Source organism: Methylomicrobium lacus (assembly GCF_041897535.1).
In the GTDB taxonomy this organism is placed as follows: Bacteria; Pseudomonadota; Gammaproteobacteria; order Methylococcales; family Methylomonadaceae; genus Methylomicrobium; species Methylomicrobium lacus_A.
Genome location: NZ_CP169217.1, coordinates 1967645 through 2082987, shown reverse-complemented (window position 1 = coordinate 2082987; position 115343 = coordinate 1967645). Strand labels below are relative to the sequence as shown.

The following is a 115343-nucleotide window of genomic DNA, read 5'->3' as shown; positions in this document are numbered from 1 at the left end:
TCAATTGGCTGACACTAACAGGCGGCCGCATCGCCAATCCATGGTTTACCGGTGGAGGCGGATTTCGGGACGGAGCAATTACCGGTGCGGTCAGCGAGCTGGTGTGGGACTCCGATTTATCGTTTGAAGGTTTTGCTGGCACCGTTCGCCATCAGCTTGGCGGCGCGGAAGGCTTGACTACGAAATCGGATAAGTCCCGTTCCGTGTTTGCTACAGTTGGGGCTTTCCCGTTGCAGGAATCTTCGTTGAGCAGCGATAAATGGTTGTTTGGCGGACAATTGGGTTTAGACTGGGGTTTTGCCAATCAGGATAAACTGAAGGTCGCGGCTGCTTATTACGACTTTGTCAATGTCCAAGCAAAACCGAATACAACTCTAACAGAAACCTGCGATATAAATTCACCCGCCAATAACGCCTCGGTACCGCAATTTCAGCAGTTCGGCAATACACTGGCGACAATTTGCAATGAAGGGACGATAAATAATCCGGCTAAGTTACCGGGCAGAATAGGATTGGCGTCGGACTACAATATCGTCAATTTGAGCGCAACTTATGATACCGCTGTGTTCGCGCCGTACCACCTTAAAATTAGCGGCGATTTCGCGAAAAACGTCGGTTTTAATCAGGCTGAAGTCAGCAGATTACATGACCCTGCCCATGCAGAAACCAATCCTGTCACTCCAGAAACCATCGGCTGGAAGCTGCGTGCCGATTTCGGCTGGTTGAAGGATGATTTGCCTGGAAAATGGAGCATTTTTGCGGCTTACAAATACCTTGAACGCGATGCGGTCTTCGATGCGTTTACCGACTCCGATTTCCATCTCGGCGGCACCAATGCCAAAGGCTGGATCCTTGGCGGCAACTACGGTTTGTTCAAGCATACTTGGCTGACCGCTCGCTGGTTAACTGCGAACGTGATTACTGGGCCGGCTTACGGTGTTGATGTATTACAGCTTGATCTCAATACACGTTTCTAATTGGCCATCAGCATGAATAAATTTATCAGACAACTGGTTTTTTCCGGGGTTTTACTCGGCGGTCTGCTCCCGGTGTTAGCGCAGGCAGCACCCCGAGATGCCACAGGCAGCAATAAGATGGTCGCCAAGCTGCAATCGATGGTTAAGGATATGACAACCGAGCGGGATCAGCTTAAAGCCGAAAAGGACAAGCTAGCGTCGGAAATAGACCAAATCAAGAAGGAAAAAACAGACGCGGTTTCGGACAAGGAGCGCGTAAGCGGCGAATTGGCCGCACAAAAAAGCAGCATTGCCGAAGTCAAGTCTCGGCTTGAGCAAACTCATGCCAAGTTGCTGGAAGTAATCGAAAAGTATAAGGTGCTGAATCAGGAAAAGGCCAATCTAGCGGCGGCACATGCCGAGCTGCAAAATGCCCAGCGTACAACGGAGGCCGAATTGCAGGGCTGCGAAGGCAAAAACCTCAAGTTGTTTGAAGCCGCGAAGAAAATGCTGGATGGCTATGATAAGCAGGGCGTCATGGAGGCGCTATTTAAGTCCGAACCGGTTTTCGGATTCAAGAGTGTTGAAATGGAATCGCTTGCTCAGGAATACGAGGATAAGCTGCGCAAGCAAACCTATCGACGAGGGGAGGTTGCGAAGTCCCACGATGCCGCTCCCGAATCCGGAAATGTCCAAGAAGTCGGAAAGCCGAATTAGCTCCGGGCTGGGCTAAGCTTTCTTTGCCGCAGTCCTTTCAATTTCAAGTCATACATACCATTCATGTCGCCAATAACTCCTCTGTCTAACAAACTTTTGATCGTGGCCCTGACTGCCGCTTTAGCCGCCTGCGGCGATTCATCGGAAAGAAAAACCAAGTATATGGAGGAAGGTAAGAAGTTAATGGATTCCGGAGAGTTACAAAAAGCTCAGCTTTCTTTTAAGAATGTGCTGCAGATAGACCCCAAGGATGTCGAGGCCCGCTATCAGCTTGCCGAAACGTTAAGCAAGCAGGGCGATGTACAGAACGCGGTGGCTCAATATTTGGCGGTTATCAAAGAAGACCCTAAACACCTGATGTCCAGGTTGCGTATGGGACAGATTTACTTATTGGTTAAACAACCCGATGAAACGGAAAAGCTGATCGCCCAGATTCAGGCTATCGATCCGGAAAATATTGAGGGCATGGTGTTGTCGGCCAGTTTCCAGGCATTCAAAAACAACACCGACGCGGCGTTATCACAGCTTCAGGTCGCGCTAAAGAAACAACCGGACGAGGTAACGGCCAATTTGCTATTGGCAAGCCTGAATGTCAGGCTCGGTAAGCTTGATCAGGCCATAGCGATTCTTCAGCACAACAGTGAAAAAAACCCGACCAACCCCGGGCCTTTGGCTATGCTGTCTCGGCTGTATGCCGATGCGAAAGACGTCGATAAAACACGGGAAACCCTGCAGGCGATCATTAAAATCGAACCGCAAAAGCTGGACCACCGTAAAAGTCTCGCGGTTTATCTGGCCACAAACAACCTGTTGGACGATGCGGAAGCGGTATTGCGTTCGGCTATCAATGAATTGCCAGAGGACGAACAGGCGAAATTATTGTTGATCGATTTTCTGGTCAGCAAGCGAAAGCCGGAAGTCGCGATCGCCGAATTGTTGCCGATGATCGGTCAATATCCGGACAAATATGACCTGCGCTTTAAATTGGCCGAACTGGAGTTGGTACAAAATCAGGTCGATCAGGCTGTCGAGACCTTGAAAGAGATTGTCGCGCTGGACAAACAGGGTCCGCAATCGCTGAAGGCGCGCAATAAGCTGGCTAAGCTATATGTTGGAACCCAGCGCGTCGAGGAAGCCAAGGCGCTGGTCAAAAATATTCTGGAGGAAAATCCGCGTGATGCTGAAGCCTTGGCGCTGCGCGGCGAGTTTGCGTTGGCGGAACGCAGGATCGCCGATGCGATTGGCGATTTCCGCGCGGTTCTGGTCGACCAGCCGCAGAATATCAAAGCGTTGAAGTTGCTGAGTGCGGCGCACTTGCTGAACAACGATCCGGTACTGGCGCGCGAAAACATGGAAAAAGCCGTCGAGATAGCGCCGAATGATGAGTCGGCCAGGCTTGATCTGGCCAATCTGTTACAGCAATCCGGCAAATCCGAACGTGCGTTTGAACAAGTCAGTGCGGTGTTGAAAACCAATCCGAACAGCAAACTCGGCCTGGAGGCAGCATTTAAACATTACCTGTCGCAAAAGCAATGGAACAATGCCCAGGATAGCGCCAAACGGATGCAGGAAGCGTTTGCCGATGAAGGGATGGGGTATTATCTGTCGGGGATTGCCTATCAGGCCGAGGGCAAACTGGACAACAGCGTGACGGCTTTCGCCAATGCGCTGTCGAAGCAGCCGGAGTCGGTAGAGCCTTTGACTCAGTTGACCAAAAGCTTTCTGGCGCTCAAACAGTCCGGCAAAGCCGTGGTTAAATTGAACGAGATCATCAAACAGCAGCCGAATAACTTTGTTGCGTACAATCTGCTTGGCGGGGTGTACTTGGCCGATAATAAATTTGCCGAGGCCATGAGCGCGTACAGTAAAGCCAAAGCGCTCAAGCCGGAATGGCCGAATCCTTACCGCAATATGGCGCTGATATATCTGGCGCAGTCAAAAAAGAGTGAAGCGATTAAAACTTTCCAGGAAGGCATCGCAAACTCCAAAGATTCGATGGAATTGATCAACGATTTGGTTTCGCTTTACCAAGGCGCAGGCGAACACGATAAGGCAATCGCCGTGTATGAAGATGTCTATAAACGGCACCCGGATTCATTGGATGTGCTAAATAATCTGACCAGCTATATTTCCGATCATGTCAGCGACAGCACGCAACTGGAAAGGGCCGCCAAACTGGCAGAACCTTTGATAAAGGCCAATAATCCCTATATGCTGGACACTGCGGGTTGGATTGCCTATAAGCAGGGCGGTTATGCCAGGGCGCAGGAACTACTACTGAAGGCGGTCGAACTCGATCCCAACTCGGCAATCAGCAATTATCATTTGGGTATGAGCTATTACCAGCAAAAAGATAATGCAAAGGCTCGGGAATACCTGCAAAAGGCCGTCGCCACTAAAGCCAATTTTATCGGTCTCGATGCGGCGCAGGAGACTTTAAAGTCGATCGACGCGGCAAGCCATATCTAAAGTTAGCTTGGATGGTAAAGATAATAATGCGGTACGTTGAAAAGCCGTTTCAAAAAACTCCTAATGTTTGATGGTGTTAAATCAATTGCGTCTGTCTCCTTGCCAGGGGGCGCAGGGTGGTTTAGCCCCAGTTATAGGCATGCCCTTATACACAAATGCCGTCATACCCGCCGGGAAGCGGGTATCCAGGGCCAGGGATGGCAAGCCCGATACGTCCCTGTAGCCTGGATTCCGGCAATCCCTGCCGGAATGACGGAGTTGTGTATAAAGGTATGAGTTATAGGGGCTATTTGTTAAGCGCCTCAAGCGGACAGGATCGTCAAAACTAGCAGTCCGATTAACCTTGTCCTATGTTGACTAAGTTTAGCCAACGTGCTTTTTTGTTAAAGCGTTCAGAAAATCGTGTAAGCCGAGTGCACGAGTCCATCCGGATACACGTTGTCGCCATAGATAAGGCCCCAGTCATAACCTCCACTAAACAGCATATACGGCGGGATTTTCATTGCGATGGGCAACGATTTCCATTCGATAACTGCAAACGCGCTTTGAAATAATCAAGTCTGTGGACATACAGTTCTTCGGCTGGTATTTTCGATAAAAAAGTCACTCAATCTTCGTTTTGATGTTAACGAGTCGACCCAGTTGGCGCGCTAATGCGGCATCGCGATGAATCAACAAACCATCCTGATGAATCGTAACAGGCGTTTGTTTTCTGCTATCTTTTGTGAAGAATCGTTATTAATGCGGAGGTAGCAAGCAGCTCCGCTTATCCCTCTCTGCCGCCAGGGAGAGTGGAGTGATCTGTCTTTTCATTTTCAGACTTTCGCCGTCGCCTCATGCTCGTTAGTTTTAGGCTTTTGATATTATACAGACGGGTATTTAATCTCGATGAGTTCCTGATATTCCATTATTAATACAGATGAAAGTTTTTAAAAAATTAATCTGCGCTTAATTTAATCTAAGGAGTCAGGTTGCGAAAATGCGCAAGACATATGTATTACGTTTAGCGAAATGTTAACATAAACGTAACAGATATTCTGAGTCAAGTCCGTATAATTAAGCACATGTAAGACACTTGCGTTACGTTTATTGAAACGTTAACCGAAATGCAACAATAGGACTGGCCGAATCCTTACAATAGGAAGGTTGTTTATTTTACTCGGCAAGTCACGAATACCGGAGTCTGAAAGCCAATCCGGAAGTGCTACGGTGCTGCTGAATTGCCCGCTAGGAAGATACGTAGGATATGCAAATGTCGTTATTCCCGCCGGGAAGCGGGTAACCAGTGCTAAGGATGGCAAGCTGAATTCGTTCTGGTGTGCCTTGCTCCGAAAATTCCTGCCGGAATGACGGGTTTGTGTATCAGGGCACGACTTATTGGCTTCAAAATTTTTTTATACTACAGGGGATTTAAAAATGAACTTAATGCATTATTTACGCTGGATGCTAACTGCTGTATTGTCAATGCTTGCAAGTACCGGTTATGCTGCGATTCCCGATTTTAACGCTGAGGGCGTCGGCGCGCCAAGCTATCCATACTTTTACGATATCGGAGAGACGGTTAAGATCAAGAAAAACGGCAAGGGAGACAATGTCTATTGGACTCTGACCGGAACGGGTTCGAAGGCTTCATTTTGGGGCAGCGATACAAATTCTGTTAATCTAGGCAGCGATAAAGTCAGATATCAAGCGAACTTCAATGCGGCGGGTGAATTAATCACATCTATCCAAACCAGCAACGGAAAAACCAAAACGTTGGCGAACTATTTGGAAATCAAGGGTTCCTTGCCGGGCGACACCTTTGGCGGCACTTCGTGGGCGAAGCTGAAGAATCAGCTGCTTCTGAAAGCCGATTTGACGGAAGTCGGCACTTCAGGAGCATCCGCGTTCGGTTTCAAAACTGAATTTACCGGCGGTTGGGCGGCAAGTAACCCTGGTCTGACAGGCGGATCTACCGGTGAAAACTTATGGTTGTCTAGTACGAGCTTCCAGCAACTTGTTAGCGCCTTCCAAAACGGTGATCTAAATTCGCTGAATAAATCCATGACCATTAAAGGCGTTTCCTCGGTCGCCTCGGTTCCACTGCCGGGGGCCGTTTGGTTGTTTGGTACCGGCCTGATCGCTTTATTTGCTAATCGCCGCAAAAGCGACACTGGCTCTCTGAGACTTGCCGTATAGTAAGCTTTGTTCGTAAGAAAACCCGTTGGCTGCTAACCTCAGCCAACGGGTTTTTTATTTGCCTAGGCTGCCGGGCGTTGTGATGTTTTGTTTGGGTTGTTAAGCTATGGGTGTTGGCGCGAGAATGCAGATCTCGTCTGCATGCCTGCCATGGCAGTCACATCAGTCGTTATTACGGTACTTGATTTTGTTATCGCTGGCTTTATTAAGCACGGTGCCCAAAACATTCATCTCCTTCAGCAGGGATGCCGCCTGTTTGAGTTCTTCGGTTTTCGTATGTCCTTCATCAATAACCAGCAGGACGCAATCGACAAGGGGTGAAAAACCCAGCGCGTCGGCTTGAGACAATAAGGGTGGCAGGTCGAAAAGGACGATTCGCGCAGGATAGCAGGTCTTTAGCTCGTTGATCAGCTGTATCATTTTGGGCGAGCGCAGCATTTCGGAGGAATTAAAGCCTTCCTTGCCGGCCGGCAGAATCTCCAGGCGATCGATGCCGGGATTGATCAATACCTCGTTAAGTGGGGCGTCGTTTAATAAATAATCGCTTAGCCCGGTTTCGTCTTTGATGCCGAACAGTTCGCAGATCCCGGGATTTTGAAAATTGGCGTCAACCAGCAATGCGCCGCGGTTCAATTCCATCGCGATGCTGATGGCCAGATTGGCGGCCGTGAGACTATTTCCCGCGTTGCTGCCAGGGCTGGTAACCGCCAGCGTATTCCAGCGATTTGCATCCATGTACTGTAAACACCGGGTTCGCAGCATTTTATAGGATTCGAGCCATTTTCCAGGCTTAAAACCGCTGATGATTCGACTTGCCTGTAGATGTTTGCTGTCGGCGGTTTGTATGCGCGTCTGTACGTATGAAGAGTGTGTTGCCTCTGCTGGCAATGCTCGGGAGTGAAGGGTGGGATTGTTGTTATGTTCCATGGGAATATCTGCCGAATACTAAATTTGTTGTCGCCGAAACGTGTTAAATAGTGCCGATAACGCGCATCAGTTTGTACCAAAACACGTCCAGAGGCATGACCAGGAAATGGAAGACGATAGTCGTCGCCACAGAAGCAAGCATGATGCCCACCATGATGAAGCGGCGCCGAATTGCCAAGGCTTGATATTCGTCCTGGCTTTCAAAGTAGGGTATGCTGGCTAACGGCGGCGCGCCCACAATCGCCGCAATGGCTTTTTCACTGTGGACGGATGCGTCCAGCATCTCGGTCAACGCCACGCAGCCAATGCCGGCGGCAAGCGCGAAGACAAAACCAAGAAACAGGATCGCCATTCGATTGGGGCTAACCGGCTCAAGCGGTTCTTGCGGCGGGTCGATCAGGGTAAAGCGCTCTCCTTTGCGTTCAACTTCGAGTTGTTGTGCAATTTCGGCTTCCATTTCCCGAGCGCTCACTTCGCGATAACGCAGGGCGGTGTTGTCCAACTCTTGTACCAGATCGGCGTAGTCCTTTTCTACCAGGGGGGCTTGGCGCAAGTCAGCACGCAAGCTTTCCATGGTTTTTTGAATTCGGGTGCGCGTGTAAGCGACCGATTGCATTTCGGCATTGATCGATTCCAACTGCGCTTTTAGCGTGATATAGGCCGGGTTATCAGCTTCGACCACTGTGTTGGTCAATGCGTTTTCCTTGGCGGCCAACATCGATTGCTGCAAAGATGCGATGATTTTATTGAGTTTCAGTACATCCGGGTGCTTATCCGAATATTTTTTTAGCAGCAGCGATAACTGCGCTTTTGCGTCGGTTAGCTCGGCATTCAGAGCATTGACATCAGTATTGTTGCCGATCTGCTTTTTCAACGAGTCAATTTCACGTTTGGTTTTGGCGACATCCGGGTGATTGGCTGAATAGGCGGACAGCATTGAAGGGTATTGCGATTCCAGTATTTTGAGCCGGTCTTTCATGTCAAAAACACGATTTCCGGCGGCATTGGTCATCAACGCATTGGGGTCGATTTGTGCCAGTTCGCCTTCAAGATAAAACTGGCGTTCATGCAGCGAGCGTTCTTGGCTGTCGAGGCTCAACAATTGGTTACTAAGCGCGGTCAGTTCCTGCTGATTCAACTGGTTGACCTGCGGCAACTGATTCAGGTTTTTTCCTTTGAAAGAAGCCAATTCGGATTGTAGTTGTTGAATTTTTTCTTTTAAGCGGCGAGATTCCTCATTTAAGAAAAGTGTCGCATTTTCCGCGGATTCGGTGCGGGTTTTGATATTTTCTTTGAGAAACAATGAAGTCAGCTCATTGGCGACTTTTTGTGAAATGGCGGGGTTTTTATTATCAAATGTCAGGGTAATGGCGATAGTCGCTTTGGTGGGCGAGCCATTGCGCGGATCGATCACATCGGCACTGATCGGTTCTACTTTAATGCTTTTGCGCATTTTTTCCAGGATGCGTTCTTCCGATTGTTTCTGGCGCTCCTTAGGATAAAGATCGAATTTATTGATGATATCGGTCAGATTAGCGCGGGTCATGATGCGCTGGCTGATCACCTGAATACGCTGATCCGCAAACGTCGTCACGGTAGAGCGAACCAGATCGGAAGGAATTTCTTGTTCTTCAATCAGAATCGTCGCGATCGAGCGATAAACCGGGGGCAATAAAACAGAAAGCAGAATGCTGAATAACGAAATCAGAACAAACGGAACAACTAAAAACTTGTATCGCCGTTTGATTATTTTTAGATAATCTTTGATGTCTGGCGCTTGATTTTCCACGCTATTTTACCTGGCGGTTTATTTGAGGGTGATAAGAAAACTGAAGTTGAACGATATTGCCTATGCTGGGTTCGCTGTTGTTCTGAAACTCTTGTTGACGATAGGTATACGATAATCCCAAATTGATTTCAGGCGTCCATTTCCAATTTACATTGGCGCCGAAAGAATAATAAATTCTGTTGAATGGATTGTTTTGTTCCCCGGTAATTTCATTGCTTGAATAATTGGTCGACAGGCCTGCAGTCCAGCGTTCGCTGATGCTGTAGGTGCTGGCGAGAGCCAACTCTGTGTGCGTTTGTAGCCCCCGTGAGGTCGGCGTTTGATTCTGAGACGCCATCAGAGACACCGAGCCTTGGTCAAAGGACTTTTGTATTGATGCTTGATAAACAGGGCCGAAATTATTGTTTTTTAGATCGCGGAAGCGTTGCTGTGTCGTCAGAAAGCCTGTGTTGGGATCAATGTAGAAAGGGGTTCCATTCGGCAAGAATCCGTAAAATAGGGTTGTGGGAACAGTGGACTCGACCTCCGAGTAATTAACTCCGGCCGAAACGTTAGCGTTTAGTTGTTCGCTGAAATGATGTTGCCAGCCTAGCTGAGCCACATGATTGTAAGCGATTTGTTCCTGTACCGGCGTGGAATAACGGGAAACGGAAACGGTCGCATTCAGTGTGTCGCGTTCGGAATAAATACGATTCAGGGTTCCTGAAATCTGATGATAATCATAATCCGATAGATTGATCGCATTCCTGTTTTGTGCGTACCGGACGTTGTCATAGGAATAGTCGATGATCAACGTATTGCGTTCGTTTACTGAGTAAACGGCGTTTGGCGCCAAATGATAGCGTTTACTCATGACCTGACTAAAAAGCAGGCCGCTGCCGTCGGCTTCGGTGTTTAAAGAGGACTGATTTCGGTAAAAGCTTTCAACTCCCCAGAGAAACCGCTCGGTTTTGTGTTTGTAATCGACATCAACCAGTTGCTCATCGATATCAAGCTCGGACTGGTTGGTGTAAAGCAATTGATTCCAGGTCAATCTGGACTTGATTTCGCCGGTTTCATGGCGAAGACCGAAATCCAAACTCGGCGACAAGGTGGTAATCCAGTTGCCCTGCTGTGGCCTTTGAAACATGAACAAGTTGCTGTCATAGCGTTCATTGGCATTAAATGCCGGCTCAAAAAAATAATCGCCGGCTTGACAGGTGAAAGAGGCGCAGAGCGTCAGTGGCGCTAGAAAGTCCTTTTTCATCTTTATGGCGGGTTGAATTACGGCCTTGACTCAGGGCACGGTAACAGTGTCGCCGGCTTCCAGTATGATATTTTGTTCAAGATGCTCCCCATTCAGTACATCATCGTAGTCGAACGGGAAGACTTCAACTTCACTGCCTGCACGGCGAAGGATATGGATCGAGTCATCGTCCGCAAAAGGCGTGAGGCCGCCTGCCAGGCTGAGAGCCTGCAATACATCGATACGCCGGTTGGCGGGAAATTGTCCGGGTTTATTGACCTTGCCGATCACAAAAATCGTATTCCCGGTGCTTTGCAGCAATTTAACCGTGATCACAGGATCGGCGATGTAATCGGAAAGCTTGTCGGCAATCGTATGTTCAAGAGCGGCAAGGGGTTTGCCGGCCGCCATGATGGCGCCTGCGAGCGGAAAATTAATGTTGCCGTCGGGCGCTACCAGAATTTGTTGCTGCTGCATGCCTTCTTCTTTCCAGACCGATATTTCAAGCAAATCGCCGGGAGCAAGCAAGTAATTGGCTGTATCGGCGGGTTTTTCTGTGGGGGAGGGCGCTGTTTGAGGGGCGGCGACAGTAATCGCGGTGAATGCCGGCAACAGTGCGATCAATGTAAGTAGTTGTTTCAAGACGTTCCCTTGATTATTACGGAGTTTGCGCAGGCCCATGGTCTTCGGGAGAGCAATCGGTTTTATTGGGAGCGATTATAAAAGTGAAATATAACAGAAATAAGACAGAGTCCGGGTCGGCTAGAAAGCCTTCAGCCTCTCAATTGCATACAATTTGCACGGATTCGCTTGCTGTGTCGCAAAGGCGTGCGCGCCCATCCATGAGTTTTTATCCAATACTGGAACACCTTCGCCAATCTTTACATCCTTCGGTGTCATTAAGTTTTAACATTCGGCAGCAATAATCCCCGGTCAGCATGCAGAAAGTTTCACTTGTTACCCCGCTATGGTTTAACAAAAAACCGTTCCCCTAAATAATTGACATTAAAAATGAATTTGCTTTACCAGAGCGACTCACACAATCCGTTGAAGAAACGCGCTTATCTTGTATCACTCTGGATCATAACGCTGGTATTGCTTGGATTTATTTTTGCAGGCTGTCTAAGCGAAATGGTGAAGTCTTGGATAAAAAAGGAAGAATACAGTCACGGTTTTTTTATACCAGTCATTAGCCTGTATTTGTTATGGATTCGGCGCTGGCAGCTAAAGTTCGTCGAGGCATTCAGGGAGTCAATGCCCGGACTGGTCATTGTGATCTTCGGTTTGATCGTGTCTGTTTTAGGCGGTTTGGCGGCTTTAAAAACCGTTGAACAATATGCTTTTATCATCACGGTCACAGGAATGTTTACGGTCGCGTTCGGCATGAAGGGATTGCATGTCGGCGCTGTGCCGGTGCTATTTTTGATTTTCATGGTGCCTTTCCCGGATTTCATTTTGAATAACCTGTCAGCAAAATTGCAGCTGTTTTCATCATGGCTGGGTGTTGAGTTCATTCGCGCCTGCGGCATCATGGTCTATCTGGAAGGCAACGTGATTGATCTGGGCGGCTATAAACTGCAGGTCGTCGATGCCTGTAGCGGGCTCCGTTACTTGTTTCCGTTGGCCAGTCTGTCTTTTCTCTGCGCTTATTTGTTTAAGGGACCTGTTTGGCAAAAATCGCTGATTTTCCTATCTTCGGCATTGTTGACGATTTTGATGAACAGCTTCCGCATTGGCGTGATAGGCATCCTGGTTGATCACTGGGGAGTCGAGATGGCCGAAGGCTTTGTGCATGATTTTGAAGGCTGGGCTGTTTTCATGCTGTGCATGGCCCTGCTGTTCCTTGAAATGTGGCTGTTTGCCAGGCTGAGCGGAAAAAACACGGCCTTGAGCGATTTGGTTTTGATTCCCAGCGAATGGACGGGAGGCGCCCAACAGCAAAGTCCGAAAATCATCGCCAATCCATCGGTCTTCGTGCTGTTGTTGTTGTTTAGCAGTACCGCCACGGCGTCACATTTTATTCGGGAGCGAGAGGATATCATTCCGACACGCAAGCCATTTTTGAATTTTCCCTTACGCATTGGGAAGTGGCAGGGGCGTAATGACTATCTTAGTCAATTCTATCTGAATGAACTGAAAATGAGCGACTATCTCATTATCAACTATACACAGCCGGACTCAGCAAGCGCCATCAATCTATACAGTGCTTATTATCAGTCGCAACACACGGGAGTTTCGGTGCACTCTCCCAAAGGCTGCATGCCAGGCGACGGCTGGCAAATTAACGAATTTGGGCAACGTAAATTCCCGAATTTAAGGCTTAATGGAAATGCGTTGGAGGTCAATCGCGCGGTCATTCAGAAAGGCGACAGCAAGCAGTTAGTTTACTATTGGTTTCAGCAACGGGGGCGGATACTTACCAATGAATATTTGGTGAGATGGTATTTAGTTTACGACGCCACTGCCATCAATCGTACTGACGGGGCGTTAGTCAGGCTAGTGACCGGTGTGGACAAGTCCGAAGATGTGGAAATGGCTGATCAACGGTTGCAATCTTTTATCCATGAGCTTTCGCCCGTATTACCTGCCTATCTGCCTGGATAAAGATACAAGTGTGGGTAGCGCTATTTTGCCCACCTATAGCTTTAGTTTTTATGATTTACCTAGGACGTTTATGAGTAGCAAAGTTGCATTAGTTACAGGGATAACAGGACAGGATGGTGCCTATCTGGCCGAATTTCTGTTGAAAAAAGATTATATTGTGCACGGTGTCAAACGCCGGGCGTCGCTGTTCAATACCGACCGTATCGATCACCTGTATCAGGACCCGCACGTTTCGCACCGAAATTTCATCCTGCATTATGGTGACCTGACCGATTCGACCAATCTGATCCGTATCATTCAGCAGGTGCAGCCTGATGAAATCTATAATCTGGCCGCGATGAGCCATGTGGCGGTGAGCTTCGATACGCCGGAATATACCGCTAATGCCGACGGCCTCGGAACGTTGCGAATTCTTGAAGCCATTCGCATCCTGGGATTGGAGAAAAAGACGCGTTTCTATCAAGCCTCCACATCGGAGCTGTATGGTTTGGTGCAGGAAGTCCCGCAAAATGAATCGACTCCATTCTATCCGCGTAGTCCGTATGCGGTCGCCAAACTGTACGGCTACTGGATCACGGTCAACTACCGGGAAGCCTATGGCATGTATGCCTGCAACGGTATTTTGTTTAATCACGAGTCGCCGATTCGAGGGGAGACCTTCGTGACCCGTAAAATTACCCGGGCGCTGGCCCGCATTAAACTTGGGCTGCAGGAGTGTCTCTATCTCGGTAATTTGGATGCCTTACGCGATTGGGGACATGCCAGGGATTATGTCGAAATGCAGTGGCTGATGCTGCAGCAGGAACATCCCGAAGATTTTGTGATCGCGACCGGTGTGCAATACAGCGTGCGCGATTTCGTCAATGCGGCCGCGAAGGAACTTGGCATTGTTATACTCTGGGAGGGGCAAGGCGTACATGAAACGGGGGCCGATGGTAACGGCAATGTGATCGTAAAAGTCGATCCGCGTTATTTTCGTCCGACTGAAGTGGAAACCCTGCTGGGAGACCCCAGTAAGGCCAAACAAAAATTAGGATGGACGCCTAGTATGTCGTTCGAGGAATTGGTTGCCGAAATGGTCCGCGAAGACCTCAAGAGCGCCGAACGTGACGAACTGGTGAAAAATCACGGTTATTTGGCGTACGACTACCACGAATAATCATGGACAAAAATGCCAAAATTTATGTCGCCGGTCACCAAGGCATGGTGGGATCGGCCATCTGCCGCCAGTTGAATCGGCACGGGTTTTACAATGTCGTGACTCGAAGCCGCAGTGAACTGAATCTACTCGACCAAAACGCGGTTTGCAGCTTCATGCAGCAAGAAAAGCCAGAATACGTATTTCTGGCCGCGGCCAAGGTAGGCGGTATTTATGCGAATAATCAGTTTCCTGCCGAATTTATTCATCAAAATCTGCTGATTGAAGCCCATGTGATTCATCAGGCTTATCAAGCAGGTTGTTCCCGCCTGTTGTTTTTGGGGAGTTCATGCATCTATCCCAAACATGCAGAGCAGCCCATGCGGGAGTCGGCTTTATTAACCGGTGTTTTGGAAGCCACCAATGAGCCCTATGCCATTGCCAAAATTGCCGGAATCAAATTATGCGAATCCTATAATCGTCAATATGGCACGGATTTCCGCTCGGTCATGCCCACCAACTTATATGGTCCTCATGATAATTTTCATGAGAAAAATAGTCATGTGATTCCGGCGTTACTCAGGCGTTTCCATTTTGCCAAATTAAATGCCCAGCCTAGCATCGAGGTATGGGGAACAGGACAGGCCAAGCGCGAATTTTTGTATGTCGAGGACATGGCGGTCGCCTGCCTGCATGTGATGCAGCTTGATCCGGAACTGTATCGCCGCCATACCCAGCCGATGTTGTCGCATATCAATATTGGCACCGGCAAGGAGGTTAGCATTGCCGAGCTTGTCAATAAAGTGGCAGAGGTAACAAGGTACCAAGGGCAGATAGTTTGGAATCTCGACATGCCGGACGGAACGCCGAGAAAACTGCTCGATGTTTCTCGGTTACGGGCGCTAGGGTGGGCTTATGACACTGAATTATCAGAGGGGCTGGATTTGACTTATCGGTGGTTCGTCGAAAATCAAGGCAAATTTCGCGAATAAGACATGTAAGTGAGGCAGAGTAGATTGTTCTCATTAAGTTAGTCGCTAATCCCAATTTTTTTATTTAATCAACCATGATCCCAGTCATTTTATCCGGCGGCTCCGGTACTCGTCTTTGGCCTTTGTCGCGTACCCAGCATCCCAAACAGTTTTTACCTTTGGTATCGGAAAATACGATGTTGCAGGATACATGGCAGCGTTTGGTCGGATCCCCCGCGCTGGGTGCGCCTATTGCCGTATGCAATGAAGACCACCGTTTCATGGTCGCTGAGCAGTTACGGGAAATTGATGTCAAACCCAGGGCAATCATATTAGAGCCTGTGGGGCGTAATACGGCCCCGGCAGTTGCCTTGGCGGCATTGGCAGTTCCTCCTGATCAGGTGTTGTTGGTGTTGCCCTCGGATCATGTCATTTTACAGGTTTCGGTGTTTCAGGAGGCCGTAAGCCAGGCGGAATGGCTGGCATTACAAGATTGTTTGGTGACTTTCGGCATTGTGCCGACACACCCCGAAACCGGCTATGGCTATATCAAGCGGGGAACGGCCTTGGCCGGTCCTGCTTATCCGGTGGCGGCTTTTGTGGAGAAGCCCGACTCAGCGACGGCACAAGCCTATTTGGATAGTGGTGAGTATTTATGGAATAGCGGAATGTTCGCGTTTAAAGCCGGGATTTTTTTACAGGAATTGGAAAAATTTAATCCTCGAATGCTGGCGGTTTGCCGAAAGGCGTTGAGTGCCGCAGAGCGTGATGTTGATTTCGTGCGTATCGCGGCGGATATTTTCTCCACATGTCCGTCCGATTCGATTGATTATGCCGTGATGGAAAAAACCGACCAGGCAATGGTCATTCCGCTGGATGCCGGCTGGAACGATGTCGGCTCCTGGTCCGCGTTGTGGGATGTGACGGCAAAAGACGATCAGGGAAATGCGATACGCGGTGATGTGCTAACGGTGGATACGCATAATTCATTTATTCACTCGGAGAACAAGCTGGTTGCAACCGTGGGGGTTCAGGATCTGGTGATTGTCGAAACGGACGATGCGGTCATGATCGCTCCCAAGAATAGGGTGCAAGATGTCAAACTGTTGGTCGAACAATTGAAACAAAACAAACGTCCTGAAGTCGATAGGCATCGCAAAGTTTATCGTCCATGGGGCTTTTATGATGAGATTGACGAAGGTGAGCGGCATAAAACCAAGCGTATCATGGTGAAGCCCGGGGCCAAGCTGTCGGTCCAAATGCACCATCATCGCGCGGAGCATTGGGTCGTCGTCACAGGAACCGCTTTGGTCAGCCGAGGCGACGAACATGTATTGGTGTCGGAAAATCAGTCTACGTTTATCCCGCTGGGAGTTGTTCATAGCCTGGAAAACCCAGGCGTGATACCGCTGGAGATGATTGAGGTGCAGTCCGGCAGTTATTTGGGTGAGGATGATATTGTCCGTTTTTCGGACCATTATGGCCGTCAAATTAAAACGTTTTGATCAACGATCTACCTGATGAAGACGATTAGAATTGACCAGTTGATGCAAGATAGCGGTGTGGTGTTTGGCACCAGCGGTACCCGTGGCTTAGTGGCGCAAATGTCGGATGAGCTTTGTCTGGCGTATACCTCGGCGTTTATTGCGGTATTGCGGCATTCATTTCGTTTTTCACGTGTCGCATTGGGGATTGATTTACGCCCCAGCAGCCCCAAAATTGCCGCGGCCTGTGCGGCAGGGATTGCGCAGGCAGGGTTAGACGTGGATTATTGCGGCGCGTTGCCGACTCCGGCATTGGCGCTTTACGCCCAGACTCAACACATTCCGGCGATTATGGTAACGGGGAGCCATATTCCGTTTGATCGTAATGGCATCAAATTTTATCGTCCTGATGGCGAGATCAGCAAGGCCGATGAATTGGCGATTACCGCGGCAACGGTAACCTTAACCGACACGCCACCCTTGGCCTTACCGAAGATTAATTCGGCGGCCATACAACAATATCAGCAGCGATATTTGGATTTTTTTCCACCGAATTTGCTGAAGGATTTGCATTTAGGTTTATATGAACATTCAAGCGTAGCACGTGATGTGTTACGCAGTCTTCTGGAACAATTGGGGGCACGGGTGACCGGTATTGGGCGTACCGACACCTTTGTCCCTATCGATACCGAAGCGGTTTCGGAAGATGACCGGCGCCGGGGCGAGGAGTGGTCCAAGCAATATGGGCTGGACGCGATTATTTCCACCGATGGCGATGCTGACCGCCCCTTGCTGGCAGACGAGCAAGGCCATTGGCTCCGCGGCGACATAGTCGGATTATTGACCAGTCAGTTTCTTGAGTTGCAACAACTTGCCGTTCCTGTCAATTGCAATACCGCGATTGAGCGTTGCGGTGTATTTCCGCAGGTGACGCGGACGCGTATCGGTTCGCCGTATGTGATTGCAGCCATGCAGGATTGTGATGCGGCTAAAGGAGCCATCGCGGGTTTTGAAGCGAACGGAGGCTATTTGCTGGGCTCTGCAATCCATAGATCGGGGCGCATGTTAGCGCCTTTACCGACGCGAGACGCTGTGTTGCCATTATTAGCGGTCTTGTCGGCATCCAGGACAGTTGGCAAGCCAATTTCTGGTTTGATAGCCGGCTTGCCACGGCGTTTTACGGGCAGCGACCGCATCCAAAATTTTTCAACAGTATCGAGTCAACAGTTGCTGACTTCATGGAAGCGAGATGCAGGGCAACTCATACAATGGCTGGGGCCAGAATATGGACAACTGCTCAGCATAGATGATATGGATGGTTTGCGCCTTTTCTTCACAAATCAAGAAATCGTGCATGTTAGAGCTTCAAGGAATGCACCGGAAATACGCTGTTATTGCGAAGCGGCTTCTGTTGAGCGCGCACAGCAATTAACAACCCGAGTTTTAGAGTTGATTCAACGGCTAAACCACTAACGAGGTGCAACCCAACAGTTATTTGGCCGGGATGATATTGTTCGTTTTTCGGATCAGGATGGCCATCAAATTAAAACGCTTTGAGCAACGGCATACGGTTTTGCGCAGATTTTTTACCATGCAATCCCGCACAAAAAGCGCTAAAAAGATCGGGTTGGTCATCAAATAGCGTTTGATTAAACGTTGGTCTTGCAATATTCTGTACAGCCATTCCAAACCTGCATTTTGCATCCACACCGGTGCTCGACGGACGTGGCCGGAGTGAAAATCGAATGCGGCGCCGACGCCGGCTTGGACGGGGACATCGAGAGCAGTCAAATGCTCGGCAATCCACTTTTCCTGCTTGGGGGCACCTAGGGCCACCCAAAGGAAGTCGGGTTGATGTTGATTGATTAATGCAACCAGCTGCGCATCTTCTTCGGCAGACAAAGGCCGGAAAGGCGGTGAGTGCCAGCCGACAATCTCGACGCCCGGAAAACGCGACTGCATCGCGCTGACCAGATCGGTTAAGACGTTTTCTTTGCCGCCGAGAAAAAAATGCTTCCATCCGTGCTCGCGGCCTTGATCCAGGCAGCGGAGCATCAGCTCAGGGCCGCAAACGCGTTCCTTTATCTTCGCTTGATGCACGGCGCGCGCGTACCAAACCAGAGGCAAGCCATCCATTGTGATTAATGAATGGTTATTGATGCTTTTGAGTTGGTTGTCGCTGAGACTGGTGATTACCGTATGAACATTGGCCATACAGACTTGATGAGGCTCGCGTGCCGCGATCCATTGCTTGAACAAATTCAGGGTGGATGCGTAATCGAGCAGAGGAAATTTTAAGCCAAGAATGTCGAGCTCTGCTGGATATTGCCCAGCAAATGCATTCGGGACGGGCGTATGCACCTTCTCAAATGTGTTCTGTATTTGCCAATTTCCGGGCAAGGATTTGTTGTTCGGTATGACGGCGCCGGAATGGGTCAGCGAATTGTATTGCAAGCTCTTCGCCGGCACCGCCGGAGTTCCTTCTGAATTCGCTGCGGTTGCCTGAGTTAGCATGTTAAGAGGTAGGGCAGTGCCGCCGAATTGAGATGCCGCAGCGTCAATCGGGTAAATGTGGAGAGCCTTGGCCCTTGGGGTTTTGCTTGGAGGAAGCGAAACCTTCAGACTGGAGCGAAGATCGATTCCTGGCATGGTTTCCTCATAACGAATCTTATTATTTACTTGCGAGTGGGCAAAGTTTGACGCCGTAGGGTTACATTCCTGTGACGGGATGGTTAACGATTCATAACATTTTCGTGACATGCCCTTAAATCACTTGTCTTGTTCTCGAGGTTTAAGGGATGATATTCGTCTTGCAATCTTTCCCGAAGATAAGCAGTCACAACAAAGTCGCAATCAGGATGAAATCATCATGAATCAGTGTGTCAGTATTTACCTTTTTGCCGGATTGTGTTTAGCTCACGGGGCCACGGCGGCAGAATATTATGTAAATCCCACGGGTAACGATGCCTGGTCAGGCGCTTTAAAACAGCCGAATGCAGAGCGAACCGACGGCCCGTTCAAATCTATCGAGCGAGCCAAGCAAGCGATCAGGGTCTTAAAGCGAAGACATGCCTTCACTGAGGACGTTAGCGTCAATATTGCCCCCGGCAGCTATGTGCTCAGCCGCCCGCTGAATTTTGATTTGATGGATTCCGGATTGCCGGGCAGGGAAATACGGTGGCAAGGCGAGAAAGCGACGATAAATGCCGGTTTGCCTGTGATTTGTAAAAGGCGTGATGCCAAGTTTTGGGATTGTCCGCTGACCAAACGGCCCGAGGTGGGCGCATTTTTTAATACGGACAGGATAAAGGGGAATGCACCGGCCTTTGAACTATTCGTCAACGAGCAAAAACTGCAATTGGCTCGCTGGCCAGACCGGGATTGGGCGCATATCAAAAAGCCGGTCGACGATAAAACGCAATTTTCAACCATGGAGACATTGCCCGCGATCGACGGCGATGTTAAAGCCGCGCAAGTGCATATTTTCGCGGGCAATGACTGGTATGACCAATACCTTGGGATTGATGCGATCGATCGGACGGCTAATACGATTAAAGTTTCGGAGCCGACCAGTTACACGCTCAAAAGCGGCCGGCGTTTTTATATCCAAAATCTGCCCTCGCTATTGAACGCGCCTGGCGAATGGGCTTACGATCGGGAGGCCAATATCGTAACCTTCATTCCCCCCGAGGGTTTGGTTCCCGAAACGGTCACGCTGTCTTCCCTGCCCAATATTTTAGTCGCCGATGGTGCGAAGAACCTTGCCTTCAAAAATATCCGTTTTCAATACAGTACGGGTACTGCAATCACAATAAAAAATGGCCATGATTTGATGATGGACCAACTCAATGTAAACAACATTGGCGGTATCGGAATAGAAATTATAGATGGCCAAAATGTCGAGTTGCGCAACAGCGAAATTCATCACACCGGCGCGCATGGCGTCATTGTTACAGGCGGCGACAGTAAGTCGCTGAAAACGTCCGGACATGTAATTTATAATAACCATATCCATCACATGGGTACGACGATATTGACTTACTCGGCGGGCGTTGAAATTAACGGCGTCGGGGTTACGGTTTCGCATAATTTGTTGGAGCAGGGAGCGGGGACCGCCATTCTGCTGACCGGCAACGAACATTTGCTTGAGAAAAACGAGCTGCATCATTTTTGTTTGCAGGCCTCGGATTGCGGGGCTGTTTACACAGGGCGTGATTGGTCATGGCGCGGTAATGTCATTCGTAACAACTACATTCATGACATCATCGGCTACGGTATGCAGCGCGTGGGCGTGGAAAAAAACCAAGTGGTCTATCAATCGCCTGCTGTTGCTGTTGGCGTTTACCTGGACGATGGCGCCAGTGGTTTTGATGTCAGCGGCAACATTTTTGAAAATGCCGGATCTATGGGGCTTCAAGTGGGGGGCGGACGCGACAATAAAATCTACAATAATTACTTTAGCACCAATGACTATGCCATTTTGTTAGATGATCGCTGGCCGACTTATGATTGGAACGTAAACCAAAAAAATCTCGATGCCTCACCCTATAAAACCACCTTATGGCGGCAGAAATATCCGGAGTTGGCTATTCCGATGCATAATAAAACGTGGCCGGAAGGGAATAGAATAGAGCGCAATGTTATCGTTACCAGCAAACCAGAGGGAGGATCGTTGCGCTATTTTGTACCTAAAAACTCCACGGTGATTGCGAATAATTTGATTTGGTCCACTACGGGTAAACTTGCTGTCGATTATAAGGTAGAGGAATTGAACATGCCTGTGGGTGGGGCACCTTGGTCACAATGGGTCTCACAAGGAATTGAAAAAGGTAGTATTGTGGCCGACCCTTGCGTGACCATTAGTGACAAAAGGATGACAATCTGCCCAGACTCGCCGGTCAAGGATATTGGCTTTATGCCGTTACCGGAGGATATAGGGTTAATTCGATAATGGGAAATTTTCCAAAAAACTACAATATCCACTGCCGCCTGGTATTTTCATAAATTGCCATCAGCTCGGCATAATTCCGTTCCGCCGTATATTTTGCAAGAAAAGTGCGTCGGGCATTTTCTCCAAGTTTTTGTGCTTGTTTCGGGTTTTCCAGCAGCCATTTCGCTTTGCCAGCTAAATCGGCGGCGTCGCCCGGTGTAAACAGCAAGCCGGTTTCGCCGTCCTTGATAATGTCGGCCATGCTGCCCAGTCTTGATGCGAGAACCGGCAACCCATGGGCGAAAGCCTCGACCAACACCAACGGAAAGCCCTCGTACCATTCGGAAGGTAGCACCAGAAAAGCGGCCTGCTGCATCAATCGGCTGATTTCGTCTGGATTTTGCCGGCCTAATGCGGCTACATTGGTTTTGCCAGGCAGCCAAGCCTCAAGTGGGCCTGCTCCCGCCACCTTTAACATGGTTTGATCGTCCATTGACGACCAGGCTTGCAGCAAGGTCTTGATGCCTTTTTCCTCGCTAATGCGGCCAACAAATAACGCAAAACCGGCAACTGCGCGAAGAGTACGGGGAGAGCCTTGCAAAGGATCATGAACAAAATTGGCCTTAACCGCGATCTTATCGGCCGGGAATCCGGCCTCGACGAATTTACTCTTGGCAAAATCGGTCAGCGCAATAAAACGGTTCACCTTATGCTGCCAAGTGCCTTGCCTGCGATGCTGCGCTACCATCTGCGCCACTACCAGGCTACCCAGCCTTGATCCCCGATAGCAACCGTGCCAGGCCGCCTGATAGGGCGATCCGGAAATACATTGCTCGCAAATTTTGCCTTGCCGTATCAGCATCGCGCCCGGACAAATCAGTCGGTAATTGTGCAGGGTCTGCACCACCGGCACGCCTTCATCCAGACACGCATCGTAAATCGACGGACTGATTTGTGGGAAAAAATTATGGACGTGTACTATGTCAGGCCTAAAGCGGTGCAACTTGTCGCGGGCAACTACCCGGCTGGCAGGTGAATAACGGGTTGCCAGAGCGGTTTTGATTTTTCCGTGCAACCCTCTTGGCAGGTCAGAATTATCTACGCTCCATAATTCCACACCATGGTTGTGCTCGGTAAGTAGCTTGGCTTCGGCGGCAACCACATTATCTTCGCCGCCGGCTTGCTGATAACGGTTATGGACAAACAGGATTTTCATGATGGGTCTTGGCTTGCCAATACAGCATCCACGATCCCTTGGGCTGCGGCATCATAATTATATGCTTGGACTTTCATCGCGCTTTCCTTCGAGAACCGTTCAAGTAACGCTTTGTTACTCAGTAAATCAGCGGTATGGTTAACCCATAACGCCAAATCAAGCTCCAAGACATAGCCATTTTGCCCATCACAAACCAATTCGTTAGCCACGCCTGCATGAGGGCTGACAATAATCGCTTGACCTGCGGCACACGCTTCATTAGCCACTACGCCCCACGGATCCCAGGACGAAGGAAATAGAAACAGCTTTGCTGAACTATATTGCTTTGGCAACTCAGCTTGTTGCATAAAGCCAGGAAATGAAGCGGTTACATGAGGACGAAGGGTATCTGCATAGTCGCGAACCTGCTCAAACAACTGTCCTGATCCTAACATTAAAATCGAGATTTTACGGTTTAAGACTTTTGCTACACCCACCGCGACATCAAGTGCAAACAAGGGGTTTTTCTCCGGCGCAAAGCGTCCGGAAAACATTAAATCGAAATCGCGATTACCGCCTAAAAATGGCGTAAAAGCAGCATTATCTGCGCAAAGATGTGACTGGAAAAATCGCTCCTGGCTAATGCCGTAGCTTTTATACAGCCGCAACGAGCCCAAACTTGCTCCCAGAAATGCATTTGAATAACCGTAGACGATGCGCCGCACAAGGCGATGTAATCCCGATAGTATTTGTTCGGACTCGTAAGTGCCGTCTGTCGTGGGTAGATGCACTTTTTTATAAAAAACCGTATAGCCGAAAGCCAGAAGTTGGGTGGGGTTAAAGCCGGTGGTTATGACGACATCGGGATCCAATTGGCACAGTACTTTTAGAACATCAAGATTGTAATGAATATAACGGCCTTTCCAGCTTATATAGTTTCTTTTAAGAAAGGTATACGCGAAATGGTCCTGTTCCACGACCCATTCGCGGTTATCCTCTTTCTCGGAGCAGAAAATCACATGAAAGTGATCGTACCCGAACTTTGTCGCCAATTTTTGATAAATCGGTATTCGATAGGGTGTTGGTATATTGGTAACAATCACAATACGCCGAATATTTCTCGTCTTAATAGCAGACATGATTTTATTTAAGTCGGTTAAGGCTATTCAAAGCCGGGTCGAACAATTTTTTCATCCCTGATATTTCCATGCTTCAATATTTCAACGGATTTTCGATTGCTCGATACCGCCCCATCATTGGGCACCCGAACATCGGGAAACGATAAAACAGTTGCACGAACTACCCGGTTTTAATGAGATGTATCCATTGAGAATCCCCCCGATTTTTATCAGAGATAGCTTTGAACAGTATTTTTACGCTTGTAAGAGAATAAACCCCTGCGCAAACAATACGTAATATTCGGCGAACTTTGTCTGAATTTATACATTCAATTTTGTTTGCCCAAGTTGAAGAATCCTGGCTAATTTTTAAATATCGATAGGCAATCTGCTGCTTTAGCGCATCTTTGACGTTGAGCGGCTCTATCCGGAATTCCGCGAGTGTCCACCCAAAAGCCACCGCAATTTGTTCAAAGCCGTGAAGATTCCATCGCCCGATATGGTTTGGCGGCATATCGAGCAAACATCCGTGGGTTTCATTGAATTCGATCTGTTCGGCATTGGGCACCGATATAAATAGATGAGAATCGAATTTACTGAGAGAGTTAAGTGTCTTGAATAGAACATCCAGCCGATCCATGTGTTCCAGTACCTGAAACATACAGATTAAATCGAACTGACCAGGATGATTTGAAGAGTTGATGGACCGAATATCGTCGCTTTGACACTTGATGCCGTATTCCACGATTTTATTCCGTCCGTACTCGGAGAATTCAAAACATAGAATGTTTTCTTTGGGAATAATGTCGGGAGCAATGCTTTTGACAAATGCGCCGTTTCCTGCTCCGATTTCAATGAGTCTAAGCGGATGCCGGGGAGATCGAGACACAATTTCCGAGATTGCATCTGCCGATTTTTGATACTCCCATTTCCATGCGGGATAGCCGGTACGTTCATATGCAAGCGTGTAAAAGGTTGAATCGCCCGCGACATAAGGTCTGGAGAAAATAAAATGACAACAATTACAGCTAACCACATCACAAGTTGTTTGCCCCCACAAATGAGTGATGTGATCGGCAAGCTTGTTGTGGCGTGCTTGATTGACTTCTTTTAAAACGAAATGTTGGGCGGCTTCGGCAGAGGTTACGGTATAAAGGAGCCTACCGTCGGAAAATCCGCAGATTGGGCAGCAGATGTCCGACACGACGGTATTTAAATATGAAAATACTCGCTTTCGAGCGGATCGGCTTGTGATGGTCATTATAAATTTAAGGTAAATTTGATGTTACTGTTTGCAAATTCGTCATTATCAGACAGGTTGGTCTGAGATGAATCTTTTTCATAAAAGCGGAAAGTCAGTTACGAATGACAAAGTGTTTAAAATAACTGCCGGTAATGCGAACAAAATCGATCGTCATATAGAGGGGTAAAATCTTTTTGGGGCAATTGTTCCAGCCAAGCCAAAACCTCGACTTTAAATTTGCAGGTGAACGCATTCCAGTGAAATAATCTAGAAAACCATTAATAGAAAAGTTAGATAGAACTTTGTACAATCCGGTTTCTTCAACATAAGAAAGTACCCGAGAGTGTCTGCTGACATAAATTTTGAAACCGGCACGAACTGCCCTAAATGAAAAATCATAATCTGCGGCATAATGTGGTAGACGCTTTTCATCAAATAAACCAATTTTTCTAAATACCGCAATGGGAAATAAAGTGCCTCTACCAGAGGCATGAGTTATTTCAATGACATCACTGTTGTTTATAACATGATGATTCTCAAAGTTAACCGGCCTGGATGTTGCCAGAAACCAGTTTTGTCGATAGCCAATTTCATGCGGTGCACCGGTTTTGATGTCATGAATGACCGATGTAATAATAGAATCCTGAAATCTTTCACTACAACTAACCAGTTGCTGCAAATAATCCGGCGGCAATTCGGTGTCGTTATTTAAGGTTAACAGTGTGTCGCTCTCTGTTGCATGCTCAAGTACATAGCGAACACATAAATTCATAGCTCCTGTCCACCACAATGAGTTTTCTGCACTAATGACGACCACATCGGGAAATTGCTGATGAATCTCTGTACTAGTTCCGTCTGTCGAGCCGTGATCGCAAACTATTACTGTAAAGTCATGAAATATTTGAGCTTTCAGTGTGGCTAAACATTGCAAGGTAAATTCAATTCGATTAAAGACAGGGATGCAAATCCAAATATGCATAATTATTGACTTGTCAGTGAGACTTTATCTTTGTTATTTGCAATTAAACTTGTTGAAGCAATAATAAAAATTGTAAATATGTTCAAAACGCTTAGGCCTAATAGCATTGATGACTCGGTAATATTATGAAGTAAAACCAAAATAAGTCCCGTATGTAAAAAAATAAAATCATACTTATGTGTTGATCTTATTCTGAAATGACTAAAGAATGTTTTTATGAAAATAACAACCAGCAGTAGAGTCGCAATCATTCCGCCTTGAACCAAGACTTGAATATATCCATTGTGTAAGTGTGACATTTCAAGATGATGCTTCTTTGTCATTTGTTCAAGGTTATCAAAGCCATAACCAAAAATTATTTGATCGGCTGCTGAGGTGAGGGCTTTTTCCCATAATACAGTGCGGCCTGTAAAAGTTGCATCTCTTCCCGTTGATTTTAATGTAGTGGTCGTCAACTCAGATGAACTTATATAACTAGCGACTATAAATAAAAAACTCAATAAGAAAATAGTAAATAGAAGAAATTTGATGGGTAAGCTTAGTTGCCTGAATAAGTAGTAATAACATACATAACTTGTTATGATCACTGATGTAATCAAGCTAGTCATGCTGTCAGCTTGAATGATGGTAAAAAATGCCGCTATGAGTGCAAAAAATATTAGTTTTTTTTCAGGTTTGCTTTCAGATAAGAAGTATAGGTTTGATGATAGCCATATCAATGCTAATGCCTGCACACCTAAGCCATTAGGATGCGCTGTAATGCCTATCCATCGGGGCACACCAAAGGTGGTGGTGTTAATGCCAATTTGTGGAAAATAAAAGGCGGTAATGATGCTTGCTAATGTCATTAATAAAAATAACCAAAATAGCCATCTGATTAGAAACACCTTCTTGTCAGCAAATGCCAATGCCGTCATTATTGAAATGAATAGTAAAGAAGAGAGAAATAGAAAATTTTTGTAAACGACCGAAGGGTTGCCCGCCCATAAGGCTGTGAGTAATACATATAATAATAAAGTTATTACCATTTTGTTTTTTAGGCATGCAACAAACACCTGGTGCGCATTTGATAATATAATTAAAGCTGTGAGTAACATAAAAACCCTATGCAAAGGAATCCGTTCTGCGGCAGGATGCAATGTTATGTCTACACCAAATGACCCCCAAAAAATATACATGGAGAATACAATGATTGTTAGGCCTCTGAGATTAAACGTTTGGCTCATAAAATCATCTCGTGATAGAAGGAGATTAACAGGGGCTTCATTTGATAGTGAACAAAATCGATGAGGTCAGAAATTTCATGTCTTAAGGGTGCCGTTTTTTGTAAAAATCAACGTAGCTGGAAAAACCACGCTGAACACCGAAAAGTTGCTCGGCAATGGTCTGATTTTTTGCGCATTGTTGCAGTAATTGTTTTTGGTTTAGGGCAATAATTCCTGTTAATGCGCTTGCAATGGACTCTGGATTCGGCTCGCAATAAAATAAGCCTTGAAATACCGATTTAAAGTCAGCAAGGCCGGGGACATTAGTCAACAAGGCCGGTAAGCCAGTGGCAATGGCTTCAACCGCTGAAACTCCAAATCCCTCATGAGTAGAAGGCATTACAAACAGATCGGCAGCCTGTAAAAATGGCAGGATGTCGGTTTGCAGCCCGTAAAAGCGGATACGCTCAGCAACACCCAATTCGGCTGACAGGTCGCGCTCAGTGCTGTCTTTTTCAATGCCAATATGAAGATAAACCCAGTTATGTTGATTATTCTCCGCCAAAGCCTTTATTAACGCCGTATGGTTTTTAATTGGCGAACAATTGCCTATCGTTAGCAGAACGAAACTGTCCGATGCCAGTTTTAAATCGGCTCTGGCTTGTGCGCGTTGCTGCGGTGTAGTGAGTTGGAAGCGCAGGCTGTTGTACCAGTTTTGAATAACTGGCGTCTGCAAGCTGTAATGTTTGTACTCGATATCCTGAACCGATTGGGAAATTGAGATGTGGGTAATTCCCAGGAGATCAAGCAACAGGCGCTGCCATTTGCGCCTCCAGCACAAAAAACCGGTAAAATCAAAAGTGCTGTGTATGGTTCTTATGCAGCGCTTGGCAGTCAGCAAAGTGAGTATCCCATACCAGAAGTTGGCTTGTTCTGTATGCAGATGTATGACATCGTAATTATTGCCATTCAGCAGTTTGAATACCTTCCAGAAAAACCATGGGCTTTTTTTGAAGGCTATATGATGAATAGTGTAACCAGCGCTTGCTAATTGTCCGGCGTAAGGCCCAACCTGATTTCCGGTTGATAAAATTTCACCGCTTATGTCGAAATCTTTTAATAGCGGCCCCGCTGCATAGAGCATGGATTCCCCGCCCGAAGGATTCAATTCGGAGAGGATATGCAAAACTTTCATGTCCAATTTTCCTGCAATATGTCCTGATAGGCCTGCAAATAGGCATCGGTGACCACCCTAATATGGAAGCGTTTCTTGGCATTCATTAAACCGGCTTGTCCGATGCGCTGGCGCTCCGTGCTATCATTAGCCAATTTCAACATAGCGTTGGCAATTTGTTTTGGTTGGGTTATATCGACCAATATGCCCGCCTTTCCATTATCAACTGTCCAAGGAACTGCACCACTATCTTGACCAGCAATGACAGGAATTCCCATGGCCATGGGCTCGATCAACGCCATTCCTTGAGATTCCTCCAAAGATGGGTGAATAATAATGTCCACCTCATCGCTTAGGCGCTGGATCAGTTGCTCGTAAGGCAACTGGCCTACGAATTCGATACCTTCCTGTAAACCTTGGGTTTTTGCCCACTGTTCAGCCGGTTCGTTGGCACCGTGTCCTGCTCCAAACATGATCAAGCGGCAATCAGGTAAGGTATTGTGCAGTAAAGCAAAAGCCTGAATGGCTGCTTCACCATTTTTGAGCCCAGACCATCCGACTAAAATTGTGGCAAAGGTGAGGGGGGCATCAGCTGGTTTCGCAGTTCTGATGCGGTTGAAAATAGACTCTGGCATGCCATTGCTAATCACTCTGGTTGGCCGACGATAAAACATAAATTTTTTCAAATGATCGGCCACATACGGTGAAACAACGGAAAGATAACGCGCGTTCCATATTGCTTTGCACGACATCAAGGTGCAGGCAATACGATAAGGAATGAAGTTAAGCCTTAATATGTTAAATGGCGCATCGTGCGCAGTTACCAAATGCGGCAATCCAGTCGCCTGCGCGGCTAGAGCAAATTCGTTAGTCCAGTGAGCATGAAGAATGTCGGGCGGTTGTTTGAGGACGGCCTGCGTCAGCCATTTAATTTCCACAGCAAAAAAATCCCTAGCGTGTTTAGGCCTGTAAGGTCCGAAATGGATTGTTAGTCGTTCGCTCTTGATGGTAATTTCTGTGTCAACGGAGGGATCCAGCGAAAATAGGATCAGGTTGTAGCCGCGCAGGTGCAGTTCCCGAGCCATTAAATTGACCGGGCTGCCGCCTAGCCCTTTGGGATAAGGCTGGTTTCCTGGTGGTGGTAAAATATCTTTAAATGAGGCGGTTTCAATGGGTCCCATGAGGCCAATAGTGAAATTAGTGGTTGGTGGATATGTCATATATTCATTGTTTGGAAGCATATCATCAAGAGTGACATGCCGATTGAGTCGTTTGCAAATAAGTCGGCAATGTCGATGTGCAATCTTATTGGCGATTCTGTTTAGGTAGGGGGGCTTGATTATTAAATAACTGCTCGCGAATAACTGAAACTATGTTGCCGTAGACTACAGTACTCTCAAGTTGATCACGGGCATATTCGGCGGCCTGAAAACCGAGTTCATTGCGCCGCTCGACGGTCAGACTCAGGATGTAAAGGGCGACATCAAGCGCTTCTTGCGGACTTTTGATGATGAATAGCCCCGGTATGTTGGCGAAAACATGTTCATAGCCGGGTTGGTAATTTGTGATATGGGGAACGCCACATGCCAAACTAATCGGTAGTCGATCCGAGGAATACATGGCGATTTCGTCGTAGTGTCCCCAGTTCACGCTCATCCATGCGTCCCGTATTACCTCCCCCTGTTTATCGAAAGCAATTTTGCCTCTGCAATAGGGTTCACCTGTCCAACCTTGCCCTACACCGTACAGTCCGAAACGGTCACCAAGATGTCTGTAAAAAGCTTGAGCAGTATGTTTGCGGCTACGACCTCCAGGCACATATAGCCACGGAATACGTTTGAGACACGTAAGGTTGGCGATCATGACAACGTCAAAACGTCGAGTCAGTGTCGGCTGCCATGATGTACCAAAGCGTTGGCAGTCATAAGAATGAGGGGCATAGCGCACTTTTTTAGCGCCAGCTTTATGCGCCATTTCAGCAAGATAGCCCGTCCCGCCAAGAAAGCAAATGTCAGATTCGGCGAGTACTGCCATTATTGTGTCATCCATGCGCTTGACAAAGTGACCAAATGGATCTTCTTCATACAACACAAGCTTGGGATTACCTGGCATGCTTTTCAGCCGTTGCAAATATTCGCGATCCATCGGGTAACCGTTACCAGGATGCTGAATAAATATAATATCAGGCGCAAAGTTTCGGGCCGCTTCAAGAAATTCATTCAATGCGTCTTGATGATTCCCTAAGACCTTTTGTCGCACCAAATAAGAGTAGGCCATGTAGGCTGAAAAAACGCCTTCCCGATATAGCTTTTCAAACGCCATGCGGGGACCGATTTGATCGCCTTCCGTGCTTTCATTCGGCACATAAAACCAACGCATTGAATACCTCTATGTAATTAAGCCAATTTTGGAAGTAATTTGGAGAAAATTGGCGCTCGTACTATTAGGAAGCGAATTGCCGGTAAACGAACGGCAACGTAACTCGCGATTAGAAATCCGAGCAGAAGCCCTGTTGCCCCTGCCAATATTTCTGCGCATAATCTGGCCATGCTGTTGAAATTTTGGCCAATTAATTCGGAAATCATCAAAATCATCAGGCCGCTTGATATAGCCACTATTGCTATACAAAGTGTTATGAGTGCCACTTCTTTGACGGATATACGCAGTAGTTGGGGCAGCCTTACTGCCATAATGAATACTCGCACCCATTCCGTAGCAACCACCGCTACGGCAATGTCCAATGCTCTACCGCTTGGTGCAACTAATAACAGTAGGGCAATAAGTAATATCAACATGCTCAGCTGGATACGCAGTTTGATGCTTAGTTTGTTCATTGAGTCTAGCGTTACGCCGGCGACATGGGAGACATAAAGCGGCCCAACCGACCAAGCCAGCATTTCCAGAATCGGTATTGTGTCCAGCCATTTTCTACCTAACAGTACTGTTACTATATCCGGGGCAGCAATGCAAATACCCGCTCCCACGGCAAAGGCATAACTGCCAACAAGGAGTGTACTGAGCTGTAGACTGATAATTTGCTTGTCATGTTGATCTCCGATAGAACTCATGATCGGAAACAGCGCTTTGGTTAAAATATTCGCTGGTTGTTGTACCGGAAGATTGGCAAGTAAAAGCGCACGATTGTAATAACCAGCAGGCGCTGCACCAAGAATCTTGCCAAGAACTAGCGCATCCAGATTTGAAGTCAAGAATTCAATAAAGCCGATGACCGAGTATCGTCCACCATAACTGAAAAAATGGCGTCGTTGCTCGGCGGAATGCCTAAAACTCAATGGGTGACGAATTACCGCGTAGCTGAGTAGGGCAGTCAGTGTCGTTTGGGTCATAAATGCGGCGACTAGCGCCCATACGCCAAACTCATGGAAAGCCGCACCAAGCCCTACAATGCCGTAGCCGGATATATACGAAATGACTTCGACCATGGACAATGCGCGGAAAGCAGTGTTTCTTTGCATAAGGCCAACCGACACTGCGGAAAATCCGCCAATAATAAAGTTGAGCGATAGAACGCGGATGACTGAGCAAAGACCAGTCATTTGAAAAAAAATCTCGAATAGTGGCGCTGTAACCTGGGCAAGCCCCAAGAATAAGCTAGAGATACCGAGTGACACGGTAAGAGCGGCAGCAATGTCACCCTCTTCCAATTTGGGTTTCTGGATTATTGCCGGAGCGATACCCATTTGGGCAAAATAGCTAAAAAAACGCAGGCTGACGTTGGCAATAGCAACAAGGCCAAAGTCGACTGGATCAAGCAATCGTGCCATCACAGCCATGAATACAATTTGGAAGCCTGTTATTGAAATGGTTGAAAATGTTCCCCAGCCAACACCAGATACAAGTTTTTTTATCTTTGACATATCAATATTTGGGCGAAACCTCAGCCTTGGGGCGATGTTGGAACGACAGGGTGCAAGGCAGCAAAACCGATACTCCAAAGGCAAAAAAGTATGCTACTTTGCCGAGTCCCTGTACGTCATGCATGATCGCTGCTGATGTCCCGGACGATTCGATAAACAAAGCTGGCAGCCAGAAGGCCGACCATGAGAGCCGGTCTATTTTGGGTGTGCGTATGTTGGACTGCATTCATCTCAATAAGCCTGCTTGCTGACAAAGCCTTTGAGTACGGTCAGAAAGACGATCTTGATATCCAGCCACAGCGACCATTGTTTGATGTATTCCAGGTCGTGATGGATGCGGGCTTCCATTTTATCGAGCGTGTCCGTTTCGCCGCGGCAGCCGTTGATCTGCGCCTGGCCGGTAATGCCCGGTTTGACTTTATGGCGCAGCATGTAGCCTTGAATCTGTTTGCGGTAATATTCGTTGTGCGCTATCGCGTGAGGACGCGGCCCAACCACCGACATAGCGCCTTGCACCACGTTGATGAATTGCGGCAGTTCGTCCAGCGAGGTTCGGCGCAGAAAGGCGCCGAGCGGCGTAATGCGCTTGTCGTTTGGCATCGCCTGTTTGATGCTGTCACCGTTTTCGCAGACGGTCATCGAACGGAATTTCCACACTTCGATTTGTTCGCCTTTGATGCCATAGCGATACTGCTTGAAGATCACCGGGCCGGGAGAGGTCAGTTTGATCGCGATCGCGATCAGTAGCATCGGCAGCGCGATGATCGGCAGGATGATCATGCACAACACCAGGTCCTCGATCCGCTTAGCGGCGCCGTCGAGCGCATCGAACGGCGTGTCGAAAACGCTGACGACCGGTATCCCCTGTACATTGGTCCACTTAGACTGAATCAGGTTAAAGGTAAAAAAATCGGGGACGATATTGACCGAGACGGTGCTGTCGGCCAGTTGTTGAACGTACAGGCTGATACGCTTTTCCGCGCGCAAGGGCAGGGTGATGTAGATATGATCGATCTCGCCATTTTTGGCTTTTTCAAGCATGTCTTCAAATCCGCCAGCCAATTCACCGATCTGATCGGGGCCGAGGCGACGGTCTTCGCTTTCTGCGCGGTCATCGAAAAAACCGATAAGTTCATAACCCAGCCAGGGCATTTCCGATAAACCGGTTTTGAGTCTGAGACCCAAAGGAGTCGCGCCGAATATTGCGTAGGTCCGGGTGTTGAAGCCGTGGGTTCTGAGATAGGACAAACAGCCGCGCTGTATTGTGTGCAGCAGGATGATGCTAAACGGCGCGAGCGGCAGCCAGAGCTCCATTACCTCAATCGAATAGCTGTAGTTCGGGTTGTAAAGGTAGAGGCCGCTGATCAATAAAGTAAAAGCGCCGAGCCACGAGATCAGGATGTGCACCGCTTCGTCAAACATCGGCGAGCCTCGCCAGCCGTGATACAGCCCATTGTTTTCGGCGAAAAAAATAAACAGCGCGGAGCCTATCAGACAAGGCGACAAGTATTCGCGATCGAGCGGAACGTCATAGACTGTTAACGACACATACAATGCGGCCATAATCAAGGAAAGATCGATCGTCCGGGCCAGCGTATGGAGTTTGGAGTGGTGGGGGCGAATGAATCCCTTGTAAGGCATCTGGTTCATTGGTACGGTCAAACAGGATGATTTCGGCGGCACAGCCCCTATCGACACGTCACTATAAGCACGGTTTGTTTCATTATGATGAAAGATGATCGATTTATCTGATCCGGATGAAGGAAAACCAGTTGCTGACGGCGCGTAAAGAGGACATTGGCTTGCCGTCAATGTGCTATGCGCTGCAACCCTATCGATGGGCATTCTGGATATCTTCACCAGTGGACAAGATAATTCACGGCGGATGTTTTAGATTGGATGGGCTATTTAAAACATTGACCTAAAAACTTTAGGTTTTTTCTGCAAGAATAGATATTGGTGCGTGTTAGAATGATCAGCCTAGCATGTAGATTATTCTGTTTATATGTTAGAAGCGTTGAAAATTATATTAAAAATAAATTAAGGGTGGTGAGTATGAAAAAGAAACTTTTTCGGGCATCCATGCTATTTGCATCTGCGGCAGCCATCAGTTTACCAACCTATGCGGAAGGTGAATTGGACGGATTCTGGTTTAATACGCAGATTAAAACGACGATTAAAAAAATCATGGCATTGAGCTTACGGAAGGGGAGTCACCTTCGGCAGTCTTCAATAATAGCCCAATTCACTTCGATAGCGGCAAGGACACCTGCTACTCGGCTCTGAAATGGCAGGGCGCAGGTAAGCGACGGTATTCACTGATTGCCATTTGTGAAGATAGCGAAGGGAAATTCAAAAATTATACCTCCCCGGGAGACATCCAAAGTTTCGAATACAACGATGGAAGCGTTATTTTTGTATCGACCTCGCTGAACCCGGGAGATGGGTTTAGCTTGCCAGAAGAAGGACAACTCGCGGCTTCTCCAACTAAAGGCATCAGTTTTGCCGGCGCATTGTATTTAAAAACAAGTTTGACAAAATCTGGAGATGTTAAGACCGTCAATTTGCTTACCCCTGTTGATGGCAGCACCATTTATTTTGATCGATCGCAATCGGCGGCGAATAAGCAAATTCTTGGCACATCCGGTCCCGGTATCAAGATGAAGCTGATTGATCCTGATCAGGTTCCGCAAGGCGCGAAATCTTGTCTTGCCAGTGTGTTGGGTACTGGCGATCAGTTCTCCGAATGCGATTCCCCCTCTTAACGCCACATCAACCTCAAATAGTTCTGAATATTCGAGCCCGCAGGGTCAATCGCTACCTGGAGGTTGAAGGCGGGGCACAATATTGGGACAGGTCTACGATTTATGCCTTATAAATCTAGACCTGTCCATTCAAATTGTTCTTACGGTTCGGTTTCGCCAATTCTCCGGCCGAATCCAGGTTTTCAATCCGCGTTTGAAGGTCAAACTACTTTAACGGCACCCAGCTGCCGTAAAAGATAAATTTTGATGTTTGCAGTATGTTCCCGAGTAAATCCACCACTTTATCCAATAAAAAATGGCAGCGACTCGGCCTGACTATGTCCACAAACAGACAGTAACGCGGCGCATCGGTTTGATTAAAGGATTGATGCGATAACGTATCGTCAAAAATAAACAATTTATTGTCACACCAATGGTTTTCCTGTGTTCTGACTTTGATATACGACGCTCTGTCCTTCACGTCATTGATGTTGTAGAGCACTCTTAAGGTGGCCCGGAGCGGCCCAAAATGCTCATCGGTGGACTCTTTTTTATTAAAGATGGAGACGCCGATCGTTTTAATGTATTTATAATCCTGATGAAATGCGGGAACGCTGACAGAATTCTGAAGATTGATTCCATACCATTTAAAAAACAGCATCCCTCTTTTTACGTTCTCAACTCGGTTAGCCAGCTGATCTACAATGTTTTCCGACTTGGCCGCCGCCAAAATATGCTCGATTTCCTGCTGACAATCCGCCGGAAGATCATGCAGCCGATAGATTTTCTTATTGACATAGGGGAGTGTCAGCAGATCCATCAAGATATTGAAGGGGGCTAGCGCCCAAGTTGGCACGCCGTTGCCCAAAAAATACCGCTGCAGCATCCTCAAATCGATATTTCGGTTCCGGCTTACATCATAGATGCCGCAAAGCAGATAAAACAGCATGAATTCGGAAAAGTAATAGGTCATGAGTGCTAAGAACACGTACCAGACTGCGGATTGCAGCCAGAACCTTTTTTTTCTCCTGTCATAGGATTTTGCATCCATCGATTTAGCCTTATGCGTTGGGGTTATTATCGGCGCTAATCTATCATATTTTTCAAAACTGGGTATGCTCGCCCTTAAAACACCCTGAATTTTTAAAATATCGAAGAATGAGGGAACTCGACCGTATCGATCCGATCCATCATGCAAGCGGAGACCGCTTTAGGCCAAGCCAAGCGGCCTTTCTATACGATGCAGGGCGCGGCGCATTTGTTCCGTGCCCCGGATTAAGGAGAGACCATGCAAACGCCAGAATTCGATGTGGCCGTGGTGGGCGGCGGGGTGGCCGGCCTGTATTGCGCGCTGCATGCGCCGCGCGATGGCAGCGTGGCATTGTTCGAAGGCAGCCATCGCTTCGGCGGCAAGCTGGAGACCTTTTCCCTGCATGGCTTCGATGCGGAGTACGGGGCGATGCGTTTCGATCCGGTCAGGCAGTTCCGCTTGGGCGGGCTAATCAATGAATTGAATGTCGAGACGCAGCCCTTTCCTGAGTATTCGAGTCCCCCGGATCAGCCGCTTCATTGCGATTACCGCCTAGACGAAGCCGAGCGCGGCCTGTCCACCCTCGATCTGTTCAAGCTCGCGATCCAGCGGGTATTGGGCATGCCCGAAGACGAGATGATGGCGTTGAGCGAGGCGCAGTTGGAAACGATACGGCGCGAAGGCGTTTTCTTTGGCCATCCGCTATCGGCGCAGGGTTTGTGGAACCTCCTGGGCAAGGTGGTCAGTCACAACGCGCTGCGCTACCTCGTCGAGGAAGGCAGTTTTTTTCATTTCATCCATGAAAATCCGGGCGCCGCGGCCTGGATGATCACCTGGATCAAGATGCTGCAAATGAGCCCGAATCTAAAGACGATACGCCATGGCATGAACGCGTTGACCGATGCGATGCTGGATAGGCTACGGATGCGCGGTACAGAGATTCACTCGGCCCGCGTGCTCGTATCGTTGGAAGCCTATGACCGGGAGCGAATTCGGCTGCATTTTGCCGAAGGGCAGGCGTGTCTTGCGAAACATGTCGTGTTGGCGCTGCCGGAACACAGCCTGTCGCGCATCGACGGCATGCCGCCGAGTATCCGTGCTCTGTTCGGTTCGGTATTGGACATTCCCTTGCTCAAATGTTTCTTCGTCGTCGAAGACCCGTGGTGGGAGGAGGATATTCCGCATCTGGACCTGAGGCGTCTGCCGGCACGTGAGCTGCATTATCAACGACGTGACGGCAAGGGCTTGATCATGGTGTATGCCGACCGGCCGTATCTGAATTTCTGGAGTCAATATCTGCGCAAGGGCTACGAAACGCGGGCCGAAATCGACGGAGACAAGGAACTGCCGCAAGCTTTCGCGCGCTTCATGAATATCGATCCGAAGCGCATTCTAAGCTATGGTATTCGGCATTGGGGGATAGAACCTTACGGCGCTGCCTGTCACCTGTGGAAGCCCGGAGTGCTGTCCTGGAATGTGCAGGATAAGGTTGCGGCTTTTGCGCTGGAACGGCATGGCCCTTTAAACGTTCATATTTGCGGCGAGGCTTTTTCGGACTATCAGGGGTTTATCGAGGGCGCCTTGCGGACCGCACATCAGGTCGTCGACATCCTGTCTGGAGACGGGCAATAAAGCAAACGGCCCGAGTTTCGCTCCGCAGCGGATGGGAACGATGCTTGGGCGTTCAAGGTTTAATTTATCGCTCGCACGCTTAATTTAAGCCCCCCCTTCGGACGCAAGGTCACCGCCATGTCATGCTCCGGCTCCTGATCGCTACAGAGCGCAAAATCGAAATGTTGCGCGAGCATTGCCAAGAGCAGAGTCAGTTCCACGGTCGCGAACTGATTGCCGATGCAGAAGCGCGGGCCGATGCCGAACGGTAAGAACATATATTTGGAGACTTTCTGGCCGAGGAAGCGGTCCGGGTCGAAAGCCTCCGGGTTTTCCCACAGCGCCGGATGGTGATGGATGTTGTAGATGCTGACCATCGCCAGGCTGCCGGCCTTGAGCGGGTAGTTTTGCAGGGAGGTGTCGCGTTCGACTTTTCGGATGATCAGCGCGACGGCGGGTTTCAGGCGCATCGCCTCGAACAGCACCGCCTTCGTGTAAGGGAGTTGTTCGATCTGGTCGGCGGTCGGGACGCCGCCGTTCAACACGCTGCGTAATTCCGCTCTGAGTCTGGCCATCACCTTGGGGTATCTGGCCAGGTAATACAGTGTCCAGGTCAGCACGTTCGCGGAGGTTTCGTGGCCCGCCACGAACAGCGTGGCCATCTCGTCGCGCAATTGCCGCCGGCTCATGCCGGCTCCGGTTTCAGGGTCCGTGCTGCTCAGCAGTAGATGCAATAAGTCATTATATTGCCCGGGATTCGCCGCGCGTTCGTCGATCATGCCGTAAATGACCGCGTCCAGCGTGGCCAGCGCGCGTTTGAATTCGCGGTTGCGGCGCGTCGGGACCCATAAGGGCGGGTCCAGGGGATTCAAAACCGTCGCGGCGGCATAACGCAGGCAGACGTCCAACGCCGGTGCGATCTCGTCGACCCGGTCCAGCACGCTGGTGCCGAACATCGTGTTCGTCAGCACTTCCAGCGCCAGATGCAACATCTCTTTGGAAATCTCGACCTCGGCACCGGGCTCAAATTGCCGCCAGCGTTCGATCAACTGCGCGCCGGCCTTTTCCATCTCCGGCTGCAAGGTCAAAATGTTCCTCCGTTGAAACACCGGTTGCAGCAGGCGCCGCTGCTGGTTCCACAACGGCCCGGTGCTGGTTACCAGCCCCTGGCCCATAAACAATTGCAAGCCCTTCGGTTTTTGCGGGTCGTAAATCTTTACGAAAACATCCTGCTGCTCGGTGATCGCCTGTTCGACCAGATCGGGGTGGTTCAGCAGATAAAAATTTTGCGAGAAGATCCGAAAGTTGACAATGTCGCCAAATTCGCGGTGCCAGCGAATCATGCAGTCGAGCGGATTTTGCTTGAATTCGGCCAGATGGCCGCTCAACCGGCGGCCTTTAGGGGTAGGGATCGGAGAGTGTGGCATGGTTGGAATTCGAGTCAACTTTCTGTTTTAGGAATGCGGGGTTAGTTTGGCGGTAGCTTAGCAAAAGGTTGCTCGCTAAGCTAATTCGGCGATAGGCTCATCTTATGGGGCGGTATTTTAACTCAGACACGGCCTTAATCGGCCAAATCCAGCTCATGCTGAAGCCCTTTTACATTCAACACTTCCACCGTTTTGCCTTGTACCGAGATCAAGCCCTTACGGCTTAATTGTTGGAGGATACGGGAGAAAGTCTCAGGGCGCACCGATAGCCGGGAGGCCAGGATTTGTTTGGGGGTTTCCCATTCCAGGCTGTAGCGGCCGGCGGTGCGGTCGGGAGCCGATTGCAGCAGCAATTGAATGACCCGCATGCTGGCATTTTGCAGCGTCAATTGATCGATGTCCTGTATCGCGCCGTGCAGGCGCCGGCTCATGCCGCCCAGCAAACGCAGGCACAGCGCATTGGATTCCTGAAGCAAGCCGAGAAATACCGCCATATCGATTCGCCATAACTCGCTGTTCAGGACGGCCTTCGCGCTGACCGGATAGATGTTGCTATTAAAAAACATCACCGCCTCGGCAAAGGTTTGGCCGGGCTGGATGATCTCGATCACTTTTTCCTCGCCGCCGGGCGATAGCCGGTAAAGCTGAATTTGCCCCGTGCGCAGCAGATAAAAATAGCGCGCCTGATCCCCGAAATGAAACAGATGTTCATCCTCGGCCAGAGCCATGCTCTGGGCCGCCGACAGCACGCGGCCCAATTGGGTGTCGTCCAGCATGGCAAACAGATAGTGTTGGCGGAATTGCACCTGGGTGTCGATGGCCATAAAACCTCGCTTGATTTAAGTCAAGGACACTTTAGCGGTGCGCTTGTATTCTGGCAACCACTACGAGCCATCAATCCATCCAACAAGGAGATATCATGTTTTGTTATCAATGCGAACAAACCACGCGCTCAAGCACTGGCAATGGTTGCCACGAAGTCAAAGGCGTTTGCGGCAAGGACGAAACCACCGCCGATTTGCAGGACCTGATGATTTACGGTCTGCAAGGCATCGCCCAATACGCTAAGCGTTTGCGGCAATTCGGGGGGAACCCATCCCAGGCCGACGATTTCATGCTGTATGCGTTGTTCACTACGCTGACCAACGTCAATTTCAACGCCAGTCGCTTTGTACAGTTGATCAAGGAAACGGCAGGGTGGCGCGACCGGCTTAAAGCGCAATACGAAGCGCTTGCCGAGCAGCAGGATGTTCCCGTTGAAGCGCTAACGGGTCCGGGTCAATGGCAGCCCGCCTCGACCCTCGCCGGGCTGATGATCCAGGCCCAGGAGGCCGCCATCAATCTCGAACTACAGCAAGTCGGCGAAGACATCATCGGCCTTAGGGCCATGCTGTTGTACGGAATCAAGGGCGCGGCCGCTTATGCCTACCACGCGTTGATGCTGGGTTATCGTGACGATGACATTGGCGCCGGATTTGAAGAGGCGCTGGATTTTCTGGCGACGCACCCCGACGACGCCGATCAGCTGTTGGATTGGTCTATGCGTATCGGCCAATTGAATTATAAAGTCATGGCGATGCTGGATGCGGCAAATACCGGCAGCTTCGGCGCGCAGCAGATCAGCACGGTCAACCTCGCCCCGGTAAAAGGCAAGGCGATACTGGTCAGCGGCCACGATTTGCACGACCTGGCGCAATTGCTGGAGCAAACCCAGGGGCTGGGCATCAATATCTATACTCATGGCGAGATGCTGCCGGCGCATGCGTATCCGAAATTGAAAGCCTACCCGCATTTGGTCGGCAATTACGGGACGGCCTGGCAGAATCAGCATCAAGATTTTACGCAGTTTCCGGGTCCGATTCTGATGACCTCGAACTGTCTGGTGGAACCGGCGGGTGCCTATCGGCAGCGGATTTTTACCGCAGGGCCGGTCGGTTGGCCGGGCGTCCGGCATATCGTCGGCGGCAATTTTGCGCCGGTGATTGAGGCCGCCTTGGCCTTGCCGGGCTTTAGCGAGGATGCGCCGGAACATTTGATTACCGTAGGTTTCGGCCGCGATACCGTCATGGGCGTCGCCGATAAGGTGATCGATGCGGTGAAAGCCGGCGCGATCCAGCATTTCTTCCTGATCGGCGGCTGCGATGGCGCGGCGCCGGGCCGTAACTATTTTACCGAGGTGGCCGAGCAGGCCCCGGACAAAACCGTGATACTGACGCTGGGCTGCGGCAAGTACCGCTTCAATAGCCACGATTTCGGCGACATCGGCGGCATTCCCCGTTTGCTGGACATGGGGCAATGCAACGATGCCTATTCGGCGATTCAGGTGGCGTCCGCACTGGCCAAAGCCTTCGATTGCGGCGTCAACGACTTACCGTTGTCGCTGATGATCTCCTGGTTCGAGCAAAAAGCCGTGGCGGTGCTGTTGACCTTGCTGTCGCTCGGCATCCGCGGCATCCGGCTCGGGCCGACACTGCCTGCCTTCTTGACGCCGGCATTGCTGGCCAAGCTCGGTGAAGCGTTCGATCTGAAAGCGACCGGCACGGCCGCTCAAGATATTCAGGACGCGATGAAAAAAGCCGCCTGAGCGGCGTACAAGCAGGAGTAATTATGTCCGAACATCAAATTACGCTGACCACCCGCGACGGGCACGAGGTGACGTTCAGCTGTGGCGATAGCTTCGATGTGGTGAGTGCCGGCGAGCAAGCCGCTATCCTGTTGCCGTCGCTGTGCAGGGACGGCGGCTGCGGCGCCTGCCTGGGCCATTGCGCCGAAGGCGAATACACGCTGGGCGAGTACAATGCCGGCGTTTTGCCCGAAGCGGCCGTGTCGGGGCGCGATGTGCTCTTATGCCGAACCTATCCGCACAGCGACCTTAAGATTACCGCACCCTATGACTATGCGCATATCCATTTCGGTCATCACGAGGCGCGCAATGCGGTGATTACCGGGCTCAAGACGATTGCGGACCGGACGGTGCGGCTCAAGCTGAGCTGGCAGGACGAACAGGATGGCATGGCGGTCGAGTTTGAACCGGGGCAATGCATGGAACTGGAAATCCCAGATACAGGAATCCGCCGCGCCTATTCGCTGGCCAACACCGGAAACTGGCGGGGCGAGCTGGAGTTTTTGATTCGGTTGCAGCCCGAAGGCCGGTTTTCAGGTTATCTCAGCCGCGGCGCGGAGGTCGGTCAGGTTCTGAAGGTCTACGGGCCCAGCGGCGCTTTCGGTTTGCAGGCCGATAGTCTCAATCCGGCCATCTTTATCGCCGGCGGCACCGGGTTGGCGCCGTTTCTGTCAATGCTGCGCCGACTTGCCGAATGGGGCGAGGACCGGGCCATACATCTGTTATTCGGCGTTAACCGGGAAAGCGAGCTGTTTTATATCGATGAACTGGATCGATTGCAGCAGCAACTGCCCGGCTTGAGCGTGACGCTGTGCGTCTGGAAGTCGGCGCCGGACTGGCTCGGATTCAGCGGCACGCCTGCCGAAGCCTTGCAGAACTATTTGCTGGAACATCCGGGCGACTATGATATATACCTCTGCGGTCCGCCGTTACTGCTGACGGCGGCAACCCAGGTCGCACTGGCCCGAGGCATTGCCGAGCAGCGGATTTTTTCGGAAAAATTCGGTTGAGGCGGAGTTAGGCATGAGTCATCGGCTTACCAAGTCGATGACTCATGCTAGATATTCAGCGCCCGGAACGCGGTGCAGGGCTCACATCGTTGCCAGAATCGGTCGAACTCTTCGGCAAGCTGGCGGTTGCGGCTCGGCAGGGCGGGGCTCCAGACGCCGGCGTAACGGTCGCCGAACAGTCGGAACAAATAGCCGTCCCGGTCATTGAAAATAAAGGCCGATGAATATTGCAGGTCTTCGGGTTCGATCGGTGCGCGAAATTCAAACGAGGACGGCAGTTTTTGGGCGAGTTCGATCAGGGGATGCGTTTGGCCGATAACCGTTGTCGTATCCTGCACGATGATGCGGGCGCCGCCGTCCTGGCTCTGGATCGCGAATTGCCGGAGGGCGGCGGCGACATCGGGATGTCCGTACAGCGGGTATTCCAGGTCGGGCGTGCAGATGCCGAGGCCGCGGCGGGCATCTTTGATGATGCTGAGGGTTGCGTTCAATGCATCATCAAAGTGCTCTAATTTGACCGCCGCAACCGAAGTCCGGCCGGGGTTGACGGTCCTCCGTTCGGGCGCTGCCAAAGGCTGTAGTTTCAGGCGCATCGATTGATGCGGAATGCCGGCCTCGATGAAGGTCTCGCCTGCCTTGACAAAGTTAAACCGTTCATAAAAACCCAGTGCTGAAAGTTGGGCATTTAAACTGACTTCCGGCCAGCCGCGCTTTTGCGCCTCATTCAGCAACGCCGCCATGATCGATTTGCCGACGCCCTGATTGCGCCAGGCGCTAATCACCGCCAGGCGGCCAATCTTGCCTTCGGGCGAAAGCCGCCCCGTGCCGATCGGATTATGCTCGGCATCGCGGGCGATCAGATGCAGGCTATGCGGGTCTTGCTCGTCCCACTCGATTTCGGCGGGAATGCGCTGTTCGATCACGAACACCGCATCGCGCACGGCGTGCAGGTCGTCGTTGTCGGCGTGAAAATCCGCGGGCTCGATGCGGTAGTCGGGTATGATCATCTTGGCAGTCCGAGTTCGTTCAAATGCAACATCAAGACTAGCAGAGCGGCGGGAATTTGGTCATCGATTACACGCTTGCTCCCGCCCACAAGAGCCTGCGCCGCAATTAATGGGTCGACTGTAGTGTGCTCGCTTTTCTGGGCGACATCGGCAGCCGCATGCCGGCCAGCCATAAGGTTCCGGCATATAGCACCAGCCCCGCAGCGATCCATCCGACAAGATACAGCGCTCTCTCGCCCGAACTCCGGGCTATCCAGTTGTTCGGCTCGACCTGGCTGTATAACACGGCCGACATCGCGCCGGCGGCGAGCAGGATGCGCAGCAAAAACAGCCGCCAGCCTGTTGCCGGCTGATAGATCCGGTCGCGCCGCAACTTGATGAACAGCAAGGCCGCATTCAAGAAGGCCCCTAGCGAGGTCGCCAGCGCGAGCCCCGTATGCGCGAGCGGAATCGCCAGCACGTTCAGCGCCAGGCTCGCAAACATCGCATAGATGCTGTAGCGGAGCGGCGTTTTGACGTCCATACGCGAGGAAAACGCGGGCGCGAGCACCTTGATCAGAATGAAGCCCAAAAGGCCTGCCGAATAGGCTTTCAGGCTGAGTCCCGCATAATGCACGTCGGATACCGAAAATTCATCATACTGGAACAGTGTGAACAGGATCGGTTCGGCCAACAGGATCAGTCCGATGGACGCCGGCAGGCCGATCAGCAACACCAGGCGCAAGCCCCAGTCTAGCGCGGCCGAAAACGCAGCAGAGTCACCGGCGGCATGGGTTTTCGACAAGTTCGGCAGGATCGCGGTCGAAACCGCGACGCCCAGAATGCCGAGCGGAAATTCGACCAATCTGTCCGAATAATACAGCCAGGACACGCTGCCGGCGGCCAGGAAGGATGCGATCAGCGTATCGAACAACAAATTGATCTGGGTGACCGAAACGCTGAACATCGCCGGCAGCATCAAGCCGGTCACTTTCTTGACGCCGGGGTCGGCAAAACCGAGTCGCGGTTTCGGCAACAGGCCGAGGCGCAGGACCGCAGGCAGTTGAAAGGCCAGTTGCACGATGCCGCCGGCGAATACGCCCCAGGCCAGCGCGGCAATCGGCTCGTCCAGCAGCGGACTCAATAAGATCGCGGCTGCGATCATCGCGACATTCAGCCAGACCGGCGTCAGCGCGGGCAGGGCGAATTTGCCGTACACATTCAGGATCGAGCCGAGGAAGGCGGTCAGCGAGATGAAAAACAGGTAGGGCAGGGTGATGCGCAGCAGTTCGACGGCCAGGTCATGTTGCGCGCTGTGCCAGGTAAAGCCGGGGGCGAGCAGCGTGATCAGGATCGGCGCGGCGAGGATGCCGAGCGCGGTGATCGCGGTCAAAATCAATGCCAAGGTGCCGGCGGTTTTGGCGATGAAATCCTTCAGCGTCTGAGCGTCGTGGTTTTCCTTGTAATCGGTCAATACCGGCACGAAGGCATGCGCGAAGGCGCCTTCCGCGAACAGGCGGCGCAGGAAGTTAGGCAGCTTGAAGGCGGCAAAAAAGGCGTCGGTCGCCATGTCGACGCCGAAAAGCCGCGCGATCAGCATGTCTCTGACAAATCCCAGCAGGCGCGAAATCAGCGCCATGCTGCCGACCGAGGCGGTCGATTTCAATAACTGTCTGCTCAAGGGTGTCCCATTCTTGTTGTTAAGGCCTTGACAATCATATCATTTATCACGATAATGCTCGGTCTATTTAACTCAATTTTGTTTTTTGCACGAGTCGAGACACTATGGCTAATACAGCACAAGCTAAAAAGCGCGCGAAGCAAGCGGAAAAAAGCCGTGTTCGCAACGCAGGGCAACGCAGCAATTTGCGTACTTTCATCAAAAAAGTAATTGCCGCCGTTAACGCGGGCGACAAGGAAAAAGCGCAAGCCGCTTACAACACGGCGGTGCCAGTGATCGACTCCGCTGTAAACAAAGGCCTGATCCACAAGAACAAGGCTTCCCGCAGCAAGAGCAGACTGAACGCAAAAGTCAAAGCGCTTGCTTAATAAAGCGGAACGGCGATAACGCCAAAAAAAGGCCGGAACTCTTCGAGTTTCGGCCTTTTTTATTTCCGGGGTCGACTGGTGCGCCGTCTAGATCAGCACCATATTGTCGCGGTGTATCATTTCCGCATCGTCCGCGTAACCGAGAATTTTTTCGAATTCCGCGCTGTTCTTGCCGGCGATCAGTTCCGCTTCCGTTTTGCCGTAATTGATCAGTCCGCGCGCAATTTCATTGCCTTCCTCATCGACGCAGGAGACCAGTTCGCCGCGTTCGAAACGGCCGGAGACCGCTTTGACGCCGGCAGCCAATAGGCTTCTGCCGTTGGCTTTCAATACCTTGACCGCGCCCGCGTCGATCACTAATTCGCCCTTGATTTGCAGTTGTCCGGCCAGCCAGCGTTTTCTGGCGACGAGAGGTTCCAGGTCCGGGATGAAGTAGGTGCCGATATTTTTGCCTTCCATCACGCGGCTGATCACGGCTTCGGCGACGCCTGGTGCAATGACGGTGGCGGCACCCGATCGCGATGCCAGTCGGGCGGCGCGCACTTTCGTGGACATGCCGCCGCGTCCGAGGCCGCTGCGGCTCGCGCCGGCCATTTGGTCGAGATTCGGATCGTTCGCGCGGATCTCCGCAACCAGCGTCGCATCGGGATAGACAGTCGGGTCGCCGGTGAAAAGACCTTGCTGATCGGTCAGAATGATCAATAATTCGGCTTCGACCAGGTTCGCGACCAGGGCGGCCAGCGTATCGTTGTCGCCGAAGCGGATTTCCTCGGTCGCGACCGTGTCGTTTTCGTTGATGACCGGCACCACGCCGAAATCGAGCAGGGTCAGCAGGGTGCTGCGCGCGTTCAAATAACGCCGGCGGTCGGAGAGGTCGTCGTGGGTCAGCAGCACCTGTGCGGCATGCAGACCGTGCTGTTGAAAATTGTCGTCGAAGACGCGCACTAGCCCCATCTGGCCGACCGCGGCCGAGGCCTGCAATTCGTGCAGCGTGGTCGGGCGGGTTTTCAGGCCGAGTCGGCACATGCCTTCGGCGACCGAGCCAGAGGAGACCAGGATCACGTCGATGCCGCGCTGCCGGAGTCCCGCCATTTGCGCGACCCAGCCAGCAATCGCGGTTTGGTCGAGGCCCTTGCCGCCCTTGGTCAGCAGCGAACTGCCGATTTTGACGACGATCCGTTTAACATGCGAAAAATCATTCCTCTTCACTGTCTTTACGCCGCTCTTGTTCCAGAAAATCCATGATCGCGAACATCAACTCGCGCGTGCCTTCGCCGCTCGTCGCCGAGATTTTGAAAACCGGCCCGTTCCAGTCCAGCGCGTCGACGATCGCGTCGCAATGCGCGTCGGCTTCGTCCGCGGGCAGGATGTCGATCTTGTTCAGCACCAGCCAGCGCGGTTTGTCCGCCAGCTCGTCGCTCCATTGTTCGACTTCGTGAATGATTTTTTGCGCGGCGCTGACCGGGTCGTCGCTGCTTTCGTAGGGCGCGACATCGAGCACGTGCAGGAGCAGGCCGGTGCGCGACAGGTGCTTCAGGAATTGCAGGCCGAGACCTGCGCCTTCGGCCGCGCCTTCGATCACGCCCGGAATGTCTGCGATCACGAAGCTACGCATCTCGTCGACGCGAACCACGCCGAGATTCGGATGCAGGGTGGTGAAGGGGTAGTCGGCGACTTTCGGACGGGCGGACGACACCGCGCGGATCAGGCTCGATTTGCCCGCGTTAGGCATGCCGAGCAGGCCGACGTCGGCGATCAGCGTCATTTCGAGATGCAGCGTGCGATGTTCCCCCGGCGTGCCTTTGCTGGCTTTTTGAGGTGCGCGGTTGATGCTACTTTTGAAGCGCGTGTTGCCAAGGCCGTGAAAGCCGCCTTTCGCGACCAATAGGGTCTCGCCGACCTCGGTCAAATCGCCCATCACTTCGCCGGTCTCCGCGTCGCTGACTCGCGTGCCCAAAGGTACCGGGACGTAGCAGTCTTCGCCCTTTCGTCCGGTGCAGTTGCGGCTCATGCCGTTCTGGCCACGCTCGGCCCGGTGCACGGCGTGATAGCGAAAATCCGCCAGCGTATTCACGTTTTCGACCGCGACGAGAAAGACGCTGCCGCCGTCGCCGCCGTCGCCGCCGTCGGGCCCGCCGAGTGGAATGTATTTTTCGCGCCGGAAGCCGATGGTGCCGTTGCCGCCATCGCCAGCTTCGACGCGTATTTCTGCCTCATCAACAAATTTCATGGATCAAGTATGCCGTGCAGGTTTGCCTGCGTTCAAAACAAAAAAAGCCCCGCGATGGATATGCGGAGCTTTCTTGGGGAGTTCCGGGTTGCTAAGCGCAAATCCCGAAACATGACTTACGGAGTTGCCCTAGATTATCGGTTTAGGCTTAGGCAGCAACGATGCTGACAAATTTACGGCCTTTATCGCCTTTAACCTGAAATACGACTCTACCGTCGGCGGTCGCGAACAGGGTATGATCCTTGCCGAGACCTACGTTGTCACCGGCATGGAAATGCGTGCCGCGTTGACGAACGATGATGTTGCCGGCTTTGACGACTTCGCCGCCAAAACGTTTAACGCCTAATCTTTTCGCGTTTGAGTCGCGACCGTTCCGAGTACTACCACCCGCTTTCTTATGTGCCACAATACCACCTCTTAGGGATTATGCAGAAATGCCGGTGATCCGGACTTCTGTGTAATATTGGCGATGGCCCATTTGTTTCATATGGTGCTTACGCCGTCTGAATTTAATGATTTTGACTTTTTTGTGGCGGCCTTGCGACAACACGGTCGCGGAGACTTTGCCGCCTTCGATGAAAGGCGCGCCAACTTTGACTGCATCGCCTGACTGAACCAGCAGAACTTTGTCGAATTCAACGCTGTCGCCAGTACCCAGCTCCAATTTTTCTATTTTTAAGGTCGTACCTTCGGCCACCCGGTACTGTTTACCACCCGTTTGAATTACCGCATACATCAGAGTAAGCTCCGTCAAGCATTTACTGTAAAAAGTGAACAGACTATTATATGTCTTATTGTCGACTAGTCAACTAAAACTTGCCTAGGCTGCAAGTTATTCCGGATAAGATAACAAAATTATCTATTGACATCAATAGCCTTTATTCAATAGGATGGGGAGTTTGCTGTTCATCAGGAGATATGAGCAGATATGATGCAGCGGATTTGCAGTTCTACGGATCAAAAACAACCTCATTTTTCATACTGATTAGCATGGCATTGCAAACACACATCGACCCGAGTCCTACGGCGCCGATCGACTTCGAATCGATCAAGAATTTAACGAAATCCGAGGCCAGGGCCGTTGACCAATTGATCATTAACGAATTGAGTTCGGATGTCGTGCTGATCAATCAGATGGGGCATTATATCGTCGGCAACGGCGGCAAGCGCCTCCGGCCGATGCTGCTGTTGCTCGCGGCGAAGGCGCTCGGCAAGGTCGAAGACAGGCATCTGATCCTGGCGGCGGTGATCGAGTTCATTCACACCGCGACCTTACTGCATGACGACGTGGTCGACGAGTCCGACCTGCGGCGCGGCAAGGAATCGGCCAATGCGGTCTGGGGCAACGCGGCCAGCGTGCTGGTCGGCGATTATCTGTATTCCCGCGCCTTCGAAATGATGGTGCGCACCGGCAACATGCGGGTGATGGAAATCCTCTCGAAAACCACCACGCTGATCGCCGAGGGCGAGGTGTTGCAGCTTCTGAACTGCAACAACCCGGAAACCACCGAGACCAAATATCTCGAAGTCATCTCGCGCAAAACCGCGATCCTGTTCAGCGCCGCGATGCGTCTCGGCGCGGTGGTCTCCGGCGTGTCTTCAGCGACCGAAGAAGGGCTGGCGAAATACGGCCAGCATTTGGGCATCGCGTTTCAATTGATCGACGACGCCCTCGATTACAAGGCCAACAAGGAAGAACTCGGCAAGAATCTCGGCGACGATCTGGCCGAAGGCAAGCCGACGCTGCCGCTGATCTATGCGATCCAAAACGGCAGCGAGCCCGATGCGAAAATCGTGGTCGACGCGATCCAAAACGGCGACCGCGATGCGTTCAACGAAGTCTATGCGGTCGTGCAGCGCACCCAGGCGATCGCTTATACCGAGCGGCGCGCCGACGAGGAAGCCGAAAAGGCGATCGATGCGCTGGAGGTGTTGCCGGAGTCAGAATACAAGGATGCCTTGATTCAGCTGGCGAAGTTTTCGGTGCAGCGGAATTATTGATCGATTTTCGCTAGATTTTTCAAACACACCTGTCGATTTTTTGAGATCTGCCGCTGGAAACAGTTTTTTTCGGCGGCAATTTTGATCGGTTTCTTTGTAAGCGATTGTTGTGCTTCATGGCTTACGGCGCTGGATTGCATATAAGAGCAACTTAGGCGGCTTTCCAGGAAGCTCTAAGCAGAGTATTGAATTTTATTGGGATATGTTATTTTCGTCCATGGGGCTGAAAATAAACCAGTTTTGGTTTTTTATGATCTATTTGGCATCCTAAATGACGCAATGTTTTGCGTCATTTAGGTCGTCCAAATATAGTTAGGCTGTTTGGCGTTTAGTCTTTTCTAAAGGATAAAATATGAGTGATGAACTGACCATCTTTTCAAAAATCAAGGAAATTATTTTAGACATTGATCCAGAGGATATTCTGAACGATGCCAGAGAGTATGGATTAACGGTTACTACTCTCAAAGATTTGGCTGAGCAACCGCATAATTATGCTTTTATAGAAAAGCTGATGGAAAAATACGCCACCTTAGCAGCAAGTTACTGTGCAGCGAGTGGTGCAACGAGTGGGATGGGCGGAGTGGCAACAGTAATTGCCTTGGGTGGAGTGGATATTGCTAACATGGCTGCCCAGTTGTATCGACTCAATCAGAAAATGGCTGTTTTAAATGGGTTTGATCTTGAAAATACGGTTCATAAGGAAAAAGCACACCTAATTTATTTTAAGGCGCTTGGCTTTGATGCGGCCGCTCAGACTGCTATTCGTTCTCAGTTGGCTAAGGCCGCTGCTGAAAATCTCTCTAAAAGAGGGCCAGCCGCTAATGTGACCATTCGTCTGATCATGGAAGTGGCAAAGTTGCTTGGTGTCACGCTAACCAAGAACCAAGCTGTAAAATTTGTTCCTGTTTTAGGAGCTGCTCTGGGTGGAGGGGTGAATTATATGTTTGCTAAAAATGCAGGAAAAAAAATGATTGTTGAATACAAGTCAGATTATTTTGACCGATGGCAAGCGAATTCTCGTTAGAGTTTAGTAGGGTGCGCACTGCGCACCTTCTTCGGTGCTTAAATCCAAACGTCGCTCTCATTTATGGCAATTGTCCCGTGCCGTAAATGCGTATGGGCATTTCGGACATTGTCAGTGGTGCGCGGTGCGCACCCTGAGCTTTCGGTTACGATAGCATCTCTATTCGTCCTGCTTGACCATGATCAATTTGTCGGTTTCAAATCCCTGTCTTTTGGCGCTCTCGATTAAAGCGTCGAGGGTTTCCTTCGGCAGGGTCTTGGTTCTGGCCAAAATCCATAGATAGGATCTGTTTGGTCCAGTCACCATCGAATATTGGTAGTTTTGCTTGTCCAGCGCGATGATGTTGTAGCTGCCGTAAAAAGGTCCAAAAAACGAGACCTTTAATCTGCCTACCGACGGCTGGTCGATAAAATAGGCCTTGCCCTCGGCTTTTTTCCATTCCCCGGTTTCCTGGTTCCGGCCCTGATTCAGGACTTCGATGCCGCCGTCCTTCGCGAGCGTGTATTGGGCTGAGATATTGTCCAAGCCTTTTTCAAAGCTTTGTTCCAGACGGGCTATTTCATACCAGGTGCCTACATAGCGGTTTACCTCAAAGTCTTCCACAGGTTTCAGTCCTTTCGGCAAACCTGTGCAGCTCGCAAGTAAAAAAACCACAAGCCAAATAATATTCATCTTGAATCGATCCGGGTTATGTCGCATGAGCGAACGGGATTTACGAAGACCGGCGGAATCTTGTTTGGATGTGCGGGCGATCCGTTTTCAGCAGGCATGCCGAAAGGCCGAAAGCAAGATGGGATAGGCCGGCATAGGCCAGAAAAATCGATAAATTGGGGTCGATTTCAATGTCGTTGATCTCGCTGTAGACCTGTAAAGATCCGGTCAACAGCAGCAGGGAGAAACCGGCCAGCATAAAATAATGGGTATTGCCTGAAAAAAAGCAGCCGATGCACAGAAAGATTTCCGTCAAGGCCAGATAAACCAGCATCATGCGCAGATTATTGGCCAGCGGTCCATAAAGATCCGTATGAAACTCGAAGATCGAGCCGTTATCCGAAAACGACAGGATGCCGCCCGCTATCAGCGCGATGATCGAGAGATAGAAATTGATCTCGACGCATTTTTTCAGGATGGTCAGGCTTGTCGAGGATGTCGTCTTCATGTTTCAACCGTCTGCAAAAAAATCTCCCTTTTCGCGAAAGGGAGGCTTGAGGGGAGGATATTAAGTACCAAACACGACAGAAAATAAAAGCCGCGGCAATTCGCTAAGGAAGGGCTCGAAAAATTCATAGTCTGTAGGTGAAAGTTTACCCGGTCGCGGGAGGTTGTCAAGATATTACTGTACAATACATATACAATATTTTGCTTTGAGATGGCAGCCGCTTCGACGATCGCGCATGCTGCCTGTACTGCGGCGCAATTTTCGGGATAAAAAACGGCGGTATAGCGAATCAGTCCAGATGAAAGGGCAAGCTCAATCCGGCCTTTGTTTCGGCGCTATCGAAGGGGTTTTGATGAGATCTTGTCAAGATATTGGGCAGGGAGTGGTCTTGCCGGAAACCCGTTTTCGGCTTTCGAGACAGAAGAGACCAGAAATTGGATGATCGAGAGGGTATAAAGCGGTCGCCGATTGCCAGGGCGCTGAGCGGCAAGGAAATCGGCGCTGTCGTGACGGTCAAGGCGCCCGTCGAATAGTAGCGGTGAGTCTATCTGGCTCGGCGCGGCAGACGTCTACGCCCGACACGTGGCGAAAATATCCAGCTTGGCATCATAAACTTGCGTATGCACGTCCATTAAGCCCAATAAGGAATGAAACAGGTTGTCGTGGCTGTATGGGTTGTCTTTATGTTGCCGTAAACAAGCCGAATCGATTTTATGATCGTGAATAAAATCCTGCGAAAACCAGGTGATCAATGGCACATGCTTCTGTTCGTCCGGCGCGATAAAGTAGGGCAGGCCGTGCAAATAGACATTATTTTCACCGAGCGATTCGCCGTGATCGGATACATAGAGCATCGCGGTATCGTATTTAGCCGAATTTTTCTTTAAAAAGTCGATGACCTTGGCTAGAAAATAATCGGTATAGGCAATGGTGTTATCGTAGGCGTTAACCACTTCCTGATGGCTGCAATCGTTTAAATTGTCCTGCTCGCATTCGGGTTTAAAAACGGTGAACTTGGCCGGATGACGCAGGTTATAACCCGGCCCGTGGCTGCCTTTTTGATGCAGCACGATCACGCCATGGCTGGTTAATTTATCCACATAGGCCTGCAATTGATACAGCAGCGCTTCATCGTAGCAATCCTCCGCGTTGCATAAGTTGGCAAGTTTTAAATGCGAAATATCCTCGCTCGCGACCCGCTTGCACACGCCTTTGCAGCCATCGTTATTATTGCGCCATAACACTTTGACCCCGGCATGGCTCAAGACATCCAATACGTTTTCGGTATATTGGGCTTTTGCCGGATCGTAATGGTCCTGGCCGAAGTTGGAAAACATGCAGGGAACGGATGCCGCGGTCGCGGTGCCGCAAGAATGCACGTTGGTAAAACTCAGTACCTGTTGCTGGCTCAAATAAGGGTCCGTCGGCCGAGGATAGCCGTCCAAGGCAAAATTTGCGGCCCTCGCCGTTTCGCCGAGGACCAGTACGGTTAGATTTTTTTTGCCGGATGGATTCGGCGCGGCGGCCATTTTTGCATCGGCGCCCAGCGGAATCAGCGCATGCTGGCCTTTCAGTTTGCGTTTCAGATTCGAAACCGAAGAATCCACCAAATTGACCGGATTAATCAAGTAGCGCAGTTCACGGTGGTTTCGATAAATCGACGTGTAATCGCCGTAAAAGACATAGCTCAGCCCTCCGATCAAAGCCGCGCAAACGACTAACGCGCCGAGGTTTTTTAATAATTGTCGCGGCAACGGTTGATAGGTGATTTTCGTCCGCACGATCAAGGCAGCGGGTATGCCGCCCAGCACAATCAAATACCCCAGCATTTGCCAATTCAGCAGTTCGAAGGCTTCACCGGAATTGGTTTCCAGCGCGTTTTGCAGCATGCTTTTGTCAATCACGACTCCGTAATTGACCATGAAGTAATCGATCGCCGCCGAGGCGAATAAAAATACAACCAGAACGCCCTTAAACAGGTATTTCAGCCGGAAGAGCGTGAAAAACAATTTCAACAGCAGCGTTAACACCAGAAAAAATGGCGCATAGAACAAGAGCGTGTCGAGGGATAGGCCGCCTTTGATCTTAAAGAGTTCGTGCCACAGCGCGGTATTGCAAAACAGGATTAAAAATAGCGAATTCGTCAGGGCTGGACAAGGAACGGTCAGGCGTTTAAGGTTTTCCATAACACTGAGATAAAATTGAAAAAGTGGTTAACGCTACATCAGTTTGCTGAATCAAAACTGAAAATACACGCGGTGCTTGTCGACAGCCCTACATATGACCATCCTAATTGTTGGCGTTTCCAGGGTTTTTCACCCGGGTCTTGACGGCCTGGTCAAAAACATCCCCTTGGCTTTCCAGCAGGGTAAAGTTTTCTTTTGCCCGGGTGATGCCGGTATAGATCAGTTCCCGGGTCAATACCGGGCTTTTGCTTTCGGGCAGCACCAGGGCGACATGATTGAACTCCGAGCCCTGCGATTTATGCACCGTGATCGCAAACGCGGTTTCGACATTCGGCAGGCGCATCGGCGATAGCCAGCGAATCCTGATTTCGGCCAGCGGGTCGATGGCGGGAAAGGCGACCCGTAATTTGCCGCCGTGGTCCTTAAGCGCGATGCCGATGTCGCCGTTCATCAAGCCCAGATTGTAATCGTTGCGCGTGACCATGACCGGCCGGCCTTCGTACCAGTGACTCAGCGACTCTTTCGGAAACAGCCAGGCGGCGATGCGCTGATTCAGCTCTTCGACGCCCCAGCGCCCCCGGCGCAGGGCGGAGAGCACCTGGAAGGCGTCGAAGGCATGCAGTACCTGTTCCGCCCATGGGTCGTACTGCATGGGGTCCGTGGGGCGATGCAGCCGGATGATGTTCAAGTAATAACCATAGCCTTGCCGCGGCTTAGGTTTGCCTTCCGCGTTGATGCCGGCATTCACCGCGACCAGCTTTTTCAACAGGCGGTCGGCCGCATCCGGCTGCGGATTGGCCCTGAGCCGCAAATAGTCGTCGTGCGCTTCGGGCAGGAGGTCGGGGTAGCGGGCTGTGTCATTCAGGACGGACTGCGCCAATGCGCCATTGCCGGCATTCACCGCCCGCGCCAATCGGCCGATGCCGCTGTGCTCGCCGAAGCGGTGGCTATGGCGCAGCATCACGGTCTGCTGATTGATCGCGGTGCCTTCTGCGCCAAAAGTTTCGATCTCTTCGCCGGCATGGCGAACGATCCATGACCGTGCGGCTTCATCGTAAGCCGCGTTGTCGGCGCCCTGGCACAAGTCGCCCATCACCGAACCGGCTTCGACCGAAGCCAGTTGATCCTTGTCGCCGAGCAGGATCAATTGCGCGCCGTCCGGCAGCGCATCGAGCAAGGATGCCATCATTTCGAGATCGATCATCGACGCCTCATCGACGATCACGATGTCGGCGACGAGCGGATTGTGCCGGTCATGGACAAAGCGGCGGGAGCCCGGGCGGCTGCCCAGCAAGCGGTGCAGCGTGCTCGCTTGCTTCGGGATCACCTCCTTGATGCGGTCGGGGACGGCGAGATTTTCGAGCGCCTTGCCGATCGACTCGCTGACCCGGGCGGACGCCTTGCCGGTCGGCGCGGCCAGCAGGATGTTCGGTTTGTGCGCGCCGCCGGGTTCGTCCTCGGAAAGCTGGATCAGCAACGCCAAGAGCTTGGTCAGGGTCGTGGTCTTGCCGGTGCCGGGGCCGCCGGTGATGATCGTGAAACGGGAGCGCAGCGCCAGGACGCAGGCGATTTTTTGCCAGTCCGGTTTTTCGGGGCTCCCCGGAAACAAGGTGTTCAATTGGGCCTGCAAGGACTCTGGCAAAGTGTCGCGAGCCGGCGGCAGGCGTTGTTCGATGCACCGGTCCAGGATTTGTTGATACTGCCAATAACGCCGCAAATAGAGGCGCTTGCCGTCCAGCACCAGTGGCGTGTTGCCTTGGCCTTCCGCGACCAAGGGGGACTCTTGCAGCGCGGTCTTCCATTGGCCGAGGCTGTAAGCCTTCAGCGCCGACAGCTCGGCATGCGCGGCTTCGGACTCGGATGCCCAGGCATCGTCGCTCGGTATCGCCAGCGTCAAACCGGGCTGTTGGCTGAGTTGTTCGAGGTCCAGATACACCTCGCCCCGGTCCAGTTGGTGGCTGACCAGCGCGCCCGCCCATAGCTCCGCATCCTTTGCCTGTTGATCCTGATCGAGCAGAAAACGCACGAAAGCCCGGTTCAAATGGCTCAGCCAGCCGCGCGCGATCCAGTGGTCGATTGTTGCCAGCACCGAGAGTCCCTGTTTCATCGTGTATCTCCGCCGTAAAAGAGCTTGTCCATGCCTTCGATCAACGCCCTCGGCGGCTTGTCGAAAAGCCTGCCGCCGGTCGGGCTTTGCGAGCCGCGCAGGAACAAATACAGGCTGCCGCCGATGTGGGTGTCGTAAGCGTAATTCTCACCGAGCCGGGCCTTCAGCAGCCGGTGCAGGGCCAGCAAATACAGCGCATATTGCAGGTCGTAACGTTTCGCGAGCATCGCCGCGGTCAGCGCTTCTTGGGTGTAGGCGGCGTCGTTGCCGCCGAGGCTGTTGAACTTGTAATCGACGACGTAATAGCGCTGGTCATGCTCGAAGACCAGATCGATGAAGCCTTTCAAGAGGCCGTTGACCTGCTTGGGCAGCAAGGCCGGGCGGGGCTGGCCGGGAAAAATATGTTGGGTCACGAGGCGGTCCAGTTCCTGAGTCTTGACCGCGTCCGCGCCGATCAGGAATTCCAGCTCGGGCCGGTAAGCCCCAGGGCTCAGATTGCCCAGGCAGATGTCCGTAGTTTCAAGCAGAGGCAGAGACAGCCAGCGCGACAGGGCCGAGTCGATGCTGTCCTGATGGTTGATCCAGTCGCTGGCGCCGAAACGCTTTTGGATCAGCTCCTTTCTGAGCGCCGGATCCGCCCGTACGGCCGAAAAACCCAGATGCGCACAGTGTTCGAGCAGGTCATGAATCAGCACGCCGGGGCCTGCGCCACGGGGCAGGGCATGGATGCCGGTCGGAGACGTGGCGGATTGCGCCAGACTGATTTCCGCCTCGTCGCTCTGCTTGTCGTCCCGGGCCGTTTCCGGCTCCTGCTCCTGCGGCAGATTGGGCTGGTCTTCTCCCGCCTGAAGCTTGTCTTCGGTGGGCAGCGCGCTGTAGCTGGCTATCCACCAGTCATTCGGGATTTTGGCGCTGGCCGTGCGTGCCGAACCGGGGCTGTCGCTCTGCGGCGGCGGAAAGTAGAGGTCTGAGCGGGCATCGGGCAAGGCGCTGATCGCGATCGAAGCGCAATCGCCCTTGAGTTCGGTCAGTTGTTGTTTCAGGTCCTTAGCCGGCATTTTTGCTTCCCAGCCCAGTATCGAACCCACCGCGGACTTTTCGAGCTGGCATTCCTTGCCGTTGCCGGACTTGATCGGCGCAATGCCCAACCAGCAGGCATGACGCGCCCGCGTGATCGCGACATAAAGCAGGCGCAAATCTTCCTGCAGGCGTTCGGCATCGCTTAGGGCTTTAATCGTGTCGCTCTTGTTCAGATCGATATGCAGGTTTTGCTGGTCGTCATGATAGCGATAGAAGGTACTGAAACGGCCGTTCACCTCCCTGAAGCTGCAGATGAAAGGCAGAAAAACCAGCGGGTACTCCAGGCCCTTGGATTTATGGATCGTGATGATTTTGATCAGGTTCGCGTCGCTTTCGAGCCGGATGATGCCTTCGTCGCCGGCATGGCTGCCTCCGGCTTTGATCAATTCGGCAAGATGCCGGATCAACGCCTGCTCGCCTTCGAGCTGGTGGCCGGCGTGTTGCAGGAGTTCGGCCAGGTGCAGCAGGTTGGTGATGCGGCGTTCGCCTTCGCTGTCCTGTGTCGAGCGGTGGTACAGGTCATAGTCATTGATCAGTTGGCGCAAGGCGGGCAGGATGCCGTCCTGCTGCCAGCGCTGCTGATAGGCGGCAAAGCGTTCCAGTTGCTGTTCCCAGAGCGGCTCATCCAGGGCCAGTTGCTGCAAGGCCTGATAGGTCCAGCCGAAAGTCGCGGAGCTGAGCGCGGCGCGCACCCTGCGCTCGTTGCGCGGTTCGGCCAGCGCCCTCAGCCAGATCAAAAGATCCGCGGCTTCGCGGGTGGTGAAGATCGAATCGCGCTCGGACAGGTAGACGCTGCGCAACTGCCGCTTGGCCAGGGCATTGCGCATCGCCCTGGCCTCGGTGCCGCTGCGGACCAGGATCGCGATGTCCGAAGGTTGCAGGGGCTCCAGTCCCTTTGCCGATTTGAAGCCGGTCTGCCCGGACTTGGCCGCATTCAGCAGCCTGACGATCTCGCTGGCGGCGACTTCGGCCATGTTCTCGCGATAGGCGGGCATGCCGACTGCCTCGTCCGCGTCCCAGTGCCAGAAGGTCAGGGCCGGGGCCGTCTGGCCTTGGATCAGCCATTCTTCATCGCGGCCTTTCGCGGCGACCGGCAAGAAGGGCAGCGGATCGTCTTTTTCACGCTTGAAGCGGAAGGCGCCTTCGGGGTGCCGGTCAGCTTGCAGGAAGACTTGGTTGATCGCGTCGACAAGAGCCATGGTGGAGCGGAAATTGGTGCCCAGTGTGTAATGCCGTCCAAGCGTGTGCTGGTGCGCCTTCAGATAGGTATAAATGTCGGCGCCGCGAAACGAATAAATCGCCTGCTTCGGGTCGCCGATCATGAAGCAGCCCGATCCGCTGTCGCTGTCTTGTGGATACAGTGCCGAAAAAATGCGGTATTGTACGGGGTCGGTGTCCTGAAACTCGTCGATCAGCGCGATCGGATATTGCTGGCGAATCGCGCTTGCGAGCCTCGGGCCGTTGCCGCCCTGCAAGGCCTGGTCGAGGCGGGTCAGCATGTCGTCGAAGGTCATCCGGGCGATGCGCTGCTTTTCGCCGTCGTAGCGATTTCGGATCCAGTGCAGGGCATGCAGGGTGATTTTGCCGTTGGTGTCGATTTCTTCCCGGGTGTGCCGGGCCAAGGCATCGATGGCGGCAAAGGCCGGATGTTGCAGATGCGCCGCCTTGTCCTGGTGGGCTTTGACCAGAGCCGACTCCAGGCTTTCCTGGCCGAATTTTTCCAGCACATCGATGGTCTTGGGATTGCGGCGGCTCGCCCAATCGGCCATCTCGTTCAGTTTTTCGGCGAAACTCGCCTTGCGGTATTTGGTCCCGTTCAGCCAGCCGTTGTTCGATGCCTCGTTCAGCAGCCTTCCGATCTCGGTGCGTTGAAGGGACCATTGGTCGCGGGCTTTGGCTTCCAGGTCCTGGCGTTCATTTTCCCAGTCCTCCCAGGCCTGAAAAACAGCCTTGATGTCGCCCTCGAATTCAAGCCCGAAGGCTTCGGTTTCGGACAATAAAGGGGACAGCAGTTTGATCAGGTCCTCGGGCGAGCGGGCGAGTTTGGCGACGACACGGCAGGCGGTTTCCGTCAGCGGGTAGAAAAAGCTGCGCCAATAATCCCGAACCACCTCATGCAGAAGCTCCAGGTCGGCGGTATTGACCTCCTGCCGAAACAGGCTGCCGCTGTCGAACGCATGCTGTTGCAGCATCCGGTTGCACCAGCCGTGGATCGTATACACCGCGGCCTCGTCCATCCAGTTGGCGGCCAGTTCCAGGCGCCGGGCGCAGGCGGGCCAGGCCGCCCTGTCATAATGCGTGCGCACGGCCTGCAGGAAAGGGTCGCTGTCGTCCGTTTGCTCGCGAAAATAGCGGGCCGCCTGGCTCAGGCGGCCGCGAATGCGGTCCCGAAGTTCCTTGGTCGCCGCCTCGGTAAAGGTGACCACCAGAATATCCGGCGGGAACAGATCGCGCTCCAGCGCTAAATGATGCCCGAGGACCAGCCGGACATAGAGCGCCGCGATCGTATAGGTCTTGCCGGTGCCCGCGCTGGCCTCGATCAAGCGCGTGCCGGCCAAGGGGAAGTCGACGGCATTCAAGGCGATGGCGGCGGTCATGATTGCGCTTCCGGTGCAATTGGATAGGGTTTGATCTGCTCGAATACGGGGCGGTACAAGGCCTCGGTCCAAAATTCGAAGCCCGGGTTTCCTGCATCAGTTAAACCGGCAAAGGTTGGGAAGAAGCGCGCCAGATAAGCATCGTAAGCGGCCTCGCCCGGGTTCCAGTCGTCGCCTTCGTATTTGGCTCGGGCTTTTTCGCGCGCTTGCTCGGGCGGCGCGGCCAGCCAGGCGAAGGCGGTCTTGCAGGCGACCGGCAGCGGTGCGCGCATGCCTTGATGATAGGCTTCGAGTATCGTTTGGAGGTGTGCATAAGCCTCCGCCGGCTCGATCGGCGGAATTTCGAGCACGCCGTCGGCCGCAATCACCAGGGTATGAAGCCGGATGCCCTCCGCGCAGCCGGCCAGATGTTGCAGCCAATAGCCGAACAGGTTGTGGTACTTGATCGCGTTTTTCGGCATCAGTGCCTGGGCGGTCAAATGCAGCAGGCCCTTGCGCCGGCCATCGCCATCACTGCGCAACCGGCTCAATTCGCCGGTCAATTGCACGCTGAAGCCGCCGTCCAGGACGAATGGCGGCAGGGCCAGCGCATGCGCTTCGAGTGCTATGGGCCAGGAAGCCAGATGGATTTGATAAGTATCCCAGGTCTTTTTGACCGGATCGCTCAGTTCCGCATAGGCGGCGCGGGCAAAACCGCAGAGCGGGAGTCGGCCCTGCCGCGCCATCGCTGTTTGCTGTTGTTCCAGGAACGCATCGACATCGACGGGACCGGCGCTTTGCAGGGCGTCCAGCAGCTGATGGCCGAGGACATAGGTTTGCAGGCTGTCGAAATGGAAGGGTTCGCTGTCTTCGCTGGTGACGCTGTCTTCCTCGAAACCGAACTTCAGCGTCTGATTGCAGAAAGTCTTGACCGGCGCTCTCAAAAAGCGCGCCAGGGAATCGAGCGTCAGGGTTACGGTCTTTTCTTCCGCGACCATTGTGGCTTGAGTACTGGAGCCGGTATCGGGTAATTTCTCAAACCATTCGCGCGCATAGGTAAAGAGGCGCCGATCAGGTTTTTTCGTGACATAGGCCAGACTAAACGGTTGCAGGTGATGCACGACGGTGATGGCATCCAGTAAGTCCTTGCCGCCTGCAAGCGCCCAGCCCTGAGCCACGGCATCGCGCAGCTGGCTGACCAGCACCGACGGCGGCAGCACGCTGTTGTCGCGAATGCTGCGGCCCACCCAGCTGATGTAAAGCTGCTGCCGCGCGGACAGCAGGGCCTCCAGAAACAGGTATTGATCGTCCTGCCGGCGCGAGCGGTCGCCGGGGCGATAATGGCCGCGCTGGCTCATCAGGTCGAAACTGTGCGCCTGTTGATTGCGCGGATAGTCGCCGTCATTCATCCCGAGCAGGCAAATCATCCGAAAAGGAATCGCCCGCATCGGCATCAGGGTGCAGAAATTGACCCGGCCGCTGAGGAAGCGCTGGTGCAGAGACGGCTCATCCACCCCGGCGAGCCAGGCTTCGCGCACGACATTGATCGGCAGCAAGTCCCTGGACGTCAGGTCGGCCTGTTCGCAGCACTGGCTCCACTTTTCCAGGGCGGCGGTCAAGGTGTCGAGGGTTTTGCGTTCGGCTTCGCCGCCGGCGATGAAAAAGTCATCGAGCAGGTTCAGCAGGGTCTGTCGCCAATCCACAAAATTTTGCTGCCGTTTCAGTAAATCGGCGTATTTCTCCAGCGTTTCGAGCAGGTACGCCAGGCCGCCGATCCACTCGGCGTCGAGTCCGCCGATTTCCTCGTAAGGCTCGATGCCGTTGAACGCTTTGCCGGCGCCGACCGCATATCCCAGCAGCATCCGGCGCAGGCCGAACTGCCAGGTATTGGCCTCCAATTGCATTGGCATCGCGACCCTTTCGGCGCGCTGCCCGGCGTTCAGGCCCCAGCGGATGCCCGCCTCCTCGATCCATTGGTGCAGTTTGGCTAGCGCGCTTTCGTCGATCCTGAAACGCGCCCTCAAGGCGCCGGCCTCCAGCAGGCCGAGAAACTCGCTGACGGTAAAACGCGATTCGGGCAGGTTCAGCAGCGCTTCGAGCGCGACCAATAAGGGATTTTGGCCGCGCTGCTGTTGATCGGCCAGGCTGTAGGGGATATAGCGCGGATCATCGGGTTGATGCAGGCCGAAAACGGCGCGGATATGCGGCGCATAGGCATTGATGTCCGGCACCATCACGATCACGTCGCGCGGATAGAGCGGATCGCCTTGCCGCTCTGCCGCTTCAAAAAGCGCCAATAACTGATCGTGCAGAATCTCGACCTCGCGCTGCGGGCTGTGCGCGACATGAAAGCTCAGCGATTGATCGGCGCTGTCCAGTAACGCCGGCTCGGCCGGCAGGGGGGCCATATCCAGTATCGATTGCTGGAGATGCTGCAGTAAACTGCGCCGGCCGTCATCGCCGTAATCCTTGAACAGATCGATCTTGTTGTTCGGCCAATGCCAGTCTTGGTAGCTGGCTTTTTCGTCGAACAGATCCAGGAGACGGATGTAATCGCGGCCCTGTTTGCCCCAGGCGGCCAGCAAGGGCGGCGCATGAAGATGCAGTTCGTCGGCGGTCAATGCGGCTATCTTTTCGGATTTATAGGTCTGGCGGCGGCGCTCGGCTTTCAGCAGCTCCTTGTCCTCGATGATGTCGGCCCAGTAATGCTGGCAGGGATTGTGCACAAACAGCACGATCTGGCAGAACTTGCCGAGCTTGGCCAGGACTTCGAGTGCTTGCTGGGGCAGGGACGACAGACCGAACAAAATGATCCGGCGCGGAATGCTGGCGGGACGTTTCTCCAGCGTGTCGATTCGGCTCATGAACTCCGTGTGCACGGAAGCCCGGCTGGCGAACGGCATCGCTTCCTCGCCGCCCAAATCGTCCAGCACGGCGCGCCATAATGCGGACTGCCAGTGCTGCGCTTCCGGCAGGGGCTTCAAATCGCCGTGCGCGTTACGCAGCAGATCATCGCCTGCGGCCCAATCGGCCAGCCAGTCCGAACGGTACACCTGGTACTGGTCGAAAAGGTCGGCGAGCTGTTCGGCGAGCTGATGGCGTTTTCGGCTGTCGCGGTCTTCGGCCAAAAACCGGGCCAGTGTCTCAAAGCCGTCTTGACCGATCAGGCTCGGCAGCAAGCGATACAGGCGCCAGGTCAACGGGGCCTTCGCCAGCGGCTGTTCCTGCGGAATTTGTTCGCCCAGGACCGCGCGATAAACGCTCCAGATAAACAACGAAGGCAATTGCATTTGCATCGCCGCCGCGATACCCAAGGACGCATTTTTCGCCAGATTTTGTTTCAGCCACTGCCCCATGCCGTTGCTTTGTACCAGGAAGACTTCGTGCTCCAACGGATTCAAAGGATGCTGGCGCAGCCAGTATTCGACGACATCGCGAAGTTCTTCGAGTTGATTCGAGTGGATCACGGCAATGCCGCTGTCCAGCGGGGTGAGGGGGCTTTCTTCGGTCATCGGTGTGTCCCTTTATTGATCGCGTGTCCACATTGGCATGAGTATAACGAGAGGGGCTGCTGGGGCGCAATACGGCGATTGGCCGGCTTCCTGGGATCGCATGAAGCCGGAGGATAAGTTATACTGGGAGAATCAGTATGGCCGCTACCAACCAAGGGTACGGCGCGCCCCGGACAGGCTCACCCGGCATGCGGATTTAGCGGGTGGAGGAATGGGATTCGAAATAAACCGCGGTTTTGGACACATGATCATGCCAGCCGCGTTTTTGTTTGTCGAAAACAATCCACCAGAAGCCGAACCCGAAAAACAGCCAGGACACGATCGCCGAGACAAAGCGCAACGCGGCCTGACGCCAGTTGATCGGGTCACGTTCAAAGGTCAGGATTTTGATTTTCCAGGCGCGCATCCCCAGGGTCTGGCCGCCGTGCGTCCAGAACCAGGCAAAAAACAGGAAGCTGACGCCGATCAGATAGGCAGGGTAGAAAAACTGCTCGGACGTAAAGGCAGCGCCCGCATTGAACGGCAGTATCGCGGCGGTCGCGACAAACAACACCGCGGCCAGTAAAAACGCGTCATAAACGATGGCCGCCAGACGGCGGAAGAGGCCGGGCGCGGCATCGGCGCCCGGCGATGCAACGCTTCGATCCGGCAACTGCAATTATTTGAACAGAGAGGCTTTTTGACCGATATACATGCTGCAACCGACCAGCGTACCCAGCAAGATCAGTGAGAAAAAGAACGGCGGGCGAATGAAGAGCAGCAACAGAAAGAGCACTGCCAATATGCTGCTTGCAAGCGGGTTGTCGATAAAACCGTTAATTAATTTTCTGTACATAGCCATCTCGTCGGGCACGGCGGTGAATGCGTGCCGGTGATTAAAAAAATATAATATCCTGACCTTTGATGCAGACTCAATGCCGTACCCATGAGGATGGGTTTGCTAGCTTCTGCAAATCATTTTACTATATCCGAATCGATTATCAAAGAATAGTGCCTGTTGGGCTATCAGGCGCGAAATGATATGATTTAGACTGATAACAATAACCAGGGAATGTCGATTATTTTAAACTTCTTCAAAAAAATAGTTAAATCGGCCGGCAGCAAACCCGTAAGCGAAGCGCCGCAAGTTCGAATTTACTCGCGTTCCGAACATTCGATTTCACGGTCCCAGATCAGCGATCATGCGCTGAAGGTACTCTATCGCCTGCAAAAATCGGGGTTCGATGCGTATCTGGTCGGCGGTTGCGTGCGCGATTTATTGCTCGGACGCGAACCGAAAGATTTCGATGTGGTGACCAATGCGCACCCCGAAGAGATCAAGGGCGTGTTCCGCAATTGCCGCCTGATCGGCCGGCGCTTTCGTCTCGCGCATGTCCATTTCGGCAATGAGGTGATCGAGGTGGCGACCTTTCGCGGCACCGGCGATCAGCAGAACGACAACCAGGTCACCAATGACGAGGGCCGTCTTTTGCGCGACAACGTGTACGGCACGATCGAGCAAGATGTCTGGCGGCGCGATTTTACCGTCAACGCGCTGTACTACAATATCAAGGATTTTTCGGTCGTCGATTATGCCGGCGGCATGGACGATCTCAAGTCGGCTACGCTCAGACTGATCGGTGACCCCGAGACCCGTTTCCGCGAAGATCCGGTCAGGATGCTGCGTGCGGTGCGTTTCGCGGTCAAGCTGGGTTTCAACCTGCCTCCCGATTGCCAGCATGCGATGCACGAGGTCGCCGAATTGCTCAACAGCATTCCTTCCGCACGGCTTTATGACGAGGTGCTGAAGCTGTTTTTGTCCGGTTACGCCCTGCAAACGTTCGAAATGCTGCGGCATTACGGGCTTTTTCAGGTATTGTTCCCGGAGACCGAGAAAAGCCTCGCGGTCGAGGAAAACGGCTTTCCCAAACTGTTGCTGATCAAGGCGCTACAGAATTCGGATAACCGGATCGCCGATGGCAAGACGGTGACGCCGTATTTTATGTTGGCCGCGTTTTTATGGGAACCGGTCAAGATGCGGACCCGGCTCAACCGCGAGCGCGGCATGGACGATTACAATGCCTTCCAGAGCGCGGTCGGCGAAGTGCTGGCCCGCCAGGTCAAGAGCACGGCCTTCCCGCGGCACATCAGCATCGCGATGCGGGAAGTGTGGAGCTTGCAGCCGAAGTTCGAACAGCGGCTCGGGCCGAAGCCTGCGCGCCTGCTGACGCATCCGCGTTTTCGCGCCGCTTACGATTTTCTGGTGATCCGCGCGCAAACCGGCGATGCCGAACCCGAGCTGGCCGAGTGGTGGGGACAATTTCAGCTGGCCGATGAAGCGATGCAAAAAAAGATGACGCAGCCATCCCGGAATCTGAAAAACAGTCGCACCCGCCGCAGGCGCAGCAGCAAAAAGAAAAATACCGGATCGAACGAAAATCCGTCCCCTTAGTGCGAAATCGTCGCCCCTTTTCGCGCGCTCGGCGGAGGGATGAGGGTCGACTTTTCGGACATTAACCCCAGGCAAGTTAGCATTTTCGAGATGAGCAAAGCATTCATCGGCGCCGTCACCGCCTACATAGGGCTGGGCAGCAATTTGGCCGATCCCGTCGATCAAGTCCGCTCGGCGCGCGCCGATTGCGCGGCGATTCCGGGCGTGTGCGAACTGGCTTTTTCGAGCCTGTACCGCAGTTCGCCGATGGGCCCCCAGGATCAGCCCGATTATATCAATGCGGTGATGGCGGTTACGACCGAACTTGCGGCTCTGGATCTGCTGCATCAATTGCAGCGCATCGAGCACGAGCATGGACGGGTCAGAACTTCTCAGCGCTGGACCGCGCGCACGCTCGATCTGGATGTGTTGATCTACGGCGAACAACGGATCGAGACTCCCGAACTGACGGTTCCGCACCCGGGACTGAGCCTGAGGGCCTTCGTGTTGTATCCGCTGTACGAAATCGCGCCGGAATTGATGGTGCCGGGGCTCGGGCCGATTGCCGATCTGGTCGCAAAATGCCCGCAGGATGGGCTCGAAAGGATGGCTTGAGATGCAGCAGAAACCCTTATCGATTCATGATTTGGCGGCGATGAAGCGGCAGGGCGAGAAAATCGCCAGTTTGACCGCTTATGACGCCAGTTTCAGCGCCTTGATCGATGCGGCCGGCATCGAGGTGATCCTGGTCGGCGACTCCCTGGGCATGGTGTTCCAGGGCCAGGCTTCGACGCTTCAGGTCACGCTGGACGATATGATTTACCATACCCGCTGCGTGACGGCCGCGCGCCGGCGCGCGTTGGTCATCGCGGATATGCCGTTTTTGACCTATCCGGATCCGCTCGGCGCGGCGGTCAATGCGGCCAAATTGATGCAGGCCGGTGCGCAGATGGTCAAGCTGGAAGGCGCACGCTTCGAGGTGGTCCGCTTTCTGGTCGACCAGGGCATCCCGGTCTGCGGCCATCTGGGTTTGCAGCCGCAGTCGATCAACCGTCTGGGCGGCTACAAGGTGCAGGGCGTCGAGGCGGCCGATGCGGACAAGATCGTCGCGGATGCGCAAAAACTCCAGGAGGCAGGGGCCTGTCTGCTGGTGCTCGAATGCGTGCCCGCGAAGCTGGCCGCCGAAATCAGCGCAGATTTGGCGATTCCGGTGATCGGCATCGGCGCGGGCGTCGACTGCGACGGCCAGGTGCTGGTGCTGTACGACATGCTGGACATCGGCGTCGGCAAGAGGCCGCGTTTTTCGATGAATTTCATGCAGCCGCCGGTCGCGATCGCCGCGGCGCTAAGCAACTACCGCCAGGCGGTCAAGGAACGCCGTTTTCCGGCTTTGGAGCACAGTTTTTAGTCATGCAAACCGTCACCGCGATAGCCGAACTGCGAACGATCATTGGAGCCTGGCGGCGCGCCGGAGACCGGATTGCGTTCGTGCCGACGATGGGCAATCTGCACGCGGGCCATATCCGCCTGGTCGATGCGGCGCGGCGGCGGGCCGAGCGCGTCGTGGTCAGCATCTTCGTGAATCCTACCCAATTCGGTGTCGGCGAGGATTTCGAGACTTATCCGCGCACCGAAGCCGAGGACCGCGAAAAATTGCTCGCGGCCGGAGCCGATCTGCTGTTCCTGCCGAGGGTGTCGGAAATGTACGATCCGGCGGCGAAAACGGTGGTCAGCGTCGCGGGTTTGTCGGACCTGCATTGCGGCGCATTCCGGCCCGGCCATTTCAACGGCGTGGCGACCGTGGTCGCGAAATTGTTCAATATCGTGCAGCCGGATACGGCCTTTTTTGGTCTAAAGGATTACCAGCAATTCGTGATCATCCGGACGATGGTGCGCGATTTGAACATTCCGGTCGAGCTGGTGCCGGTCGAGACGGTCCGTGAAGCCAACGGTCTGGCGATGAGTTCCCGGAACGGTTATTTGAGCGCTGCGGAAAAAGCCAATGCCGCGAAGCTTTACCAGGCTTTGTGCGCCGCTAGGGATGCTGTGCTGTCGGGTGTCGCGGCCTATGCGGACATCGAAGGGCAGGCGCTGGCGTTTTTGTCCGAAGCGGGTTTCCGTCCCGATTATTTTTCGATCTGCCGGAGCCTGGATCTGGCGGCAGCAACGCCCGAAGACCGTGATCTGGTGATCCTGGCCGGGGCGAGGCTGGGGAAGACGCGGCTGATTGATAATATCGGTTTTTCGAAGTAAATTAATATTGAATTGGCAGACTCTTCGCACATCAGTTCGCCCGCATTTGGCGGCGAAAGGTAGGTTGGGCGCCTTCAATGCGTATTCCTTGCAGGTCCTATCTTGCCGGATTCACGGGAATCAGCGATAATTGAGGGTTTATTAAGCTATTTTATATCGGGTTATTATGCAAACTACGATGCTGAAGGCGAAACTTCATCGGGCGACCGTGACACGATCGGAGCTCGGCTATGAAGGCTCATGCGCAATCGACGGCGACTTTCTCGATTTGTCGGGGATCAGGGAGTACGAACAGATCCAGATATACAATGTCAATAACGGCGAGCGTTTCACGACTTATGCGATTCGCGCGGAAGCCGGCTCGGGCGTGATTTCGGTCAACGGCGCGGCCGCGCGGCTGGCTTGCGCGGGCGATGTGGTGATCATCTGCGCCTATGCGGTTTACGACCAGAATGAATTGACCAATTATAAGCCGGCGCTGATTTATTTTAACGAAAAGAACGAAGTGGTCCGCACCGCTTCGTCCATTCCCGTGCAGGCGCATTCGGCCTGATCCGTCCTGCTTTCCGATGGCCCCGGCCTGGTCCGGGGCGTCATGCTTGGAAACTGCGATTTTCCTGCCGGCGCCGAGGGTTCGGCGCCGGCAGCGCATTAAAACAACTTGCCTGTATCCTCTTCGGTCTCGGTCAGCATCATGTTGTCGCCGGCCGTGCTGCTGATGCCTTCGGCGCCGAGCTTGATCATCAGGCGGACTTCGTTCTTCGAGTCGGCCGAATTCAATGCATCCTCATAGCTGATCTTGCCGGCGACATACAGATCGTACAAGGCCTGATCGAAGGTCTGCATGCCCTGTTCGCGCGATTGCTTCATCAATTCCTTCAGTTTGTGCACCTCGCCCTTGCGGATCAAATCCGTCGCCAGCGGCGTGTTGATCAGGATTTCGATCGCCGGATAACGGCCCTTGCCGTCCGCGCGCTTGATCAATTGCTGGGCGACGATGCCGCGCAGGTTCAGCGACAGGTCCATGAACAGCTGCGGATGCATTTCCTCGGGAAAGAAATGCAGGATCCGGTCGATCGCCTGGTTCGCATTGTTCGCGTGCAGGGTCGATAGGCACAGGTGTCCGGTTTCGGCGAAGGTGATTGCGTTCTGCATCGTTTCGCGGGTCCTTATTTCGCCGATCAGGATCACGTCGGGCGCCTGCCGCAGGGTGTTTTTCAACGCGACTTCATACGATTCGGTATCGACGCCGACTTCGCGCTGGGTCACGATGCAGCCTAAGTGCGGATGCTCGAATTCCATCGGGTCTTCGATCGTGATGATGTGGCCGCTGGTGTGTTGGTTGCGGTGTTTTATCAGCGCGGCCAGCGAGGTCGACTTACCGGTGCCGGTGCCGCCGACGAAGATCACCAGACCGCGTTTTTCCATGACCAGATCTTTCAACACCGGCGGCAGGTGCAGCGTTTCGGCGTCGGGAATGGTGTTTTCGATCCGGCGCAAGACCATGCCGGCCGCGTCGCGTTGCACGAAGGCGCTGACCCGGAAACGGCCGAGGTCGGGCAGGCTGATCGCGAACTGGCATTCCTTGGTATTGTCGAACTCGTCCTTTTGCCGCTGATTCATGATGCTGAGCACGATTTTCATCGCCTGCTCGGGCGTCAGCGGGGTTTTGGAGACTTCGACCATCGAACCGTCGACCTTGATCGTCGGCGCGCGGCCTGAGGTAATGAACAGGTCGGAGGCTTTCTTTTGCACCATCAGTGCGAGCAAGGCTTTGAAGTCCATGAGTTTTTATCCTGTGGTGCGGTTAACGGAACATGTCCTTGTTGACGGCGCGGGTCGCCGCGGTTTTGGCGGTGATCATCCCCTTGTCGACCAGTTCTTTCAGGTTCTGGTCGAGCGTCTGCATGCCGTCCTTGCGTCCGGTCTGAATCGCCGAATACATTTGCGCGACTTTCGCCTCGCGGATCAGGTTGCGGATCGCGGCGGTGCCGACCATGATCTCGTGCGCCGCGATACGGCCGCCGCCGACTTTTTTGAGCAGCGTTTGCGAAATGACCGCCTGCAGCGATTCGGACAGCATCGAGCGGATCATGTCCTTTTCGGCGGCCGGAAACACGTCGATGATCCGGTCGATCGTTTTCGCGGCGGAAGTCGTGTGCAGGGTGCCGAACACCAGGTGGCCGGTTTCGGCCGCGGTCAGTGCGAGGCGGATCGTTTCGAGGTCGCGCATTTCGCCGACCAGGATGATGTCCGGGTCTTCCCGCAAGGCCGAACGCAAGGCCTCGTTGAAGCCGTGCGTGTCGCGGTGTACCTCGCGCTGGTTGATCAGGCATTTCTGGCTTTCGTGCACGAATTCGATCGGATCTTCGACGGTCAGGATATGCGCGTAATCGTTCGTGTTGATGTGGTTGATCATCGCCGCCAGCGTGGTCGATTTGCCGGAGCCGGTGGGGCCGGTGACCAGCACCAGGCCGCGCGGTTTGCGCGTCACTTCTTCGAAGAACTTCGGCGCCTTCAGGTCTTCGAGGCTCAAAACCTTTGACGGAATGGTCCGGAAAACCCCCGCCGCGCCGCGTTCCTGATTGAAGGCGTTGACCCGGAAGCGCGCGACGCCGGGCAGAGCAAACGAAAAGTCGGTTTCGAGAAACTCCTCGTAATCGCGCCGCTGTTTGTCGTTCATGATGTCGTACATCAGCGAGTGCACGGCCTTATGATCGAGAGGCGGCACATTGATCCGGCGAATATCGCCGTCCACCCGAATCATCGGCGGCAGCCCTGCCGATAAATGTAAATCCGACGCATTGTTTTTGACCGAAAAAGCCAGTAACTCGGCAATATCCATAATTTCCTCTAAAAGGTGGTAAAAAGTGGCTGATCTGTTCTTAAAAAGTAGTTCAACTCTTTGTTTTTTGAAAGGCGTGGTGTTTAATAGCGGGTTCTCTCGTTATTTTGACATTAAGACGCCATGATCAGCCAGAATCTGAAACTCATCCGCCAGCAAATTCGGGACTATTGCGGCATCGCCAAGCGCCCGGAGGATGCGGTGCTGCTGCTCGCGGTCAGCAAGACCAAGCCCGCAGAGGACATTGCCGAAGCCTATCGGGCCGGACAGCGTCATTTCGGCGAGAGTTATTGTCAGGAAGCGGTGAAAAAACAGGCGGAATTGGGAGCTTATGACATCACCTGGCATTTCATCGGTCCGATTCAGTCGAACAAGACCAAGCTGATCGCGGCGCATTTCGATTGGGTGCACAGCATCGATTCGTTCAAAAACGCCAAAAGGCTGAACGATCAGCGGCCGGCGGGCTTGCCGCCGTTGAATGTGTGTTTGCAGGTCAATATCAGCGGCGAGGCGTCCAAATCGGGCATCGGCCTCGACGAGCTGCCGGCGTTGTGCGAACAGGTCATGTTGCTGCCTAATTTAAGGCTGCGCGGGGTGATGGCGATTCCGGCGCCGGAAAGCGATTTTGAACGGCAGAGGCAGCCTTACCGGGCTTTGGTCGAGGCGGTCAAACAACTCGCGCGACCGGAACTCGACACGTTTTCGTTCGGCATGTCCGGCGATTTAAAGGCGGCGGTTCTGGAGGGGGCGACGATCGTCAGGGTCGGCACCGCGTTGTTCGGCGAGCGCGCGCCACACGCCGACCGGGGTTAACCGCTGCCAGCAATCGTTCAGGCCGTTTGCGCGTCGAGCACCCGGATGATGTCCTCGCAGGCGATCACATTGTTGCCGGAGCTCAGGATGAAATCGGCCAGCGCGGTAATCGCGCGCCAGTGCGAACGCTGGCTGATGAATTGATAGGCCGTCATGAACAGTTCGGCGATCAGCCGCTCTTTTTCCCGCGCCTCCACGGTCAGGCAGTCCAGGTATTCCTTGGCCAGCGCGACATCCGCCGTGCCGCCGTAAAAATGCAGCGCGTCGAGATTCACCAGGCGCGGATTGAAGATTTCGTCATCGCATGTCGCGACATATTTGGCCTCGGCGAGCGGGCCTGCCAGAAAATTGACGATATCGGCCTCGAAAGCGGCCTGATAGGCTTGTCGCTCGATCGAAGAAAAGCGCCGTGTGGCTTCCGGCAGCGAGGAAGGCAGGGTATGAATCAGGCGGCCGCCTTCGACCTTTGCAAAGCAGGTCAACGTAGCCGGAGATGAGTTGCCGGCCCGGCATGGCCAGAAGGACTCGTGCGGCGTATCCTGGATCAGGATCTGGAAGAAAACCGGCGGCAACTGTTTTTGCTTGTTGCCGAGATAGATCGCGGCGGCGTGTCCGGCCTCATGGATCGCGGTTTGTTTTTTCAGGGTTTCAGGATTTGCCGGAATGTGGTTGATCAGTAGCGTGTTGTAGCGTTTCATGTCGGCCTCTTAAAAAAATGGGCGGACCGGAAGCCGGCCCGCACCGAGAGAGGAAGGATGATAACTTAAGCGGTTTTACAGGCCTGGCAAAAGTTGAAACAAAGTCTACCGGCACGATTTACGTTAGAAAATGCGGCGAATTGACGCGCGACAAAGTGTCGCATAAATTGGCATGATTACTGCTTTATATACCGGTTTTGCCTAAGCAAAAACGGTTTTTTTCAATGAGTTACATGGCGGAAGTCGGCGGTGTTTGTGTGATATGACCGACTCGCTGCGGCATATGACACAGTTTTTCCAGACGTGCAAAAAAACGCCGGCGATCGTGGGGGGGACGGTCGCACTCAAGCCAAAAATAAATTTTGGTCGCGCCGCAATTCTTGCGGCTGCCGTGTCGCTTGCAGATTGGGGTTAGGTCAGGATCAACCCGAAAACAGCAGGTCATGGCGCCGCATCAGGCCCGGGATGTCTTTTCGGTAAACCGATTCCACGGGCAGGCAGAGGTCGCCCGGTCTGAGCCCCCGCTCTTCGAGCGACTCGGCCTCGACATAGATGTGTTTCACGTCATAAATTTCGAGCGCAGGATAGATCGACGCGGTATCCTTCATGCCGAAACGTTCCGGCTGTTGCCCTTTTTTCAATTGGAAGACCGCATCGTCGAGCAACAAAATCGAAGTGGGCTGGTCGAATGCGGCGGTCGTCAAGATAATGTCGAGCATTTCCTGGGCGAAGGCACCGCCGTGGGCCGGCTTACGGAGAATAAACAGATGGCTTTTCATCGCGCCTCACCCGAAGATCAGGAAGCGGTCCGCATGCAGCGTCGCTTCGATCAATTGGCCGAGGCCGCCGATCCGAAAGCCCGCGGCCAGATCGTCATCGTGTTTGCCTTGGCGTTCGGCTTCGTCGCGGCAGAGGAGGCCGCGTTTTTGCGCGGCCGAAATGCACAACACCAGATCGAGCCGGTGGCTTTCGGCCAGAGCGCTCCACTTCGCGGTATGGTTGAATTCATCGTCGGGCGGTGTTGCATATTTCAGGCCGTGATAAATGCCGTCATGATAAAAAAAGACCCGCACGACCTCGTGGCCCGAGGCGAGCGCGGCCTCGATGAAGCGCAAGGCGGTATGGCCGGCGTTCGAGGCATAGGGACCGGCGTTGATTTGTATCGCGAATTTCATGATCCTGAGCGTTTTTTTATGACTAGATTAACACAATCGGACGCGCCGATGATCATCAGTTCAAACCGCCGCGTCTTTGGCTTGAGTTTCTTTTCGTACCCCGGACCTTTACAATAACCCTTCTTTTTGCAGTATTCGTCATCGCATGACCCCCAAAAAACGTTATTTATTAATCTCGCTCGTTGCCGCTTTGGCCGGCACGGCCTGGTGGCTGGCGCCATTCGGGCTGGAAAAGGGCGGCGCGCTGTCGCCTGCGACCGTTTATACCCGTTCGGCGGAAGCCGGCGGCACCGAAAAGCCTTGTCCGGACGAGCATCCCGAGTGGCGCCAGGCGCAAACGATCGACGGCGTCAGCATCGACGAGGCGCTGTCCTGCGACCCCGACAATCCGTATGACATCGCCGCGGCGGTTAAGGGCACCAACAACATCTCGATGGCGACTTTGATGCAGACGCGCATGGCGCAGGATGCGGTCGTCAAAAAAGACGACCTCGACCACGACGGCGACCCGGACGTGATCGAAATCAAGCTCGAAGTGGTCGAATTGAACGGCGCGAGCCCCGACGGCGAATTTCTGATCAACACCTTCGACATCGCGCCGGGTATCAAGCCGGGGCTGTGGGTGTTCGCACCGAAATCGCAAGGCATGGCGCTGAAGAACTTTTTTACGATGCAGGCCAACCCGATCCTGCGCGCGCCGTCGCCGACGATCCGGGTCGAGCAGGGCGACACGGTCAAGCTTACGCTCGAAAACATCCATTATCTGCCGCATACGATCCATCTGCACGGCGTCGATCACCCGTTCATGACCGCGGCCGGCGAGGACAACGACGGCATGGAGGAACATGCGGTGTTTCCGGGCGCGAGCCATACCTATGAGATGAAGCCCCGGCATGCGGGCACGATGCTTTATCACTGCCACGTGCAAACCGCTCAGCATATGATGATGGGGCTCAGCGGCATCTTCGTGGTCGAGGAAAACAAGCCGAACAACTGGGTGCAGACCTTCAACATCGGCGCCGGCCAGGTCCGGCATCCGTCGGTCAAGGTCAAGGAAGAGTACAGCCGCGAGTTCGACCTGTTATATCAATCGCTCGACAAGAAATTGTCATCGATCATCCAGAATGCGAACGACACCCGCCTGATCGCGAAACGGATGAGCCGCGAATACAACATCACCGAGTCGCATGAAAACTATTTCCTGCTGAACGGCCATTCCTTTCCCTATACGGTACGCGACGGCTTGATCGCGGCCGGCGAAAACGAAAACATCAAGTTGCGCATCGCCAATGCGCAGCGTTCGCCGATGGCGCTGCATATCCACGGCCATAAGGTGACCGTGACCGCGACCGACGGCGCCGACCGGCCCGAGGCGGTCAGGGAGACCCGCGACGTGCTCGACATCGCGCCCGCGCAGCGGCTCGATGTCGATCTAAAAACGGTCAACGACGGCCTGCACAGTTACGGGCCGGGCGTGTGGATGTTCCATGATCATGCCTCGAACGGCGAGACGACCGACGGCATGGAGCCGGGCGGCAATATCTCGCTGCTCGGCTATCAGGCTTATCTGGACGATAAAGGCATGCCGAAGATGCACGGCGAAATGCTCGATGTCGCGTTCGACAAAAATTATTATGCGAAAAATCAGCCGCCCTGGGCCGTGGGCGATTTTACCGAGATGCTCGGCGAGCCGGGCCGGATCGAGCCTCACATCCTGAAGCTGGCCGCGTTCGGACTGTCCGGCGGCGGCGCGTTCGGTCTTCTCGTCTATCTGCTGTTCACCGGCTACAGGAGGCGTAAATGATGAAGTCCAGAATGACCGCGATCGCCGGGGGCTTGCTGCTGGCTGTCGGCCTGTTGCCGCAAGCAAGCGCCGCCATGATGCATCATCAGGGCATGATGATGGATGAGACCGGCATGATCATGAACGCGAATCCGGACCGGCTGCCGCGCGATTGTCCGCAAATTTCCGAAACGGTCGAGCTGACGATCCGCGCCGGCCACGAGCACGCGAAAAAGTTTCCGGGCAAGATGTTCGCCTACGACCAGCAGGAATGGAACGTCAAGCCGTGCGCGAAGATCAACATCACCTTCATCAACGACGACCATGTCAGGCATCAGATGATGATCCACGGTTTGCCCGGTTACCTGTATCCCGAAGGCATGCTGCATCTGGAGTTGTTCGGGCACGGGCAATTGAAGGCCTCGATGATCCTGCCGAGCCGGAAAAAGACTTATCTGGTGCACTGCGAACTGCCGCAGCACCAGGAAAAAGGCATGAAGGCGCAGCTGAAGGTCGACGGCGGCGACGGCGATCTGCCGAGTATTCCGGGATTGACCGAGCCGGTCAGGGCCGACGTGTATCCGGTCAACTGGAGCCGGCAGCATATCGGGACGCTGTTGTTTTGTCTCTTGGTCGGCAGTGTCGTGCCGTTTTTGTTCAGGAAATGGATTCGATAACATGAAACTGCTCGCGGTGGAGACCGCAACCGAAGCGTGCTCGGCCGCGCTGTATCTCGATGGCGAAGTGATCGAGCGTTACCAGGTGTCGCAAAGAGACCATGCGCAATTGATTCTGCCGATGGTAGACGGCCTGATGCGGGAGGCCGGATTGAAGCTCTCCGAACTCGATGCGCTCGCGTTCGGCCGCGGCCCCGGTTCGTTTACCGGCGTCAGGATCGCGACCGGCGTGATCCACGGCATCGCGCTCGGCGGCGATCTGCCGGTCGTGCCGGTGTCGACGCTGGCGGCGGTCGCGCAGGATTTTTTCGGCAGACATGCCGAAGGCCCCGATACCGCCTTCACCGCGATGGATGCCCGGATGGGCGAAATCTATTTCGCGGTGTACCGGCGCGAGGCGTCTGGCTTTGCCGAATTGTTCGGCGAGGAAAAAGTCACGCCAGCAGAAGCGATCGCATTTCCCGAGCTAAGCGGCGCCGGCATCGGCACCGGTTGGGGCGTTTATCGTGAGGTTTTGCTACAACGGTTGGCGGGGCGCGTCGGCATTATCGAGACCGATAATCTGCCGCGCGCGGGAGCGGTCGCCCGCCTGGGCGCGCGCGGATTCGCGTTGGGCCTGGCGGTCGATGTCGAAGACGCGCAGCCGGTTTATTTGCGCAACAAGGTCGCGAAGAAAGAGTCGGAGCGCTGACGGCGGCTATTTTCAATAAACCATTCAACGATTTGGCACTCTTATACGGTATAATGCCCCCTTATTTGACGCCCTTTTGACACATGGCCCAGTTTTTTGAAATTCACCCCGAAAATCCGCAATTGCGCCTGATTCATCGCGCGGTGGAGATTATCCGCCAGGGCGGAGTCATCGTTTATCCGACCGATTCCTCGTACGCGCTCGCCTGCCAGATCGGCGACAAGGCCGCGCTGGACAAAATCCGCCGCATTCGCCAACTCGACGACAAGCACGATTTTACGCTGGTCTGCAAGGACCTCGCGCAGGTGTCCAATTTCACCAAGATCGGCAACGACGCCTACCGGATGATCAAGGCGCTGACTCCGGGCCCGTTTACGTTCATTCTGGACGCAACCCGCGAAGTGCCGCGGCGCCTGCAACATCCGAAAAAGAAAACGGTCGGCATTAGGATTCCGAATCACCCGATCGCGCAGATGCTGGTCGAAGAGCTGGGAGAGCCTTTGTTCACGTCCAGTCTGCTGTTGCCCGGCGTGGATGAGCCGCTGACCGATCCTTACGATATCCGCAAACGCCTGGAGCATGAGATCGAGCTGGTGATCGACGCCGGGATTATCGAGTACCGCGAAACCACGATCATTGAATTTTCGAGCAACGGTCCCGAAATCGTCCGGCAAGGCATCGGCATCGCGCCGATGCTGGATTAACTGAGGATAGCGCATTATGATGAATGAGTTGTCGCTGGTGCAGCGGATCGTGGTGTGGATACTGCCGGTGATTTTCGCGATTACCGTGCACGAAGTCGCGCACGGCTGGATCGCCAAAAAATTCGGCGATAATACCGCCGACCAGCAGGGCCGGCTGACCTTGAATCCGCTCAACCACATCGACTGGCTCGGCACGGTGATTCTGCCGGGACTGTTGCTGCTGACCGGCACCGGCTTCATTTTCGGCTGGGCCAAACCGGTGCCGGTCGATGCGCGGAATTTCAAGAACCCGCGCAAGGACATGGCCTGGGTCGCGCTGGCGGGTCCGGTCTCGAACCTATTGATGGCGATCGGTTGGGCGCTATTGGCACGGCTTGGCGTAGTGATCGGCATCGAAGCGATTTCGTTGCCGTTGATTTATACCGGCGTCGCCGGCATTTCGATCAATCTGGTGCTGGCCCTGATCAACCTGTTGCCGATTCCGCCGCTGGACGGCAGCCGCGTACTCACCGGGGTTTTGCCGAATTACTGGGCATGGCAATACAATCGCCTGGAGCGTTACGGATTCCTGATCCTGTTGGTGCTGCTTTATACCCGGGTTTTGAATGCGCTTCTGGAATATCCGATGTATCTTGCGCAGCAGCTGTTTTTTTCGATCGCCGGCATCTGATGCTGATGCAGAAAAGCCGGGCGACGGTTGAGCGATGAACGATTTGAGTCACGATTTCGTGCCGGAGCGGGCGGCGGTGATTGCGATCGTAAACGGCGAGCCGGTCGAGCAATTGCCGGACGACCTTTACATCCCGCCGAATGCGCTCGAAGTGTTTCTCGAATTGTTCGAGGGGCCGCTGGATCTGTTGCTGTATTTGATCCGGCGGCAGAATCTCGACATCGTCGAGGTGTCGATCGCGAAGGTCACGCATCAGTACATTTCCTACATTCAGATGATGAGCGAAATGAACCTGGAGCTGGCGGCCGAATATCTGGTGATGGCGGCGCTGCTCGCGGAAATCAAATCGCGCATGCTGCTGCCCCGGCAGCAGGAAGCGGAAGAGGACGAGGAGGACCCCAGGGCGACGTTGATCCGCCGCCTGCAGGAATATGAATGCATCAAGAAGGCGGCCGAGGAGATCGACTTGATGCCGAGGCTCGAGCGCGAGCTTTTTACCTGCGTTGCCGATACTTCCAACCTGACTTTCGAGAAGAAACTGCCCGATGTGACGATGAGCGAAATGTTGCGGGCGTTGCAGCAAGTCTTGAAGCGCGCCGAGCAATTCAGCCATCACCAGGTGGTCCTGGAGCCGCTGTCGGTCCGCGAACGCATGTCCACCATCCTGGACAACCTGAAAGGCGCCGAAAGCCTACGCTTCACCGAATTGTTCCTGCTCAAGGAGGGCCGGCCCGGCGTATTGGTCGCGTTTCTGGCGATCCTCGAACTCGCCAAGGAAGGGTTGATCGAAATCGTTCAACTCGAGCCGTTTGCCGAGATCAGCGTACGCGGCGCCGCAGCCTCGATTCCAAATTAAACTGCCAGCATCGCCGTGGAAATCCAACGCATCGTAGAAGCCATTTTATTTGCCGCGAACCGGCCGATGACCTGCAAGGAAGTCCAGCAGGTCTTTCCCGAGATCGAACAGCCCGAGCTTGCCGAGATTCAGACCGCGATCGACGCGATCGTAGCCGACTATCAAGAGCGTCCCATCGAATTGAAGCAGGTCGCGAGCGGCTATCGTTTTCAGGTCAGGCAGGAATTGTCGCGCTGGGTCCAGCGTCTGTTCGAGGAAAAACCGCCGAAATATTCGCGCGCCTTGCTCGAAACCTTGGCGATCATTGCCTATAAGCAGCCGGTCACGCGCGGCGACATCGAGGACATTCGCGGCGTCAGCGTCAGTTCCGGCATCATCCAGACCCTGCTCGAACGCGAATGGATTCGGGTGGTCGCGCATAAGGAAGTGCCGGGCCGGCCCGGTCTGTACGGCACGACCAAGCAGTTTTTGGATTATTTCAATATCAAGTCATTAAGTGAGTTGCCGACGTTGGAGCAGATTCAAGCGCTCGAACCGGCGCCGGAAGTCACACCAGCCCCTGAACAGGAAGCCAGTGAAAAACAGGAAACCAGAGAAGAACCCAGCGAAACTCGAGAGGAGCCATCCGAAGCCGGAGAAGAACTATCCGAAAGCGGAGAAGAAACCTCAGAAACCGTTCCGGAAGCCAACGTCTGACGCCAAGCCGAGAGCCGCAGCGTCCGCGCCGGAAGAAGGCGCGGGCGAGCGCATTCAAAAAGTCCTGGCGCGCGGCGGCGTCGGCTCGCGCCGGGAAATCGAGCGCTGGATTCAGGAAGGCCGGGTGATGGTCAACGGCGCCGTCGCGGCCTTGGGGGTGCGCTTGCAGCCGGGCGATACGCTGCAAATCAACGGCCGCTATGTCGATTGGCAAAAATACGACCGTCAGCCGACCCGCGTGCTGCTGTACCACAAGCCGACCGGCGAAGTGGTCACCCGCCGCGACCCGGAAGGCCGGCCGGTGATCTTTACGCAATTGCCGAAACTGGCGGCGGCGCGCTGGATCGCGGTCGGCCGCCTCGACATCAATACCTCGGGCCTGCTCCTGGTCACCAATAACGGTGAACTGGCGAATCGGCTGATGCATCCGAAAACCCAGATCGAACGCGAATATGCGGTGCGCATCCTGGGCGAGGTGTCCGAGGCGACGATCGAAAAACTGAAACAGGGCGTCGAACTCGAAGACGGCCTAGCGAAGTTCAACGACGTCCGCTTTTATGCCGGCGAAGGCGCGAACAAATGGTATTACGTGACGGTCAGCGAAGGCCGCAACCGCCTGGTTCGGCGTTTGTGGGAGTCGCAGCAGGTGGTCGTGAGCCGCTTGATGCGGGTGCGTTACGGGCCGGTCGTGCTGCCGGAACGCCTGAAAGCGCATTCCTTCTATGAGTTGTCCGACAAGGAGTTGGACATCCTGTTTGAATTTGCCGGTTTGCCGAGAGAAAGCCACTCGGTGCAACCGAAAGCCGAAGCCAGAGGCGGCAGATCCGGCAAAAAATAACGCCTTTCACTGCGTTCCCGCGCCAGCGCGGGAACGCCCCCAAAATCAGGACTTGTTCTGGTCCGGCTTGATCGTTTCGGCGTTCAGTTCGAAGTCCATCAGCACGCGTTTGGCGGCTTTGGTGACTTCCTTCTTGCTCTTATAAGGGCCGGCGATCACATGGTATTGATCATTTAATTTCACCTTGCGCGCCGGGATCGGCGGTCCCTGGTGATTCAGCATTGCCGCCAGTTGGTCGGCTTCGGCTTCGGATTGATAGCTCGCGACCCGCATCGACCAGTCGCCGTCCTTCAGGTCCGCAATCTCGGGTTGGCCGTACAAGCGTTCAGGATGTTTTAGCTGTACCGCCTTTTGCGAGAGTTCCGCCAGTTCCGGACTGTTTTTCAATACCGGCGTCGGAATGCCGTCCGCGCGTTCGATCACCCGTTCCACTCTTTCCCAATCGATGTCGGCGTTTTTGTCGGCGGCCAGCGTCTTCAGTTTTTTGAGGAAAGCCTTTTTCAACTTGGCCTTGCTTCCGGCCCACTTGTCCAGAGGCTCATGCGCCTCGATATATAACGCGTCCTGCTGCCAGGCGGCCAGATAAGGCTGATGCACGATGCGCACCTTAGTGCCGACCGAGACTTTCTTGAACAGCGTTTCGATGTCTTCCGGATAGAGCTGAATGCAGCCGTGGCTGATCTGCATGCCGATGCCGTAGGGCTTGTTGGTGCCGTGGATCAGATAGCTCGGAAAGCCGAGACGCATCGCATAATAGCCGAGCGGGTTGTCGGGGCCCGAGCGCACGACTGTCGGCAGCGTATCGCCTTTTTCGGCATGTTCACGCTGGATCGACGGCGGCACATGCCATTCCGGATTGGCTTGTTTACCGACGATGCTGGTCACGCCCATCGGCGAGCTCCAGCCTTGCCGGCCGATGCCGACCGGATAGGTATACAACGTGCTCGACTCTTTTTTCGGGAAATAGAACAAGCGCATGTTCGCGAGATTCAGCACGATGTCCTTGTGCGGCGCATCGGGCAAGATGAACTCCAAAGGCAACAGCGCCCGGCTGCCAGGCTTCGGCGTCCAGGGCCGGATCGCGCTATTCGCGATCGCGATATCGTTAAAGCCCAGGCCGTAATGGCGGGCGATGTCGGACAGCGTGTCGCCTTCACGTGTGTCGACGGCCGCTAGCGTACCCACCATACCTTGGTCGGGCGCCAGGTCAAATTCGTGGCTGGCGACGGTATCGATTTCCGGGTGGGGCGCCGGGGCGCTGACGCGGGGAGGCGCATCGTCGAAAAGATGCCAGGAAGACAGGGTTTGGCAACCGCTCAGCATGCTGCCGAGTAGCGCAATCAGAAGCGGCGATGCGCGCCGGCTTGAGGCGTGTGGAAATGAGATCATGGCAATGTGCGGAGCTAAATAAAAATAGATGTATCTTTTTTGTATATGAGCCTGAGCATACAGATTAAAGATGAAGCAGCCATTAATAAAAGATTAATAATCGATTAAAGAGTAGCGATAATAGCTCGGTAAGGCAAGAAAATTCGTTTGTAAGTCACAGGTTTAAGAGGGTGTAGACAAAATAAAGTAAAATAGGAGGCTTCTAGAATTATATCAAAAAGTCGAGTGATGAAGCGTAGCGGCCGACCTGCCAAAATAACCGCTGGGGATTTAGAGATACTCAAGGAACTGACCGCGGAGAAACCAACGGCGACATTGGAAGAACTGGTCAAAGCCTTTCAGGAGCGCACTTCGCGCTGCGTCCACGGCGCCACGTTACGCAAAGCGCTGACGGCCGCGGGCATCCAGCGGATAAAACCGGCAAAGCGTTCGGCGGCGATTGGTAAGACGGCGGATGCTAAGCTCAAACGGTATGGTTATCAGGAACGCCATCGTCAGCCAGTGCAAGACGAACGCTATGCGAGTTCGCTGACGGATGCGGAATGGGCGCTGGTGCAAGACTTGTTCGAGCCTGAAGGCGGACGGGGAGTGCCGGAGAAGGTGTCGCGACGCACCATGGTCGATGCGTGTTGCTATGTCGTCCGCACGGGCTGTGCGTGGCGCTTGTTGCCGAAAGATTTCCCGCATTGGGATAACGTCTACAAAACCTTCCGGCGCTGGAGCGCACAAGGTCGTTTCGAGGCCATGCACGATCGTCTGCGGCAGATGTGGCGTGTGCGCGAAGGGCGGGAAGAGGAGCCCAGCGCCGCGGTTTTGGATGCGCAAAGCACGCGCAGTTCGCCGCAGGGCGGGCCTTCCGGTTACGACGCCGGCAAAAAGGTCAAAGGCCGCAAACGCAATCTTGTGGTCGATACCTTAGGGCTCGTCTTGGCCATCAGCGTATGTGCCGCCAGTCTGCAAGATCGCGATGCCGGCACCGAGGCGATCGCCCGTGCTGCTGCCAAGTACCCGACCGTGCAACGCCTGTTTGTCGATTCGGCTTATGCCGGGCAATGGGCGGCTACGGTCCAGCAACAGCACGGCGTCACGGTGGAAGTCGTTCGCCATCCGGCGAATCGGAATGTAGGACGGTGGGCGCAAGCCGGTCAGCACGATTTGTTCCCTGAAACGTTGACCACCGGCTTCACCGTGTTGCCTAAACGTTGGGTGGTCGAGCGTACCCACGCCTGGAACGAGCGCGCCCGCCGCCTGATCATGCATCACGACCGCCTGACCGATGTCTCTGAAGCCTGGGTTTGGCTCGCCGAAGCGAGAATTCTCGCCAGTCGGCTGACAGGGTAGTTTATTTTGTCTACACCCTCTAAGAGAGAAGTGAATAACTCTAGTTTAAAACATGCTTACAAAATTTTCTTGTATCGGGATGAAATAATCTTATAATTAAATTAAAAATCTGCCGACGTGAGCACGGTAATTTTTTTGCATCAGCGTATGGTCTTCTGCGAAAGGCCCGTGACGTAGATTTTGTTTTGGCTTTTCTTGATTGGGCAGTTTAAATTTTAAATGGGGACAAAAGAATGAACAAAAAACTGATTTATACCAGTATATGGCTATGCCTTGGGGGGCTGGCGTTGGGTCAGGCCGCGTGGGCCAAGCCCGGCAATGATAATGCCAATAAGCAGTCGATGAAAAAATGTCCGCAGAGCGTGATTCAAAGTGCGACGTTGGTATTGACCAAAAAACAGCCCAACACGCGTTTCGATGACAACGGGACTTTGGATGACATTACCGACGATTCTTATGAAACGTGCAATAAAGACTTCAGCGAGTGCGTCGTCGTCGCGGGGCCTTCCGATTTGGGCGTTCCCCGGCAAATCATCATCGGCAGCAACGGCGCCAACAACATTGAAGGCACGCCGGGTAACGACATCATCTGCGGAATGAGCGGCAATGACGTCATCGATGGCTTGGCAGGTAACGACGAGATTCATGGCAATAACGGCAAGGACAAATTGTATGGCGATCTCGGCGATGATACCCTATACGGCGGCAACGGCAATGATTTCGTATCCGGTTATCTCGATGATAGTGATAATGATTACACCGACGACGAGGTATTGAATAATCCGGAAGATTCCGATAAGGATCATCTCTACGGCGGCAATGGCAGTGATCGATTGCTAGGCGGCCCCGACAGCGACGACCTGAACGGCGAAAACGGCAAGGATGATCTCGATGGCGGGGACGGTGTCGATGGCGTGCATGGGGGAAAAAGCAAGGACAGTTGCTCCGACGACGACGGTTTAGCCGATGACGATTGCGGTGAAACTGAACTCGAAGATGAGCATGGCGCGGGGCATGCCTGATTTTTTACCGGTAAGGCATCGCCGTTTCCCTTGGGCGATTTCCGATTAAGGTTGGCTCCTACAAAAACAAGCGCCGCTAGCTGAGCGGAGTCGAAGCGAGCCCTTCGCTTCGGCGCCGTTCGGCGAACGGCAATCCTGCTGTTTAGACCAGGTCATTCCCTGCTAGGCCTGCGTTCGCTGAGCGCTTGACAATATCCTACCAAAAAGATCAGAATTAAAGGCCGCCCAAGCATTAAGGCTGTCTTGTAATTCATGACGATTCAAACTCCGCTTAACCGTCTCGACGGCCTGATTTTCGACAACCGCTTCGTTCACGAACTTCCAGGCGATCCCGAAACGGCTAACTTTCGCAGGCAGATTGCCGGTGCATGCTATTCTCGGGTATTGCCGACCCAGGTTTCCGCGCCGCAACTGGTGGCCTATTCCAGCGAAGTGGCCGATCTTTTGGATTTGTCCCCGGAACTTTGCGCCTCCGCAGATTTTACCCAGGTGTTTGCCGGCAATCGGCTGGCGCAAGGCATGGAGCCTTATGCGATGTGCTACGGCGGCCATCAGTTCGGCTACTGGGCCGGCCAGCTCGGCGACGGGCGCGCGATCAACCTCGGCGAAGTGATCAACCGGCGCGGCGAGCGTTGGGCCTTGCAGCTGAAGGGGGCGGGCCCGACGCCTTATTCCCGCAATGCGGACGGTCTGGCGGTGTTGCGCTCGTCGATTCGCGAGTTTCTCTGTAGCGAGGCGATGCATCACCTGGGCGTGCCGACCACGCGCGCCTTGAGCGTGCTGCTGACCGGCGAGGCGGTGATCCGCGACATGTTCTACAACGGCAACCCGAAGGCCGAGCCGGGCGCGATCGTCTGCCGGGTCGCGCCGTCGTTCACGCGCTTCGGCAATTTTCAGATTCTGGCCGCGCGCGGCGAAATCGATCTCTTGCGCCAGTTCGTCGACTATACGTTGCGGGTCGATTTTCCGCATCTTCGCGAACCGTCGCCGGAGGTTTATGCGGAGTGGTTTCAGGAAGTCTGCCGCAAAACCGCGGCGATGATCGTGCACTGGCAGCGCGTCGGCTTCGTGCACGGCGTGATGAACACCGACAATATGTCGATCCTGGGGCTGACGATCGATTACGGCCCCTACGGCTGGATGGACAATTACGACCCGCACTGGACGCCGAATACCACAGACGCCGAAGAGCGCCGCTACCGTTTCGGCCAGCAGCCGCAAATCGCCTATTGGAACCTTGGGCAATTGGCCAACGCGCTGTATCCGTTGTTCGGCGAGGCCGAACCATTGCAGGCGGGCATGAAGGCCTATGCCGAAACCTTTGATCGGGAATGGCAGCGGATGATGTCAGGCAAGCTCGGTTTCGCTTCCTATCGTCCCGAAACCGACGGCGAGTTGATTACCGAACTGATGGTTCTGCTGCAACGGGTCGAAACCGACATGACGCTGTTTTTCCGGCGCCTTGCGGATTTGATTACCGATTCCGATGATGAGGTCCGGGAAACCGAAGTGATGGCTTTATTGCAGGATTGTTATTACCTGCCGGAGCAACTGACGCCAGAATACAGGGAAAGACTGTCGCACTGGCTGCGGCAATATCGCGAACGGCTCATTCAGGACGGCCTTGCCGATGCGGAGCGGCGCCAGCGGATGAACGCGGTCAATCCGAAATATGTGCTGCGCAATTATCTTGCGCAACTCGCGATCGACAAGGCCGAGCAGGGCGATTTTACGCTGGTCAATGAACTGCTCGACCTGTTGCGCCGGCCCTACGACGAACAAGCCGGCAAGGATCATTACGCGGCGAAGCGGCCGGACTGGGCGCGCACCCGTCCCGGCTGCTCGATGCTGTCGTGCAGTTCATGAGGGCGCGGCTTGAAGCGGCAATGAGGAATCCCAAGCCTGTCATTACCGAGATTAAAACAGGTCCTCGGTCACATAGACGTCGTATCCCGAAACCACGACGCCGATGCCTTGCCGATCGTATTGCGGCGAAAGCATGACTTTACGGTGATGCGGACTGTTCAGCCAGCCCTGCACGATCGTCCGGACAAGCCGGCCACTATCTAGCCAGTCATATTCCTTCTTAATAACTCTGCCGTCTTGTTTGGTGGTATAGACCTTGTCGTAAAGTCGGGCCAGAAAAATATTCTCGGCCACGCCCGTGGCAACTGTTGCCGGATCGATCTGCTTTTGCTGATTCCAGCCTTGGCGTTGGGCTCTGTCCGAAGGATATTCCCCTTGCAAATTGACATGGTTAAAAAATTGATGGCTCGCCATGTCGAGGCTATGATTGCGGGCAACCGCAACGAGTTGCTCATCGCCATTTAATGGGGCCAGGCCATGGATTTGCCGCTCCCGATTAATATGTTGATGAATTTTCCGTTCCAGTTCAGCGGCATCGATGGGTGGGGGCGAGTCCGCGCTGGCGGCTGATATTGATTGAGTAAAGCCAAGCCAAATAAAGAGAGTCAGAAAAATTTTTTGCATGGTGCGAAAGGGTAACACAGTGTCCAAGGGCTGGTTGAATCGACTAACATCCTTGTCTGGGAATCGAGCGATGAGCAGTTTCGATCCACCTCGATCCGATAGGGTTCCATTGGAGTTGTTAGCTGATAGTCGAGAGATGGCGTGTTCATGCCATATCTGCTGCAAAATGGCGTTAGCCGGTTCCTGCGATGGCTTTCTCGAAACAGGGAAAGCATGTCAGCCGGATAATCCGATGGCCCGAACGCGCCGCGCTGTCTTCGACATATTGCATCAGTAAGCGGGCAAGACCCCGGCCTCGCCATTCGTGGCGTATCATCAGCCGGTGCGCCTGCCGGCAATTGCCTCGCCCGCAGAATCGAGCGTCATTCGGCTACGGCGTGCGGCGGTAGAACTTCGAATTGACAGTCATGACGGGAAAGCGCTCGGGCAACCCGGCGCGCGGAATCTCCTGAAAGCCGTTCTTCTCGAAGAAGCGATGCGCCGCAAGGAATTTGGCGGTCGTTCCGAGGTATACCTGATGCACGCCATATAGCTTACACCATCCCAAGAGGGTGTCGAGCAGACGCTTGGCCACGCCGTGCTCCGCGCCGCGATGCGCGTCTTTGACGAACATCTTGCGCAGCGCGGACTGATTGTTGCCGATGTCCAGCAAAGCCACGCTTCCGACCACGTTTTGACCGTCCAGTGCGACCCAGAAGTTGCCGCTGCCTTGCTGATAGAAGCCTTGAATGTCTTGAAGATCCGGCTGCGCGTCGAGGGTAATGGGGATCTCGAACTCGGCTTGCTGAATCGGGAGAATGAACCCAACGACGCCGTCTGCGTGCCAGGGGGAGAACGGGGTGATTTCGATCATCAGGTACGGGGTGAATCTTGCTTTAACGATAAGATGCGCGCCGCAGACGAGCCTTCAGCGAAAAAAATCGCCCGTATGAAACGCAGAGGAATACTGCGTTATCGTATTCCATTTCTGCGTATCTTATCGTGTTGAGCGGCTGAGATTCAATGCGGCAGGGTTTTGGGAAATTGTTTGACAATTTTTTCAACCGCTTCCCGAATCCGTTCTGCATTGGTTTGCGGATCGCTGACGATGCCGGTGCCAATTCCGCGAAACACCAATTTCTGAGTCTTCGCATCCACAAAGTCCAGTATCAGCGTGCCTTCGGTATATTGCGATACGTCAGTATAGGTGTAGGGGGCATTGGCCCAAACACCGTAACGTCCGTAACCATAGGGCATCCCGCGGTAATTCCAGTCATTGGTCTGATACACGGACAGTTTTTCTTTGGTGGAAATATGGCGGACCACATGAAGATCGGCGTCTTTGGAAACTTCGGTAATGTTGCGCGCCGCAAGATTGACGCGAAGGGAGTCGCGGAGCGCTGCTTCGACTGATGGCGACAGCGCAATGTTTTCGCTCGATGGCGCCAAGGTATAGGTTCGGTATTGTTCGAAAGACGCCGAATGGTCGTAGTCGGAGGTGACCGAGACTGATGAGCAGGCAGCCAGGAACAAGTTTAAGGCAACAAGCAGGTATGAGGAGGGTTTTGTAAACATGGCCATTCTCTCTTGTTGAAAATTCAGGGATGAAAAATCAACTCATGTGACTCTAACATTGTTGTCGAGTTCAAGTGCCCCAGCAAAAATCGAGGGCTTTATGGCGGTGATATTGATCGATTCCGCTGGGGCCTTCCGGGGCACATCTTTGTAATGAGTTGAACGATCTCCGGGCAACACAGTGCTTTGAACATGAATTCGTTAACCTGCCGCCGTTGAGGAAACAGCTTCATTAGCATGGTTGCATTTGAAATGTGTCGATATTTGAGGTAAACGCAACTGCATTAGGGGATTAAGCGATAACCTTAAGGAGGCATATAAAATTAAGGCTGCCTAAGGCAGCCTTAATTAAAACAGCATCATGCTCGCCTTAATTAGGCGTCGATTCCCAATACAAAACAACTTAGTTATTACTACACGAACTTAGTTCGGCGCTGGCGCAGGTTTGTTAGGATCAATACAACCAAGTTTCCTGTTAGTATTTTGTTCCCAACTAATTGCGCAAGCCTGCAAATCATTTACGTTTGAAATTTTCGTAGGGTCCTTGACCCATGCGAATTTCAAGTTGGTGTGATCTTGGCCTTCAATTTGTTCAGCACCTAACAGGGTTACGTTCTCGTGATAATCCGTCAAGCCTTGTTTTGCCGTTAAGGTCTTAACACTTGATAAACCGCCTTTACTAGCTATCTTGGGTTGCAGTATCAATGTGCCCACAAAGCTTACGGCATGAAATTCAGGCTTGGTTAAATCAGAACCTACTGCCGGCATTTCAAGAAAAAACTCTTCTTGTCCAACGTTGCCATCGGCCATGTCAAAAACTCTGTCGGCGGTGGACTGGTGTGTCCACGCACCTCCGACTAAGCAATAAACCTCTACGAGATAATCAGGAGTCGCAGGAGCAGGGGCTGCAGGATTATTATCGATTAAGTGGGTATAGCAAGTTTTTTTGCCGGTATCGACTTTGAAGTTTTTGACAGTGACCCAAGACGATGGGTTTTCAGAATCCTTTTTGTCAATAACCTTAGGCAAGGTTTGTTTTATCTGTGTTTCAAACCATGTGTCATTCAATGAGCCGGGTGGTGGTACTGTGGCTGCTGCTGAGGCGTTCGCGCTCATGCCAACAGCGGTTGCCATGATCAAAGATGATACCAATGTTTTCTTTTTCATAAAAAGATCCCCTAAGTTTGTAAATGTGTATAAAAACTTATGCATTTGCATAGGTTAATAAGTGCTTAACAACAAGTCAGGCTGTAATTAGTCTTTTACAACCGCGTATTACGGCGGATGTGCGTAAAAACAATGCCCATGATCCTGCTGCTAGGCGACTAGACAAACGAGACTTCCCTCCCTATTTTTAAGCCCCAAAAAATGATAGGCTATGCTAGGTAAGGAAAAGCGCCTAACAAAAAGTTTTCCGGTATTCATGTCTACATCGTTCATGTGCATAGCACCCGTGATGCAATAAAAACACCTTCTCATTTTTATTATGGCTTGCTTAAGAAGATCCCGTTAAAGCTATTTGATCATACGTGCAAACCAAAAACTATTAGTACAATTACCTATAAGAACTAAAACATTTCGGATTAATAATCCATACTAATTGAAAGGATAAAGCGACGCTAATTGGAGTTTAGGTGCGCAATATCAATTACTTAGCCTTTTTTTCTTGCTGAAACATTGCATTGGAAGGATTTCAATGATTTTTCAGACTAAATACATTCAATAGACCCTTCTCGGTTGAAATACAAACGGACGTTCCCGGTTGATCGGCTATCATTTAGATTTCTCAGGCCATTCATCTTTTCCAGAAACGAAGATAGGCAGAGTAAAAGCAGACTCATGCCGGCCCTCCTGTAATAAACCACGCATGCCGTTTTCCAGTGATCTTCACGACAAGGCATGTGCTAGGCGCTAGCCAGCTACTGTCGGAACGTTAGCTTATGCCATAGTGCCGGTATAGACACGTAGGGAGCACACCACCGTGCTCCCTTTAAAAAATCCGAATGCCAGATTTTGTTGGGGGTGGTTTATTTGGATTGCGTAGTGTTGCGGGGTGATTTGGCATCAGAAAGGGGAGCGATTCGCTCTTGATTGGCTGTGTGGGCATATCTCATGCTGCCGACACCGAATGATGCTTCTGTCGAGTTCGATACGGTTCTTCGCTGCTTCAAGTGGGTTCTGGTCTCCACTATTTTGAAACAAGCAAGAACGTCTAACATGAAATTCAGCGGACGGTTGCAAGGCCGGGTTATTCATTTGACGAAACGTCCCAAATCAATCAGTCCAAAGGCGCTCATCTTGTCGAATGTTGGTGAGTAGGTTGCCCATAACTCCTTTGTTGTACCCGAAATTGAAACAACCGCAATGTCCGTTCCGCGATTCCCCCAAAATAGCGAGTAGAGAATGTGGTAAGGGCCTTCTTCGGTTTCTAGGCATATGCGTGTGAAAAGCCCCTGGATCGATTCATTGCAATAGTTGACGATCTTGGATTCATTTTTCTTCGTCGCAAGAAAATCGAGTATGAATTGCTTTGCCGTTTTGCCAGTGCCTTGTTTGACGTCGACGAATGCCTGGATGCGAACACCCGTAATATATGGCTTATTCCCCGAGGTGTCTTCACGAGAGAGCGTCCATCTGTACGCGGGTCCTCGATGGCCCTCAGCATAGAACCAGTCTTTCGGACGTAGAATTTTTCCGCCCGTGGGTTCGAGAACCTGTGTAACAAACTCGACCTGGGGCATTTCGGCGCAAGCCGAAGCGCAGAACGTGAAAAGCAGGACGGATAATAAAGTTTTCATAATTTCCAAGACGCGGCTGGAATATAAAAATTTCAGTTGAGTCGGGCGCCGGTGATTCCAGATATTTCAACAAGCATTAAGTTGCGATAGTCTTATTGCGCAAGCGACAAGCAGATGCAGGCTAATTGTCTTTGGCGGCATGTGATGACCTCCTTGAATAAGGGCCGGTGGTTTTTGTTGGCATCGAAAAGAGGCGCGATGCGCCGCTACTTGGCAGGCACCGATCGATATTAAAAAATCCACATATGACTGAGGCCAGAGTAAGCTCAAATTTTACCAAGTCGGGGACGCAATCCATTTGATGCATAATAACATTCATCCAGAGTTGACTCATTTGGCTTGGATTAAGCGTTTTATTTTACAGGTCAGTCATCGTGTGCATAGCGCACCGCTTGTTTAAACGGCCGTTATGGTGCAGAACTGAGCAGGACAAATGGCGAAAAACCTTCCATATTACAGCGTTTATACTAAGGCGTCTGGCTAATTTTGTGAACTACCTAGCAAAAAGCAAATTGTTTGCTATCATTAGCAAACACTGATTTTCTGAGGAAAGGTCTCTCGAATGTTTTATGCAGAAAGGGTTTACACTCAACGGAATCCTACAACGGGAATAATGGAATGGTTCTTTTTGGCAAGGGAAGGCAACTTTGGTCCTTATCGCAGCAAAGAAGAAGCAAAAGAACGGCTGAGTAAATTTATTTGCTTCTGTATTATGAATAACGATGATGGCGGACGTGGGGCAGGCAAAAATAATGGCCTACAATTAAGTTTACGTCTTGAGCCGGTGCCGGAGTTTTCATTTAAACGCCGGGAATTTCGGGATTAAACGCATGGCTTCACGCAACTTTCGCTGTTGCGGCTCCTGCCGTTGGTACATTCTGCGGCACAGGAATCGAGGGTGGTGGGGCACACGCCTCTCGATCCCGTTACCCTTTTATCGAGGCCACCTTGCTTTTACGATTTAGCCTGTTTGAAGTGCAAGAATTTGAACCCGATGGCGCAGGCGGCGCCCACCAAGATATAAGCGTAATTGACAAACAAGCCGGACAGGGTGCCGGGATTATGCTCAACGGCATCGCGCAGTCCCGGGGTTACGGCAAGGGTCCAGGCAATGCAGGGAATCAAATAGGACAGAAAACCCAATCCGGCTGAAGATAACGGATTCTTGCCGGTCGCTTCGGCGCTTTTGTAAAACCAGTAGGTGATCAGGAAAGCGGTAATCGTGCCAATCATACTAAAACTCCGTAAGTAATGTGAGTAACGGCGGCACAGTATCAAATTGTCTTGCTGCACTCAAGCATAACGCCGATATTGAGCTTAAGTCCGCGTAGGTTCGATTAGCGCAGCGTAATCGGGCGCATGTCATTCATCGCCTCCAATTACGTAATCAACATCACTGCATCAATTCGGCGGATAAATCCCTTTCGCGACATAGCGATGAAAAGTCGAATAAGGCCAATCCGCGACATGCTTTACCAGGCCGTGTTTAACCGGATTGATGTGGATGTAATCGATATAGCGATTGAAGTCTTGTAGGGTGCGCACCGCGCACCATTCAATAAATCCGAACGGCAAATCCGAACGGCGGAATATTCGAGCGATTCTAAAGCATTTCGATAGGTAATTTATTCCAGTTGCCAAGGTTTCTGGAGTGATTTGGAATCGAAAAAGGGGCGCGGTGCGCCCCCTACATGGCTGCCTTGCTTCGTTTTCGCCAGTGGATCAGAGTTTAAAAAAATTGCCTAATAATCTGATCCCAAGTTCGGTGAGGGGATTGAGTTCTTCCCTTTTCAAGGATTTGGAGCCGCATGTTGGGCAACACAGATAGTATTCTCCGGGCAACAAGGAATCGCTTCTGGGGGAAATAGCCTTTCTCCATCCGCATGAAGGGCAAACATAGACGCACGGCTTAGGTTTGATAGGCACGTTGCTATTTCTTCTTTCTTAGTACGAGGCGCAAGGGGTTATGAGAGTATTCAATTTCATCGTAACCATTCCAGATAGCTGTTAATAATCCAATACCCAGAAAGGCTACTGCCATTATTAAAGCAATCTCCAAACCAGTAAGGGCTGCAATAGGAGCAAAGCCAACAGCAGACATTCCGCCTGTGAATGGAATTGCGGCGATGGCACCTGCTAGTGCAATTAGCGTAAATGTTCCGACTGTTTTTATTTTTCTGCCGTTGCGAACTTTTTCAGCTAGTTCCCCTTCAATTATTATTTCTTTTGTGCCAATATTTATTGCAGACTCCAGTTCTGATTTTGTATGAACTATCATCGATTAACTCCATTGTGATGTGAGGATTATATAGAGTTTGAATTTAGCGTACTGGCGTTTTAGGAAGCAAGATGGATGATATTCCGTTTGCCGGATAGCCAAACAGCTAAGCCTAGTGTGAAGCTAAGTGGCTGCTCGCTTTTGGGCCGCCCGTTTGAGCGCAGGGTTAAGCCTGGATGCACAGAGGATCGTCTAAACTCAGTTTTCAAGTCTGTTGACCGAGGTTATTTCTTGATATAATACTGCCTAAGTCAACTGCTAATTCCAAATTTGGCATATAGCATTTTTCTCAATATGTTTTTGCTGCGATCTACAAACTCATCTTCGGTCTCAAACTCTGATGGCTCACCAATGCGATCACTGAAATCAGATATGAATGAATTATCTTGAACTAAATTAGAAACCTCTTCTGAGAATTTTTGCTTTTTGTCACTTGGAGCAGAGAATGGTGTTAAAACTCCATCCACAACTGACGCTAGAGAAGTCTGAATGGTCGAGAGTGATATATCAGATGCAGGCAAAGTCTTGGTGGGGGACTCCTTTGCTTTGTCTATAAACTTTTTAAAGCTATTCATGTTTTGGCCTCATCTTTAACTTCACCTTTCCAATACCTGTAAAATGCACGAAGAGCATCCTCAAATGCTTCGAGAATTGCTTTGATTATTTTGCGCTTTGTTTCTTCATCTAGAGTTTCCCATGTTTGTCTTAGCCATAAGAAAAACTTGATTGCAAGGTTAATCATGATTATTTTTTCCGAAAAAATACAGGAATGCTTTGAGATCTAACATGTTGCTGGATATTGAATGCTCACAAGTAACTTGTATGTATTGATAGTGAAGTTCAGGGCTAAAGCCTAACTAATATTATTTATCCTAAATATTTGTTCCGGGTAAACAACTAAGCGACTAGCAGGGTTGCGACAAAACTCAATTTTAAACATTGTAACATCCGCGCCGAGTAGACTCATTTAGCTTGGATTAAGCACGTTATTTTGCACCTCGGTAAAAAACGCCTGAGAAAAAGGGAGGATTAGCCCTCCGAAGAGCCACGCTTTTGCTTACGCAAACGATTTTTCTCGGCCTTCTGCTCACGAATCACCGCCACCTCGGCCAGTTCCTTCTCCATCATCGTCGGCGTTTCCAGGCTGATCCGCCCCAGCGAGCCGGAGCGCAGCTCGTTCAGCAGAATCTTGGCTGCTTTGTCCAACTCCACGCGCCCGCCGGAACGCAGACAACCGCGTTTCCTGCCGATCGCTTCCAGCACCTCGTCAGCCGATTCCGGGATTTCCTGCAACTGAAAACGCTCGTGCAGACAAGCGGGGTAGTGCTGGCCGAGATAGCCGGCGACGAAGGCGGCGATGGCTTCATGGTGCAGCGCGGTGTCCTTGATCGCGCCGGTCGCGGCCAGCCGGTAGCCGCTGTTCTTGTTTTCGATATTCGGCCAGAGCATGCCGGGGGTGTCGAGCAGCACGACGTTGTTGCCGATCGCGATGCGTTGCTGCGTCTTGGTGACGGCCGGCTCGTTGCCGGTCTTGGCGACCGTGCGCCCGGCCAGGATGTTGATCAGGGTCGATTTGCCGACGTTCGGGATGCCCATGATCAAGGCATGCACGATGCGGTCGTTTTGCACCTGCTCGGGCAGCATTTTCCGGCAGAGTTCAGCAATTTTCCGCATTTTATCAGGTTCCCGGCTGGTCAAGGCGAGCGTCCTGACGCCGTGTTCCCGCTCCAGGTAGCTTTGCCAGGCGGCGGTCAGTTCCGGGTCGGCGAGATCGCTTTTGTTCAGTATCTTCAGACAGGGTTTGTCGCCGCGCAACTGCGCGAGGAACGGATTGGCGCTGCTGAACGGGATGCGCGCATCGAGAACCTCGATCACGATGTCGGTTTTCGGCAGGATTTCCTTAATTTCCTTGCCGGCCTTGTGCATATGGCCGGGGTACCACTGAATCTGCATGATGTCTTGTCACAGTCAAAATGCTATATTTAACCATCAAAACCTGATTAGTCACGCGAATTGATTGAAAGAAGCCATGAAAAAAATGCTATTGTTTGCGCTGTTGATCATGTCGACGGGGTGCTCGCAAGACTGGTTCAACAGGCTGTCGCGCAAGGCGGTCGAGTATATGGACGGCAATTACAAGGTCACCTATGCGAACGGCAACACCGAAAAGACCTGGATCGTCAAAAACGGCAAGGTGACCACCTCAGAAAAAGGCTATTACTATTTCTGGGATGAAAACAAACACTACGTACAGACGCCGATGGAAAACACCTTCGTCGAAGAATTCTGATGACTAACGCGGCGGAAAACATTTCGGTTTCGAGCCCGTTCTATGCCTATCTGTCCAGGCTCAGGTGGATCAAGCGTTGGGGCTTGAAGCGCAACGCGCTTGACGAAAACGTGATGGAGCATAGCTGGGAAGTGGCGGTGATCGCGCATACCCTCGCGTTGATCAAGAACCGCTACTACGGCGGCAGCCTGGATGCGAACGCGATCGCGACCGCGGCGCTTTATCACGACATTACCGAAGTGATTACCGGCGATCTGCCGACGCCGATCAAATACCATTCCGAAGCGATCAATGTCGCTTATAAAGAGATCGAAAAGCAGGCCGAAAAGGAGTTGTTGAAACTGCTGCCGCCGGAATTGCAGGCCGATTTCGAGGCGCTGATTCATCATGACAGCATGCCGGAAGAGCATGTCAGGATCATCAAGGCGGCCGACAAGATCTCGGCGTATTTGAAGTGCCAAGCGGAACTGAAGGCCGGCAATACCGAGTTCGAGATGGCCGCGCAGGAGTTGGCCAAAACGATAGCAGGCTACCGGCAGCCGGAAGTGGTGTTTTTCATGCAGGCGTTCGCGCCGAGCTGCGGGCTGACCCTGGATGGATTGATGAGGACTTGAAGGCCCGCTCGGGGGGAGGGGCTGCTATTACCTGAAAATCGATAGCCAAGTGGTGGGAGCGACGCCTACGTCGCGATTAAAGCCTCAAGTCGCGACGTAGGCGTCGCTCCCACGTACGAGTTTTCATGGTCTTGGGCATCCTTAAGGAATAGGGTGGGGCCCGGCTATTCCATGAGAAATATTTTTCAACCGCGGCAACAGGGGTTTTAATCCGCGCGCGGCCTTCAGCTTGAGGTAAAATTTCAACCGAGCAAACGACCGGCGTTCGTTGCGAATGCGGCAACGGACGGCCCGCTAAATTATCCATCACCACTATTCTTTCTATGGAACTCTTGACGCAAATCCTCGATTTCTTTCTGCATATCAATGCGCATCTGGCCGCAATATTCGAACAATACGGCACGCTGACCTATTCGATCCTGTTCCTGATCGTGTTTTGCGAAACCGGCCTGGTCGTGATGCCCTGGCTGCCCGGCGATTCGTTGTTGTTCGCGGCAGGCGCCTTGACCGCCAGCACCGGCAAACTGGACATCTATGTGTTGATCGGGCTGCTGATCGCGGCCGCCTTGACCGGCGACAACGTGAATTATCTGGTCGGCAGGTTTCTCGGCAAAAAAATCAAGGCCAGGGAAAAAATCGGCTTTTTCAAGCGCGAATATATCGAGCGCACCGAAGCGTATTATGAGCAATACGGCGGCCGCACGGTGATCATCGCGCGCTTCATTCCGCTGATCCGGACGATGGCGCCGTTCGTGGCCGGCGCGGGCAACATGCGTTATCTCCGCTATATCGTCTTTTGCGTCACCGGCGCGATGCTCTGGGTCGGCGGGTTGACGACGCTCGGCTACCAGTTCGGCAATCTGGAGATCGTGCAGAAGAATTTCGAACTGGTCATTTTGAGCATCGTCGCGATCTCCCTGCTGCCGATCGTGCATCAGGCCTGGAAAAGCTTCCGCAAGAAAGCGGTCGGCGCCGCGATTTAGACGCCGCCGCTTCGTACTGTCAGGGACGAATAGACTATGTTGGCAGCGCTGGTTCGTTTTTCGATCCGTTTTTACGGTGTCGTGATTGCGCTCGCGGTGCTGATTCTGGGTTACGGCTGTTACCGTTTTCTGACCGCCGGGCTCGACATTTTCCCCGAATTTTCGCCGAAGCGGGTGATCATTCAAACCGAAGCGCCCGGCTTGTCCTCCGAACAGGTCGAGGTGCTGGTCACGCAGCCGATCGAAATGGCGGTCAGCGGCTTGATCGGCCTCGAAACCGTGCGCTCCGAATCGATCCAGGGCTTGTCGATCGTGACGGTCAATTTCGCCGAACAGTCCGACATTTACCGGAACCGGCAGTTGATCGGCGAGCGCCTGACCGCATTGCCTGCCAGATTGCCGCCCGGCGTGATGCCGGTCGCGGTGCCGTTGTCGTCCTCCTCGGCGACCGTGCTGACGCTCGGCCTGACCTCCGACAGGCAGGACCTGATGGCGCTGCGCAGCCTGGTCGACTGGACGATCGTGCCGCGCCTGTTGGCCGTGCCCGGCGTCGCGGACGTGAACGTATTCGGCGGCGACATCAAGCAATTGCAGATCCAGGTCGAACCCTCGCGCCTGCGTAAATTCAATCTTGCGCTCGACGAGATCGGCCGGGCGGCCGAGCAGGCCGGCGTGATTCAGGGCGGAGGTTTCATCGAAAATCAAAATCAGCGCTTTACCCTGCAAACGGCAGGCTCCGCGTCTACGCCGGAGCAAATGGCCAAGATCATCGTGAAGCGCGACAAGGGCATGAACGTCACGCTCGGCGATGTAGCGGCGATCGCCTATGCGCCGGAGCCGCCGATCGGCGCGGCGCAGATACTCGGCAAGCCCGGCATCGTGCTGATGGTGATCGGCCAATACGGCGCGAACACGCTGTCGGTGTCGCGTCAGGTCGAACAAGTCCTGAGCGAATTCGATTCGTTGTTCAAGCAGCAGGCGGTCCGCTTTTATCCGCATCTGTTCCGGCCCGCCGATTATATCGAACGCTCGGTTTCGAACCTGTCCGGCCACTTGTTGATCGGCGGCCTGTTCGTCGTGATCATCCTGTACCTGTTTCTGTTCAATTTCCGCACCGCCTTCATTTCGGCGCTGGCGATTCCGGTGTCGCTGGTCGGCGCGGTGATCGTGCTGCTCGAGGCCGGCGTCAATCTGAACATCATGGTGCTCGGCGGGCTCGCGATCGCGCTCGGCGAGGTCGTCGACGATGCGATCATCGATACCGAAAACATCTTCCGCCGTCTGCGCGAAAATCGTCTCTCGCCCGCACCGAAGCCGGTCTCCGAGATCGTCTATGGCGCTTCGCTGGAGGTGCGCAGCTCGGTCGTTTACGCGAGTTTCATTGTGGCGCTGGTATTCGTGCCGCTGTTGACTCTGCCCGGCGTGGCGGGCCGTTTGTTCGCGCCGCTCGGTTATTCGTATATCCTGGCGATTCTGGCTTCGCTGCTTGTCGCGCTGACCTTGACGCCGGCGCTCTGCTATCTGGTGCTCGGCAGGGCGGATCTCGCGCTGGACGATCCGCCGCTGATCAGGCGCCTGAAGCCCTTTTATCAAAGGACATTGCACGCGGTTTATTCGCGTTTCAACTGGGTCGTCGGCGGCAGCCTGCTCGTTTGCGTGGCGGGGCTGTTGGCGTTTACGACGCTGAAAAGCCAGTTTCTGCCGGAACTGCGCGAAGGCCATTTCATCGTGCATACCAGCAGCCTACCCGGCACCTCGCTGAAGGAGTCGATACGGATCGGCACGCAGCTGACCAAACAAATCCTGCAAATTCCCGGGGTCGAGTCGATGTCGCAGTGGGCCGGGCGGGCCGCGCGCGGGGCCGATACCTACGGCAGCCATTACAGCGAATACGAAGTGCGGCTGAAACCGCTGTCGGGTTCGGAACAGCAGCGGATTCTGAACCGGATTCGCGAAGTGCTGGAAGATTTTCCCGGCATCTCGTTCGAGGCGAATACGTTTTTGACCGAAAGGATCGATGAAACGATTTCCGGCTACACCGCGCCGGTGGCGGTCAATATCTACGGCAACGATCTGAATTTACTCGACGAAAAAGCCCGGCGGCTTGCGGCCTTGCTGCAGGACGTGGAAGGGGCGACCGATGTGCAGGTGCGCTCGCCGCCCGGCGCGCCGCAAATCCGGGTCGAGATGAATCTCGATCGGCTGAAATTCTGGGGCGTCACGCCGAAGACCGTGCTCGACAGCCTGCGGATCGCCTACGAGACGCAGGTCACCGGCCGCAAGCTCGAAGGCAACCGGATCTTCAACATCGCGGTCGCGCTGTCACCGGAATTGCGCGAGCGGCCGGAAGCGCTGGCCGAATTACCGATTCGGACCCAGGACGGCAAGCTGATTACCCTGGCCGAGGCCGCGGACATCCGTTACACCCTGACCCGCTACAATATCCTGCACGAAGGCGCGCAGCGGCGGCAAACCGTGACCTGCAACGTAGAGGACAGGGATCTGGATGCTTTCATGGCGGAGCTGAAAGCCCGCATCGCGAAAGACCTGCCGGAAACCGGCGACAGCTACATCGAGTTTGCCGGCGCGGCGGTCGAACAGGCCTCCGCGCGCAAGGACTTGATCGTGCACTCCTTGCTGGCCGGCATCGGCGTGTTGATCTTCATCTACCTGGCGATCGGCAGCATTCGCCATGTGGGGCTGACCCTGTGCAATCTGCCGTTCGCGTTGATCGGCGGCGTCGCGGCGGTGCTGGCAACCCAGGCGGCGCTGTCGGTCGGTTCGGTGGTCGGCTTCGTGACCCTGTTCGGCATCACCGTGCGCAACAGCATCATGCTGCTTTCGCATTACCGCTATCTGGTCGAGGTCGAAAAGCAGGAGTGGAATCTGGCTACCGCCGTGCGCGGTGCCGAGGAGCGGCTGCCGTCGATCCTGATGACCGCGCTGGTGACCGCCCTGGCGATGTTTCCGATCGCGTTCAACAGCGACAATCCCGGCCGCGAGATCATGGGGCCGATGGCCGCGATCATCATCGGCGGCTTGGTGTCATCGACCGTGCTGAATCTGTTGATGCTGCCGGGGATGCTGCTGAAGTATGGAAAATTTACGGCGCCTGAGCCCCGCGGATCGAGCGAGTCTTGGTGACTGCGCATTGCTAGGACATACTGAATTGGTCTTCATCTCCACCGTAGGATGTGTCGGCTTGTTTGGAGGAAAGCAGTTTCTTGCTGGTGATCAGCAAGAATAACAGCATGATCAAAAACAATATCGGCATCGAGGCGTTATAACTCAGTCTAAATGGCAGCATATTGACCGATAATATCGCGTCATAGGAACTATGGACCAGCGCGGAAATCGCCACGCTGCCGGTATGAATGAATATGCTGCCGAATATGATGCCGGCAAACGCAATCAGCATCAGCTCTCCGAATTGTCCTCGGGCGATGTACTGGATATGTGAAAGCGTGAAGATCAATGTGGCGGCGAATAAGGCGATTTTGTAATCGTATTTCGTTTGCAGCGTCTTCTGCAGGATGCCGCGGTAAAATAGCTCCTCCCTGAGGCCGGCGGCAATGCCCGAAATCACAAATACGGCCTGCCATAGCAGGGTTTCATTTTCTGCGCTGGTGTAAGAGGCGGCGAATAACAGCAATAATTGAATGGCGGCAATGAATGGGGCGGTGAAAGCTCCCTTAGGCTTAACGGATTGATTGGCAGAGTAAAAATGATTTTGATAAATATAGCCGAAGAAAAACAGTGAAATGATTCTTAGGCTGGTTCTGATTAACTCGCCGGTAATGGACCATTGGCCATAAACTTGCGCAATAATAAAAGACAGGGTTAAGTAGAGAATTTCGGATAAAGAAGCCAATGCAATCATTTTTCTCATTGTTATTCCTTGAGCATCAGAATATTCGCTGCGAATTCGCCCGAAAAAATTTATTAAATACGAAACTGCCTCTGGGTAAGATGAAGCCGAGCGATTGCGAAGTCGCTCGGGCAAGAGTTGAGCGGCGCTAATTTAGCGCAGTTTTGCTTAATTTCCAACCTTTTCGGTCGGTATTAGTCTGCGGTCGGTTGAATTGGGGATGGCGCGTTGGCAGGCGCTGCCGGCTGATCTCGATCCGAGCCGGCGGCTAGCAGGACCTTGCCGTCGACGATGCGGATCTTGCGCCGCGCCCGGCCGCCGATGGCCGAGTCGTGGGTGATGATGATCAAGGTGACGCCTTGTCGATTCAGGCTTTCCAGAAGCTCGATGATTTCCTTGCCGGACTGGCTGTCCAGGTTGCCGGTCGGCTCGTCCGCGAGCAGGATTTCGGGTTTCATGATCATCGCGCGGGCGATCGCGACGCGTTGCAGTTGGCCGCCGGACAGCTGGTCCGGCTTGTGTTCGGCGCGGTCTTCGAGGCCGACTTCGGCCAGGGCCTTGGCGACGCGCTGTTTGCGTTCACGCGCGTTGATTCCGGCCAGTATCATCGGCATTTCGATGTTTTCGGCGGCGGTCAGGCGCGGAATCAAATGAAAAAACTGAAATACGAAGCCGATGTTTTCGCGGCGGACCTTGGCGAGTTCGTCGTCGCTGAGCTGGGTGACCGGGCGGCCGTTCAAGAGATAACGCCCGGAAGTGGGTTGGTCGAGCAGCGCGATCACATTCAATAAGGTCGATTTGCCGGAGCCTGACGGCCCCATCACCGAGACGTATTCGCCTTTCGTGATCGTTAGGCTGATGTCGTTCAGCGCCTTGACCGTCTGTTCGCCGACCTGAAAGGTGCGACGGATGTTTTCGAGTTCAATCATGGCTTGACGCGCGCATGGGCGCCCGCGACGACGCCGTCCTGGCCGATCGACAGCACGACGCGGTCGCCGGACTGCAAGCCTTCCAGCACTTCGACATAATTCCAGTTCGCGAGGCCGGGCTTGAAGCGGCGTTCGACCAGCAGGCCGTCGTCATTCAACAGCAGGACCTTATGATTTTCGATCACCGCTTCGGCGGGCACGCGCAGCGCTTTCGGCTTGTCGGCCAGCAATACTTCGATGTCGGCGCTGTAGCCGGGCAATAATTCGGTCAGGTCTTTCGGGTCGGTCAGTTTGACTTCGACTTCGACCGTGCGCGCCTGTTTCTCCTTTTCGAGCACGTAGGGCGCGATGCGCGAGACGGTGCCGGAGCAGCGCTTGCCTTCAAAAGCGTCCAGCGACACGCAGGCGGTCATGCCGGTTTTGATTTGCGGCGCATCGACCTCATCGATCGGCGCGGACACGTACAGGCAGCTCAGGTCGAGCAGATCGATCGCGGGCAGGGTCGGGATGCCGGGCGGGGACGGGGTCACGTACTCGCCGAGTTCGACATTGATTTCGGCGACGGTGCCGTCGAACGGCGCCTGCACCAGGGTGCGTTCGATCGCGGCCTGGGCGGCGTCGCGTCTGGCCTGGCTGACTTCGATCTCTTCCCTGGCAGAGCGGCAGGACGCGCTCTGCGCCTTCGCATTGGTGACTTTGGTGTCGACCTGTTCCTCGGAGACGATCTGGTTGTAATTTTGCAGCCGGGATATGCGTTCGGCTTCGCGCACTGCGCCGGCTTTCAGTTGACAGGCCTGCTCGGCGGTGGCCTGGTTGGCGCGTATCTGGGCTTCCTGCAAGGCGATCTGGGCTTTCAGGTCCTGATTCCAGACTTCCATCAAGAGCTGGTCCTGTTTGACCTTGTCGCCTTCCTTCACGTTCAGCTTGGCGACCTGGCCGCCGGCGGCGGGCGCGAGATAGGCGCGGCGGCAGGCTTTGACGGTGCCGACGCGGGTATTGGATACGGTCGCGCGGACTTCGCCGGCTTCGAGGCTGACGATTTCGACTTCCACTGGCTTCGGGCGTTGGTAGTAGACGGCAAGTGCGGCGGCGGCCGCGAGGCTTCCGAAAACGATCAGTGTTTTTTTGCGCATGGAGGCTTTTAGTTTGATAATAAACGGGAGTCGGCGGGCTATCATCCTGATCGGGCCGGGCGGCGAAATGTCCGCTATTATTTTAAGCCATTAAGCTACATTCTTTAACGATCTCAACTTATAATCTTGCAAGACAGGCCGATGGGCATTTTTTTATCAGGGACTCATGAAATATAGCGAAGCATTTTTGAACGCCGCCGCCGATCTTTGCGCGGCAGGGCGCATTATCGACAGCAAGGAAAGGGTGCCGGCGACCAGCGGCAATTTTTCGGTGCGCTTGCCGGACGGCACGATTGCGATCACCGTCTCCGGAAAGCACAAAGGCCGGCTGCAAATCGAGGACATCATGCTGATCGATGCGGAGGCGAATTCATTGGACGGCAAAAAGCCGTCGGCGGAGACGCTGCTGCATACCTCTCTATATAAAAGGTTTCCGAACGTCGGCTGCGTGCTGCATCCGCATGCGATCAATGCGGTGTTGGTGTCGCGCATCTTCAAGACTGAAATCGTGCTCGAGGATTATGAACTACTGAAGGCATTCAACGGCATCACCACGCATGAAAGCCGTATTGTCGTGCCGATCTTTGCGAATGATCAGGACATTCCTCGTCTTGCCGCCGAAGTCGAGCGCTACCTGGATCGGCATGACGGCTGTTATGCCTACGTGATTGCAGGGCATGGGTTTTATACCTGGGGCACGACGGTTGACGAAACCTTGCGTCATATCGATGCTCTCGATTACCTATTTGATTGTGAATTACGCTTGCATGGAGTGAAGAAAGTATGAGCGCGTTAACCGTTTATCCCGATAACCAGCCTCAAGCGGGCGAGTTATTTACCGAATTTGCCGAGATCGAAGCGCAGCTGAGCGGCATCGGTGTACAGTTTGAGCGTTGGACCGCCGATGGCGAGGTGGCCCTTGATGCCGATCAGGATGCGGTAGTCGCCGCCTATCGCGATTCGGTCGATCGCCTGATGCGGCAGTACGGCTTTCAATCGGTCGATGTGGTCAGTTTGCAGCCGGATCATCCGCAGAAAGCGGCGTTTAGGGAGAAATTCCTGGCCGAACATACGCATAGGGATTTCGAAGTCAGGTTCTTCGTCGACGGCAAGGGGCTGTTTTATCTGCACGTCGGCGGCAAGGTCTATGCAGTGCTTTGCGAAAAAGGCGATCTGATCAGCGTGCCGGCCAATACCACGCATTGGTTCGACATGGGCGAAAACCCGTGTTTCAAGTGCATTCGGCTGTTCACGACGGCGGAAGGCTGGGTCGCCTCGTTTACCGGCAGCGACATTGCCAAGTCGTTTCCGACTTACGACCAATATGTCGCCGCCTTGTCATGATCAGGGCGATCGTTACCGATATTGAAGGCACCACCTCGTCCTTGTCTTTCGTAAAGGACGTGCTGTTTCCGTATGCGCGCGCGCATATCGCCGAATTTGTGCAAAGCCATGCGGACGATCCCGAGGTCCGGCGCTTGCTGGCCGATGTTTCCGCAGAAGTCGGGCGACCGCTCGACGCCGCGCAAACGCTGGCGCAATTGCTCGAATGGATCGATCAGGACAAAAAAGTCACGCCGTTGAAGGCGCTGCAAGGCCTGATCTGGGACGAGGGCTACCGGCAAGGCGCGTTTACCGGCCATGTCTATGAAGACGCCGAAAGAAACCTGAAAGCCTGGCATGCCTGCGGTCTGCATCTGTATATCTATTCGTCCGGCTCGGTGCATGCGCAAAAGCTGTTGTTTTCGCATACCGAGTACGGCGATTTGACGCCGTGGTTTTCGGGCTATTTCGATACCCGGATCGGCGGCAAGCGGGAGGTCGATTCGTATCGCCATATCGCGGAGGAGCTTAGGATTCCTCCCGAAAATCTGCTGTTTCTGTCCGACATCAAGGAAGAACTGGATGCGGCGAAAGAGGCCGGGTTCAATACGATTTGGCTGGTCCGCGAAGGCAAGCCCGATCCCGAGGCGGAGCACGAGCAGGTGCAGGATTTCGACCAGATCGAAATTGTTTTTTCAAACGATCTCTAAGTCTCCCCCACGTTGTTTGTTACAATGCTCTTTTTGTTGATTTTTTAAGGTATTAAAGCTGCGATGAGCATTAAATCGGACAAATGGATACGCCGGATGGCGACCGAATACGGCATGATCTCGCCGTTTGAATGCGGCCAGGTCAGGGACTCCGAAAAGGGCAGGGTGATTTCGTTCGGGACATCGAGCTATGGCTACGATGTGCGCTGTTCGGATGAATTCAAGATTTTCACCAATATCAATTCCGCGATCGTCGATCCGAAGGATTTCGATTCGAGCAGCTTCGTCGATGTCAAATCCGATGTCTGCATCATTCCGCCGAACTCGTTTGCCTTGGCGCGGACGGTCGAGTATTTCCGTATTCCGCGCGACGTGCTGACCGTGTGTCTGGGCAAATCGACCTATGCGCGCTGCGGCATCATCGTGAACGTGACGCCGCTGGAACCCGAATGGGAAGGGCATGTGACGCTGGAGTTTTCGAACACGACGACCCTGCCGGCGAAAATCTATGCGAATGAAGGTGTCGCGCAGATGCTGTTTTTCGGCAGCGATGAAGTGTGCGAAACCTCCTACAAAGATCGCGGCGGCAAATACCAGGGTCAGGTCGGCGTGACTTTGCCGCGCGCCTGAAGATTACGGGGTTACTGCAAGGTGGCGGGGGCGGACAGCACCGGCGGCAGTTGCAGGAAAAAGCCCTGCTTGCTCAGGCTGTTCAGCACCGACACCGGATCGGCATTGGCGAGTTTTCGCTCCGGCGTGATTTCAAGGCTAAAAACAAATTCCATCCTGCCGAGGGAGTCCTGCAGCGCTTCCGGCAGGCAGGTAAAATCGTCCTGATCCTTCAGATATAAATAAACGTCTTGTTTTTTCAGGCTCTTATAAATAAAACATTGCATGGTTAAAGTATCCGGCTAGGGCGTCGAAAAGTTCGAGGCTTGGTCGTTCGAGTTTGCAGTCAATGATAAAAAAATGGCTGCGACATTATTCATCGCCTGAGTCAATGAATCAACCCCCGCTCCAAGCCCGCGATTTTTTTATCAAAGCCTGTTGTTTCGAGGCGTCACTGATCCTCGTCGCGATCGTGCTCGGTTGGATGGCCGGCATCGATCCGTTCGCCAAGCTGTTTTATTCGGAAGCGGCGCTGCTGTACGGCATCCTGGGTACGCTGCCGATGGTGCTGTTTTTTCACTGGGCGGAGCGGCGGCAGGAAGATTCGTTCCAAAAAGTCAGACGGCTGTTGCTGGAAACTTTGGGGCCCAGCCTGTATCGACGGCACTGGGCTGATCTGTTCATGCTGGCGGCGATTGCCGGCTTATCCGAAGAAATTCTGTTTCGGGGGGTGGTTCAGCCCTGGCTCGAAGCGGCCTGGGGTATGCGGGCGGCTTTGCTCGGCTGCAATATCCTCTTCGGCTTGGCGCATGCGGTCACGCCGCTGTACACCCTGCTGGCGTTTTTGATCGGCTTATATTTGAGCGGGGCCATGGATTATGGCGGTACGCGGAATCTATTAACGCCGGTACTGATCCACGCCCTTTACGATTTTTGGGCGTTTGCGGCTCTGGTGCGGGCTTACAAAAGGGAGCGGGACGGGGCAGGCGTGTAAAGATCAAGGGATGGGGATCAGAACACGCCTGAGTGAGGGGGTTAAAGCCCTTCGATGCCGGAAAGGCCGACCATCGTCCAGTTGTCAAAGTCGAGAACCCCTTCCTGATCGTCCCCCTTGTCATAAGTGATGCGGCAGACATATTTTTGCGTGGTCATCTTGCCGGATTCGTCGGCGATCTGAATGTCGCCGTTAATCAAAAACTGATAGTTGCCCAAGCTCCAGGCTTTGATCGGCTTGTCCGCAAAGGTGACCGAAGTGTCGGAGTCGAGCTCGGATTTGATGTAGTTGTTGCAATGGTTGAATGCGATCGCCGTCAATTCCGTTGAAATGGGAAGCTGGCTGCCTTGGTCTTTGCTGTCGACCAAAAATGCATCGGATTTGATCACCTCGGTGACGAGGGGCATGATGACTGTTCTTTGCAGGGCAATCAACACGCCCAGGCCGAGGACGAGTACGATAAACGGATGTTTTCTTATAAAATTTTTCATGGAAAAAGTGCCGATGGTTGCGTTCAAATCCGAGCAATTGTATCAGAAATCAACGCATTAAATGCATGGGAAAAAAAGAGGTGGCGCATGGGCGCGCGGATTTTTTTTTCGTAAATGTTTTTTGACTTGACAAGGTTACTTGAGCTGGTAAACTGAGCGCTCACCAAACTGGACAAGGTGGGATTCCTGGTCAAAAACCAGAGAATCAGGAAAAGGAGTTAAACAAAAAAACTCCCGGCTTAACCGCTGGGGATTGTTAAATTTTTAGGAGGTAGAAATGGCAGCTACAACTGAATCAGTGAAAGCTGATGCTGCGGAAGCACCGCTGTTAAATAAAAGAAATCTGTTCCTGGGCATTTCCATTTACTTGGTATTCTATGCTTGGGTTCGTTGGTATGAAGGCGTTTTCGGCTGGTCCGCTGGTCTTGACTCTTTCGCACCAGAATTCGAAACATACTGGATGAACTTCCTGTATATCGAGTTCGTTTTGGAAGTATCAACTGCAGGTATCCTGTGGGGCTACATCTGGAAATCTCGTGACCGTAAAGTGATGTCAATCACTCCAAGAGAAGAACTGAGAAGACACTTCACTCACTGGATCTGGCTGTGCTGCTACGCGACTGCAATTTACTTCGGCGCTAGCTACTTCACCGAACAAGACGGTACTTGGCATCAAACTATCGTTCGTGATACCGACTTCACTCCAAGTCACATCATCGAATTCTATTTGAGCTACCCAATCTACATCATCACTGGTGGCGCATCTTTGTTGTATGCAAAAACCAGACTGCCTACTTACCAACAAGGTTTGTCTTTGCAGTATATGGTGTCTGTTGTTGGTCCATTCATGATTCTGCCAAACGTTGGTCTGAACGAATGGGGTCACACCTTCTGGTTTATGGAAGAGTTGTTCGTTGCTCCTCTGCACTATGGCTTCGTATTCTTCGGATGGGCAGCTTTGGGCGCACTGGGTGTTCTGAACATCGAAGTTCAAGCAATTGCAAAATTGCTGAAAAAAGACTTGGCTTAATTCTGTAGCCATAGCCTGTAAATAACTATCTCCTAGCTGTTTCGTTCATTTCATTCCGAATGGACGAAGCAGCGTAGATAAAGATAGTAAATAAAAATAATTTTAAATCCTTTAGGAGGTAAGCTAATGAGCGCATCTCAATCAGCTGTACGTTCACGTGCCGAAGCTGTCAAAGTTTCACGCACGTTCGATTGGCTAATTTGTTTCACTTTGTTCTTCATTATTCTTGGTGGCTACCACGTTCACTTCATGTTGACTGGTGGTGACTGGGATTTCTGGACTGACTGGAAAGACCGTCGTCTGTGGGTAACCGTATTGCCAATCGTTGGTATTACTTTCCCAGCTGCTGTTCAATCTGTTCTGTGGTATCGCTATCGTCTGCCATTCGGCGCAGTTCTGGCTGTTTTGGGCCTGCTGTTCGGCGAATGGGTTAACAGATATTTCAACTTCTGGGGATGGACTTACTTCCCAGTTAACTTCGTATTCCCATCACAATTCGTTCCAGGCGCAATCGTTCTGGACGTAATCCTGATGTTGGGCAACAGCATGCAGTTGACTGCAGTTGTTGGTGGCTTGGCTTACGGTTTGTTGTTCTACCCTGGCAACTGGCCAGTCATCGCTCCATTGCACGTGCCAGTTGAATACAACGGCATGGTAATGACCCTGGCTGACTTGCAAGGTTACCACTACGTAAGAACTGGTACTCCAGAATACATCCGGATGGTTGAAAAAGGTACTTTGAGAACTTTCGGTAAAGACGTTGCTCCAGTATCAGCGTTCTTCTCTGGCTTCGTGAGTATCATCATCTACTTCTTGTGGCACTTCTTCGGTAAATGGTTCGGTAGCACCGCATTTACTCAAAGCACCTAATCTTTTGATTGCTGCTTAGTAACACAATAAATAAATGGCTAGTAGATAAATGAAACATTTATCGACTGGATACTCAAGAATAAATAGATTCTCTATTATTAGAGGAGGATATATGAAATTAATTAAAGACAAGGTAGCAAAATTGTCCTTTGTCGCACTGTTGCTGACAGTTGCAGCAGCGATGTTCTACACACCAGCTGCATCCGCACACGGTGAAAAGTCTCAAGCGGCTTTCATGCGTATGCGTACTATTCACTGGTACGATCTGAACTGGTCAAAAGAAGTTGTTAAAGTTAACGACACGATGACAATTTCTGGAAAATTCCTGGTTTTCTCAGGATGGCCAGAAACCGTTGACAAGCCAGAAAGCGCGTTCTTGAACATCGGTATCCCAGGTCCAGTATTTATCCGTGCTGGTTCTTGGATCGGTGGTCAATTGGTTCCACGTTCGGTTTCTTTGGAACTGGGCGAAACCTATGAGTTTAAAGTTCTGTTGAAAGCACGTCGTCCAGGTGACTGGCACGTTCACACCATGATGAACGTTGAAGGCGGCGGTCCAATCATCGGTCCTGGTAAATGGGTAACTGTTGAAGGTTCTATGAGCCAATTCACCAACCCAATCACTACTCTGACTGGTCAAACCATTGATCTGGAAACCTACAACCTGAGCAACACTTACTTCTGGCATGCTTTCTGGTATGCTATCGGTGTAGCGTGGATGGTTTACTGGATGCGCAAACCAATGTTCGTTCCACGTTTGATCGCTGTTGACGCTGGCAAAGCTGACACTCTGATCACTGGTACTGACAAGAAAGTTGCTTTGGCTTTCGGTGCGGCTACTATCGGTATCGTTGCGTTCACTATGAGCACAACTAATGCTGAATACCCAATCACCACTCCTCTGCAAGCAGGTTTGTTGCGTGGTATGAAGCCAATTGAACTGCCAACACCAACTGTTAGCGTTAAGATTGACGACGCTACCTACCGTGTACCAGGTCGTTCAATGAACATGACTCTGACCATCACCAACAATGGCGACTCTGCTGTCCGTTTGGGTGAATTCAACACCGCTGGCGTTCGTTTCTTGGATGCTAACGTAACTGAAGACACCACCGGTTACCCAGATGACTTGTTGGCTCCAGAAGGTCTGACTGTTAGCGATAACAGCCCACTGGCTCCAGGTCAAACCAGAACTGTTCAAGTTACTGCATCTGATGCAGCTTGGGAAGTTTACCGTCTGGCTGACTTGATCTATGACCCAGACAGCCGTTTCGCTGGCTTGTTGTTCTTCCACGACGAAAATGGAAACAAACAACTGGTTCAAATCGACGGTCCTCTGATCCCAACCTTCATCTAAGAAGATTGCTGATCTAATAACAATAATAAGAAGTTAACCATTTAAACCCCCGTTATTCATTGAATAACGGGGGTTTTTTTATGGGAAAATTTCGGTGGGGCCCTCGATAAAGCCATGACGCCTAACAGTACCCGCCTAGGACAAAAAGCCACGTCGACCGAGTTGTTTGGCATTATCTGATCAAGCGCAAGGCTGACCCCAACAGAATAACGGGCTCAACACATTCAACGACTGGAAAATCGGCCAGACGTAGATGCCCTAAAATGCCGGGAGCCCAGGGGCGATGCAGGAGTTTTGCGAGCAGGGTTATGTCCGGGGAAATTGACTTGGAGGTAGACGATCGTACAAATCTGGAGTCGTGTAGATGTCTAGAGGCATCCCAAAAGACGATATAAACTGCAAAGAAGAGTGTGATTGCCCAGAAGAGACAAGATGATCTGTTCTGATGGAAAATATACTACAAGTGTGCGGAGATTGGCGCCATGGCCATCACCGGCAGGAATCACGGCGCAGCGAAGAATCAGGGGGCGTTTTGAAGCGGGAATGAGAATCCGTCTTTGGAGGGCGAGATAATTAGATCGGATCGCTCAAAGCGAGATAGGCGCTGCGTGAGCAATGAGAAACAATGAGGAGCAATGCTGGCCAAAAAAGCAGCTCAAATGACCCGCTAACGCCTAAATCATCTTAAGACTTTTCGGGATGAAAATTGTGTTTGTGGGATTGATAGCGGCGGACCACTTTAGTGACATAATCTTGAGTTTCTTGGTAGGGCGGTATGCCTTTGTATTTGTCTACGGCGCCTTCGCCGGCATTGTAAGCCGCGGCAACCAATTCGATATCGCCATGATAACGATCCAAAAGCCAGCGTAAGTAACGCACGCCGCCTTTTACATTTTGGCTGGCATCAAAGGCATCCTGTACATTAAACCGGGCCGCGGTTGCCGGGATCAATTGCATTAAGCCCATCGCGTTTGCTTTCGATTTGGCGTGTACTTGGAAAGCGGATTCGACGCTGATAATGGATAAAGCCAGTTTAGGATCAACCTGATGCCAGGAGGCAATCTGCCTGATCATGTTGATCAACCAGTGACGATCTTTTGACAATGCGGCAAGCACGGCATCCAAAGAAGCATCGTTGGCCCAGCGCGCACGGTAATGGCCGCGAGGCGGCAAGACGTCGGAAAGGATGCAGTTCGGCAGTTTATCGGAGCTGTAAAGGATGGTATCCAGCATATTGCCGGCTTCCTGATGGCCTTGCTGCGCTGCGGCAGCAAACAAGGAGGCGGCTATTTCTCTGTCTTCGGGAACGCCTTGACCGAACGCAAATAACATCCCAAGCCGATAATGCGCCTCAAGCGAGCCGTTTCTGGCGCTTTTACAATAAAGCGCAGCGGCCTCCCAGGGGTTGACGCGCTCCAGTTTACTGGCCTTGGTGAGTAATTTTTGTTGAATCTCATCAAGATCGCTGTAAGCCTGAGCAGTTGCACAGCCAAGCGATAGTAAAAAAATCAAAGAGACTAATCTGGACATATGAGGTTCCTCATTCTGACCGTTTTAATCAATCATATACAGAGGAGTGGAAGAAGTCCACTTTTATTATGTAAATTAACTAAGTAATTGATTGGTAGAGGTAATGGCGAAGCTAAGGCAGAAATATAAGTGAATAAAATAATATGATGAAAATACAGAAAATTTAAATGCCCAGCATGAGCGAGCGACCATGCTGCTTCAGCCATAGCCTGACGCTTCGGTAATGCGGAAGATGCTGCGCGACTAATGCCCAGAACTGTTTAGAATGATTTTTTTCCTTAATATGGCAAAGTTCGTGCACCACGACATATTCCAAAATTTCCAGGGGGGCCAGGGCGAGAAGCCAGTTGATTGCGATGTCATTGTGAATCCCGCAGCTGCCCCAGCGCGATTTTTGCGATTTGATCGCAATCGATTTGGGAAATAATTGATGCTTGGGGCCATGCTGGCAAACCAGTTGCTCCACGGTCAATTTCACATTGATCTTCATCCAGCGGATTATCGCGGCCCGGATCTCATCGCTGCCGATTGTGTCCCATTGTGAATGGGGGATATGCGCGGTAAACGTCAACGCATGTTCGATTTTGATTCGTTTTAAGTGCGTCTTTGTCACAGACAAGGGGAAAGTTTTTCCCTGGTAAGGGATGGAGGCGCCGTCATGATAAGCTTTGGGCGCAATGCTTCGATGTTGCGCAGCACGGGATTGAAGCTTTTGAACCGCATCGGTAATCCAGTGCCACTGCTCCTTGACAAACTGATGCAGCCTGTCTTCGGAAATATGAAGCGGTGCAATGACTTCAATTTTTTCGAGAGTCACAACAATGCGTGCTTTGGATGCTCGCGGCGTGCGTTTGATCTGATATGAAAACGGTTCCATCGGGTTAAAATGGATTTTTCAACATTCTATCTTGGAGTTCGGTCCACAAGCTCAAACGGTTTGAACTGCCCACACGGTTGCCGGCGGTTCTCGCTTTGGCTGTCCATAAACCGGTGCCGTTAAAGCTGTAAACAGGCAACAAGTCGGAGCGTTGCGTGGCAGGCTTGATCTCGGGGGTCAAATTGTCGAGCACTTCGGGAACCGATTTGGGTGAGGCAAAAAATGTTAATACCATATGGGGCTGATTGAGCCGGAGTGATTTGACATAAGTAATGCGCATTTTGCTTTCGTCTACGCCAAGTTCCTGTAAGGTAAAATATTTGGCGATCGCAAAGTCCTCGCAATCGCCGGCACCGGTCGCCAGGAATTCCAATGGCGTGGCCCAGTAGTCTTCTGTCTTCCAATGTATTATATCGTCAATGAAAAGCGCATTGAGATTAAAAAAATCATTCACCTGTTTCAGTTTGTCCTTTTCAGGAAGGTTTTTCGCGGAGGTCAGTAAATTTTGCCAGCGGATGAGCCGGCGTTGCGCTTGCTCGCCGTATTTATGCTTCGCCTGAGTCAGTATTTCGGCAGTTAACTCAATCCAGCCCAAAGTACTGCCGGCCATCATCAGGCAAATATAAAAGATGATGGTTTGGGCAAAAATTGGGCGGTGAGGGCGCGGCATACATTAAACTGTTTGAGTACTTCGCGGCGTCAACGACTCGCCCCGGTGAGCCCTATACGCTTGACAATATCAAAATCGGCATCAGCAAGAACGTTTTCAGCAAGAATCGAAATGTCCAGCAGGTCGCCGATTTCTTTAACGGTTTGCAGAAAGGAGGTTTTTTCCGAATCGCCGTGCAAATGATTGCTCAATTCCCGGCTTAAACGGACAAAGTCGGGTCTTAGGGTTTTCAGTTTGTCCAGTGGCATCGATTGGCCGTCGAAACGTTTCAGAGCGACCCGAACACCAAAAGTGCGGAGAAATACAATAAATTCGTGATAGGCGTCGAAATCTTTAGCGACCGCATAGGCGGAAAAGCTAATGATCAATTGCGGCGCGATCGCGGCATGTTGCTTGAGTTGCTGGGTTAACCATGCGCGAAAATCGCCGTTTTTAATCGTTCGGCTAGATAGGTTGACCGCGATATTCAGCGAGGAAGAAGAGCTTTCCAGATGAGTAATCACTTTTTCGATCACACCTCGATCCAATGCGACAATTTTTTCGTATTTTTCGGCTATCGAGACAAATAAGCCGACAGGCAGCGACGTGCCATGTTTGTCGAAGGCCTGGATAAATGCCTCCTCCATTAAAATGCGTTGATCAGCCAAGTTTTGAATTGGGCTGATGAATTGAATGGTGTAGGAATTTCGATCGACCACATCAAAGACCAGAGATTTCCATTCCGCTATGTCCTTGGCGCGATCATCTCCGGTTCTGATGTAATAGCTGTTGGGGCCGATCATCACGGCCTGTTCGTAAGCTTCGTGCGCCGCGGGCAACATATCTTCGGGTGAACCCATAGGGTCGATTGCAACCACGCCAATATGGCCGATATCGTCTTTGTGATGGACGTGTCCTAGTTCGGAGAGGGTCATGCTCAAGGATTTTGCCAGTTTTCGTGCTTGCGGCGGCTGAATGTTGCGAGCGAGAACGGCAAATTCAGCGCCATAAAAATGATAGGCAGTCGCTTCGCTGGAAAAGTTTTGTGCGGTCTGCTTCAGTTCTGCGGCGCAATTTTGTAAAAAATCATCGATTGCCTCGCTGCCGCGCTCTTTGACCAGGCTGGCCAAACAGTCGATTTTAAGCAGAAAAAGATAGCCGTCCGTGGGCTCCAGATAAAGCTGTTTTAAATCCGAGTCGAAGGAGTGTTTATTATAGAGTCCGGTGAGCCCGTCGAGCTGGAGCTTTTGGCCGAGAGCAGAGAGCTTGCCGTTCAGATTCGTCATCACGCCGCTCAATTTGCGTGACATGATATTCATCGAATGTGCGACATTTTTAACCTCGGTGGTCCAAGGCAAATGCGCAATCTTGTCGAAGTGGCCGTCGGCGATCGCCAAGGCGAGGTCGTTGATATCTTCGAGCGGCCTGAGCGTCAGGCGCAGGACGAAAAACAACACACAGATCCATACTGAAAATGCCAGCAGAGAGAAATAAAACGCATTTTTCGCCTGCTGGTAGAGTTTCAGATAGGCGTAGCCAGGGTTGACCGTGACATAGAGGGTGCCGCCGA

106 protein-coding genes (2 of these 106 running past the window's edge) are annotated in these 115343 nt (G+C 52.8%); 47 read left to right on the top strand and 59 right to left on the bottom strand.

Annotated elements, in window-relative coordinates:
- The 4 genes from ACEPPP_RS09125 to ACEPPP_RS09110 all read left to right on the top strand — a co-directional run.
- On the top strand, positions 1-977 hold the 3' portion of the coding sequence (locus ACEPPP_RS09125; RefSeq protein WP_374090771.1) for a putative porin. The gene continues 760 nt to the left of window position 1, outside the view; 977 of the gene's 1737 nt are visible here — the last part of the coding sequence; the start codon falls outside the window, past its left edge; its stop codon occupies positions 975-977.
- A gap of 12 nt (positions 978-989) precedes the next feature.
- Positions 990-1673 (top strand): hypothetical protein, encoded by a 684-nt coding sequence (locus tag ACEPPP_RS09120; protein WP_374090770.1) that lies wholly within the window; start codon positions 990-992, stop codon positions 1671-1673.
- A 228-nt stretch (positions 1674-1901) separates the two neighbouring features.
- Entirely contained in the window at positions 1902-4142 is a 2241-nt protein-coding gene (locus ACEPPP_RS09115; protein ID WP_374090769.1) for a tetratricopeptide repeat protein, read from the top strand.
- 1416 nt (positions 4143-5558) lie between these two features.
- Positions 5559-6320 carry a PEP-CTERM sorting domain-containing protein gene (locus ACEPPP_RS09110; RefSeq protein WP_374090768.1) on the top strand — a complete coding sequence of 254 codons (762 nt, stop codon included), beginning with the start codon at positions 5559-5561 and terminating at the stop codon, positions 6318-6320.
- 162 nt (positions 6321-6482) lie between these two features.
- On the opposite strand, the gene ACEPPP_RS09105 is transcribed toward ACEPPP_RS09110, so the two are convergent.
- From ACEPPP_RS09105 to ACEPPP_RS09090, 4 genes are all read right to left on the bottom strand, one after another.
- Complete coding sequence (locus tag ACEPPP_RS09105) at positions 6483-7055, bottom strand: CpsD/CapB family tyrosine-protein kinase (RefSeq protein WP_374090766.1); 573 nt, start codon at positions 7053-7055, stop codon at positions 6483-6485.
- A gap of 235 nt (positions 7056-7290) precedes the next feature.
- A complete protein-coding gene (locus ACEPPP_RS09100) occupies positions 7291-9036 on the bottom strand; it encodes a GumC family protein (protein WP_374090765.1) in 1746 nt (581 codons plus the stop codon).
- Position 9037: 1 nt separating this feature from the next.
- Positions 9038-10282 carry a hypothetical protein gene (locus ACEPPP_RS09095; RefSeq protein ID WP_374090764.1) on the bottom strand — a complete coding sequence of 415 codons (1245 nt, stop codon included), beginning with the start codon at positions 10280-10282 and terminating at the stop codon, positions 9038-9040.
- 30 nt (positions 10283-10312) lie between these two features.
- On the bottom strand, positions 10313-10942 hold the full coding sequence (locus ACEPPP_RS09090; protein WP_374090763.1) for a polysaccharide biosynthesis/export family protein: 630 nt from the start codon (positions 10940-10942) through the stop codon (positions 10313-10315).
- A gap of 330 nt (positions 10943-11272) precedes the next feature.
- Here ACEPPP_RS09090 and xrtD point away from each other — a divergent pair, with 330 nt between their 5' ends.
- From xrtD to ACEPPP_RS09065, 5 genes are all read left to right on the top strand, one after another.
- Complete coding sequence (gene xrtD, locus ACEPPP_RS09085) at positions 11273-12865, top strand: VPLPA-CTERM-specific exosortase XrtD (protein WP_374090762.1); 1593 nt, start codon at positions 11273-11275, stop codon at positions 12863-12865.
- A gap of 70 nt (positions 12866-12935) precedes the next feature.
- Entirely contained in the window at positions 12936-14024 is a 1089-nt protein-coding gene (gene gmd / locus ACEPPP_RS09080; protein WP_374090760.1) for a GDP-mannose 4,6-dehydratase, read from the top strand.
- A 2-nt stretch (positions 14025-14026) separates the two neighbouring features.
- Positions 14027-14995 (top strand): GDP-L-fucose synthase family protein, encoded by a 969-nt coding sequence (locus tag ACEPPP_RS09075; RefSeq protein ID WP_374090759.1) that lies wholly within the window; start codon positions 14027-14029, stop codon positions 14993-14995.
- Between the two features lie 74 nt (positions 14996-15069).
- Positions 15070-16479: a mannose-1-phosphate guanylyltransferase/mannose-6-phosphate isomerase gene (locus tag ACEPPP_RS09070; RefSeq protein ID WP_374090758.1), complete on the top strand. Its 1410-nt coding sequence runs from the start codon at positions 15070-15072 to the stop codon at positions 16477-16479.
- A 15-nt stretch (positions 16480-16494) separates the two neighbouring features.
- Entirely contained in the window at positions 16495-17931 is a 1437-nt protein-coding gene (locus ACEPPP_RS09065; protein ID WP_374090757.1) for a phosphomannomutase, read from the top strand.
- 18 nt (positions 17932-17949) lie between these two features.
- Here ACEPPP_RS09065 and ACEPPP_RS09060 read toward each other — a convergent pair whose 3' ends face one another.
- Positions 17950-19107, bottom strand: coding sequence for a WecB/TagA/CpsF family glycosyltransferase (locus ACEPPP_RS09060; RefSeq protein WP_374090756.1), 1158 nt, complete (start codon positions 19105-19107; stop codon positions 17950-17952).
- 109 nt (positions 19108-19216) lie between these two features.
- Between ACEPPP_RS09060 and ACEPPP_RS09055 the strand changes: the two genes are divergently transcribed.
- Positions 19217-21409, top strand: coding sequence for a right-handed parallel beta-helix repeat-containing protein (locus tag ACEPPP_RS09055; protein ID WP_374090754.1), 2193 nt, complete (start codon positions 19217-19219; stop codon positions 21407-21409).
- A 19-nt stretch (positions 21410-21428) separates the two neighbouring features.
- Here ACEPPP_RS09055 and ACEPPP_RS09050 read toward each other — a convergent pair whose 3' ends face one another.
- The 10 genes from ACEPPP_RS09050 to ACEPPP_RS09005 all read right to left on the bottom strand — a co-directional run bounded on the left by ACEPPP_RS09050 (position 21429) and on the right by ACEPPP_RS09005 (position 33830).
- Positions 21429-22550 (bottom strand): glycosyltransferase, encoded by a 1122-nt coding sequence (locus ACEPPP_RS09050; RefSeq protein WP_374090753.1) that lies wholly within the window; start codon positions 22548-22550, stop codon positions 21429-21431.
- A 50-nt stretch (positions 22551-22600) separates the two neighbouring features.
- A complete protein-coding gene (locus ACEPPP_RS09045) occupies positions 22601-23722 on the bottom strand; it encodes a glycosyltransferase family 4 protein (protein ID WP_374090752.1) in 1122 nt (373 codons plus the stop codon).
- 160 nt (positions 23723-23882) lie between these two features.
- Positions 23883-24962, bottom strand: coding sequence for a class I SAM-dependent methyltransferase (locus ACEPPP_RS09040; protein WP_374090751.1), 1080 nt, complete (start codon positions 24960-24962; stop codon positions 23883-23885).
- Between the two features lie 94 nt (positions 24963-25056).
- The gene (locus ACEPPP_RS09035; RefSeq protein ID WP_374090750.1) at positions 25057-25923 is read right to left on the bottom strand and encodes a glycosyltransferase family 2 protein; all 867 of its coding nucleotides are present in this window, start codon (positions 25921-25923) and stop codon (positions 25057-25059) included.
- Between the two features lie 2 nt (positions 25924-25925).
- A complete protein-coding gene (locus ACEPPP_RS09030; RefSeq protein WP_374090749.1) occupies positions 25926-27149 on the bottom strand; it encodes an O-antigen ligase family protein in 1224 nt (407 codons plus the stop codon).
- Positions 27150-27231: 82 nt separating this feature from the next.
- The gene (locus ACEPPP_RS09025; protein WP_374090748.1) at positions 27232-28323 is read right to left on the bottom strand and encodes a glycosyltransferase; all 1092 of its coding nucleotides are present in this window, start codon (positions 28321-28323) and stop codon (positions 27232-27234) included.
- Complete coding sequence (locus ACEPPP_RS09020; RefSeq protein ID WP_374090747.1) at positions 28320-29543, bottom strand: glycosyltransferase family 4 protein; 1224 nt, start codon at positions 29541-29543, stop codon at positions 28320-28322. The genes ACEPPP_RS09025 and ACEPPP_RS09020 overlap by 4 nt, the downstream gene beginning before the upstream one ends.
- 64 nt (positions 29544-29607) lie before the next feature.
- Positions 29608-30681 (bottom strand): hypothetical protein, encoded by a 1074-nt coding sequence (locus ACEPPP_RS09015; RefSeq protein ID WP_374090746.1) that lies wholly within the window; start codon positions 30679-30681, stop codon positions 29608-29610.
- A gap of 17 nt (positions 30682-30698) precedes the next feature.
- Positions 30699-32180 (bottom strand): lipopolysaccharide biosynthesis protein, encoded by a 1482-nt coding sequence (locus tag ACEPPP_RS09010; protein WP_374090744.1) that lies wholly within the window; start codon positions 32178-32180, stop codon positions 30699-30701.
- A 231-nt stretch (positions 32181-32411) separates the two neighbouring features.
- Entirely contained in the window at positions 32412-33830 is a 1419-nt protein-coding gene (locus ACEPPP_RS09005) for an undecaprenyl-phosphate glucose phosphotransferase (RefSeq protein ID WP_374090742.1), read from the bottom strand.
- 803 nt (positions 33831-34633) lie between these two features.
- Here ACEPPP_RS09005 and ACEPPP_RS09000 point away from each other — a divergent pair.
- Positions 34634-34945, top strand: coding sequence for a hypothetical protein (locus ACEPPP_RS09000; RefSeq protein WP_374090741.1), 312 nt, complete (start codon positions 34634-34636; stop codon positions 34943-34945).
- Positions 34946-35150: 205 nt separating this feature from the next.
- Here the strand turns inward: ACEPPP_RS09000 and ACEPPP_RS08995 are convergent, their stop codons facing one another.
- Positions 35151-35975 carry an aspartyl/asparaginyl beta-hydroxylase domain-containing protein gene (locus tag ACEPPP_RS08995; protein ID WP_374090740.1) on the bottom strand — a complete coding sequence of 275 codons (825 nt, stop codon included), beginning with the start codon at positions 35973-35975 and terminating at the stop codon, positions 35151-35153.
- A 237-nt stretch (positions 35976-36212) separates the two neighbouring features.
- Here ACEPPP_RS08995 and ACEPPP_RS08990 point away from each other — a divergent pair, with 237 nt between their 5' ends.
- Positions 36213-37586 (top strand): flavin monoamine oxidase family protein, encoded by a 1374-nt coding sequence (locus ACEPPP_RS08990; protein WP_374090739.1) that lies wholly within the window; start codon positions 36213-36215, stop codon positions 37584-37586.
- Between the two features lie 59 nt (positions 37587-37645).
- Here ACEPPP_RS08990 and ACEPPP_RS08985 read toward each other — a convergent pair whose 3' ends face one another.
- Positions 37646-38992, bottom strand: coding sequence for a cytochrome P450 (locus tag ACEPPP_RS08985; protein ID WP_374090738.1), 1347 nt, complete (start codon positions 38990-38992; stop codon positions 37646-37648).
- 134 nt (positions 38993-39126) lie between these two features.
- The gene (locus ACEPPP_RS08980) at positions 39127-39816 is read right to left on the bottom strand and encodes a Crp/Fnr family transcriptional regulator (RefSeq protein ID WP_374090737.1); all 690 of its coding nucleotides are present in this window, start codon (positions 39814-39816) and stop codon (positions 39127-39129) included.
- Between the two features lie 95 nt (positions 39817-39911).
- On the opposite strand from ACEPPP_RS08980, the gene hcp reads away from it, so the two are divergent.
- Together hcp and ACEPPP_RS08970 are read left to right on the top strand one after the other, a co-directional pair.
- Complete coding sequence (hcp, locus tag ACEPPP_RS08975; protein ID WP_374090736.1) at positions 39912-41576, top strand: hydroxylamine reductase; 1665 nt, start codon at positions 39912-39914, stop codon at positions 41574-41576.
- A 23-nt stretch (positions 41577-41599) separates the two neighbouring features.
- Positions 41600-42625 carry an FAD-binding oxidoreductase gene (locus ACEPPP_RS08970; protein WP_374090735.1) on the top strand — a complete coding sequence of 342 codons (1026 nt, stop codon included), beginning with the start codon at positions 41600-41602 and terminating at the stop codon, positions 42623-42625.
- Positions 42626-42672: 47 nt separating this feature from the next.
- Here ACEPPP_RS08970 and ACEPPP_RS08965 read toward each other — a convergent pair whose 3' ends face one another.
- Positions 42673-43632 carry a GNAT family N-acetyltransferase gene (locus ACEPPP_RS08965; protein WP_374090733.1) on the bottom strand — a complete coding sequence of 320 codons (960 nt, stop codon included), beginning with the start codon at positions 43630-43632 and terminating at the stop codon, positions 42673-42675.
- Between the two features lie 106 nt (positions 43633-43738).
- Complete coding sequence (gene murJ, locus ACEPPP_RS08960) at positions 43739-45292, bottom strand: murein biosynthesis integral membrane protein MurJ (protein WP_374090732.1); 1554 nt, start codon at positions 45290-45292, stop codon at positions 43739-43741.
- A gap of 104 nt (positions 45293-45396) precedes the next feature.
- Here murJ and rpsT point away from each other — a divergent pair, with 104 nt between their 5' ends.
- A complete protein-coding gene (gene rpsT / locus ACEPPP_RS08955) occupies positions 45397-45660 on the top strand; it encodes a 30S ribosomal protein S20 (protein WP_374090731.1) in 264 nt (87 codons plus the stop codon).
- Between the two features lie 87 nt (positions 45661-45747).
- On the opposite strand, the gene proB is transcribed toward rpsT, so the two are convergent.
- The 4 genes from proB to rplU all read right to left on the bottom strand — a co-directional run bounded on the left by proB (position 45748) and on the right by rplU (position 48626).
- Entirely contained in the window at positions 45748-46869 is a 1122-nt protein-coding gene (gene proB, locus ACEPPP_RS08950) for a glutamate 5-kinase (protein ID WP_374090730.1), read from the bottom strand.
- Positions 46856-47890, bottom strand: coding sequence for an Obg family GTPase CgtA (gene cgtA, locus ACEPPP_RS08945; RefSeq protein WP_374090729.1), 1035 nt, complete (start codon positions 47888-47890; stop codon positions 46856-46858). The genes proB and cgtA overlap by 14 nt, the downstream gene beginning before the upstream one ends.
- A gap of 148 nt (positions 47891-48038) precedes the next feature.
- Complete coding sequence (gene rpmA / locus ACEPPP_RS08940) at positions 48039-48296, bottom strand: 50S ribosomal protein L27 (protein WP_374090727.1); 258 nt, start codon at positions 48294-48296, stop codon at positions 48039-48041.
- Between the two features lie 18 nt (positions 48297-48314).
- Positions 48315-48626 carry a 50S ribosomal protein L21 gene (gene rplU, locus ACEPPP_RS08935; RefSeq protein WP_374090726.1) on the bottom strand — a complete coding sequence of 104 codons (312 nt, stop codon included), beginning with the start codon at positions 48624-48626 and terminating at the stop codon, positions 48315-48317.
- A gap of 254 nt (positions 48627-48880) precedes the next feature.
- Here rplU and ispB point away from each other — a divergent pair, with 254 nt between their 5' ends.
- Together ispB and ACEPPP_RS08925 are read left to right on the top strand one after the other, a co-directional pair.
- Positions 48881-49891, top strand: a complete 1011-nt coding sequence (gene ispB, locus ACEPPP_RS08930) for an octaprenyl diphosphate synthase (protein WP_374090725.1) — start codon at positions 48881-48883, stop codon at positions 49889-49891.
- 352 nt (positions 49892-50243) lie between these two features.
- Positions 50244-50915 (top strand): EcsC family protein, encoded by a 672-nt coding sequence (locus ACEPPP_RS08925; RefSeq protein ID WP_374090724.1) that lies wholly within the window; start codon positions 50244-50246, stop codon positions 50913-50915.
- A 159-nt stretch (positions 50916-51074) separates the two neighbouring features.
- On the opposite strand, the gene ACEPPP_RS08920 is transcribed toward ACEPPP_RS08925, so the two are convergent.
- The 8 genes from ACEPPP_RS08920 to ACEPPP_RS08885 all read right to left on the bottom strand — a co-directional run bounded on the left by ACEPPP_RS08920 (position 51075) and on the right by ACEPPP_RS08885 (position 64370).
- Positions 51075-51587 carry a lipocalin family protein gene (locus ACEPPP_RS08920; protein ID WP_374090723.1) on the bottom strand — a complete coding sequence of 171 codons (513 nt, stop codon included), beginning with the start codon at positions 51585-51587 and terminating at the stop codon, positions 51075-51077.
- Between the two features lie 40 nt (positions 51588-51627).
- A complete protein-coding gene (locus ACEPPP_RS08915) occupies positions 51628-52074 on the bottom strand; it encodes a hypothetical protein (RefSeq protein WP_374090722.1) in 447 nt (148 codons plus the stop codon).
- Positions 52075-52643: 569 nt separating this feature from the next.
- Positions 52644-54260, bottom strand: a complete 1617-nt coding sequence (locus ACEPPP_RS08910) for a phosphoethanolamine transferase (RefSeq protein WP_374090721.1) — start codon at positions 54258-54260, stop codon at positions 52644-52646.
- A 103-nt stretch (positions 54261-54363) separates the two neighbouring features.
- Positions 54364-56367, bottom strand: a complete 2004-nt coding sequence (recD, locus tag ACEPPP_RS08905) for an exodeoxyribonuclease V subunit alpha (RefSeq protein WP_374090720.1) — start codon at positions 56365-56367, stop codon at positions 54364-54366.
- Positions 56364-60044: an exodeoxyribonuclease V subunit beta gene (gene recB / locus ACEPPP_RS08900; RefSeq protein WP_374090719.1), complete on the bottom strand. Its 3681-nt coding sequence runs from the start codon at positions 60042-60044 to the stop codon at positions 56364-56366. Before recB ends, recD begins: the two co-directional genes overlap by 4 nt.
- Complete coding sequence (gene recC, locus ACEPPP_RS08895) at positions 60041-63535, bottom strand: exodeoxyribonuclease V subunit gamma (protein WP_374090718.1); 3495 nt, start codon at positions 63533-63535, stop codon at positions 60041-60043. Before recC ends, recB begins: the two co-directional genes overlap by 4 nt.
- A gap of 196 nt (positions 63536-63731) precedes the next feature.
- Entirely contained in the window at positions 63732-64187 is a 456-nt protein-coding gene (locus ACEPPP_RS08890; RefSeq protein WP_374090716.1) for an RDD family protein, read from the bottom strand.
- A gap of 6 nt (positions 64188-64193) precedes the next feature.
- Positions 64194-64370 (bottom strand): hypothetical protein, encoded by a 177-nt coding sequence (locus ACEPPP_RS08885; RefSeq protein WP_374090715.1) that lies wholly within the window; start codon positions 64368-64370, stop codon positions 64194-64196.
- Between the two features lie 216 nt (positions 64371-64586).
- On the opposite strand from ACEPPP_RS08885, the gene pcnB reads away from it, so the two are divergent.
- From pcnB to panD, 5 genes are all read left to right on the top strand, one after another.
- Complete coding sequence (gene pcnB / locus ACEPPP_RS08880) at positions 64587-65966, top strand: polynucleotide adenylyltransferase PcnB (protein ID WP_374090713.1); 1380 nt, start codon at positions 64587-64589, stop codon at positions 65964-65966.
- Between the two features lie 90 nt (positions 65967-66056).
- Positions 66057-66560 carry a 2-amino-4-hydroxy-6-hydroxymethyldihydropteridine diphosphokinase gene (folK, locus tag ACEPPP_RS08875; RefSeq protein WP_374090712.1) on the top strand — a complete coding sequence of 168 codons (504 nt, stop codon included), beginning with the start codon at positions 66057-66059 and terminating at the stop codon, positions 66558-66560.
- Between the two features lies 1 nt (position 66561).
- A complete protein-coding gene (gene panB, locus ACEPPP_RS08870) occupies positions 66562-67353 on the top strand; it encodes a 3-methyl-2-oxobutanoate hydroxymethyltransferase (RefSeq protein ID WP_374090711.1) in 792 nt (263 codons plus the stop codon).
- 2 nt (positions 67354-67355) lie between these two features.
- Positions 67356-68198 (top strand): pantoate--beta-alanine ligase, encoded by an 843-nt coding sequence (panC, locus tag ACEPPP_RS08865; RefSeq protein ID WP_374090710.1) that lies wholly within the window; start codon positions 67356-67358, stop codon positions 68196-68198.
- A gap of 166 nt (positions 68199-68364) precedes the next feature.
- Entirely contained in the window at positions 68365-68751 is a 387-nt protein-coding gene (gene panD / locus ACEPPP_RS08860; protein ID WP_374090709.1) for an aspartate 1-decarboxylase, read from the top strand.
- A 98-nt stretch (positions 68752-68849) separates the two neighbouring features.
- On the opposite strand, the gene ACEPPP_RS08855 is transcribed toward panD, so the two are convergent.
- Positions 68850-69983, bottom strand: a complete 1134-nt coding sequence (locus ACEPPP_RS08855; RefSeq protein ID WP_374090708.1) for a PilT/PilU family type 4a pilus ATPase — start codon at positions 69981-69983, stop codon at positions 68850-68852.
- 22 nt (positions 69984-70005) lie between these two features.
- Positions 70006-71043 (bottom strand): type IV pilus twitching motility protein PilT, encoded by a 1038-nt coding sequence (locus tag ACEPPP_RS08850; RefSeq protein WP_374090707.1) that lies wholly within the window; start codon positions 71041-71043, stop codon positions 70006-70008.
- A 123-nt stretch (positions 71044-71166) separates the two neighbouring features.
- On the opposite strand from ACEPPP_RS08850, the gene ACEPPP_RS08845 reads away from it, so the two are divergent.
- Positions 71167-71856 (top strand): YggS family pyridoxal phosphate-dependent enzyme, encoded by a 690-nt coding sequence (locus tag ACEPPP_RS08845; protein ID WP_374090705.1) that lies wholly within the window; start codon positions 71167-71169, stop codon positions 71854-71856.
- Positions 71857-71873: 17 nt separating this feature from the next.
- Here ACEPPP_RS08845 and ACEPPP_RS08840 read toward each other — a convergent pair whose 3' ends face one another.
- The 3 genes from ACEPPP_RS08840 to tusD form a co-directional block, all read right to left on the bottom strand.
- Positions 71874-72554: a hypothetical protein gene (locus ACEPPP_RS08840; protein ID WP_374090704.1), complete on the bottom strand. Its 681-nt coding sequence runs from the start codon at positions 72552-72554 to the stop codon at positions 71874-71876.
- A 422-nt stretch (positions 72555-72976) separates the two neighbouring features.
- Entirely contained in the window at positions 72977-73333 is a 357-nt protein-coding gene (tusC, locus tag ACEPPP_RS08835; RefSeq protein WP_374090703.1) for a sulfurtransferase complex subunit TusC, read from the bottom strand.
- A 6-nt stretch (positions 73334-73339) separates the two neighbouring features.
- On the bottom strand, positions 73340-73729 hold the full coding sequence (tusD, locus tag ACEPPP_RS08830) for a sulfurtransferase complex subunit TusD (protein WP_374090702.1): 390 nt from the start codon (positions 73727-73729) through the stop codon (positions 73340-73342).
- A gap of 145 nt (positions 73730-73874) precedes the next feature.
- On the opposite strand from tusD, the gene ACEPPP_RS08825 reads away from it, so the two are divergent.
- The 8 genes from ACEPPP_RS08825 (at position 73875) to rluB (ending at position 80644) form a co-directional block, all read left to right on the top strand.
- Positions 73875-75533, top strand: coding sequence for a multicopper oxidase domain-containing protein (locus tag ACEPPP_RS08825; RefSeq protein WP_374090701.1), 1659 nt, complete (start codon positions 73875-73877; stop codon positions 75531-75533).
- A complete protein-coding gene (locus ACEPPP_RS08820; protein ID WP_374090700.1) occupies positions 75530-76189 on the top strand; it encodes a copper oxidase in 660 nt (219 codons plus the stop codon). The genes ACEPPP_RS08825 and ACEPPP_RS08820 overlap by 4 nt, the downstream gene beginning before the upstream one ends.
- A gap of 1 nt (position 76190) precedes the next feature.
- Complete coding sequence (tsaB, locus tag ACEPPP_RS08815; RefSeq protein WP_374090699.1) at positions 76191-76880, top strand: tRNA (adenosine(37)-N6)-threonylcarbamoyltransferase complex dimerization subunit type 1 TsaB; 690 nt, start codon at positions 76191-76193, stop codon at positions 76878-76880.
- 83 nt (positions 76881-76963) lie between these two features.
- Positions 76964-77584, top strand: a complete 621-nt coding sequence (locus ACEPPP_RS08810) for an L-threonylcarbamoyladenylate synthase (protein WP_374090698.1) — start codon at positions 76964-76966, stop codon at positions 77582-77584.
- A gap of 16 nt (positions 77585-77600) precedes the next feature.
- The gene (locus ACEPPP_RS08805; RefSeq protein WP_374090697.1) at positions 77601-78254 is read left to right on the top strand and encodes a site-2 protease family protein; all 654 of its coding nucleotides are present in this window, start codon (positions 77601-77603) and stop codon (positions 78252-78254) included.
- 34 nt (positions 78255-78288) lie between these two features.
- Entirely contained in the window at positions 78289-79110 is an 822-nt protein-coding gene (locus tag ACEPPP_RS08800) for a ScpA family protein (RefSeq protein ID WP_374090696.1), read from the top strand.
- A 15-nt stretch (positions 79111-79125) separates the two neighbouring features.
- A complete protein-coding gene (scpB, locus tag ACEPPP_RS08795; RefSeq protein ID WP_374090695.1) occupies positions 79126-79806 on the top strand; it encodes an SMC-Scp complex subunit ScpB in 681 nt (226 codons plus the stop codon).
- Positions 79807-79858: 52 nt separating this feature from the next.
- Positions 79859-80644, top strand: a complete 786-nt coding sequence (gene rluB / locus ACEPPP_RS08790) for a 23S rRNA pseudouridine(2605) synthase RluB (RefSeq protein WP_374090912.1) — start codon at positions 79859-79861, stop codon at positions 80642-80644.
- A 45-nt stretch (positions 80645-80689) separates the two neighbouring features.
- On the opposite strand, the gene ACEPPP_RS08785 is transcribed toward rluB, so the two are convergent.
- Complete coding sequence (locus ACEPPP_RS08785) at positions 80690-82033, bottom strand: L,D-transpeptidase family protein (protein ID WP_374090694.1); 1344 nt, start codon at positions 82031-82033, stop codon at positions 80690-80692.
- Between the two features lie 228 nt (positions 82034-82261).
- Between ACEPPP_RS08785 and ACEPPP_RS08780 the strand changes: the two genes are divergently transcribed.
- From ACEPPP_RS08780 to ACEPPP_RS08770, 3 genes are all read left to right on the top strand, one after another.
- Entirely contained in the window at positions 82262-83374 is a 1113-nt protein-coding gene (locus tag ACEPPP_RS08780) for an IS5 family transposase (protein ID WP_374086814.1), read from the top strand.
- Between the two features lie 233 nt (positions 83375-83607).
- The gene (locus ACEPPP_RS08775; RefSeq protein ID WP_374090692.1) at positions 83608-84396 is read left to right on the top strand and encodes a calcium-binding protein; all 789 of its coding nucleotides are present in this window, start codon (positions 83608-83610) and stop codon (positions 84394-84396) included.
- Positions 84397-84648: 252 nt separating this feature from the next.
- Positions 84649-86262, top strand: coding sequence for a YdiU family protein (locus ACEPPP_RS08770; RefSeq protein WP_374090691.1), 1614 nt, complete (start codon positions 84649-84651; stop codon positions 86260-86262).
- A 51-nt stretch (positions 86263-86313) separates the two neighbouring features.
- Here the strand turns inward: ACEPPP_RS08770 and ACEPPP_RS08765 are convergent, their stop codons facing one another.
- The 6 genes from ACEPPP_RS08765 to ACEPPP_RS08740 all read right to left on the bottom strand — a co-directional run bounded on the left by ACEPPP_RS08765 (position 86314) and on the right by ACEPPP_RS08740 (position 91238).
- A complete protein-coding gene (locus ACEPPP_RS08765; RefSeq protein WP_374090690.1) occupies positions 86314-87051 on the bottom strand; it encodes a CAP domain-containing protein in 738 nt (245 codons plus the stop codon).
- 7 nt (positions 87052-87058) lie between these two features.
- Positions 87059-87202, bottom strand: a complete 144-nt coding sequence (locus tag ACEPPP_RS08760; protein ID WP_374090689.1) for a GNAT family N-acetyltransferase — start codon at positions 87200-87202, stop codon at positions 87059-87061.
- Between the two features lie 54 nt (positions 87203-87256).
- Complete coding sequence (locus ACEPPP_RS08755) at positions 87257-87739, bottom strand: GNAT family N-acetyltransferase (protein WP_374090688.1); 483 nt, start codon at positions 87737-87739, stop codon at positions 87257-87259.
- A gap of 146 nt (positions 87740-87885) precedes the next feature.
- On the bottom strand, positions 87886-88440 hold the full coding sequence (locus ACEPPP_RS08750; protein WP_374090687.1) for a DUF4136 domain-containing protein: 555 nt from the start codon (positions 88438-88440) through the stop codon (positions 87886-87888).
- A 423-nt stretch (positions 88441-88863) separates the two neighbouring features.
- Positions 88864-89607 carry a hypothetical protein gene (locus ACEPPP_RS08745; protein ID WP_374090685.1) on the bottom strand — a complete coding sequence of 248 codons (744 nt, stop codon included), beginning with the start codon at positions 89605-89607 and terminating at the stop codon, positions 88864-88866.
- A gap of 1085 nt (positions 89608-90692) precedes the next feature.
- On the bottom strand, positions 90693-91238 hold the full coding sequence (locus ACEPPP_RS08740) for a hypothetical protein (protein WP_374090684.1): 546 nt from the start codon (positions 91236-91238) through the stop codon (positions 90693-90695).
- Between the two features lie 562 nt (positions 91239-91800).
- Between ACEPPP_RS08740 and ACEPPP_RS08735 the strand changes: the two genes are divergently transcribed.
- On the top strand, positions 91801-92064 hold the full coding sequence (locus ACEPPP_RS08735) for a hypothetical protein (protein WP_374090683.1): 264 nt from the start codon (positions 91801-91803) through the stop codon (positions 92062-92064).
- Between the two features lie 128 nt (positions 92065-92192).
- On the opposite strand, the gene ACEPPP_RS08730 is transcribed toward ACEPPP_RS08735, so the two are convergent.
- The 6 genes from ACEPPP_RS08730 to ylqF all read right to left on the bottom strand — a co-directional run bounded on the left by ACEPPP_RS08730 (position 92193) and on the right by ylqF (position 95469).
- Positions 92193-92471 carry a hypothetical protein gene (locus tag ACEPPP_RS08730; RefSeq protein ID WP_374090682.1) on the bottom strand — a complete coding sequence of 93 codons (279 nt, stop codon included), beginning with the start codon at positions 92469-92471 and terminating at the stop codon, positions 92193-92195.
- Positions 92472-92639: 168 nt separating this feature from the next.
- Positions 92640-92783: a hypothetical protein gene (locus tag ACEPPP_RS08725; protein ID WP_374090681.1), complete on the bottom strand. Its 144-nt coding sequence runs from the start codon at positions 92781-92783 to the stop codon at positions 92640-92642.
- A 385-nt stretch (positions 92784-93168) separates the two neighbouring features.
- Positions 93169-93516, bottom strand: a complete 348-nt coding sequence (locus ACEPPP_RS08720) for a hypothetical protein (protein WP_374090680.1) — start codon at positions 93514-93516, stop codon at positions 93169-93171.
- A 251-nt stretch (positions 93517-93767) separates the two neighbouring features.
- On the bottom strand, positions 93768-94091 hold the full coding sequence (locus ACEPPP_RS08715; protein WP_374090679.1) for a hypothetical protein: 324 nt from the start codon (positions 94089-94091) through the stop codon (positions 93768-93770).
- Positions 94088-94258 (bottom strand): hypothetical protein, encoded by a 171-nt coding sequence (locus ACEPPP_RS08710; RefSeq protein ID WP_374090678.1) that lies wholly within the window; start codon positions 94256-94258, stop codon positions 94088-94090. Before ACEPPP_RS08710 ends, ACEPPP_RS08715 begins: the two co-directional genes overlap by 4 nt.
- 287 nt (positions 94259-94545) lie before the next feature.
- Entirely contained in the window at positions 94546-95469 is a 924-nt protein-coding gene (gene ylqF / locus ACEPPP_RS08705; protein ID WP_374090676.1) for a ribosome biogenesis GTPase YlqF, read from the bottom strand.
- Positions 95470-95545: 76 nt separating this feature from the next.
- On the opposite strand from ylqF, the gene ACEPPP_RS08700 reads away from it, so the two are divergent.
- From ACEPPP_RS08700 to ACEPPP_RS08685, 4 genes are all read left to right on the top strand, one after another.
- Complete coding sequence (locus ACEPPP_RS08700) at positions 95546-95806, top strand: hypothetical protein (protein WP_374090672.1); 261 nt, start codon at positions 95546-95548, stop codon at positions 95804-95806.
- Positions 95806-96420 carry a 5'-deoxynucleotidase gene (yfbR, locus tag ACEPPP_RS08695; RefSeq protein WP_374090670.1) on the top strand — a complete coding sequence of 205 codons (615 nt, stop codon included), beginning with the start codon at positions 95806-95808 and terminating at the stop codon, positions 96418-96420. The genes ACEPPP_RS08700 and yfbR overlap by 1 nt, the downstream gene beginning before the upstream one ends.
- A gap of 323 nt (positions 96421-96743) precedes the next feature.
- A complete protein-coding gene (locus ACEPPP_RS08690; RefSeq protein ID WP_374090669.1) occupies positions 96744-97403 on the top strand; it encodes a DedA family protein in 660 nt (219 codons plus the stop codon).
- A 36-nt stretch (positions 97404-97439) separates the two neighbouring features.
- Complete coding sequence (locus tag ACEPPP_RS08685; protein WP_374090667.1) at positions 97440-100547, top strand: efflux RND transporter permease subunit; 3108 nt, start codon at positions 97440-97442, stop codon at positions 100545-100547.
- A gap of 10 nt (positions 100548-100557) precedes the next feature.
- Here the strand turns inward: ACEPPP_RS08685 and ACEPPP_RS08680 are convergent, their stop codons facing one another.
- Genes ACEPPP_RS08680 through ACEPPP_RS08670 form a run of 3 tightly spaced genes read right to left on the bottom strand, consistent with a single transcriptional unit; the run spans position 100558 to position 103333 of the window.
- The gene (locus ACEPPP_RS08680) at positions 100558-101406 is read right to left on the bottom strand and encodes a lysostaphin resistance A-like protein (RefSeq protein WP_374090666.1); all 849 of its coding nucleotides are present in this window, start codon (positions 101404-101406) and stop codon (positions 100558-100560) included.
- 59 nt (positions 101407-101465) lie between these two features.
- Positions 101466-102200 carry an ABC transporter ATP-binding protein gene (locus ACEPPP_RS08675; RefSeq protein ID WP_374090664.1) on the bottom strand — a complete coding sequence of 245 codons (735 nt, stop codon included), beginning with the start codon at positions 102198-102200 and terminating at the stop codon, positions 101466-101468.
- A complete protein-coding gene (locus ACEPPP_RS08670) occupies positions 102197-103333 on the bottom strand; it encodes an efflux RND transporter periplasmic adaptor subunit (protein WP_374090662.1) in 1137 nt (378 codons plus the stop codon). Before ACEPPP_RS08670 ends, ACEPPP_RS08675 begins: the two co-directional genes overlap by 4 nt.
- A gap of 166 nt (positions 103334-103499) precedes the next feature.
- Between ACEPPP_RS08670 and ACEPPP_RS08665 the strand changes: the two genes are divergently transcribed.
- The 4 genes from ACEPPP_RS08665 (at position 103500) to dcd (ending at position 105996) form a co-directional block, all read left to right on the top strand.
- Positions 103500-104120: a methylthioribulose 1-phosphate dehydratase gene (locus tag ACEPPP_RS08665; protein ID WP_374090661.1), complete on the top strand. Its 621-nt coding sequence runs from the start codon at positions 103500-103502 to the stop codon at positions 104118-104120.
- Positions 104117-104677 carry an acireductone dioxygenase gene (locus ACEPPP_RS08660; RefSeq protein WP_374090660.1) on the top strand — a complete coding sequence of 187 codons (561 nt, stop codon included), beginning with the start codon at positions 104117-104119 and terminating at the stop codon, positions 104675-104677. Before ACEPPP_RS08665 ends, ACEPPP_RS08660 begins: the two co-directional genes overlap by 4 nt.
- Positions 104674-105366 (top strand): acireductone synthase, encoded by a 693-nt coding sequence (gene mtnC / locus ACEPPP_RS08655; RefSeq protein ID WP_374090659.1) that lies wholly within the window; start codon positions 104674-104676, stop codon positions 105364-105366. The genes ACEPPP_RS08660 and mtnC overlap by 4 nt, the downstream gene beginning before the upstream one ends.
- 63 nt (positions 105367-105429) lie before the next feature.
- Positions 105430-105996 carry a dCTP deaminase gene (gene dcd, locus ACEPPP_RS08650; RefSeq protein WP_374090658.1) on the top strand — a complete coding sequence of 189 codons (567 nt, stop codon included), beginning with the start codon at positions 105430-105432 and terminating at the stop codon, positions 105994-105996.
- Positions 105997-106007: 11 nt separating this feature from the next.
- Here the strand turns inward: dcd and ACEPPP_RS08645 are convergent, their stop codons facing one another.
- The gene (locus ACEPPP_RS08645) at positions 106008-106262 is read right to left on the bottom strand and encodes a YcgL domain-containing protein (protein WP_374090657.1); all 255 of its coding nucleotides are present in this window, start codon (positions 106260-106262) and stop codon (positions 106008-106010) included.
- Between the two features lie 104 nt (positions 106263-106366).
- Here ACEPPP_RS08645 and ACEPPP_RS08640 point away from each other — a divergent pair, with 104 nt between their 5' ends.
- The gene (locus ACEPPP_RS08640; RefSeq protein WP_374090656.1) at positions 106367-106969 is read left to right on the top strand and encodes a lysostaphin resistance A-like protein; all 603 of its coding nucleotides are present in this window, start codon (positions 106367-106369) and stop codon (positions 106967-106969) included.
- A 41-nt stretch (positions 106970-107010) separates the two neighbouring features.
- On the opposite strand, the gene ACEPPP_RS08635 is transcribed toward ACEPPP_RS08640, so the two are convergent.
- Positions 107011-107460, bottom strand: a complete 450-nt coding sequence (locus tag ACEPPP_RS08635) for a hypothetical protein (RefSeq protein ID WP_374090655.1) — start codon at positions 107458-107460, stop codon at positions 107011-107013.
- A 277-nt stretch (positions 107461-107737) separates the two neighbouring features.
- Here ACEPPP_RS08635 and amoC point away from each other — a divergent pair, with 277 nt between their 5' ends.
- From amoC to amoB, 3 genes are all read left to right on the top strand, one after another.
- The gene (gene amoC / locus ACEPPP_RS08630; RefSeq protein ID WP_374090654.1) at positions 107738-108490 is read left to right on the top strand and encodes a bacterial ammonia monooxygenase, subunit AmoC; all 753 of its coding nucleotides are present in this window, start codon (positions 107738-107740) and stop codon (positions 108488-108490) included.
- Between the two features lie 126 nt (positions 108491-108616).
- Complete coding sequence (gene amoA / locus ACEPPP_RS08625; RefSeq protein WP_374090653.1) at positions 108617-109360, top strand: bacterial ammonia monooxygenase, subunit AmoA; 744 nt, start codon at positions 108617-108619, stop codon at positions 109358-109360.
- 112 nt (positions 109361-109472) lie between these two features.
- Positions 109473-110717 (top strand): bacterial ammonia monooxygenase, subunit AmoB, encoded by a 1245-nt coding sequence (amoB, locus tag ACEPPP_RS08620; RefSeq protein ID WP_374090652.1) that lies wholly within the window; start codon positions 109473-109475, stop codon positions 110715-110717.
- 684 nt (positions 110718-111401) lie between these two features.
- Here the strand turns inward: amoB and ACEPPP_RS08615 are convergent.
- The 4 genes from ACEPPP_RS08615 to ACEPPP_RS08600 all read right to left on the bottom strand — a co-directional run.
- Complete coding sequence (locus tag ACEPPP_RS08615; RefSeq protein WP_374090651.1) at positions 111402-112247, bottom strand: transglycosylase SLT domain-containing protein; 846 nt, start codon at positions 112245-112247, stop codon at positions 111402-111404.
- A 163-nt stretch (positions 112248-112410) separates the two neighbouring features.
- Complete coding sequence (locus tag ACEPPP_RS08610; RefSeq protein WP_374090650.1) at positions 112411-113124, bottom strand: M48 family metallopeptidase; 714 nt, start codon at positions 113122-113124, stop codon at positions 112411-112413.
- Positions 113125-113128: 4 nt separating this feature from the next.
- Positions 113129-113794 (bottom strand): transglutaminase-like cysteine peptidase, encoded by a 666-nt coding sequence (locus ACEPPP_RS08605; protein WP_374090649.1) that lies wholly within the window; start codon positions 113792-113794, stop codon positions 113129-113131.
- Between the two features lie 29 nt (positions 113795-113823).
- Positions 113824-115343, bottom strand: partial view of a LapD/MoxY N-terminal periplasmic domain-containing protein gene (locus ACEPPP_RS08600; protein WP_374090648.1) — the 3' portion only. The gene runs 382 nt beyond the window's last position; 1520 of the gene's 1902 nt are visible here — the last part of the coding sequence; the start codon falls outside the window, past its right edge — the gene reads right to left on this strand; the stop codon is at positions 113824-113826.

Bases quoted from the DNA above. Each gene is read 5' to 3' on its own strand.
- ACEPPP_RS09120 (WP_374090770.1), top strand. From the start codon at position 990: ATGAATAAATTTATCAGACAACTGGTTTTTTCCGGGGTTTTACTCGGC.
- ACEPPP_RS09110 (WP_374090768.1), top strand. From the start codon at position 5,559: ATGAACTTAATGCATTATTTACGCTGGATGCTAACTGCTGTATTGTCA.
- ACEPPP_RS09105 (WP_374090766.1), bottom strand. From the start codon at position 7,055: ATGGATGCAAATCGCTGGAATACGCTGGCGGTTACCAGCCCTGGCAGC.
- ACEPPP_RS09095 (WP_374090764.1), bottom strand. From the start codon at position 10,282: ATGAAAAAGGACTTTCTAGCGCCACTGACGCTCTGCGCCTCTTTCACC.
- ACEPPP_RS09090 (WP_374090763.1), bottom strand. From the start codon at position 10,942: ATGGGCCTGCGCAAACTCCGTAATAATCAAGGGAACGTCTTGAAACAA.
- xrtD (WP_374090762.1), top strand. From the start codon at position 11,273: ATGAATTTGCTTTACCAGAGCGACTCACACAATCCGTTGAAGAAACGC.
- gmd (WP_374090760.1), top strand. From the start codon at position 12,936: ATGAGTAGCAAAGTTGCATTAGTTACAGGGATAACAGGACAGGATGGT.
- ACEPPP_RS09075 (WP_374090759.1), top strand. From the start codon at position 14,027: ATGGACAAAAATGCCAAAATTTATGTCGCCGGTCACCAAGGCATGGTG.
- ACEPPP_RS09070 (WP_374090758.1), top strand. From the start codon at position 15,070: ATGATCCCAGTCATTTTATCCGGCGGCTCCGGTACTCGTCTTTGGCCT.
- ACEPPP_RS09065 (WP_374090757.1), top strand. From the start codon at position 16,495: ATGAAGACGATTAGAATTGACCAGTTGATGCAAGATAGCGGTGTGGTG.
- ACEPPP_RS09060 (WP_374090756.1), bottom strand. From the start codon at position 19,107: ATGCCAGGAATCGATCTTCGCTCCAGTCTGAAGGTTTCGCTTCCTCCA.
- ACEPPP_RS09055 (WP_374090754.1), top strand. From the start codon at position 19,217: ATGCCCTTAAATCACTTGTCTTGTTCTCGAGGTTTAAGGGATGATATT.
- ACEPPP_RS09045 (WP_374090752.1), bottom strand. From the start codon at position 23,722: ATGTCTGCTATTAAGACGAGAAATATTCGGCGTATTGTGATTGTTACC.
- ACEPPP_RS09040 (WP_374090751.1), bottom strand. From the start codon at position 24,962: ATGACCATCACAAGCCGATCCGCTCGAAAGCGAGTATTTTCATATTTA.
- ACEPPP_RS09035 (WP_374090750.1), bottom strand. From the start codon at position 25,923: ATGCATATTTGGATTTGCATCCCTGTCTTTAATCGAATTGAATTTACC.
- ACEPPP_RS09030 (WP_374090749.1), bottom strand. From the start codon at position 27,149: ATGAGCCAAACGTTTAATCTCAGAGGCCTAACAATCATTGTATTCTCC.
- ACEPPP_RS09025 (WP_374090748.1), bottom strand. From the start codon at position 28,323: ATGAAAGTTTTGCATATCCTCTCCGAATTGAATCCTTCGGGCGGGGAA.
- ACEPPP_RS09020 (WP_374090747.1), bottom strand. From the start codon at position 29,543: ATGCTTCCAAACAATGAATATATGACATATCCACCAACCACTAATTTC.
- ACEPPP_RS09015 (WP_374090746.1), bottom strand. From the start codon at position 30,681: ATGCGTTGGTTTTATGTGCCGAATGAAAGCACGGAAGGCGATCAAATC.
- ACEPPP_RS09010 (WP_374090744.1), bottom strand. From the start codon at position 32,180: ATGTCAAAGATAAAAAAACTTGTATCTGGTGTTGGCTGGGGAACATTT.
- ACEPPP_RS09005 (WP_374090742.1), bottom strand. From the start codon at position 33,830: ATGAACCAGATGCCTTACAAGGGATTCATTCGCCCCCACCACTCCAAA.
- ACEPPP_RS08995 (WP_374090740.1), bottom strand. From the start codon at position 35,975: ATGGATGCAAAATCCTATGACAGGAGAAAAAAAAGGTTCTGGCTGCAA.
- ACEPPP_RS08990 (WP_374090739.1), top strand. From the start codon at position 36,213: ATGCAAACGCCAGAATTCGATGTGGCCGTGGTGGGCGGCGGGGTGGCC.
- ACEPPP_RS08985 (WP_374090738.1), bottom strand. From the start codon at position 38,992: ATGCCACACTCTCCGATCCCTACCCCTAAAGGCCGCCGGTTGAGCGGC.
- ACEPPP_RS08980 (WP_374090737.1), bottom strand. From the start codon at position 39,816: ATGGCCATCGACACCCAGGTGCAATTCCGCCAACACTATCTGTTTGCC.
- hcp (WP_374090736.1), top strand. From the start codon at position 39,912: ATGTTTTGTTATCAATGCGAACAAACCACGCGCTCAAGCACTGGCAAT.
- ACEPPP_RS08970 (WP_374090735.1), top strand. From the start codon at position 41,600: ATGTCCGAACATCAAATTACGCTGACCACCCGCGACGGGCACGAGGTG.
- ACEPPP_RS08965 (WP_374090733.1), bottom strand. From the start codon at position 43,632: ATGATCATACCCGACTACCGCATCGAGCCCGCGGATTTTCACGCCGAC.
- rpsT (WP_374090731.1), top strand. From the start codon at position 45,397: ATGGCTAATACAGCACAAGCTAAAAAGCGCGCGAAGCAAGCGGAAAAA.
- cgtA (WP_374090729.1), bottom strand. From the start codon at position 47,890: ATGAAATTTGTTGATGAGGCAGAAATACGCGTCGAAGCTGGCGATGGC.
- rplU (WP_374090726.1), bottom strand. From the start codon at position 48,626: ATGTATGCGGTAATTCAAACGGGTGGTAAACAGTACCGGGTGGCCGAA.
- ispB (WP_374090725.1), top strand. From the start codon at position 48,881: ATGGCATTGCAAACACACATCGACCCGAGTCCTACGGCGCCGATCGAC.
- ACEPPP_RS08925 (WP_374090724.1), top strand. From the start codon at position 50,244: ATGAGTGATGAACTGACCATCTTTTCAAAAATCAAGGAAATTATTTTA.
- ACEPPP_RS08920 (WP_374090723.1), bottom strand. From the start codon at position 51,587: ATGAATATTATTTGGCTTGTGGTTTTTTTACTTGCGAGCTGCACAGGT.
- ACEPPP_RS08915 (WP_374090722.1), bottom strand. From the start codon at position 52,074: ATGAAGACGACATCCTCGACAAGCCTGACCATCCTGAAAAAATGCGTC.
- ACEPPP_RS08910 (WP_374090721.1), bottom strand. From the start codon at position 54,260: ATGGAAAACCTTAAACGCCTGACCGTTCCTTGTCCAGCCCTGACGAAT.
- recD (WP_374090720.1), bottom strand. From the start codon at position 56,367: ATGAAACAGGGACTCTCGGTGCTGGCAACAATCGACCACTGGATCGCG.
- recB (WP_374090719.1), bottom strand. From the start codon at position 60,044: ATGACCGCCGCCATCGCCTTGAATGCCGTCGACTTCCCCTTGGCCGGC.
- recC (WP_374090718.1), bottom strand. From the start codon at position 63,535: ATGACCGAAGAAAGCCCCCTCACCCCGCTGGACAGCGGCATTGCCGTG.
- ACEPPP_RS08885 (WP_374090715.1), bottom strand. From the start codon at position 64,370: ATGTACAGAAAATTAATTAACGGTTTTATCGACAACCCGCTTGCAAGC.
- pcnB (WP_374090713.1), top strand. From the start codon at position 64,587: ATGTCGATTATTTTAAACTTCTTCAAAAAAATAGTTAAATCGGCCGGC.
- folK (WP_374090712.1), top strand. From the start codon at position 66,057: ATGAGCAAAGCATTCATCGGCGCCGTCACCGCCTACATAGGGCTGGGC.
- panB (WP_374090711.1), top strand. From the start codon at position 66,562: ATGCAGCAGAAACCCTTATCGATTCATGATTTGGCGGCGATGAAGCGG.
- panC (WP_374090710.1), top strand. From the start codon at position 67,356: ATGCAAACCGTCACCGCGATAGCCGAACTGCGAACGATCATTGGAGCC.
- panD (WP_374090709.1), top strand. From the start codon at position 68,365: ATGCAAACTACGATGCTGAAGGCGAAACTTCATCGGGCGACCGTGACA.
- ACEPPP_RS08855 (WP_374090708.1), bottom strand. From the start codon at position 69,983: ATGGACTTCAAAGCCTTGCTCGCACTGATGGTGCAAAAGAAAGCCTCC.
- ACEPPP_RS08850 (WP_374090707.1), bottom strand. From the start codon at position 71,043: ATGGATATTGCCGAGTTACTGGCTTTTTCGGTCAAAAACAATGCGTCG.
- ACEPPP_RS08845 (WP_374090705.1), top strand. From the start codon at position 71,167: ATGATCAGCCAGAATCTGAAACTCATCCGCCAGCAAATTCGGGACTAT.
- ACEPPP_RS08840 (WP_374090704.1), bottom strand. From the start codon at position 72,554: ATGAAACGCTACAACACGCTACTGATCAACCACATTCCGGCAAATCCT.
- tusC (WP_374090703.1), bottom strand. From the start codon at position 73,333: ATGAAAAGCCATCTGTTTATTCTCCGTAAGCCGGCCCACGGCGGTGCC.
- tusD (WP_374090702.1), bottom strand. From the start codon at position 73,729: ATGAAATTCGCGATACAAATCAACGCCGGTCCCTATGCCTCGAACGCC.
- ACEPPP_RS08825 (WP_374090701.1), top strand. From the start codon at position 73,875: ATGACCCCCAAAAAACGTTATTTATTAATCTCGCTCGTTGCCGCTTTG.
- ACEPPP_RS08820 (WP_374090700.1), top strand. From the start codon at position 75,530: ATGATGAAGTCCAGAATGACCGCGATCGCCGGGGGCTTGCTGCTGGCT.
- tsaB (WP_374090699.1), top strand. From the start codon at position 76,191: ATGAAACTGCTCGCGGTGGAGACCGCAACCGAAGCGTGCTCGGCCGCG.
- ACEPPP_RS08810 (WP_374090698.1), top strand. From the start codon at position 76,964: ATGGCCCAGTTTTTTGAAATTCACCCCGAAAATCCGCAATTGCGCCTG.
- ACEPPP_RS08805 (WP_374090697.1), top strand. From the start codon at position 77,601: ATGATGAATGAGTTGTCGCTGGTGCAGCGGATCGTGGTGTGGATACTG.
- ACEPPP_RS08800 (WP_374090696.1), top strand. From the start codon at position 78,289: ATGAACGATTTGAGTCACGATTTCGTGCCGGAGCGGGCGGCGGTGATT.
- ACEPPP_RS08785 (WP_374090694.1), bottom strand. From the start codon at position 82,033: ATGATCTCATTTCCACACGCCTCAAGCCGGCGCGCATCGCCGCTTCTG.
- ACEPPP_RS08780 (WP_374086814.1), top strand. From the start codon at position 82,262: ATGAAGCGTAGCGGCCGACCTGCCAAAATAACCGCTGGGGATTTAGAG.
- ACEPPP_RS08775 (WP_374090692.1), top strand. From the start codon at position 83,608: ATGAACAAAAAACTGATTTATACCAGTATATGGCTATGCCTTGGGGGG.
- ACEPPP_RS08770 (WP_374090691.1), top strand. From the start codon at position 84,649: ATGACGATTCAAACTCCGCTTAACCGTCTCGACGGCCTGATTTTCGAC.
- ACEPPP_RS08760 (WP_374090689.1), bottom strand. From the start codon at position 87,202: ATGATACGCCACGAATGGCGAGGCCGGGGTCTTGCCCGCTTACTGATG.
- ACEPPP_RS08755 (WP_374090688.1), bottom strand. From the start codon at position 87,739: ATGATCGAAATCACCCCGTTCTCCCCCTGGCACGCAGACGGCGTCGTT.
- ACEPPP_RS08750 (WP_374090687.1), bottom strand. From the start codon at position 88,440: ATGTTTACAAAACCCTCCTCATACCTGCTTGTTGCCTTAAACTTGTTC.
- ACEPPP_RS08745 (WP_374090685.1), bottom strand. From the start codon at position 89,607: ATGAAAAAGAAAACATTGGTATCATCTTTGATCATGGCAACCGCTGTT.
- ACEPPP_RS08740 (WP_374090684.1), bottom strand. From the start codon at position 91,238: ATGAAAACTTTATTATCCGTCCTGCTTTTCACGTTCTGCGCTTCGGCT.
- ACEPPP_RS08735 (WP_374090683.1), top strand. From the start codon at position 91,801: ATGTTTTATGCAGAAAGGGTTTACACTCAACGGAATCCTACAACGGGA.
- ACEPPP_RS08730 (WP_374090682.1), bottom strand. From the start codon at position 92,471: ATGATTGGCACGATTACCGCTTTCCTGATCACCTACTGGTTTTACAAA.
- ACEPPP_RS08720 (WP_374090680.1), bottom strand. From the start codon at position 93,516: ATGATAGTTCATACAAAATCAGAACTGGAGTCTGCAATAAATATTGGC.
- ACEPPP_RS08715 (WP_374090679.1), bottom strand. From the start codon at position 94,091: ATGAATAGCTTTAAAAAGTTTATAGACAAAGCAAAGGAGTCCCCCACC.
- ACEPPP_RS08710 (WP_374090678.1), bottom strand. From the start codon at position 94,258: ATGATTAACCTTGCAATCAAGTTTTTCTTATGGCTAAGACAAACATGG.
- ylqF (WP_374090676.1), bottom strand. From the start codon at position 95,469: ATGCAGATTCAGTGGTACCCCGGCCATATGCACAAGGCCGGCAAGGAA.
- ACEPPP_RS08700 (WP_374090672.1), top strand. From the start codon at position 95,546: ATGAAAAAAATGCTATTGTTTGCGCTGTTGATCATGTCGACGGGGTGC.
- yfbR (WP_374090670.1), top strand. From the start codon at position 95,806: ATGACTAACGCGGCGGAAAACATTTCGGTTTCGAGCCCGTTCTATGCC.
- ACEPPP_RS08690 (WP_374090669.1), top strand. From the start codon at position 96,744: ATGGAACTCTTGACGCAAATCCTCGATTTCTTTCTGCATATCAATGCG.
- ACEPPP_RS08685 (WP_374090667.1), top strand. From the start codon at position 97,440: ATGTTGGCAGCGCTGGTTCGTTTTTCGATCCGTTTTTACGGTGTCGTG.
- ACEPPP_RS08675 (WP_374090664.1), bottom strand. From the start codon at position 102,200: ATGATTGAACTCGAAAACATCCGTCGCACCTTTCAGGTCGGCGAACAG.
- ACEPPP_RS08670 (WP_374090662.1), bottom strand. From the start codon at position 103,333: ATGCGCAAAAAAACACTGATCGTTTTCGGAAGCCTCGCGGCCGCCGCC.
- ACEPPP_RS08665 (WP_374090661.1), top strand. From the start codon at position 103,500: ATGAAATATAGCGAAGCATTTTTGAACGCCGCCGCCGATCTTTGCGCG.
- ACEPPP_RS08660 (WP_374090660.1), top strand. From the start codon at position 104,117: ATGAGCGCGTTAACCGTTTATCCCGATAACCAGCCTCAAGCGGGCGAG.
- mtnC (WP_374090659.1), top strand. From the start codon at position 104,674: ATGATCAGGGCGATCGTTACCGATATTGAAGGCACCACCTCGTCCTTG.
- dcd (WP_374090658.1), top strand. From the start codon at position 105,430: ATGAGCATTAAATCGGACAAATGGATACGCCGGATGGCGACCGAATAC.
- ACEPPP_RS08645 (WP_374090657.1), bottom strand. From the start codon at position 106,262: ATGCAATGTTTTATTTATAAGAGCCTGAAAAAACAAGACGTTTATTTA.
- ACEPPP_RS08640 (WP_374090656.1), top strand. From the start codon at position 106,367: ATGAATCAACCCCCGCTCCAAGCCCGCGATTTTTTTATCAAAGCCTGT.
- ACEPPP_RS08635 (WP_374090655.1), bottom strand. From the start codon at position 107,460: ATGAAAAATTTTATAAGAAAACATCCGTTTATCGTACTCGTCCTCGGC.
- amoC (WP_374090654.1), top strand. From the start codon at position 107,738: ATGGCAGCTACAACTGAATCAGTGAAAGCTGATGCTGCGGAAGCACCG.
- amoA (WP_374090653.1), top strand. From the start codon at position 108,617: ATGAGCGCATCTCAATCAGCTGTACGTTCACGTGCCGAAGCTGTCAAA.
- amoB (WP_374090652.1), top strand. From the start codon at position 109,473: ATGAAATTAATTAAAGACAAGGTAGCAAAATTGTCCTTTGTCGCACTG.
- ACEPPP_RS08615 (WP_374090651.1), bottom strand. From the start codon at position 112,247: ATGTCCAGATTAGTCTCTTTGATTTTTTTACTATCGCTTGGCTGTGCA.
- ACEPPP_RS08610 (WP_374090650.1), bottom strand. From the start codon at position 113,124: ATGGAACCGTTTTCATATCAGATCAAACGCACGCCGCGAGCATCCAAA.
- ACEPPP_RS08605 (WP_374090649.1), bottom strand. From the start codon at position 113,794: ATGCCGCGCCCTCACCGCCCAATTTTTGCCCAAACCATCATCTTTTAT.